This is a genomic window from Janthinobacterium sp. UMAB-60 (genome assembly GCF_900095235.1).
Taxonomy (GTDB): domain Bacteria; phylum Pseudomonadota; class Gammaproteobacteria; order Burkholderiales; family Burkholderiaceae_D; genus Janthinobacterium.
This window is the reverse complement of sequence record NZ_LT607484.1, coordinates 53,816-154,284: the sequence shown is the minus strand read 5'-3', so window position 1 is coordinate 154,284 and position 100,469 is coordinate 53,816. Positions and strand designations below refer to the sequence as shown.

Here is a 100,469-nt window from a genome sequence, read left to right as displayed (position 1 = left end):
CCGGCGGCAGCGGCATGATGCTCGTGTCATAAGCGAGCACGGCCGTGATCAGCAGCGCCAGGCACAGCGCGCCAGCGGCCCAGTGCCGCCAGCCGGGGCGCCAACGCGGGGCGGGCCTGGCCGCAGGCGCGGCGACGCCGTGTTCGAGCTGCGACAGGATGCCCTTGCCGTCGCTGTGCGCGCCTGCCGCGCCGGCCTTGCTCAGCAGGTCAGGACCGTGCGCCTGGCCATCCCCGGTTTTCAATAGAGACAAAATATCACCTCCGCAGTGGATCAAACTCGACTGACCTTGATGTAAACCGCGCTCATGCGGGCCGCGGACGCCTACGATCTAGCGATACCGCCGGGAAATTGCTGTCCGGCCCAGACTACCCCTGTCACGGAGCGCCCCATGTTCGTCGCCCTGGTCCTGATGTATTTTCTGCTTGCCTGTTTTGCCTGCTGGCTGCTGCTGTTTCCCGGCGGTCGCGCCATCATGCTGCACACGCTCGTCAACCTGGGTTGGCGCGTGCAGCGGCGCGCGCAGCACCTGAAGGGCGGCAGCGGCGCGCAGTGGCAGCGCATGCGGCGGCACACGGGCTCGGGCATGGCGCGCGCCTGGCAGCTGCTGTTGCGGCATCGCTGGCTGAGCCTGGCAGGCAGCGTGCTGGTCATCGTGCCACCGCTGCTGGCGTGGTTGTCCAGCGAGCGCATCGCCCTGCGTGGCTATGCCGACCGGCAACACATCATCAACGACCAGGTCAGCGACTTGCTGAAAGGCGAGCAGCTGGTGCCGCCACCGACCTTGCCGCCGCTGCTGTTTTCCACGGCGGAAGTAACGCAGCTGCGCCCGCTGCTGGGCGGCGCCAGCCGCAACTGGCAATTGCTCGACCATGACTACGCGCAGCGTTTGCTGCTGGTCTTCAAGATCATGAAGGACGTGCATGGCTACGACATGGTCTTGCTGGAAGGCTACCGCAGCCCCGCGCGCCAGGACCAGCTGGCGGCGGCCGGCCCGAACGTGACCAACGCCAGGGCGTTTCAAAGCTATCACCAGTATGGCCTGGCGGCCGATTGCGCATTCATGCATGAAGGAAAGCTCATCATTTCTGAAAAAAATGCCTGGGCCATGCGCGGCTACCGTTTATATGGCGTGACGGCCGAATCGGTGGGCCTGCGCTGGGGCGGGCGCTGGACCATGATGGATTTTGGCCACACGGAATTGCCGCAACCGCGCGTGCTGGGCAAGTAAGCCGCGCCAGCCATTCTAGCGCCGCGCCGCGCCATCATTTTCACCGCTGCAAGCTTGCTTGCGCAGCGTCAATGGCACGCCAGCGCCTGCCGTGCGCTGGCGCCTGGTACTTGTCATATGTCAACAAAGGCGCGCCGCATTGCTGTCAGCATGGGTCGAATCCGCCTTGCTTTGCGACCTCACCCTGGGCTCATCATGCTGCGACGAATCTGGTATTTCCTCACCGACAGCCGCAATCTGACCATCCTCGGCTTCGTGGCGCTGGCCGTGTTCCTGTACCTGGGGGCCGAGGTGCTGGAAGTGGCGCTGATCTGGGCGCTGGCCTTGTTGTTGCTGGCTTTTCTCACCTGGCTGGGCCTGTGGCTGTGGCGCCGGCGCCGCGCGCGGCGCAATGCCCAGGCGCTGGGGCAAGCCATCCTCAACGAGGCCGAGATCGCCGCCGCGCAAGCGGCCTCGGCCGCGACGGCCAACAGCACCCAGCAGGGTGAACTCGACGCGGTGCGCACGGGCATGCTGGCCGCCATCGAGACCATCAAGACGTCCAAGCTGGGCCTCAAATCGGGCGCCGCCGCCCTGTACGAATTGCCGTGGTACATGATCATCGGCAACCCGGCCGCCGGCAAGAGCAGCGCCATCCTGCATTCTGGCCTGCAATTCCCTTTCGCTGACGGCAAGGTCGTGCAAGGCGTGGGCGGCACGCGCAACTGCGACTGGTTTTTCACCACGGATGGCATCGTGCTCGACACGGCAGGGCGCTACTCCGTCGTCGACGAGCACCGCGGCGAGTGGTTCGGCTTTCTCGACCTGCTGAAAAAATACCGGCGCAAGGCACCCATCAACGGCATCCTCATCGCCGTCAGCATCGCCGAACTGGGAGGCAACCCCGACGTGGGCATGCAACTGGCGCGCAGCCTGCGCAAGCGCGTGCAGGACGTCATCGAACGCCTGGAAGTGTTCGCGCCCCTGTACATCGTGTTTACCAAGGCGGACCTGATCGCCGGCTTCACGGAGTTTTTTGCGGATGCCGAACGCAGCGAACGCGAGCGCGTCTGGGGCGCCACCATGCCCTACCAGCGCAAGCTGCCCACGGCGGACTTGCTGGCGTTTTTCGACCAGAGCTTCGATGAATTGCACGATGGCTTGACGGAGCTGAGCCTGGCCAACATGGCGCACCGGCAACGCAAGACGATGGCGCCCGGCGTATTTACTTTCCCGCTGGAATTTGCCGCCATCAAGCCGGCCCTGCGCGCCTTCATCGCCACCCTGTTCGAGGAAAATCCGTTCCAGTTCCAGCCCGTGTTCCGCGGCTTTTATTTCACCAGCGCGCTGCAGGAGGGCGAGCCCGTGAGTGCCTCCTCGCAGCAGGTGGCGCGCCGCTTCGACCTGGCCTTCGCACCGGCCCCGGCCGCCGTGCCATCGGGCGCGCGCCAGCATGGCTATTTCCTGCTGGAGCTGTTCCGCAAGGTGATTTTTGCCGACAAGCACCTGGTGGCTAACTATGCCAACCGTGCCAAGCTGCGCTTCAAATATGCCGTGTTCTTTGCCGCCACCGTGTCGCTGGGCGCCTGCCTGGGCGGCTGGAGCTGGTCTTATCTGGGCAACCGGCAATTGGTGGCCAATGTCGAGGCCGATTTAAATAAAGTGGTGAAGCTGCAGGAGCGCCGGCTGGACTTGCAGTCGCGCCTGGAAGCGCTGGAGATCTTGCAGGACCGTATCGAGCAGCTGGAAGCGTACCGCACGCAACGTCCCTGGTCCTTGCGCCTGGGCCTGTATCAGGGCGATTTACTTGAGCGCAAGCTGCGCGAGGAATATTTTGCTGGCGCGCGCCAGGTCATGCTGGCCCCCGTGGCGGGCGCGCTGGAAGCCTTGCTGTTCGAGATGAACGCCAGCGCCGACCAGTTGCTGCCCACGGCGCGTACGCCGCAGACGCCTGCCGCCGCGTCACCCACGGCCGCGCCGCGCGGCGTGCAGTACCAGGCGGCCAGTGCGACAAACGTGGAAGACGCCTACAACGCGCTGAAAACCTATCTGATGCTGGCCGACAAGACGCATGTGGAAAGCAGCCACCTGAACGACCAGCTGACGCGTTTCTGGCGCGGCTGGCTGGAGGGCAACCGGGGCGCCATGCCGCGCGAGCAGATGATACGCAGCGCCGAACGGTTGCTGACGTTTTACCTGGCGCAGATCGGCGACCCGTCCTGGCCGCGCATCGAGCAGAAGCTGGCGCTGGTCGACCAGGCGCGCGAAAACCTGCGCCGCGTGGTGCGCGGCATGCCGGCGCGCGAGCGCGTGTATGCCGACATTCGCGCGCGCGCCTCGACGCGTTTTCCCGGCATGACGGTGGCGCGCATCATCGGCGAACAGGATCAGGCACTGCTGGCGGGCAGTTACGCCGTCTCCGGCGCCTTTACGCGCCAGGCGTGGGAAAAGTTCGTCGAGGGCGCGTTTCGCGACGCCGCCAACCGCGAGCTGCAAAGCGCCGACTGGGTGCTGAAAAGCGCCTCCACCGACGACCTGACCCTGGAAGGCAGTCCGGAGCAGATCGAGAAAAACCTGGTGGCCATGTACAAGGCCGACTACGCGCGCGAGTGGCAGAAATTCGTGCAGGGCGTGGCCGTGGCCGACCTGAAAGGCTTTGACGGCGCCGTGCAAGCGATGAACCGCCTGGGCGACCCGCAGTCGTCGCCGATCGCCAAACTGCTCACCACCATTTACGAGGAAACCTCGTGGGACAACCCGGCGCTGCAGAATGCGCAATTGCGCAAGGCCGAGCGGGGCATCATCGCGTGGTTCAAGGAAACCGTGCTGCGCCGCGCGCCATCGCAGCTGACGGCCAATCCGGGCCTCAATGCGCAGATCGACCCGGCCCGCCTGGATAAACCGATGGGCCCCGTGGGACGCGAATTTGCCGGCGTGGGCAAGCTGGTGGCGGCCAGGGACAACAATGCCTCGCTGATGCGCGCCTACCTGGAAGCGCTGTCGAAACTGCGCAGCCGTTTGAATTTGCTGAAGAACCAGGGCGACGCGGGGCCGGGCGCGCGCCAGTTCATGCAGCAGACCCTGGAAGGCAGCGGTTCCGAGCTGGCCGACGCCCTGAAGCTGGTCGACGAGCAGATGCTCACGGGGATGAGCGACGCGCAAAAGCAGGCGATACGCCCCATCCTCGTGCGCCCGCTGATGCAGACCTTTGCCGTCATCGTCGCGCCGGCCGAACTCGATATCAACAAGACCTGGGCGGCGCAGGTATACGAACCGTTCCAGAAATCGTTGGCCAACAAGTATCCGTTCGCGCCCACGGCGCGCATCGAGGCGAGCAACCTGGAGATCGGCCAGTTCTTCGGCCCGGAAGGCCTGGTGGCGAAATTCGTCACGACGTCCATGGGCCCCCTGGTGGTGCGGCGCGGCGACGTGCTGGCGCCGCGCACCTGGGCCGACATGGGCATCAGCCTGTCGCCGCAGGTGGTGGCGCGCTTCCCCGGCTGGATCGCGCCGCTGGGCGCGGGCGGCGTGGCGGCCACGTCGACGGCGGCGCAAACCGTGTTCCAGATCCAGCCATCGCCCGCGCCGGGCACGCTGGAATACACGGTGGAGATCGACGGCCAGCAGCTGCGCTACCGCAATACGCCGGCGCAGTGGACGAACATGGTGCATCCGGGTCCACAGGGCGCGTCTGGCATGCAAGGGGCGCGCATCACGGCCGTCACCTTCGACGGGCGCACGGTGGAACTGTTCAACGAGCCGGGGCAATTCGGCCTGAAGCGCATGATCGATGCGGCGGCCAAGAAGCGCAAGGACGGCGGCGTGTTCGAACTGCGCTGGGCGCGCGGCGAGGTGGCCGTGGCGGTCGACCTGAAAATCACCAGCAGCGCTGAAACGACGGGCGCCGGTGCCGCCACTGCGGTGCAGGAGCAGGGCTTTCGCGGCATGCAGCTGCCCGAGACCATCGTCGGCGCGCCCACACCCGTGCCGGCCATTGCCGCCGTTGCTGTCGCTGCGGCGGGAGTGTCGCCATGATGCGCGCGCAACAGCAGGTGCGCCTCGGCTACTTCGGCAAGATCCCCGCGCGCGGCGACTTCATCAAGGCTTGCGACAATCACGCGCTGGTGCAGCTGCTCGACGACTGGCTGGCGCAAGTCATGAACGCGCTGACGGTGGAACCGCGCTGGAAGCTCAATTACGACGCCTTGCCGCCGCTGCGCTTTGCCTTTGTCGGCACGCGCAGCCGGCGCGCCATCGCCGGACGCCTGGAAGCGAGCAATGACCAGTCGCTGCGGCGCTTTCCCTTCATGGCCATGGGCGCGCTGGAAGTCGATGACGCCGAAGCCTTTGTCGCCTGCAGCCCGCTGGCGCTGGCGCCCCTGTGGCAGCGCGTGGAGCAGCTCTCGCAAGGCATTGTGACGAGCGCCGAACCGGGGCCGGCGCTGCTGGCGCTGGCCGGCAACGTGGTCGAAGTCGAGCCGGCCGCACCGTGCCACGCGGCGCGGCTGGCCGCCTTCCTGCAGACGCAGACCGTGCACGGCTTGCAAACGATGCTCGCTTCGCCCGCATTCCCCGTGACGGTGCGCGAACTGCTGCTGGGTCTGGGCCTGCTGCTGCAACCGGTGCGCCAGAGCGGCTTGCCGCGCCTGGAGAAAAGCCTGGTGCTGCCGCTGCCGCAGGACGTGCGGCTGCGCGAGCTGGTGGCCAGCTTCTGGCTGCACCTGATCGCGCCTTTCCTGCGCCAGGCCGATTTCGAACTGGCGCTGTTCTTTTCCCACCTCGACGAGGCGCCCGTGCTGGTGATCGGTTTTTGCGGCGCCGACCCGCACGGCTTGCGCGCGCTGATCGATCCGCAGGCCGGCAGCGAACGGCTGATCGTGTTCGACCAGCTCGACTGGGTTGACGAGCAGCTGGGAGACGCTGCGGCGCTGCGCCGGTTGTCCGCCTGCCTGCAGCAGGAGCAGCTGTCGCTGCGCTCGGCCTGCGCCATGTTTGCCGATACCTTTGCCTGAAGGATTGCGATGAAGCCGACCGTTTTCTTCCTGCTGCTGGGCGCCGCCACTTCCTGCCACGCCCAGGCACAAGCGCCCCAGACGCCGATGCCGGGGCAGATCCTCGTCACGGGCACCCTGGCCGACGAGGCGGGCAAGGCGGCCGTGCTGGCCCGCCTGCGCGAACTGTATGGCGCCGAGCGCGTGGTCGACCAGATTGCCATCGGCAACGTGGCCGTGCCGGCCAACTGGAACGGTTACGTGCAAAAACTGATCGCGCCGAACCTGAAGCTCATTTCGCGGGGGCAGATCAGCATCGCCGGCAACAACGTCAGCGTGCGCGGCGAAGTGGCGAACGAGGCGCAGCGCCAGCAGATCGCCAGCGACATCGCCACCAGCCTCAATCCCACCTACACCGTCAACAACGGCTTGCGCGTCAAGGCGCCCGAGGCAGAGCAGGGCTTGCTCGATGCGGCGCTGGACAAGCGCATCATCGAATTCGACAGCGGCAAGGCGTCCATCACGCCGGCCGGCCTGGCCATCCTCGACGAGATGGCGGCCGCCATGCTCAGGCTGCGGGGCCGCAAGGTGGAGGTGATCGGCCACACGGACGATACGGGCCTGCGCGCCAGCAATGTGGCCCTGAGCCTGGCGCGCGCCGAAGCCGTGCGCGCCTACCTGGCCAGCAAGGGCGTCGTGGCCGATACCGTGCTGGTGTCGGGCCAGGGTCCGGACCGGCCCGTGGCCAGCAACGCCACGGCCGATGGCCGGGCGCGGAATCGGCGCATCGAGTTCCGCATTGCTCAATGAAGCACGCGTAATGGGACATGCGCAATGATCAGGGTAAGGTAATGGTCAGGTGCGCGGGCCGTGGCGCCAGCTTGACCAGGTCCGCATACGCGGCCAGGGTCGTTTGCGTGCCGCGCGTCAGATGCGTTTTCAGGCCCAGGTAGGCGCAGATGGCCAGCAGGGCGAAAAAGCTCGACAGCGCCCACAGCGGCACGTCGCTGCCGCGTTTGTTGACCACCTGGTCGGGGCGCTCCGCGCGCGGCGCGAAGCCACGGCTCTTGCCCTTGATGTGGGCGATTTCGTCGCCCAGGCGCGCCGTCAGGTAGCTGAGTTTTTCGCCGCCGTCGATCGCATACTTGCCCTGGAATCCCAGCAACAAACACATGTGGAACACTTGCAGCGCCTGCACGCGCATGGCGCCCTTGCCGCGCAAGGCGTCGAGGCGGTCGAAAAAATGTTCGCCCGCCAGCTGGTCGCCAAAGATCAGCAGCTGCAGCGGGCGCCGCTCCCACTGCTTGCGCAGGGTGAACGGCGAGGCCAGGATGATTTCATCGACGGCCGCGCAAAACGCATACTTGGCCGCCTCGATATCGTCGCCATCGGCGCGGATCTTTTTCGCTTCGCGTTCGAAGTCGCCGAGAAAGGCCGTGATGCGGTCCATGAAGCTTTGCTCGTCGCCGGGCGCCGAACCGTGCTTCAGCATGAACAGCATGTAAAAGCCTTCGTGCATCAGGTCCAGCAGGGCGCTGCCGGCCTGCCGGCTGTTGCCTGCAGGGGCGGCACCGCGTGGTCCCAGCAGGGAGGGCGCCGCGCGCCGTTCAATGAGCTGGCTCATGCCGTCACCGCGATCAGTTCCAGCTGCAGGTCGCGTATGCCGGCCGGCACGTAGACGGAAATCGACTGCGCCTTGAGCATCTGTTCATACAGGGCGCCGCGGTTTTCAATCGCAAAATAATAGGTGTCGGGGCGCACGGGAATGGCCGCCGGCACTTGCGGCGCATGCGACAATTTGAGGCCGGGCATGGCCGTGAGCACGCATTTTTCCACGTCGTCGGGCGCGCCCACTTTTACCCGCAGCGGCACCACATCCACCAGTTCGATGGCGGGCATGGCGGCGCGTATCGCCAGGTACAAGGTGGTGTGCTGGTCGATCTTGCCCGAATCGAGCTTGCCCAGGTAATACGAGGGCTTGTCCTCCAGCAGGGCGATGGAAAAATACTTCGACGAGATGACGGTGTCAAGCAGTTCGCGGATGATCGCATCGATGGCGTCGAAGCAGGCGCCCGGCTGCGCATGGTCGTAGGCGGGCAGGCTGGCCAGGGTGTAGTGCTTGGAGTAGCTGAGCAAGCCGCCCGCGAGGCCCAGCAGCGCCTCGTACAGGCGCTCAGGATGCAGGGCCGGATGGCGCACATAGTGCATCAGCGCGGCGGCGGCCGTGCTGACCGTGTGCAGCAGCCAGAACGAGGACACGTCGCCCGAGCGGAATTCGATCACGTTGCGGCTCGGCTCGCGGTGGTGGCCGTGCAGCGCGCTCACTTTCGCCTGCAGCGCGTCGAGCAGGTGTTCCAGCACGCCTTGCAGGCGCGGCGCGCCGGCGATCGCCAGGCTGGGCGCCATGAACGATGGCACGGGCTCGAAGCCGCCCGACACCGTGCGCCGCAGGGCGATCAGCGGCAGGCAGTCGTAGGAGCCGCGCGCCTCGCTGTCGGGAATCAGGCGCACGGTCTTCTTCAGGTAGGCCACGTCGGCGACGGCGGACTCCGTAAACAGGTCGGGCGTGGCGCGCATGGCGTGCGCAAAGCGCGTGGCCGCCGACGTACCTGCCTTTGATTCCTGCGCCGTGTAATTCATGCCTTCGCGGTTGAGGATGGGCAGCGCCGCGTAGTACGTCACTTCCTGCACCGCCGGCGGCAGCGCTTCCAGGTCCACCGGCGGGGGCAGGGCATCGCTGCCGGGTGCGCCGTCGCCCAGCGCCTCGAACACTTCGCCGTCGCGGAAGATCGCCGACAGGGCGTGCAGGCGCAGGGTGCCCGTCCGCAGCGCCGCCAGATCCCATTCCATGTGCGCCACGCCCCACAGGTAGGGATGCAGCGCGCTGGCCGTGTGATGCAGGCGCGCTTCGTGATACTGATCCTGGCGCTGGAAATGCTGCGGCCGCAGGAATAGGCCCTCTCCCCACAAGACTTTCGCTGCCATGCCCATCTCGTTTCTCCTTGTATGTGTGGCGTGCCCGTGTGCCTATTGGCAGCGCGGGGCCGACAGCGCGGCCATGCCGCTGACGCTCAGCGCGCAGGCGTGCAGGCCGACGGTGATGCCGCTGCGTTCCGCGTCGGCGGCGGCAAAGGTGGCGCGCCAGCGCTGCGCCGCTGGCGCGCGGAACAGGGCCACCACGCCGATGAAATACGCTTCCTTGCTGACTTTTTCCTGCACTTCATAGCGCTGGCCCGGCACCAGCAGCACTTCCTTCACTTCCATCAGGTCGGCGCCCAGTGCCGCCTTTTCGCGCTGCGCGTCGAGGAAGCTGTCGTATGGGGCCTGCTCGAATGCGGCGCTCTGGCGCAGTTTGTAGATGCGCGCCACCAGCGCCAGCGGCCGGCCTTCGGCATCGGTGTTGAGGCGCTGCGCCGCGTGCAGGCGGATGCTGACGTTGCGCGGCGGTTTTTGTGCGTCCGGCAGTTCGGGCGGCGGTTTGGCCACGCCGGCCATTTGCAGCGCCGCGTTGGCCAGGGTGCCGATGGCGCCGCCCGCGCAGCCGGCTTGCAGCAAGGCCAGCAGCAACACCGGCAGCAGTAGCGGGGTGGCGCGCGCCAGGCGGCGGAGCGGGGCGTCAGATGGCATGGACGATCTTTGCAAAAATGGTGGGTGGAAACAAAAGTCTTGCAGTCATTTAAACGCATGTGCCAGCGGCCTGCTTGCGTTGGCGCAAAGTCCGCCTGCGATCAAGACAATTACTGCGCCAGATCAGGATTCATGACGCTGTCCACCGCTGTGGCGTGGAACTTCTTCTTTGCTGATTAATCTCAATCTGGCAAAAAAATTGGCGATCAATAATGGCCTCCACCAAGGCGCCGCCCATCTTTCCCAGCGGTAGCGTCCTCCACGTGAAGGAATGCCCGATGAAGCCAGCCACCATGTTGCCCCGTATTGCCTGCCTCGCCAGCGCCTTGCTGCTGGCCGCCTGCGCCACGCCAGACCAGCCGGCGCCCGCAAAACCTGCCGCGCCGACCCTGGCGCAAGTGATGAGCGACGCCGATGCGGCCGCGCGCGCCGGCCAGTACGAACGCGCCATGACCCTGCTCAAGGGGGGCGGCAGCAGCTACCCGGCCGACAAGGCGCCGTGGCTGCAAATGGCGCAGATGAAGTTCGACCGCGGCCAATACGGCGACGCCATCGGCCATGCGCTCGAAGCGCTGGAACGCGATCCGGACGACAAGGTCGCCAACAGCATCGTTGCCGTCAGCGGTTTGCGTCTGTCTGGCAAGGCGCTGGCCGACCTATCGCGGCAAAACAATCTGAATGGCTCGCTGCGCTCGGAAGCGCAGGAGCTGGCCAAGCTGCTGCGTGCCAGCATCGGCGAAGACGTGCTGGTGCCGCCGGCCAGACGCCCACCGGCGGCCGGCAAGCGCGCCGCCGGTTCCGGCACGCCGGCGGCGAAGGGCGCGGCATCGTCAGGCAGCGCGGCCGACCCGTTCAGCGGCTTGAAGTAAGCCAGCATCCCCACCATCCCTTTGCAAAGGAAGCGACATGCCCAAGTCCGACAGCGTGCAGAAACGCCTGAAGCAGATACGCGCGCCGCGCGTGCAAATGACCTATGACGTCGAGATTGGCGACGCGATTGAAAACAAGGAGCTGCCCTTCGTGGTCGGCGTGCTGGGTGACTTTGGCGGCAATCCGGACAGCGAGAAAAAACGCCTGAAGGACCGCAAGTTCGTCGCCATCGACAGCGACAACTTCGACGAAGTGCTGGCCGGCGTGGAGCCGGTGGCGCGTTTCGCCGTGCCGAACCGCATCAGCGAAGCGGGTGGCACGTTCGCCGTCGACCTGCACTTCCGCTCGATGGATGACTTCCGCCCGGAATCGGTGGTGCGCCAGGTCGATCCCTTGCGCAAGCTGCTCGAGGCGCGCACCAAGCTGGCGGACTTGCGCAACAAGCTGGCCGGCAACGACAAGCTGGAAGACTTGCTGACGGAAGTGCTGAACAACACGGACAGCCTGGCCAGTTTGAAACCGCAGTTCCCAGCGCAGGAGGATTGAGATGAACGCCCAGGCAGAAGCCCTAGCAGTATCCACCGCCGATGCGCCGGCCGCGACCGATTTGCTGGACCAGATCGTCGAGCAGAGCCGCGTCGCCAAGTCCGGCGCCGAACATGCGCGCGCGCGCGACCTGATCTCGGAACTGGTGGCGCAGGTGCTCGACGGCACGGTACTGATGTCCAGCAGCCTGTCGGCCACGCTGGACGCGCGCGTGGCGGAAATCGACCGTTTGATCTCCGCCCAGCTCAGCGAAATCATGCACGCGGCACCGTTCCAGCAGCTCGAACAAAGCTGGACGGGGCTGCGCTACCTGGTCGGCAATTCCGATACGGGCACGCGCCTGCAGATCCGCATGTTCAACGCCACCAAGCGCGAGCTGGTGAAGGATTTCCAGGCCGCGCTGGAATTCGACCAGAGCAGCATGTTCAAGAAGGTGTATGAAGAGGAATTCGGCACCTTCGGCGGCGCGCCGTTCGCCGCGCTGCTGGGCGACTTCGCCATCTCGCGCCAGCCGGAAGACATGTATTTTGTCGAGCAGATGTCGCACATCGCCGCCGCCGCGCACGCGCCCTTCATCGCTTCGGCCGCGCCGGAACTGTTTGGCCTGGAAAGCTACGGCGACCTGGGCAAGCCGCGCGACCTGGCCAAGGTATTCGACACCATCGAGTACGCGAAATGGAAAGCCTTCCGCGAATCCGAGGATGCGCGCTACGTGGGCCTGACCTTGCCCCGCTTCCTGGGCCGGTTGCCATTCAATCCCGTCGACGGCACCACCGTCGAAGGTTTTAACTTTGTCGAGGAAGTCGACGGCAGCGACCATCACAAATACCTGTGGTGTAACGCGGCGTATGCGTTCGGCAGCAAGCTGACGCGCGCGTTTGCCGATTACGGCTGGTGCGCCGCCATCCGCGGCGTCGAGGGCGGCGGCCTGGTGGACGACCTGCCCACCCACACCTTCAAGACGGACGAGGGCGACGTGGCCCTGAAATGCCCGGCCGAAGTGGCAATCACCGACCGGCGCGAAAAGGAATTGTCGGACCTGGGCTTCATCTCGCTGGTGCACTGCAAGAACACGGCGTATGCGGCGTTCTTCGGCGCGCAGTCGGCGCAGAAGAGCCGCAAGTACAACAGCGACGCGGCCAATGCCAACGCGGTGCTGTCGTCGCAGCTGCAGTACATCTTTGCCGTCTCGCGCATCGCCCACTACATGAAGGCCATGATGCGCGACAAGATCGGCAGCTTTGCCGCCGCCTCCAACGTGGAAGATTTTTTGAACCGCTGGCTGATGCAGTACGTGCTGCTCGACGATAACGCCAGCCAGGAACAGAAGGCGCAGTTCCCGCTGCGCGAGGCGTCCGTGCAGGTGCATGAAGTGCCGGGCCGGCCCGGCGTGTACCGCGCCGTGTCGTTCCTGCGTCCCCATTTCCAGCTCGATGAGCTGTCCGTTTCGCTCCGACTGGTCGCGGAGTTGCCGAAGTCGACCAATTCATGATCCACCCATCTTTCAACCAGAGGAGCACACCATGGCAATCGATGTATATCTGCAGATAGACGGCATCAAGGGCGAGTCCACCGATGACAAGCACAAGGACTGGATCGAGTGCAAATCGGTCAGCTGGAGCGTCGAGCAGCCGAAGTCCGCCACCGCCTCGACGGGCGGCGGCCACACGGCCGAACGCTGCGAGCACAAGGACATCGTCATCTCCAAGCTGGCCGACCTGGCCTCGCCGGTGCTGCTGCAGACCTGCTCGGCCGGCAAGACCATTCCCAAGGCGCGCTTCGAATTCATGCGCGCCGACGGCCAGGGCGAGCGCGTCAAGTACTTTGAAATCGAAATCGAGAATGTGCTGATCGGCGCCGTCACGCCGAACGTGGAAGAGGGCGACATCCTCGGTGAACACGTCGGCTTCAAGTTCTCGAAAGTGAAGTGGAAATACACGCAGCAAAAAGTGACGGGCGGCGCGGGCGGCAATACCTCGGGCGGCTGGGACCTGGCCGCGAACCGCGTGGCTTGATCCATCGCGCGCGGCGCGCGGCGGCCATCTCCGCCTGCGCGCCGCGCCGACTTCGCAGGAGAGCGCATGGACAGTTATGTACCTGGCCTGTTCGACCGCCTGATGGGCGACGGCGGTGCGGCGGGCGGCGTGGCGGCGCGCCTGTCGCTGGAACAATTGAAGGATGCGGTGGCGCGCGACCTGGAAGAGCTGCTCAACACGCGCGTGGCCTTGCCGCCCGGCGCGCTGGATGCCTATCCGGAATGCGCGGCGTCCATCGTCAACTATGGCTTGATCGATTTCGCCGGCATGTGTTTGTCCAGCAGCGACGACCGCGCCCGCATCTGCGCCGCGCTGAAGGCGGCCATCGAACGCCACGAACCGCGCCTGCGCAATGTGCGCGCCCGCCTGGAGCGGGAAGCGGGCAGCATCAACCGCGTCGGCTTCGTCATCAGCGGCACCCTGGCCGTGCAGGCCGGGGGCGAGACGGTCAATTTCGACGCCGTGCTGCAGCCGTCGTCGCTGCGCTATTCGATCAACCGCAAGGGAGCCGCCGCATGAGCAATCATTTGAAAACCCTGATCGCCAAACTGAATGACACGTCGCGCACGGCCGCCACTCGCGCCGCCGGCATCTGCGTGGGACTGGGTCAGTATGAAGTCGATATCGAACACCTGTTCCTGGCCCTGCTGGAACAGGAGCGCAGTGATTTCGTCACCATTGCGCGGCGCAGCGAAATCAGCCTGACGGCGCTGGAGGCGGACTTGCGCCGCGAGATCGGCGGCTTCCGCACGGGCAGCGCGCGCACGCCCGTGTTTTCGCCCCATTTGCCGCTGCTGTTCGAGCACGCCTGGCTGGTCGCCTCGCTCGATACGGCGCAGCCGGGACCCATCCGCAGTCGCCATCTGTTATTGGCGCTGCTGACGGAGCCGGAACTGTCGCAACTCGCGTACCGCGGCTCGAAGCTGTTCGCCCGCTTCAGCGTGGAGCAATTGAAGCACCATCCGGACAAGCTGACGGCCGGCTCGGTAGAGGAAAGCGCGGCCGTGCCGCAGTTTTCCGAGACACCCGACGATCCGCTTGCGACTTTGGCCAGCAAGACCCCGGCGCTGGACCAGTTCACCACCGACCTGACGCAGCTGGCGCGCGACGGCAAGCTCGATCCAGTGATCGGTCGCGAGGGTGAGATACGCCAGGCCGTCGACATCCTGCTGCGCCGGCGCCAGAACAATCCGATACTCACCGGCGAGGCGGGCGTGGGCAAGACGGCCGTGGTGGAAGGCCTGGCCTTGCGCATCGCGGCGGGCGACGTGCCCGAGGTGCTGCAGGGGGCGCGCATCCACGCGCTCGACATGGGCTTGCTGCAGGCCGGCGCCAGCGTGAAGGGCGAATTCGAAAGCCGTTTGAAGAACGTTATCGACGAGGTGGCGAAAAGTCCGTACCCCGTCATCCTCTTCATCGACGAGGCGCACACCATGATCGGCGCCGGTGGCCAGGCGGGGCAGAACGACGCGGCCAATCTGCTGAAACCGGCGCTGGCGCGCGGCGCCCTGCGCACGATCGCCGCCACCACCTGGAGCGAGTACAAAAAATACTTTGAAAAGGATGCGGCGCTGGCGCGGCGCTTCCAGGTGGTGAAGGTGGAGGAGCCAAGCGAGGACATCGCCTGCGCCATGCTGCGCGCCATGGCGCCGCTGATGGAGCGCCATTTCGGCATCCGCGTGCGCGACGCCGCCATCGTCGAGGCGGTGCGCCTGTCGCACCGCTACATCAGCGGGCGCCAGCTGCCCGACAAGGCCATCAGCGTGCTCGATACGGCCTGCGCCAAGGTGGCGCTGGGCCAGCGCGCCACGCCGGCGCAGCTGGAAAACGCAAACCGGCGGCAGGAACGCATCGGCGCGGAAATCGCCGCCCTGACGCGCGAAGCGGCTGATGGCGAAGCGCCCGACAAAACCGCTGCCGCACGCCTGGCGCAGCTGCGGCGCGAGCATGACGAAGGGCAGGCGGCAATCGCGGCCCTGGCGCAGCGCTGGGAGCGCGAAAAAACGCTGGTGGCGCAGATTGGCGACTTGCGCGCGCAACTGCGCGGCGAGCGGCCGGGCGAGATCGGCGCGGCGCGCCTGCTGGCGCTGAAGGAAGAACTGGCGGCGTTGCAGGGAGAGGCGCCGCTGTCGCCGCTGGAAGTCGACGCCCAGGTGGTGGCCGGCGTCGTCGCCGGCTGGACCGGCATCCCGCTGGGGAAAATGCTCAAGGACGAGATCCGCACGGTGCTGACCCTGGACGGCGCGCTGCGCGAACGGGTGCTGGGACAGGACCACGTCATCGCGGCGGTGGCGCAGCGCGTGCGCACGGCGCGCGCCAGCCTGGACGACCCGAACAAGCCGCAAGCCGTGTTCCTGTTCACGGGGCCGTCCGGCACGGGCAAGACGGAAACGGCGCTGGCGCTGGCCGACCTGCTGTATGGCGGCGAGCGCAAGCTCATTACCATCAACATGAGCGAATACCAGGAAGCGCACAGCGTGGCCGGCCTGAAAGGCTCGCCGCCCGGCTATGTCGGCTATGGCGAGGGCGGCGTGCTGACGGAAGCCGTGCGGCGCCAGCCTTACAGCGTGGTGCTGCTCGACGAGGCGGAAAAAGCGCACCCTGATGTGCTGGAACTGTTTTTCCAGGTCTTCGACAAGGGCGTGCTCGATGATGCGGAAGGGCGCGAAGTCGATTTTCGCAACACCATCATCATCGCCACCTCGAACCTGGGGTCCGGCGCCATGATGGCCGCCTGCCTGAACCGGGCGGCGCAAGACTTGCCCACGCCGGCCGCGCTGGAAGAACTGGTGCGCCCGCAACTGGTGGCGCACTTCAAGCCGGCCTTGCTGGGGCGCCTGAAGGTGCTGCCGTTCTATCCCCTGAGCGACGCGGTGCTGGCCGAGATCATCGCCCTGAAACTGGCGCATATCGGCGCGCGCATCGCGCGCAACCATCAGGCGCAGTTCAGCCATGACGCGGGCCTGGTCGACGCCGTTCTGGCGCGCTGCACCGAGGTCGATTCGGGCGCGCGCAATGTCGATCAAATTCTCAATGGCAGCCTGCTGCCGGCGATTGCCGAAGCGGTACTGGCGCGCATGGCCGAAGGCGAGCCGATCGCCTCGATACGCGTCAGCGCCGGCAAGCAGGGGCAGTTCAAGTACACGATCCGATAATCCACCTTCCGGAGAGCGCCATGTTCAACCTGGAGCAGTTGCTGCATCCCGTCAGCGCCGTCAGTCCCTGTGGCGAAGACATCACCTTCAGCCAGGAGCTCGACGCCATCGCGCGCGCGCGCCAGCACGATGATCCGAGCCTGGACCAGGGCGAATGGGTGACGGCGTTGAAGGAAGCCGACTGGCCTTTCGTGGCGACGCGCTGCGAACAGCTGATCGCAGCGCGCAGCAAGGATTTGCGCGTGGCCGTCTGGCTGGCCGAGGCGCATGCGAAGACGCGCCACTTCCGTGGCCTGGGCGATGGCTACGCGCTGTTGGCCGGCCTGTGCGAGCGCTATTGGGAAGACCTGTACCCGCCGGCGGAAGAGGGCGACCAGGAACAGCGCATCGGCAATGTCTTCTGGCTGCTCTCGCGCACGCCGCAACTGCTGCGCCAGATCCCGCTGACCGAGGGCGCCGATGGCCTGTTTTCACTGCAGGATTTCGATGCGGCGCGCCAGCGCGCGGCCGCCAGCCTGGCGCAGGGCGCAGTGGATCAGGGCTGGGGTGATACGCGCCACGACGACGGTGCGACCCTGGCGCAGATGGAGGCGGCGCGGCAAAGGAATACGCGCGCCTTTTCCGACGGCTTGCTGGCCGATGCACAGTACTGCATGCAGTCGCTGCTGGCGTTTGAGCGCAGCGTCGATGCGCGTTTCGGCGCCGATGGCCCGAGTTTTCGCGCCGCGCGCGAAGCGCTGGAAAACGTCATTCATTTCATCGCGCCGCTGTCGCCCGGCGCGGACTTCGCTGACGCGTCGCCCGCCGCCGGCCAGGGCGCCGGCAGCAGCGGGGGCGTCATCGTGCAGCGCCAGCAGGCGCTGGCCCAACTGCGCCAGGTAGCCGATTTTTTCCGCCGCACGGAGCCGCACAGCCCCGTTGCCTACCTGGCCGACAAGGCCGCCAGCTGGGGCGAGCTGCCGCTGCACCTGTGGCTGCGCGCCGTCGTGAAGGACTCGGGCACCCTGGCGCAGCTCGACGAGATGCTGGGCACGAACAGCGCGAACGGTTGATTGTTTGTCGCGCTTCCATGCTAATCTTTGGGCATGCTCAGAATGCCCATGTTGCCTGCCGCGCTATGCCTGTTCATCGCTGCCAGCGCGCAGGCCGGGACGGCGACGCCGCTGGTGATCTATGGCGACGACGATTATCCGCCGTACTCCTACGTCGAGAAAGGCCAGCTGAAAGGCATCTACACGGAGATCGTGCGCGAAGCCGTGCAATCGATGCCGCAGTATGCGGTGCAACTGCGCCCCGTGCCCTGGAAACGGGGGCTGCTGATGCTGCAGACGGGCGAGGCTTTCGCCCTGTACCCGCCGTATTCGTGGCGCAGCGAGCGGCCGTATGTGCGCTATTCCGTGCCGCTGCTGATGGAGCAGTTGGTGGTGTTGTGCAGCCAGGACGTGCTGGCGAAGCGCGCGCTGCGGCAGTGGCCCGCCGATTATGGCGGCCTGCACATCGGCGTGAACGCGGGTTTCCTGCTTGGGGATGCGGCACTGACGGCGTCCTTGCATGCCGAAAGAATCGTGCTCGACCCGGCCAAGGGCACGCGCGCGAATCTGCTCAAGCTGATGCGCGGGCGCATCGATTGCTATGTCAGCGACCGCCTGTCGGCGCAGTGGGAATTGCAGCGCATCCGGCGCGCGAGTCCGCCGGGCGCGCCGATGCAGGCAATCGAGGAAACGGCGCAGCTGGCCGGCCAGCACGGTCACCTGGGCTTTACGGTGCGCCGGCCGGACTCCTACCCCTATCGCGACGACTTTATCGAGCAATTCAATGCCGCCATCGTGCGCATGCAAGCCAGTGGCGCGATCCGCCGCATCGTTGACCACGCATTGCTACCGTGACGTTGCTACCCTGATTCCACCAATGGAGAAGACCATGAAAAAACTGTTGTTCCTGTGTGTGCTCGTGCTGGCCGGCTGCGTGGGCCGTCCCGATAACATTGTCCCTGTCAGCAACTTCGACACCAGCCGCTATCTGGGGAAGTGGTATGAGATCGCGCGCCTCGACCACTCGTTCGAACGGGGCCTGAGCCATGTGACGGCCGACTACAGCCTGCGCCAGGATGGCGGCCTGAAAGTGCTCAACCGCGGCTACAAGGATGCGGACGCGAAGTGGAAGGAAGCGGAAGGCAAGGCGTATTTCGTCGACAAGAAAGACGTGGGCTACCTGAAAGTGTCGTTTTTCGGGCCCTTCTATGGTTCCTACATCGTGTTTGATTTGGACCAGCAAGATTACAGCTACTCCATGATCAGCGGCCCCGACAAGTCATACTTGTGGTTGCTGTCGCGCTCGCCGACCATGGATCCTGCCTTGCAGCAGCGCCTGGTCGAGAAAGCCCGAGGGCTGGGTTTCGACACGTCAAAATTGATCTATGTGAAGCAAAATTGACCATGCTTGCCTGCCGCCCGTGCGTGGCGGCATAGCGCCTTGAAATTGTTGCTTTTCTGCATGTTATTTCTTGCAATACCATCCTGATTCACTCACAATCTGCTCCAAAGTGGTGCGCTGCGGCGCGCCGCCATTCTGGCGACCTGGGTAGCGTTGCGTCGCCGCTCGTGATTGCCGCACGGCAGATGCCTGCTATATTGGTACGTAGCAGCAAGTCGGTTTCGTGGCATCTGTGCATTGTTTTTTTCAGATAGGAATCACGCAATGAAAAACCTCAAAATCGGCGTACGTCTCGGTGGTGCTTTTGCCGCCGTCTTGCTCCTGTTGACGAGCCTGACCGTGGTGGGCATCGTGCAGATGCAAAGCGCCAGCAAGGAAACCGATGCGCTGGTCAACGTCAAGGTGCGCAATGAGCGCCTGATCGGTGAATGGACCAAGGTCATCGAGGTGAATGCGGCGCGTACGGCGGCCGCCTGGAAAGTGGGCGATCCTGAACACCAGAAGCAGTTTGAACAGGAAATGGCGGTTTCGTCGGCGCGCGCCACGGAAATCCAGAACGCTATCGGCAAGAGCGAACTGAGCACGGACGAGCAGGCGCTGTACCAGGAAGTGCTGAGCACGCGCAAAGCCTATACGGACGTGCGCAAGGATGTGTTCAAGGCCAAGAATGCGGGCGACCTGGAACTGGGCAAGCGCCTGTATGAAGGCGACATGGCCGTCAAGCGCGACATCTACCTGGCGTCGCTGAACAAGCTGGCCGTGCTGGAAGCCAGATTGCTCGATGAAGCGGCCACGCACATTCGCTCGCGCTATGAAAACGGCCGTTTGCTGCAAATCTCGCTGGGCGCGGTCGCCATCTTGCTGGGTATCGCCTGCGCCTACTGGATCACGCGCTCGATCACGCGTCCCATCACGCGCGCCGTCGAGGTGGCGCAAGCCGTTTCCGCCGGCGACCTGACCAGCCATATCGTGGTGGACAGCCGCGATGAAACGGGGCAGCTGATGCATGCGCTGAAAAACATGAACGATAAACTGGTCAGTATCGTCGGCCAGGTGCGCGTCGGCACCGAATCGATCAGCACGGCCTCGAGCGAAATTGCCGCCGGCAACCTGGACTTGTCATCGCGCACGGAAGAGCAGGCCAGTTCGCTGGAAGAGACGGCGTCTTCGATGGAAGATCTGACCTCGACCGTGAAACGCAATGCCGACAATGCGCGCAGCGCGAATCAACTGGCCATCGACGCCTCGCAGATCGCCAGCAAGGGCGGCGTGGTGGTGTCGGAAGTGGTCAGCACCATGGGCTCGATCAACGATTCCTCGCGCAAGATCGTCGACATCATCAGCGTCATTGACGCCATCGCCTTCCAGACGAATATCCTGGCCCTGAATGCGGCCGTGGAAGCGGCCCGGGCCGGCGAGCAGGGCCGCGGTTTTGCCGTGGTGGCCTCCGAGGTGCGCAACCTGGCGCAGCGCTCCAGCGCGGCGGCCAAGGAAATCAAGGGCTTGATCGACGATTCCGTGCAAAAGGTCGAGGCCGGTTCGCAACTGGTGGACAAGGCCGGCCGCACCATGGACGAAATCGTGCAAAGCATCAGCCACGTGACGCAGATCATGAACCAGATCACCGATGCCAGCGATGAGCAGCGCGCAGGCATCGAACAAGTCAACCAGGCCATTGGCCAGATGGACCAGGTGACGCAGCAAAACGCGGCCCTGGTGGAAGAAGCGGCTGCGGCGGCCGAATCCATGCAGGAACAGGCGGCCAGGCTGGCCGAGGTGGTGGGCGTGTTCAAGCTCGATGCCACACAGCACTATGTTTCCACCAGTGCGGCCCCGTCTGTGAAAGCGTCTGCGCCGGTCAAAACTGGCATGCAAGCTGCCATGCGGCCCGCCGTGCGGCGTGCGCCGGCACCAGCCATGACTGCACCCGCGCCGGGCAAGGCGGCGCCAGCGGAAGCTGTGCGCGCACGCGCGCCGAAGGCGCCGGTGGCGTCCGGCACCGACGAATGGGAAGAGTTTTAAGCGCAGATTCCCCGTGGCATGGCGCGGGCGCTACAATCGCGGCTTGAAGACAGCCGCGCACGCGCTCCGCCATGACCACCCGCCGTACCTCCAGCTCTATTTCCAGCGCTATCTCCAGCCCTGACGCCGCATCGTCCTCCCTGGCTGAACCCGCCAAACGCGCACGCTGCCCAGCCTGCCTGCGCGCCACATCCAGCTGCATCTGTCGCTGGATCGCCCCCGTTGCCCACGCGGTGGAAGTGCTGATCCTGCAGCATCCGCTGGAAGTCCACAATGCCAAGGGCAGTGCCCGCTTGCTGCACCTGAGCCTGCCCAACAGCCGCATGCTGACGGGCGAGCAGTTTGCCCCGGACACGCTCGCCGCAGTGCTGGCCGACAAGCACAACGTGCTGCTGTACCCGGATACGCCCGGCGACCGTTCGCTGGGCATCGCGCCGCCGCCCGCGCTCGACCCCGCCATCTTGCTCGATTCGGCCCGATTGTTGAGCCAATTGCGGTTGGTGGTGCTGGACGCCACCTGGCGCAAGAGCCGCAAGATGCTGTACCTGAATCCCCAGTTGCAACAGCTGCCGCGCCTGCCCCTGCGCGACACGCCCGCTTCCCATTATTTGATCCGCAAGGCGCATGCGCCAGACCAGTTATCGACCTTGGAAGCGAGCTGCTATGCCCTGATGCAGTTGGAGCAGGACGCGTCCCGCTTCGTTCCCCTGATCACGGCATTTGACGGCTTTGTCGCCCAGCAGTTGAGTTATGTCATGCCGCATGGCGAAAAAGCGTGAAACGACAGCACGCCAGCCCTTGATCTTGGCCGCACAGCGGCATAGTATACTGTACGTATATACAGTTGATGGGGCCGTTCATGAAAGCAATCATTCCAGAGCACGATGACAGCTTCGCCGGGCAAGCCATGTTGCCGCCGCAATCGCTGAAAGCCCACAAGGGGCGCGGTGCCGTGTCAAACCTGCAAGGGCGCTACGAGACGCATGCGCGTGCCGGTTTCGACGATGGCTGGAGCGTGGGCGGCCTGGATGCGGCTGGGGAGGCGGCGGCGTCGGGCTGGAAGACGCAGGTCAGCGACGAGCAGGCGCGCACCATCCTCACGCGCAATGCTTCGCCCGATTTGCCGTTCAATGTGTCGCTGAACCCGTACCGGGGCTGCGAACACGGCTGCATATATTGCTTTGCCCGCCCCACGCACAGTTATCTGGGCCTGTCGCCGGGCCTGGATTTCGAAAGCCGCATCTACGCCAAGGTGAACGCCCCCGAACTGTTGCGGCGCGAACTGGCCAAGCCGTCGTATGTGCCCGAACCGATCGCCCTGGGCGTCAATACCGATGCGTATCAGCCGTGCGAACGCGAACGGCAGCTGACGCGGCGCGTGCTGGAGGTGCTGCACGAGTGCGACCACCCTGTGGCGCTGATCACGAAATCGTCGCTGATCGAGCGCGACATCGACATCCTGGCGCCCATGGCGGCCAAACGCCTGGCGGCCGTGGCCGTCACTGTCACCACGCTCGACCCGGCCATCGCGCGCACGCTGGAGCCGCGCGCGGCGGCCCCGGCGCGGCGGCTGCGCACCATCCGTACCCTGACGGAGGCGGGCATCCCCGTGGGCGTGAGCATCGCGCCCATCATTCCTTTCGTGACGGAACCGGAAATCGAACAGCTGCTCGAAGCCGTGCGCGACGCGGGCGCGATCCACGCCCATTACGTGGTGCTGCGCCTGCCGTGGGAAGTGAGTCCATTGTTCCAGCAATGGCTGGAAGCGCACTTCCCGGAGCGGGCCCAGCGCGTGATGAACCGCGTGCGCGAAATGCGCGGCGGCAAGGATTACGACAGCGCGTTTGGCGCGCGCATGCGGGGCGAGGGCGTGTGGGCCGATCTCATCCGCCAGCGCTTTGAAAAGGCGGTGTACCGGCTGGGGCTGCACGGCAAGGGCGGTCGCTTCAAGCAGCTCGATTGCACGCAGTTCTGCCGGCCACTGGTGGTGCCGCCGTTGGGAAACAAGGTAAAAGGGGGCAATGCGGGGCAGCTGGATTTGTTTTAAGTTAAGCCGGCGTCAGCGCTGTTGCCGCAGAGGTGCGCTGCGGCGCTGTCTTGGGTCTGTGTCTGGAACTGCGCCAGATGTTGCTCGATGGCAAAGACATGCGGATCGCTCTTGCCCAGCTCGCGCAGGGCGCTGGCCAGGTGCAGCAGGTATTCGCTGTTCGGGCCGCTGGGGCCGTTTGATCGGGCGATCTGGCGCGCGATGTCCAGTTCCGGGGCGGCGCCGAGGAAGGCGGCGTTTTCCTCGTTGGCGATGTACACCAGACCTTCGACCTTGCCGCCGTCGTCGAAAGTGATGTCGGTGGCCAGGCGCAGATAGCCGTTTTTTTCGCGGTGGTCGAGGTGGGCGAAGACTTCGGGTGTGATCAGATACGCCATGCCGTCGCACACGGCGCCCGCCTGCGGCACGATGGTGGCGACCCGGCCCGGCGCCATCGGCGTGCCCCGGTGATCGTGCGAGCCTTGCCAGAAGCGCCGCGTCCAGCCTTCGATGCTGGCGGGGCGCCGTTCGATATAAGGAAAGTCCGCCTTGTAGATCAGCGAGCCGTAGCCGAACAGCCAGACCTGCTCATGGCCGTCGAATTTGTTCATGCGCTGGTTGATGGCGATGGTGGCGGCGTCGATGGGTGACAGGGCGTGCTGGTCAGGCTGGGTCATGGCGTTGGCGTTAGCGGCTAGGGGCGGTACCCTATTATAAAGCGGCGCCAGCGGGGCCGCCGGCCGGCAGTGCGTCGCGGGCGGCGGGGCCGCCCGCTCCCACGTTCCACTCGTGCGTCTCGACAAAGCGGAACAGGAAGGCCATGAAGCTTTCGGCGGCCGGCGACAGCGAACGGCCCGTTTTCGTGTAGACGAAAAAGCGCCGCGTCAGTTCCGGCTCGTGCAGGGCGCGCATGTGCAATTTGTATAGTTTGACCATCGGTTCCGCGTACGGCAGGCAAACCGTGATGCCCAGGTTGGCGCTGACCATGGCCAGCGCCGTCGTCATGAAGGTCACTTCGTTATACGGATTGAGCGACAGCTCGCGAAACGCGCCATGCATGTCGCGCAGCAGGCGTTCCGTGAACTGGCCCTGCAGCGAAATGAATGGGTAGTCGCCCACGTCGGCCCAGGTGACGCGTTCTTTCTGCTGCAGCGGGTGCTGCTCGGGGAAGACCAGCACGAAGGGCATTTCGAACAGCACTTGCGCGCCGATTTCCGCCGTCGGATCGCGCTCTGGGCCGATGCCGAAATCGACTTCGCCGCTGAAGACGCGCGCCGACACGTTTTCCACGGGGCAATCGACCAGGCGCAGCTGCACGTCCGGGTGCGCCTGGCGGTAGGCGGCGATCACTTCCGGCAGCAAGGTGCAGGCCATCATCTGCGGCGCGGCGATGCGCACCAGGCCCGTCTTCAGGGCCTTGCGCTGGGCGATGCCGGCCATGGCGCCGTCGAGGTCCTCGATCATCTTTTCAAACAGCGGATACAGTTCGCGGCCGATTTCCGACAGCTGCGTCTTGCGCGTGCTGCGTTCGACCACGCGCACGCCCAGCACGCTTTCGAGTTCCTTGATCAAGCCGCTCAAGGCGGACTGCGTCACGTGCAGGTATTCGGCGGCCAGGGTGAAACTGCCGGTCTTGGCCAGCGCCACGAAGGCGCGCATCTGTCGCAGGCTGGGACTCATAAGATAATCCGATAAATCAATGGTTAAAAATTGTTTGTATGATAGCTGTAACTCGATTCTAATGGTGAAAAGCTGAAAAACAGGCCAGCCATCGCGCCCCGGGCGCCATCCATTGGAGACAAACACCATGAAGATCAAGCAAATCCACCACGTCGCCTACCGCTGCATCGACGCGAAGAAAACCGTCGAGTGGTACGTCAAGCATTTGAACATGAATTTCGTCCTCGCCATCGCCGAAGACCTGGTGCCGTCGACCAAGGCGCCGGACCCGTACATGCACGTCTTCCTCGACGCGGGCCAGGGCAATGTGCTGGCCTTTTTTGAACTGCCGACGCAGCCGCCGATGGACCGCGACCGCAATACCCCGGCCTGGGTGCAGCACCTGGCGCTGGAAGTGGGCAGCATGGAGGAATTGCTGGCCGCCAAGGAGCGCCTGGTGGCCGCCGGCATCGAGGTGCTGGGCCCCGTGAATCACGCCATCTTCCAGTCGATCTATTTCTTCGACCCCAACGGTCACCGCCTGGAACTGGCGGCCAACGTAGGCACGCCCGAGATGATGGCCAAACTGGACGCCGTCAAATGGGAAATGCTGGAAGAATGGTCGCAGACACGCCGCGCGCCGAAGCACGCCGCCTGGATGCACGCGCCGGCCGAAGCCTGAACACCCCGGATCGACACTCCCTGATAAATACATCGAACAAGGAACACCATGAAACTCGCAACCCTGAAAAACGGCAGCCGCGACGGCGCCCTGATCCTCGTCAGCCGCGATCTGCGCCAGTACCAGCGCGTGGCCGCCATCGCCCCCACCCTGCAGGCGGCGCTCGACAACTGGGACGCCGTGGCGCCCAAGCTGGAACAAGCATACGCCGCCCTGAACGCGGGCCAGGCGCCGGACGCGCAGCCGTTTGACGCCAATCAATGCCACTCGCCGCTGCCGCGCGCCTACCAGTGGGCCGACGGTTCCGCCTATATCAACCATGTGGAACTGGTGCGCAAGGCGCGCAATGCGGAAGTGCCGGCCTCGTTCTACACGGACCCGCTGATGTACCAGGGCGGCTCCGACAGTTTCATCGGGCCGCGCGACCCCATCTTCGCCCTGTCGGAAGAGTGGGGCATCGACCTGGAAGCGGAAGTGGCTGTCGTCACGGGCGACGTCGCCATGGGCGCCAGTGTGGACGATGCGGCGCAAGCGATTCGCCTGGTGATGCTGGTCAACGATGTCTCGCTGCGCAACCTGATTCCGGGCGAACTGGCCAAGGGTTTCGGTTTCTTCCAGTCGAAGGCGGCCAGCGCGTTTTCGCCCGTCGCCGTCACGCCCGATGAACTGGGTGCCGACTGGGCGGACAGCAAGCTGCACCTGCCGCTGCTGGTGGACCTGAACGACAAACCGTTCGGCAAACCGAATGCGGGCGAAGACATGACCTTCAATTTTGCGCAACTCGTCGCCCATGCGGCGAAGACGCGCGAACTGGGTGCCGGCAGCATCATCGGTTCGGGCACCGTGTCGAACAAGCAGGGCAACCTGTTCGGCTCCAGCATCGGCAACGGCGGCGTGGGTTACTGCTGCCTGGCCGAGGTGCGCATGTATGAAACCATCGAACACGGCGCGCCGAAGACGGCGTACCTGAAGTTCGGCGACACGGTGCGCATCGAGATGCGCGACGCGGCGGGCGCCAGCATCTTCGGCAGCATCGAGCAGACGGTCGCGCTGTACGCCGGCCGCGCCTGAGGGGAGGGCGCCCGATGAAGCTGTACACCTATTTCCGCAGTTCGGCCGCCTACCGCGTGCGCATTGCCCTCAATTTGAAGGGCATCGCCTACGACAGCATCCCCGTGCATCTGCTGCAGGATGGCGGCCAGCAGTTGCTGCCGGCCTACCGTACCGTCAATCCCTCGGCGCTGGTGCCGGCGCTCGATGACGACGGTGCCATCCTGACGCAGTCGCTGGCGATGCTCGAATACCTGGACGAGACGCGGCCAGCCGTGCCGCTGCTGCCGGCCGACGCGCTGGGGCGCGCCAAGGTGCGCGCGCTGGCGCTGGCGATCGCCTGCGACGCCCATCCGCTGACGAATCTGCGCGTGCTGAAATACCTGAAAAACACGCTGGGGCTGTCGGACGAAGCCAAGCAGGAGTGGTACCGCCACTGGATGGCCGAGGGACTGGCGGCCGTGGAAGCGCTGTTGGCGCAGGGCGACCCGGCCGGAGCTGGTCTGTTCTGCCATGGCGACAGCCCGACGATGGCCGATTGCTGCCTGGTGCCGCAAGTGTTCAATGCGCAGCGTTTCGCCATCGACCTGGCGCCGTACCCGCGCGTGGCGCGCATCCATGCGCATTGCGCCGGCTTGCCGGCCTTTGCCGCTGCCCATCCATCGCAGCAGCCTGACGCCGAATAGATTTTATAAGGCGCAAAGCAGAAAGCCCCGTCTGGCAACAGACGGGGTTTTTTTATGCGTGATTGATTTGGGGCGGTCAATGCCAGCTTGCCGGTAGGCTACAATTTGCGTTTGTCCAAATACTTCACGCGCCATGACCGTAACCACCGTTCCTGCCAGCATCACCGATGCGCTGTCCCTGGCGCATGCTTCCTGGCATCCCATCCTGCTGCGCGGCTTGCAGGCCGTGATGGCGGCCGATCCCGCCTACCTGCCGGCGCTGGCCGCCGACGATTACCTGCCCACGCAGGGCAGGCTGTTCGCCGCTTTTGCCCTGCCGCTGGCGCAGGTGCGTTACGTGCTGGTGGGCGAGGGGCCGTATCCGCGCGCCGACAGCGCCACGGGAGTGTGCTTCATGGATGGCGCCGTCGGCAGTTTATGGTCGGCCACGGGCCTGTCGAAACCCGTCAACCGCGCCACGTCCCTGCGCAACTTCATGAAGATGCTGCTGGTGGCCGATGGCCAGCTGCAGGGTGGCGACACGTCCGGCGCGGCCATGGCCCCCGTGGCGGCCGCCGCGCAGCTGCCCGGCAGCGGCGTGATCCAGACCTTGCCCGACTTGCAGCGCAAGATGACGGAGCAGGGTTTCTTGCTGCTCAACGCGGCGCTGGTGTTCCGTTCCCACGTGCCGCCCGTGCAGGATGCGCGCGGCTGGCTGCCCTTCCTGCAGGTGGTGCTGGAAGCGCTGGCGCGGCAGGGCGGGGCGGCCTTGCCGCAACTGGTGTTGTGGGGCAAGATTGCCGAGCTCATCAAACGCCTGCCGGTAGCGGCAATGCTGCCGCAGGTGACGGCGGAACATCCGTATAATCTGTCCTTTATCGGCAACAGCGACATGCAGGCCTTGTTTGGCCCGATGCAACTGTTGCGTGCTTGAGATTGAATTGGCGCCTGTCTGGCGGAAATGCGGGGAATATGCAAATCAGTAATGTGGAAGAATTGAAGGCGTGGATAGCGGCGGGCGGCGAGCCCGACTATCTGTATTTCTGGGGCCACACGCCGGCGCAGCCGCAGGTGCCCGACAAAAGTTGCTTCAGCCAATGGTTTCCATCGCCGTTCAGCTTGGCCGGCGTGACGTATGCGACGGCCGAGCACTACATGATGGCGCAAAAGGCGGCCCTGTTTGGCGACACGGCCGTGCAGGCGCGCATCGTGGCGGCCGGGCGGCCGTCGGAAGTGAAGAAGCTGGGGCGCGAAGTGGCCAATTTTGACGCCAAAGTGTGGGAGGCGGCGCGCGCCGGCATCGTCTTCGATGGCAACTTTGCCAAGTTCTCGCAAAAGGCCGCGCTGCGCAAGTTTCTGCTGGGCACGGGCGAACGCGTCATCGTCGAAGCCAGTCCCGTCGACCGCATCTGGGGCGTGGGCCTGGCCTCGGACAATCCGCGCATCCTGGACCCCGCCACCTGGGACGGCTTGAACCTGCTGGGGTTTGAACTGATGAAAGTACGTGCCGCCTTACGGGGCTGAGAACGCCTGCGATTTCCTGACTGTTGTTTTCCTGAATCCGCCGCGCCTGGCGCGGCCGGCTATGCCCCTGCCAGCCCTGTGGTCATCGAGGGGCGCTCTGACAAACCCCGCCGAATTTGTTATACTTGACTAAATCATTCAACTACTCGGGGTTTGAGAAGTTGAAAAGCCGCAATATTTTAAACTAGTTGTTGAACAGTTGAGCCGAGGATGTATGCGTCTGACTACAAAAGGTCGTTTTGCCGTGACTGCAATGATCGATCTTGCCCTGCGCCAGGGCAAGGGGCCGGTCACCTTGTCCGGCATCAGCCAGCGCCAGTCGATTTCCCTGTCCTACCTGGAACAGCTGTTCGGCAAGCTGCGCCGGCATGAGATCGTCGAATCGATCCGTGGTCCGGGCGGCGGCTACAGCCTGGCGCGCCGTGCCGACAAGGTGACGGTGGCCGACATCATCATCGCCGTCGACGAGCCGCTGGACGCCACGCAGTGCGGCGGCAAGGAGCATTGCCACGGCGCCGACGCGGCCACGGGTGCGCGCTGCATGACGCATGAATTGTGGTCCACACTCAACGAAAAAATGGTCGATTATCTGGATTCTGTGTCCTTGCAGGACCTGGTCGACCAGCAGAGACAAAAGATTGCCGAGCAAAGCGTGATGGTGATGCACCGTAACCACGCCGCCCTCGGTTGATAAATACAAAATACTAAGTTGCTGATTGCATTGGAGTTATTGATGAACGCCCCTGAAAAAAACGTAGGCCAAGTGCACTTTGAAACCGCACCGCATTTTCCGATCTACATGGATTACTCGGCCACCACGCCGATCGATCCACGCGTCGCCGACAAGATGATTCCTTACCTGCGCGAGCAGTTCGGCAATCCGGCATCGCGCAGCCACATGTATGGCTGGACGGCGGAAAAAGCCGTGGAAGAGGCACGCGGCTACGTGGCGGCCCTGGTGAACGCCGACCCGCGCGAAATCATCTGGACGTCCGGCGCGACGGAAAGCAACAACCTGGCCATCAAGGGCGCGGCACAGTTCTACAAGACCAAGGGCAAGCACATCATCACCGTCAAGACCGAGCACAAATCGGTACTCGACACGGTGCGCGAACTGGAACGCATCGGCTTCGAAGCGACGTATCTGGAACCGCAGGACAACGGCCTGATCACCGTCGAGCAGCTGGCCGCGGCCGTGCGCCCGGATACCATCCTCGTGTCGGTGATGCTGGTGAATAACGAAATCGGCGTGATCCAGCCGATCGACGACATCGGCGTGTTCTGCCGCTCGAAAGGCATCATCTTCCATTGCGACGCCGCGCAAGCGACGGGCAAGGTCGTCATCGACCTGCAAAAGACCAAGGTCGACCTGATGACCTTCACGGCGCACAAAACCTACGGCCCGAAAGGCGTGGGCGCGCTGTACGTGTGCCGCAAGCCGCGCGTGCGCCTGGAAGCGCAAATGCACGGTGGCGGCCATGAGCGCGGCTTGCGCTCGGGCACCCTGCCGACGCACCAGATCGTCGGCATGGGCGAAAGCTTCCGCATCGCCAAGGAAGAAATGGACAGCGAAATCGGCCGCATCAAGGCCTTGCGCGACCGTTTGGCCAAGGGCCTGCAAGAGATCGAAGAAGTCTACATCAACGGCGACATGGAGCACCGCGTGCCGCACAACCTGAACGTCAGCTTCAACTACGTCGAAGGCGAGTCGCTGATCATGGCGATCAAGGATATCGCCGTGTCGTCCGGTTCGGCATGCACCTCGGCCAGCCTGGAGCCATCGTACGTGCTGCGCGCCCTGGGTCGCAGCGACGAACTGGCGCACAGCTCGATCCGCTTCACCATCGGTCGCTTCTCGACCGAGGAAGACATCGACTTCGCCGTGAACCTGCTGAAATCGAAAGTACACAAATTGCGTGAGCTGTCGCCCCTGTGGGACATGTTCAAGGAAGGGATCGACATCAATTCGATCCAATGGGCGGCACACTAACCATCACGAAGGCTCCGCTCACGGGGCCGGCAAAAATATTAAAGGAGCATCAAAATGGCTTACTCGGACAAAGTACTCGATCACTACGAAAACCCGCGCAACGTGGGCGCTTTCGACAAGGGTGATGACACCATCGGCACCGGCATGGTGGGCGCGCCCGCCTGCGGCGACGTGATGAAACTGCAGATCAAGGTCGGTGCCGATGGCCTGATCGAAGATGCGAAATTCAAGACCTACGGCTGCGGTTCGGCCATCGCGTCGAGCTCGCTGGTGACCGAATGGGTTAAAGGTAAAACCCTGGACCAGGCGCTGGCCATCAAGAACACGCAGATCGCCGAAGAACTGGCCCTGCCGCCAGTGAAGATCCACTGCTCCATCCTGGCGGAAGACGCCATCAAGGCGGCAGTGCTGGATTACCAGACCCGCCATCCAGTAGCAGCTTAAACGTTGGCAGCCCGCCCCAGCCGCAAGGCCGGGGCAGTTGCGGAGAAATACATGATCACACTGACCGAAAAAGCGGCGAAACACATCAACCGTTATATCGAACGGCGCGGCAAGGGCATGGGCTTGCGCTTTGGCGTGCGCACCACGGGCTGCTCGGGCCTGGCTTACAAGCTCGAATATGTCGATGAAGTGGCGGCCGAAGACAGCGTTTTTGAGTCGCACGGCGTGAAAGTCTTCGTCGACCCGAAAAGCCTGCCTTACATCGACGGCACGGAACTCGATTTCGCGCGCGAAGGCTTGAACGAAGGCTTCAAGTTCCACAATCCGAACGAAAAAGACGCCTGCGGCTGCGGCGAGTCCTTCAGGATTTAAACAGCTGGCAAGACCCCGGTCGGTGCGCTGTACCCATCGATTGCGGTACAGCGACCACCGACCATTATGCAAAATCACTTCGAATTATTCCAGTTGCCGGCGCAGTTCGGGCTCGACATGAGCGCGCTCGACTCTGCCTACCGCGACGTGCAGGGCAAGGTCCACCCGGACCGCTTCATCAACGCCAGCAGCGCTGAAAAGCGCGTGGCGATGCAATGGGCCACGCGCGCCAATGAAGCCTATCAAACCCTGAAAAGCCCGCAAAAGCGCGCGCAATACCTGTGCGAACTCAATGGCGTCGATTTGCAGACGGAGTCGAACACGGCCATGCCCGTCAGCTTCCTGATGCAGCAGATGGAGTGGCGCGAGGAACTCGGCGATGCGCGCGCCGGCAAGGATGCCGACGCGCTCGACGCCCTGGACCGCCAGTTGCGCGGTGAACGCAAGGCCTTGCTGGCCCAGGTGGCGGCCCAGCTCGACGCGGGCGACTATGTGAATGCCGCGCAAAGCGTGCGCGCCCTGATGTTCCTCGACAAATTCGGCGAAGAAGTCCGTTTTGCATACGAGGCCATGGAAGCCTGACTGACCAAGCGCCAGTCCGGCGCGCGTCTTATAATGCGCGACAGGCATCAGCAGCACCACGCACAAAATTAATCGAGGCACGAATACAATGGCACTTCTGCAAATTTCCGAACCAGGCATGTCGACCGCGCCGCACCAGCACCGCCTGGCCGTCGGCATCGATCTGGGCACCACCAATTCACTGGTCGCCACCGTGCGCAACAGCATTCCCGAGGTGCTCAACGACGAAGACGGGCGCTCCCTGCTGCCCTCCGTCGTGCGCTACCTGCCGAACGGCCATGCGAACATCGGCTACAAGGCCCTGTCCGCGCAAACCACCGACCCGAAGAACACCATCGTGTCCGTGAAGCGCTTCATGGGCCGCGGCCTGGCCGACATCGCCTACGCGGAAAACCTGCCCTACGACTTCCAGGATACGCCTGGCATGGTGCAGCTGAAAACCGTGGCCGGCGTGAAAAGCCCGGTCGAAGTGTCGGCGCAAATCCTCGCCACGCTGCGCCAGCGTGCGGAAGACTCGCTCGGCGACGACCTGGTGGGCGCCGTGATCACCGTGCCCGCCTACTTTGACGACGCGCAGCGCCAGGCGACGAAAGATGCGGCGCAACTGGCCGGCATCAATGTCTTGCGCCTCTTGAGCGAGCCGACGGCCGCCGCCATCGCATATGGCCTCGACAACGCATCCGAAGGCGTGTACGCCGTGTATGACCTCGGCGGCGGCACTTTCGACATATCGATTCTGAAACTGAGCAAGGGCGTCTTTGAAGTGCTGTCCACGGGCGGCGACTCGGCCCTGGGCGGCGACGATTTCGACCGCCGCCTGTTCTGCTGGATCAGCGAGCACGCCAAGCTGGCGCCGCTGTCCGACGAAGACACGGCCATCCTGCTGGTGAAAGCGCGTGAGATCAAGGAAACGCTGTCGACCAAGTCGGAAACGATGATCGACGCGGCCCTGAACTCGGGCGAAGAAATCCACCTGCGCATCACGGCGACGGAATTTGCCGCCATGACGCAGCACCTGGTGGGCAAGACCATGAACGCCATCAAAAAAGCCTTGCGCGACGCGAACGTGGATGCGGACGACGTCGACGGCGTGGTGATGGTGGGCGGCGCCACGCGCATGCCGCACGTGCAGCGCGCCGTCAGCGAATTCTTCCACACGACGCCGCACGCGAATATCGACCCGGACAAAGTGGTGGCGCTGGGCGCCGCCATCCAGGCGAACTTGCTGGCTGGCAACCGCGCCGCCGGCGACGACTGGCTGCTGCTGGACGTGATTCCGCTGTCGCTCGGTGTCGAAACCATGGGCGGCCTGGTGGAAAAGATCATTCCCCGCAATTCGACGATTCCGTGCGCGCGCGCGCAGGAATTCACGACCTTCAAGGATGGCCAGACGGCGCTGGCCGTGCACGTGCTGCAGGGCGAGCGCGAACTGGTCAGCGACTGCCGCTCGCTGGCGCGTTTTGAATTGCGCGGCATTCCGCCGATGGTGGCGGGCGCCGCGCGCATCCGCATCACGTATCAGGTCGATGCGGATGGCTTGCTGTCCGTCTCGGCGCGCGAATTGCGCTCGGGCGTGGAAGCGTCGATCAGCGTCAAGCCGGCGTATGGCCTGGGCGACGACGACATCGCGCGCATGCTGCAGGAGTCGTACACGTCGGCCGACACCGACATGGTGGCGCGCGCGCTGCGCGAAGAGCAGGTGGAAGCGGAACGCATCCTGCTGGCCACGCAGTCGGCGCTGGACGAAGACGGCGGCTTGCTCGACGACGCCGAGCGCGTGGCTGTCGATGGCTTGATGAACAAGGTGCGCGACGCCATTGCGCAATCGCAAAGCGGCGCCATCGACCACCAGGCATTGAAGCTGGCGATCGAAGCGCTGGCCGAGGGCACCGAGGATTTTGCCTCGCGCCGCATGGACCGCAGCGTGCGCACTGCTCTGAAGGGCAAGTCCCTGGACCAGGTCGTATAAAACCAATTGAACAGCGCGCCGCCGATACTGCGGCCGCGCTCCGAATGACAGACTGAAAGAAGAAACCATGCCACAAATCGTTATCCTGCCGCACGCCAAGCTTTGCCCGGACGGCGCCGTCATCGAAGCCCCGGCCGGCAAGTCCATCTGCGACATCCTGCTGGAAAACGACATCGACATCGAGCACGCCTGCGAAAAATCGTGCGCCTGCACCACCTGCCACGTGCTGGTGCGCGAAGGCATCGAATCGCTGAACGAAGCGACGGAACTGGAAGAGGACATGCTGGACAAGGCCTGGGGCCTGGAAGCCGTGTCGCGCCTGTCGTGCCAGTCCATCGTGGCCGACGCCGACCTCGTCGTCGAAATCCCGAAATACACGATCAACCAGGTCAGCGAAGGCAGCCACTAACATGAAATGGTCCGATATTCACGCGATCGCCGAGGCGCTGTACGACGCGCATCCGGACATCGACCCGCTGACCGTGCGTTTCACCGACCTGCATAACTGGGTGGTGGAACTGGACGGCTTCGACGATGACCACACGCGCGGCGGCGAAAAAGTGCTCGAAGCGATACAGATGGCGTGGATCGATGAAGCGCGCTAAGGGCGCGGCAGCCGCCGCCACCGCAGCCGTTGTGCCGAAAGACGTCATCACGGCCGCCAGCAACATGCCCGAGATCAAGGATGGCCAGTCGGTCGCCTTGCTGCAGGAATTGCACATCCTGACGCGCGACGGCAAGATGAACCAGGACAGCCGCCGCAAGCTCAAGCAGGTGTACCACCTGACGCAGTTCATCGAGCCGCTGTTGCGCGAAGTGCAGCTCGACCATCCCGGCGTGTCCTTGGTTGACCACGGCGCCGGCAAGTCCTATCTGGGTTTCATCCTGTACGACCTGTTCTTCAAGAATGGCAACGACGGTTCGCACATCTACGGCATCGAGACGCGCGAAGAGCTGGTGCAGCGCTCGCAAGAGCTGGCGAAGAAATTCAAGTTCCCCGGCATGTCCTTCCTGCCCCTGTCCGTGGCCGAATCGACGGAATCGAACTTGCTGCCGCAGCAGATCGACATCGTCACGGCCTTGCATGCGTGCAACACGGCTACCGATGACGCGATCCACTTCGCGCTGAAGAAGAAGGCGAAATTCATGGTGCTGGTGCCGTGCTGCCAGGCCGAAGTCGCTTCCGTCTTGAAGAAGAACAAGGGTCAGAGCCTGGGCAAGAGTGCCTTGACGGAATTGTGGCGCCACCCGCTGCACACGCGCGAGTTCGGCAGCCAGATCACCAACGTGCTGCGCTGTTTGCAGCTGGAAGCGCATGGCTACCAGGTCAGCGTGACGGAACTGGTGGGTTGGGAGCATTCGATGAAGAATGAACTGATCATCGCCAGTTATAAAAACCTGCCGCGCCAGCGTCCGACGGAGCGCCTGCAGGAAGTGCTGCAGACGCTGGGCCTGGAAGAGATGGGCCACCGCTTCTTTGCCGAGGAATTGGCGAAGGCGCAGGCCTGATTGTTGGCTTACGCGGCAAGCCGCCAAGCCAACCCGCAAAACCGCACATGGTCGGGTAGGTCGGGTAGGTCGGATTAGCGCAGCGTAATCCGACAATCAGCAGCGTAATCCGATAGTCAGCAGCGCAAGTCGTAAAAGGGGAGGAGCGGGTCGGTTACAATACCGGCTTTCTCCTCCTCTTGCTTTTTGCGCCTCCCCATGACCACACCACACGAAATGCCCACCGTCCGCCTGGCCAAGCGCCTGTCTGAAGACGTACCCTGCTCACGCCGCGAGGCCGAGCTGTATATCGAGGGCGGTTGGGTCACGGTCGATGGCGTGCTGGTGGAGGAATCGGGTGCGCGCGTGGCCGACAATCAGGCGGTCGTGCTGTTGCCGAACGCAACCTTGGAAGAAATGCCGCCCGTGACGATCCTGCTGCACAAGCCGGCCGGCGTCAACGGCGGCGTGGGCAGCGAAGGCAAGCCGGCCCTGGCCTGCTTGCGTCCCGAAGAGCTGTTCACCCCGGAAAACGTGCTGCCCAGCGCCGTTACGCGCTTCCTCAAGCGCCACCTGATCGGCCTGACCATCACCAATCCGCTCGACACCATGGCCTCCGGCTTGCTGGTGTTTACGCAGGATTTCCGCGTGGCCCGCAAGCTGGTCGACGAAGCGAAAACGGTGGAGCAGGAATTCATCGTGGAAGTATCGGGCGACATCATGGAAAACGGCCTGGCGCTGCTGAATCACGGCTTGCCCTTCAATGGCAAGCCTTTGCCGCCGATCAAGGTCAGCTGGCAGAACGAGACGCGCCTGCGCTTCGCCCTGAAAAACGTGCAGCCGGGCCAGATCGCGCACATGTGCAAGATGGTGGGACTGGATGTCGTCGCCATGAAGCGCTTGCGCATCGGCCGCATCCCGATGGGCGCCATGCCCGTGGGGCAATGGCGCTATCTGCAGGGTTACGAGCGCTTCTAAAGCTGCGGCGCCACGATGGCGTGGCTTTCCGCAAAGCTTTTCCATAGCCGTTCGGCAATATTCAAGGCGATGGTGTCGGCCTTCTCTTGCAGGGCCGCATTGCCCATGCTTTCGGTCGTGGCGAAGAACAGGGTCAGCCAGCGGCGGAACATGCACGGCGTCAGGTGTTCCATTTGCGCGTGCTGGGCCAGCGGTTTGCCGTGGTAGCGCATGGTGCCGCGCAGCAAACCTGACCAGAAATCGACCAATGTTGCCAGGTGGGCATCCCAATCCTTGACCTCGGCGGCAAAGATGGGGCCCAGCATGGCATCGTCGCGCGCGGCCGCATAAAAGGTGTGGACGAGGTGCTTGACTTCGTCTTCGCTGCAGACTTCCTCGCGGTAGGGAGCGAAGCGTGTGTGGGGGAGGGGGGCGGTATTATTCATGGCATGCCATGATCGCAGAGCCCCCGTGGCGCTTCAATGACCCAGGTCAAGCCGCATAAAAACTCAGGCGGCGACTTTCTTCGACTTCTTGGCTGGTGCCGGCAATTGCACGATCTGCGTGCCCACGAGCTTGTCGTGCAGGAATTGTCCATTGCCCGTAAACAGGGCCGTGGCCGACCAGGCCACAATGCCCACGCCGATGGCGCCCAGGGCAGTCCAGTGCTGCAAATCGAATGCATACGACACCAACAGGGCCGGCAGCAGCCACATCCATGACAGGATGTAGCGGCAGGCAGCCACGCGCAGCGGCACGTGGGCGTGGCCTGGCAGCACCAGTTGCAAGCGCCACGTCTTCATGGCCAGCGTTTGCCCTTCGCGGCTCCATTGATGGATGAAATATGCGCCCATGACGAGGAAGGCCAGGCACTGGCGCATGTGTTCCGTCAGCGGCGTATGCGCGCCTTGCACGGCCAGTTCAAACAGCAGGAAGGGTAAAAAGAGCACGGCCAGGGCCAGCAGCGACTCGTACACCATGGAAATCAGGCGGCGCTTGATCGTGGGATGGGAAGTGATGCTGGCGGCAGGTGTGCTATTTGGCATAGTTCGGCAGTGGGGCAGGCGTGGCAGGTGGCGTGACGGGCGCGGTGGCGGGGGGCGCGGCAGGATCCGTGAGCGGCACGGCCGCCGCAGGCGTGGCGGCTGGCGGCAGGACGGGCACGGCGACGGCAGGCGCTGCGGGCGTGGCCGGTGGCACGATCACGGGCGGCTTGCTGGTATTCGAATTGATCGCCGGCACTTTGCCCAGCGGTTTTTTCGGCACGAGTTCCGTCGCCAGCTTTTTCTTTTGATCTTCCGGCAATTGTTGGTATTGCTCCCATTGCGCGGTTTTTTGACCAGGATCAATCTTCTTCGTGCGCGTGTAGTTTTCGCGCACCAGGCGGCGCTGTTCCGGCGTCAGCTTGATCCATTCGCGCATGCGTTCATGCACGCGGGTTTGTTCGTCGGGCGACATGGAGGCAAAGCGGCTGGCGATATCGAGCCATTTCTGCTTGCGCAGCGGTTCCAGCTTGTTCCATTCGCCCGCCAGCGGCTGCAGGGCTTCCTGCTGCGCGTGCGACAGTTTGTTCCAGGACGGGTTGTCGCTGGCCTTGGGCGGCGTGCCGCCTTTGCCGGCCGTGCGGGGCGAGCCAGGCTTGACGGCCGGCGCTGGCGCCACCACGGACGCTGCCGCCACGGGAGGGGTCACGGGCGCAGGATGTTGTTGCGCGCCTACCCAGGCGGCGCCAGCCAGGGCGCAGGCGCCCAGGCCGATGCCGCCAGCCAGCCAGCCTTTGCGTACGCTCGTGCGTGCCATTTATTGCTCGCGTTTCGTCAGGTAGGCGTTGAAGCCATGGTCCATGTACGCAGACAGCGGCAATTCGTCCGACAGCACGGCGGCGTCGATTTCTGCCAGTTCGGCAATATGTTGTTCTTGCTCAAACTGATAGATGCCCACCAGGCCGCCGACCAGCAGCAGCAGCGGGATGATGACGCTCATGCGGCCCAGCCACGACAGCGGTTCGACAAACAGGCTGCTGGCGATGCCGGCGAAGACGTCCTTGCGCACGGCGACGGTGGCGGGCGCGTCCGCCTTCTTGCGCGACAGGGCCAGCTTGCGTGCCGCTGCCAGGCGATCGGTGGCCGATGCGGGCAGGTCGTCGAGTTTTTCGTTCAGTGCATGGCGCACTTTGTAAGCGAAATTGAGATCGTCGGTGTTCATAATTTAATTCCCTTGGCTTTCAGCGATTCGGCGAGCGTGTGGGTAGCTCTGGAGCAATGTGTTTTCACGCTACCTTCGGAGCAACCCATCGCTTCCGCTGTTTCAGCCACATCCATGTCCTGCCAATAACGCATGAGGAAGGCTTCGCGTTGACGTGACGGCAGTTTTTGTACCTCAGCATCAATCAAAGCAAGCATTTGCGCGCGTTCGACCTGGTCGGCCGATGATTCGGCGGCGCTGCTGCCCTGTTCCGATTCATACGTGTCAAGTATATCAAAATCTTCATGCTCGTCGCCCGAGGGCTTCATGCCGGAAAACAGGCTGACCCAGGTGTTGCGAACTTTTTCTCGGCGGAAATAATCAAGGATGGTGTTCTGCAAGATGCGCTGGAACAGCATCGGCAGTTCGGCGGCCGGCTTGTCGCCGTACTTCTCGGCCAGCTTGATCATGGCATCCTGCACGATGTCGAGTGCCGATTCTTCCTTGCGGACCGCGTAGGCGGCTTGCTTGAAAGCGCGCCGCTCGACATTTTCTAGAAAGTCGGATAATTCTTTGTCTGTTGCCATGCGGTATGGGGATCTTAGCGGGCTGCGGGTGCGGTGGGCGAAATGGGGGCGGGTATGCTTTTTGCAACCCCGTGCATGCTAGCAAAAAATGTGCGTTTCCGCAGGGTTTTTGCACGTCGTGCGAGCAAAAATGCAGCGAGGCCGACATTTTCCTTGACCATCATGGTGCAACGCGATAACGTATGGGACGCTTTGAACACCCCAAAGCCCTATGGTCAGGTCGCGACCGGCACACAAGGCCATCCGCGGCAAGACGCGCTTTCATTTGTAGGCAGTTTGTTCTAACCCGTGCCACAAGCGCGAGCGGTTCGTACAGGCGCCACAGAAACTCCGGCCAAACGAGTTGCGTTAAGCGTTGTTTTGTAAGGTATCTATGGGTGCCCAAAGAAATGGCGTGACCGCATGAAAAGGGAAGCAGGAGCACTGTCGCGCACAGCGAACTTCGTCAGGAAAGAACATCCGATCAATCTCCAATGGACCTTGAAAGGAATGTTTCATGAATACCGAAGCAGCAGCAGGACCAATTACCGGCGCAGAAATTGTCGTGCGCTGTCTGGCTGAAGAGGGCGTCGAGCACGTCTTTGGATATCCGGGCGGAGCCGTACTCTACATCTACGACGCCATCTTCCAGCAAAACAAATTCCAGCATATCCTGGTACGCCACGAGCAGGCCGCGATCCACGCCGCCGATGCCTATTCGCGCAGCTCGAACAAAGTCGGTGTCGCCATCGTCACGTCCGGTCCGGGCGTCACGAATGCCGTCACAGGCCTGTCGACCGCGTACATGGACTCGATTCCCATGGTGGTGATCTCCGGTCAGGTGCCGAGCCACGCCATCGGCCAGGATGCGTTCCAGGAATGCGACACGGTCGGCATCACGCGCCCCGTGGTCAAGCACAACTTCCTCGTCAAGGACGTCAAGGACCTGGCAGCGACGATCAAGAAAGCCTTCTTCATCGCCCGTACCGGCCGTCCGGGACCCGTGCTGGTCGATATCCCCAAGGATATCAGCATGCACAAATGCCATTTCGACTATCCGAAGGAAGTCGAGATGCGTTCCTACCGTCCCGTCGACAAGGGCCACTCGGGCCAGATCCGCAAGGCCGTGCAGCTGTTGCTGCAAGCCGAACGCCCGATGATCTACACGGGTGGCGGCGTCATCCTGGCGAATGCGGCTCCCGAGCTGAACAAGCTGGTCGACCGCCTGGGTTTCCCGTGCACCAACACCTTGATGGGCCTGGGCGGCTACCGCGCCTCGAGCGAGCAGTATGTCGGCATGCCCGGCATGCACGGCACCTACGAAGCGAACATGGCGATGCAGAATTGCGACGTGCTGATCGCCATCGGCGCCCGTTTCGATGACCGCGTGATCGGCAACCCGAAACATTTCGCCTCGCATCCGCGCAAGATCATCCACGTGGACATCGATCCATCGTCGATTTCCAAGCGCGTCAAGGTCGATATCCCCATCGTCGGCAACGTCAAGGACGTGCTGATCGAGTTCCTCGCGCAACTCGACGCGGCCGAAGCCAAGCCGAACGTCAATGCGCTGAGTAACTGGTGGAAGCAGATCGCCGAATGGCGTGGCCGCGAATGCCTGAAATACCCGACCTCCGACCTGGTCATCAAGCCGCAATCGGTGGTCGAGAAAGTCTTCCAGCTCACCAAGGGCGACGCTTTCATCACCTCCGACGTGGGCCAGCACCAGATGTGGGCCGCGCAATACTATGGCTTCGACAAGCCGCGCCGCTGGATCAATTCCGGCGGCCTGGGCACCATGGGCGTCGGCTTGCCGTACGCCATGGGCGTGCAGATGGCCAATCCGGACGCCACCGTCGCCTGCATCACGGGCGAAGGCTCGATCCAGATGTGCATCCAGGAACTCGCCACGTGCAAGCAGTATCACCTGACGCCGAAGATCATCATGCTCAACAACCGTTTCCTCGGCATGGTGCGCCAGTGGCAGGAAATCGATTACGGTTCGCGCTATTCCGAGTCGTACATGGATTCGCTGCCCGACTTCGAAAAGCTGGCTGAAGCGTACGGCCACGTGGGCATGAAAATTGAAAAACCGGGCGACGTCGACGGCGCCCTGAAAGAGGCGTTTGCCATGAAAGACAGGCTGGTATTCATGAACTTCATTACCGACCAGTCCGAAAACGTGTGGCCCATGGTGAAAGCCGGCAAAGGCCTCTCCGAAATGATGCTCGGTTCGGAGGATCTCTAATCATGCGCCATATTATTTCTGTCTTGCTGGAAAACGAAGCAGGCGCCCTGTCGCGCGTGGTGGGCCTGTTCTCGGCACGCGGCTACAACATCGAAACCTTGACGGTGGCGCCGACGGAAGACTCGACCCTGTCGCGCATGACCATCGTCACCAGCGGCTCGGACGACATCATCGAGCAGATCACCAAGCACCTGAATCGTCTGATTGAAGTGGTGAAGGTGGTCGACCTGACCGAAGGCCAGCATATCGAACGCGAGTTGATGCTGATCAAGGTCCGTGCCGTGGGCAAGGAGCGCGAGGAAATGAAGCGTACCGCCGATATCTTCCGTGGCCGCATCATCGATGTCACCGAAAAGACGTACACGATCGAACTGACCGGCAACAAGGTCAAGCTCGACGCGTTCATCGATTCGATCGACCGCGCCTCCATCCTGGAAACCGTCCGCACCGGTGGTTCCGGCATCGGCCGCGGCGAACGCATCCTCAAAGTATAAAAGCACAGACGCAGCACTACGCGGCCCGCGGGCCGCATTTAAAACAACAACGCATCATCAAATTATAGGAAATACCATGAAAGTTTTTTACGACAAAGACGCTGACCTCTCCTTGATCAAAGGCAAAAACGTTGCCATCATCGGCTACGGTTCGCAAGGCCACGCGCACGCGCAAAACCTGAACGATTCGGGCGTCAACGTCACCGTCGGCCTGCGCAAGGGCGGCGCTTCGTGGACCAAGGTCGAGCAAGCCGGCCTGAAAGTAGCGGAAGTCAACGACGCCGTGAAAGCGGCCGACGTCATCATGATCTTGCTGCCGGATGAAAACATCGCCCAGGTCTACAACGAAAACATCGCCCCGTTCGCCAAGCAAGGCGCCGTACTGGCCTTCGCCCACGGCTTCAACGTGCATTACGGCCAGGTCGTGCCACGCGCCGACCTGGACGTGATCATGGTCGCGCCGAAAGCCCCGGGCCACACCGTGCGCGCCACCTACACCCAGGGTGGCGGCGTGCCCCACCTGATCGCCGTGTACCAGGATAAATCGGGCATCGCCCGCGATATCGCCCTGTCGTACGCCTCGGCCAACGGCGGCGGCCGTGCCGGCATCATCGAAACGAACTTCCGTGAAGAAACCGAAACGGATTTGTTCGGCGAACAAGCCGTGCTGTGCGGCGGCGCCGTGGAGCTGATCAAGGCCGGTTTCGAAACCCTGACGGAAGCGGGCTATGCGCCTGAAATGGCGTATTTCGAGTGCTTGCACGAACTGAAGCTGATCGTCGACCTGATCTATGAAGGCGGCATCGCCAACATGAACTACTCGATCTCGAACAACGCCGAATACGGCGAATACGTGACCGGCCCTAAAGTCGTCACCTCGGCCACCAAGGATGCGATGCGTCAATGCCTGAAAGATATTCAGACGGGCGAATACGCGAAGAGCTTCATCCTGGAAAACAAGGCAGGCGCACCGACCCTGATCTCGCGCCGCCGCCTGACGTCCGAGCACCAGATCGAAGAAGTGGGCGCGAAACTGCGCGCCATGATGCCTTGGATCGCCAAGAACAAGATGGTTGACCAGTCGAAGAACTAAGCATTTATTAGTCATTCGCAATGAAAAGCCGGCGCAAGCCGGCTTTTTTTTCGTTCATGTGATGCCGCCTGTTGCGCCGCGCCGGGGTGGGCGTGAGTATCTGTGTATATTTAAGTGTTTCCCATCTGTATTATTGTCACTCAATTAATTTCCCATAGGAATCAAAAAGTGAGCAATCGCCCCACCTCTGTCAATATCATCAGCTGGTTTTTAATCGTCACGGCACTCATCTCGCTGGTCTCCAGTTACCTCAACATGGATAACCCGATAACGAAGGAGTTGATGGCCAAGAGCGCCATGTCGGTGCCGTTGCAATATGCAGTCATGTTTCTGGGCCTGGTCATTGCGCTCATCTCGGGCATTGCCCTGCGCCGTGGCCATAAATGGGCGCGAACGCTGTATCTGGGCTGGAGCGTGTTTGGCCTGGTCGTGGCTCTTTTCACGTCACCGGTAAAAATCATGCTCGTGCCTGGCGTGCTGATGCTGGCCGTGATTGCCTATTTCCTGTTCCGCCCGCAGGCCAACGCCTATTTTTCTCCGCGCCTGGCGGCGAATGATGCGTAAGTTCGTCAGCATCGTCTGCAAGTCGCTTGCGGGGATGTTTGTCTATCTGATCACCTTGTTTGCGTTCCTGGCCGAGCGGCAGCCCGACGGCAAGCTGGCGATGCTGGTAGTCATCGCGGTTTGCGGCATTGTGGCGATGCTGGCTGGGCTGGCGTTGAGCGGTTTTGCTCAATGGCGGCGCGATACCGGCATTGTGCTGCTGGCCGCCACGGGCTTTACCGCGTTCCTGTTACTGTGCATGGCATGCATGTTCGGCAGTGATGATGTGATGAAATTCATGCCGCCGGGAAGCGTGGACATGTTTGACAGTTATTTGACCGGTGTCGCCGTCTTGCTGGGCTTCGCGGCCCTGGGTGGCTGGTTGCTGCGGCAAGCCCGGTCGCGGTCCGCCAATCCGGCCTGAGCCAGACGTAGTGTCTGCCGGGTAAAGCCAGGTCTCCACCAGGAGCCTGGCTTTTTTCTTGCGCGCACGTTTTTCGCCCGCCTCCTATATAATCCCGCCCTTCCTTTGCAGTTTCCCATGGACTGCATCTGTTTCGGTATCTGCCGACCGCAACGCGCATCACCGCTTTTGTAGCACGCCAGGCGCTAGCTGATTAGCCGCTTGCGCAATCTGAAGGACCCCTATGACCGACCGTATCACCGCCACAGTGCCCATGCCGGGCACTGCAGACTCTTCCATTTCCGAACGGCTTCCCATCCTGGCCTTGCTGGCCCTGGCCATGACGGCATTTCTCGCCCTCCTGTCGGAAACCTTGCCAGCCGGCCTGCTGCCGCAGATTGCCCGGGACCTCGGCATTTCCGAGGTCATGACGGGCCAGCTGGTCACCGTGTACGCCATCGGTTCCATCCTGACGGCGATTCCCCTGACGGCGCTCACCAGCAGCTGGCGCCGGCGCAATGTCCTGCTGCTGGCCATCATCGGCTTTTTGATCTTCAATACGGCGACGGCCCTGGCGCCCAACTACCTCGTCGCCCTGGTTTCGCGTTTCGTGACGGGCATGGCCGCCGGTCTGGCCTGGGGCTTGATGGCCGGCTACGCGCGCCGCATGGTGTCCGTCGAGCAGCAGGGCAGGGCGATGGCCATCGCCATGATCGGCACGCCGCTGGCCCTGTCGCTGGGCGTGCCGCTGGGCACCCTGATGGGCGGCGTGCTGGGCTGGCGCAGCATCTTTGGCATCATGTCCGGCATGGCAGTGGTGCTGGTCGCGTGGGTGTTGCTGGTCGTGCCCGATTATCCGGGGCAAAAGAATGGCGAGCGCCTGTCGATCCGCCAGGTGTTCATGACGCCCGGTGTGCGGCCGATTCTGGCGGTGATCGTCGCCTGGATGCTGGCGCATAACATTCTGTATACATATATCGCGCCGTTCCTGGCACCGTCCGGCTTGCGCCCCCGCGTCGACCTGGTGCTGCTCGTGTATGGCGTGGGATCGCTGGCCGGCATCTGGCTGGTCAGCCAGCTGATCGATCGCTGGCTGCGCCCGCTCGTGCTGGGCTGCATCGCCGCCTTTGCCCTGGTGGTGGTGGCGCTGGGCCTGGCGATGGACTCCCCTATCGTCATCTATGTCAGCATGGCCATCTGGGGCATCACCTTCGGCGGCGCCGGCACCTTGCTGCAGACGGCGTCGGCGGATGCGGCCGGCGATGGCATGGATGTGGCGCAGGCGATGGTGGCGACCATCTGGAACGTGGCCATCGCGGGTGGCGGCCTGGCGGGCGGCATGCTGCTCGACGGCTATGGCGTGGCGTCGTTTCCGTGGGCCATGCTGGCCTTGCTGCTGGTGGCGTTGACCATCGCCTGGCGCGCGCACCGCCACAGCTTCAAGCCGGGCCGGCGCAGCGGCGGTGCGGTCATAGGTCACTAACAACACTGTTATTTAGAATATCAGTGTATTGAAATGTGAGCAGATGTGACTGGGAAGCACATTTTGTGACGATTTGTTAATTTGCGCCACGGGAACGAATGAGGCGTTAGAATCTACACAGTTTGACAAGTTTCTCAGGCGAAAGGGATGGCAAAAGCGTCCCTTTCGCGGGCTGTCAGCCATATTAACTACCTAGGAGTACCCCCCATGACCGTGATGAAATCCATCCTTGTTGCCGCCGCAGCCACCGTTGCCCTGAGCGCACAAGCGCAAACCTTGCCAACCAACGGCACCCTGGTGGTCGTCCCCGCGTTTGGCGAAGTCAAGCATGTCAACGACCAGGTGATCGCTACCTTGGCCGTCGAAGAACAGGACAAGGACAAGGCTGCCGCCGCGTCGCGAGTCAACCAGAAGATGAACAAGGGCATCGCCATCGTCAAGCAGGCCGACCCATCGGCGGCGCTGAAATCGTACGGCTACTACACCTATCCCGTGTATCCGGAAGAGCGCCCGTTGCCGGCTGGTGCCGTGGCCAAGCCGCGCCTGCCAACGGCATGGCGTGTCGGCCAGTACCTGGAAGTGACGACGGCGAACCTGGCGACCTTGCCAAAAACCGTATCGGCGGCGCAAGGCGTGCTGACCCTGAATGGCTTGAATTTCGGCCTGAAGCCGGAAACCATCCGCTTGCTGGACGATCAGCGCATCGCCGCCACGTATAAAAACCTCAATGAGCGCGTGGCCGCCATCGCCAAGGCCATGGGCCGCAATGTGTCCGACGCCGTGCTCGATACGGTGGACTTCGAAGGTTCGGGCAACTACGCCACCGAAAGCCGTCCTGCCGCCGCACCGATGATGATGCGCAGCGCCAAGATGGCCGAAGACAGCAGCGTCGTCGCCGAGCCGAGCTTCGAGCCGGGCGAAACGACGCTCGACATGCGCGTCGTCGGCAAGGTCAAGTTCAAGTAAGTGCGAGTAAGCTCGTCAACGTGGAAATGTTTTCGCGTTAGACTGTTTTAAAAATCATGGGGCTGTTGGCCCCATGGTCGTTTTTGCCCCATTATTTTCCAGGAGAACACCATGACCGTCATGAAATCGCTGCTGGCCGCTGCCGCCGCTACCGTTGCCCTGAGCGCACACGCCCAGGCCTTGCCCACCACCGGCACCCTTGTGGTGGTGCCCGCGAATGGCGAAGTGGTGCATGCGAACGACCAGGTGACCGTCACCCTGGCCATCGAAGAGCAGGACAAGGACAAGGCCGCCGCCGCCTCGCGCGTGAACCAGAAGATGAACCAGGGCGCGGCCATCGTCAAGAAAGCCGATCCGCAAGCCGTGCTGAAAACCCAGGGTTATTACACGTATGCCGTGTACCCGGAAACGGCGCCCCTGCCGCCGGGCGTCGCCGCCAAGGCACGCGTACCGACCGGCTGGCGCGTAGGCCAGTACCTGCAGGTGACGACGACCAACCTGGCCGCCTTGCCGAAAACCGTTTCCGCAGCGCAAGGCGTGCTGACCCTGAACCGTTTGAATTTCGGCCTGGCGCCCGCCACCATCCGCAAGCTCGACGACCAGCGCATCGCCGCCGCGTACAAGAACCTCAATGAGCGCGTGGTCGCCATCGCCGGCGCCATGGGCCGCAACGTCAATGACGCCGTGATCGACACCATCGATTTCGAAGGTTCGGGCAACTATGCGCAGCGCGCCAATATGGCTGGTGCACGCGCCATGAGCGCCGACTCCATGGGTTATGGCGGCAACCAGGTGGCCGAACCGAGCTTCGAACCAGGCGAAACGACCCTCAACATGGGCCTGGTGGCGAAGATCAAGTTCAAATAAGGCTAGTATTGGTGTCAATATTGCCGGCTTGACGCCGCCGCGCTTTTCTTTGGCGGCGGCTCATCTATAATGGCAAGATCGGCAGGCGCATGCCGCAAGACGAATGCGCCTGCCATCTGGCACCGAATCCCCCGCAGTACACAAGATATGGAACAACATGGCAAACTTCCCCCGTCGTAGAGGCAAGAACGGCACTCCCGCAGCATCCAAAGCGTCCCGCTTCAGCAAATTCGTGCGCCAGCCGGTGGCCGATGGCACGGGCAAGAAAACCTTGCGCCGCCGCGGCATCTATCTGTTGCCGAACGCCTTCACGACGGCAGCCCTGTTTTGCGGCTTCTACGCCATCGTCATGGCCATGAACCAGAAATTCGAACACGCGGCCTGGGCCATCTTCATCGCCATGATCCTCGACGGCCTCGACGGCCGCATCGCCCGCCTGACGAATACGCAGAGCGAATTCGGCGCCCAGTACGACAGCCTGTCCGACATGGTGTCGTTCGGCGCCGCGCCGGCGCTGGTGATCTATGAATGGTCGCTGCGCGGCATGGGTAAACTGGGCTGGCTGGCCGCCTTCGTGTACTGCGCCGGCGCCGCCTTGCGCCTGGCCCGCTTCAACACGAATATCGCCGTGGTCGACAAGCGCTTCTTCCAGGGCTTGCCTAGCCCGGCTGCCGCCGCCATGGTGGCCGGCTTCATCCTGCTGATGAACGACCTGGAATTTGCCGGCAACCAGCTGGCCTGGGTCTCGTGGACGATCGCCCTGTTCGCCGGCCTGACCATGGTCACGAATGTGCCGTTCTACAGTTTCAAGGATGTGAATTTCCGCAAGTCCGTGCCCTTCATCGTGGTATTCCTGCTGGCATTGTTCTTCGCGCTCATTTCCATCGACCCGCCAAAAGTGCTGTTCCCGATTTTCGTCGCCTATGGCCTGTCCGGCTACGCCGTGTTTTTCTGGCGCATGGCGAAGGGCAAGCCCGTCAGCATCATCCAGACCGACCACGAGCATTAATGCGCCGAGTCGGTAGCATCGCCAGTCTTCAGCCAGCCAGGAGCAGCCATGAACACCAGCAACCGACTCATCATTTTTGACACCACCTTGCGCGACGGCGAGCAATCGCCGGGCGCTTCCATGACGCGCGAGGAAAAGCTGCGCATCGCCAAGCAGCTCGAACGCATGAAGGTCGATGTGATCGAAGCGGGCTTCGCGGCCGCCTCGCAGGGCGACTTCGAGTCGATACGGGCGATTGCCGGCGCCGTGCGCGAATCGACCATCTGTTCGCTGTCGCGCGCCAACGACCGCGACATCGCCCGCGCCGCCGAAGCGCTGGCGCCCGCCGAGCGCAAGCGCATCCACACCTTCATTGCCACTTCACCGCTGCACATGCAGATGAAGCTGCGCATGACGCCTGAGCAAGTGCTGACGCAGGCGCAGAACGCCGTGCGCTACGCGCGCCAGTTCACGGACGATATCGAATTCAGCCCCGAAGACGGCAGCCGCTCCGACGAAGATTTTTTGTGCCGCGTGCTCGAAGCCGTGATCGCCGAGGGCGCCACCACCATCAATTTCCCCGACACGGTGGGTTACGCCGTGCCCGAGATCTTCGGCAATACGATCAAGCGTTTGCGCGAACGCATACCGAATGCCGATAAAGCCATCTGGTCTGTCCATTGTCATAACGACCTGGGCCTGGCTGTGGCCAATTCGCTGGCCGGCGTCATGATCGGTGGCGCGCGGCAGATCGAGTGCACCGTCAATGGCCTCGGCGAGCGGGCCGGCAACACGGCGCTGGAAGAGGTGGTGATGGCGCTGCGCACGCGCGCCGCCTATTACAACTTGACGGTGGGCATCGATACGACGCAAATCGTGGCGGCCTCGAAAATGGTGTCGCAGATCACGGGCTTCGCCGTGCAGCCGAACAAGGCCGTCGTGGGGGCGAACGCCTTTGCGCACGCCTCCGGCATCCACCAGGACGGCATCTTAAAGGCGCGCGAGACGTATGAAATCATGCGCGCCGAAGACGTGGGCTGGACGGCCAACAAGATCGTCCTGGGTAAACTGTCGGGCCGCAACGCCTTCAAGCAGCGGTTGCACGAGCTGGGCATCGCGCTCGAATCGGAGGCGGAAGTCAACGCGGCCTTCCTGCGCTTCAAGGAACTTGCCGACCGCAAATCCGAGATTTTCGACGAAGACATCATGGCCCTCGTCAGCGAGGAACAGCAGGCGCAGGAGAGTGAGCACTACCGTTTCATTTCCCTGACACAGCAGTCGACGACGGGCGCCGTGCCGCATGCGCGCGTGGAGTTTCTTGTCGGCGGCGTGCAGCGCAGCTGCGAAGGGCAGGGCGACGGCCCCGTCGACGCCACCGTCAACGCCATCGAAAGCGCGGCCGCCAGCGGTGCGGAGCTGGTCTTGTTCTCCGTCAATGCCATCAGCACGGGCACGCAGTCGCAGGGCGAAGTGACGATGCGATTGTCGCGCGACGGGCGCATCGTCAACGGCGTGGGTGCCGACCCCGACATCATCGTCGCCTCGGCCAAGGCGTATTTGTCGGCGCTCAACAAACTGCATTCCAAGGATGAACGGATCGACCCGCAACCTTAGCCATATATCACCAGAAAAAGCGGCGCTCTTCCTTGGCCGGATCGGGCCCATTCATCATCATGCGCACGATGCCGTCATGGTCGAAGTGCACGTGCATCATGGAATCCCACACGCCCGATTCCTTGTAGCGGTAAGACCAGACGTGCAGTTTCGGCAGCGCCAGATACGATGTTTCCGTTGGGCGGCCCAGGGTGTGCAGCACGTCTTGCTGGGTCGACACGCCCACCTTGATGCGGGCAAAGCCCGGCGTGTCGAGCACCTGCTCGTAGGAAATCAACTTGTCGTCGGGGCCGAAGCGGGCCATATACGTGTACTGGCCGTACGGCCCCGTGGCGTATTCCAGTTCCGGCCCCGTGGGCAGCTGGTAGATATTCGTCGGCCGGCCCAGGCGCGCTTCCACGGCGGCGCGCGGTTCGCCCGGCTGCGGCGGCGGGACGTTCCAGCTGGCGCAGCCGGCCAGCACGGCAAACAGCAGCGGCGTTGCTAATTTGAGCAGTTTTTTCATGTTTGTCCTCCTGAAATGCGGGAAAATCCTATCATGCGCCGAGAAAAGAGCGCACGGCAGGATACAGGCGGGCTTTTTTCCGATATACTTGCGCGTCTGGTTGGAAGCATAGGCCAGTATTTTAATAATCGTAGTTCACGGTGGATAGGGTTCAGACTCTGTGCACCGCATGTGAAAGGTTTATCATGACAGTAGAAAACATCAACAAAGCCGCTATCATCGCGGACAACGCACGTGGTCAAAACGACACCGGCTCCCCTGAAGTGCAAGTTGCACTGCTGACAGCTCGCATCAACGAACTGAACGGCCACTTCAAAGCACACTCGAAAGATCACCACTCCCGCCGCGGCCTGATCATGATGGTCAACCGTCGTAAGAGCCTGTTGTCCTACCTGAAGTCGAAAGACGCTACCCGTTATCGCGACCTGATCGCTAAACTTGGTCTGCGCAAGTAATTTTTGCCGTACAAGGTTTATACAGAAATGCCTGCGCCAGTTCGCTGACGCGGGCATTTTGTCATTTGAATTCCGGATTTATGTCGGTAAGTGCAGTATGCTCCTACCGATATCATGTTTTAAAAGTAAAGTAGTAAAGGCGGCAACGGTTTTTCCACCGCCTGTGGTGAGGTGAACGACAGCCCCTGAAAATCTGTCGGCAATTAGAAAAGGGATACCCCATGTTTAACAAAGTTACGAAAACCTTCCAGTACGGTCAACACCAAGTGACCCTGGAAACCGGCGAAATCGCACGTCAGGCATCCGGCGCAGTGCTGGTGTCGATCGAAGATACCGTCGTTCTGGCAACGGTGGTGGCACGCAAAGATGCCAAACCAGGCCAGGATTTCTTCCCTTTGACGGTAGATTATGTTGAAAAAACCTATGCTGCCGGTAAAATTCCGGGCGGTTTTTTCAAGCGCGAAGGCCGTCCTTCCGAAAAAGAAACACTGACATCGCGTCTGATCGACCGTCCTATCCGTCCGCTGTTCCCGGAAGGCTACCTGAATGAAGTGCAAGTCATCATTCACGTGTTGTCGGTCAACCCTGAAATCGATCCGGACATCGCCGCCATGATCGGCGCCTCCGCTGCCCTGTGCGTCTCGGGCGTGCCTTTCAGCGGTCCGATCGGCGCCGCGCGCGTCGGTTACGCCAACGGCCAGTACATCCTGAACCCGACCGTTCAGCAGCTGAAAACGTCGGAAATGGACCTGGTGGTCGCCGGTACCGAAACGGCCGTGCTGATGGTCGAATCGGAAGCGAAACAGCTGTCCGAAGAAATCATGCTGGGCGCCGTGGTCTTTGGCCACGACCAGATGAAAGTCGTCATCGACGCGATTCACGACCTGGTGCGTGACGGCGGCAAGCCGGAAGTGGAATGGGCGCCTGCGCCAAAAAACGAAGCACTGATCGCCCGCGTCGCGCATTTCGCCAACGCCAAGATCAATGACGCGTATCAAACCAAGGACAAGCAAGAGCGCACGGCCAAGCTGAAAGCGGCGACGTCGGAAGTGATCGCCGATCTGTCGGCTGAAGCCGCCGCCAACGGTGGCGCGTCGATCGACAGCGCCGAAGTGAACAACATCCTGTTCGACATCGAAGCCAAGATTGTGCGTACGCAAATCCTGGACGGCGAGCCACGCATCGACGGCCGCGACACGCGCACCGTGCGTCCGATCTCGATCCGCACCAGCGTGCTGCCACGTACCCACGGTTCGGCCCTGTTCACGCGCGGCGAAACGCAGGCGCTGGTCGTGGCAACTTTGGGCACCGCCCGCGACAGCCAGAAGATCGATGCGCTGATGGGCGAGTTCACCGATTCGTTCATGCTGCATTACAACATGCCTCCGTTCGCCACCGGCGAAACGGGCCGTGTCGGTACGCCGAAACGCCGCGAAATCGGCCACGGCCGTCTGGCCAAGCGCGCGCTGATCGCCGCCCTGCCAGCAGCCGAAGAGTTCAGCTACTCGGTGCGCCTGGTATCGGAAATCACGGAATCGAACGGTTCCTCGTCGATGGCTTCGGTGTGCGGCGGCTGCCTGGCACTGATGGACGCCGGCGTGCCGATGAAAGAACACGTGGCCGGTATCGCCATGGGCCTGATCAAGGAAGGCGGCAAGTTTGCCGTGCTGTCCGACATCCTGGGCGACGAAGATCACCTGGGCGACATGGACTTCAAGGTAGCCGGTACCCGCAACGGTATCACGGCGCTGCAGATGGACATCAAGATCATGGGCATCACCAAGGAAATCATGCAAGTGGCACTGGCGCAAGCCAAGGAAGGCCGCGAGCACATCCTGGGCGAAATGCAAAAAGCTATGCCGCACGTCAAAACCGAACTGTCCGATTTCGCACCGCGTCTGATCACCATCAAGATCAACCCGGAAAAAATCCGTGACGTGATTGGCAAGGGCGGCGCCGTGATTCGCGCGCTGACCGAAGAGACGGGCACCCAGATCGACATCAGCGACGAAGGCGTGGTCACCATCGCTTCCGTCGACGCTGCTGCCGGCCAGGAAGCCAAGCGCCGCATCGAAGAACTGACCGCCTCCGTCGAAGTGGGCAAGACCTACGAAGGCACCGTGCTGAAACTGCTGGACTTCGGCGCCATCGTGCAAGTCATGCCAGGCAAAGACGGCTTGCTGCACATTTCGCAGATCGCCAACGAGCGCGTCAACGCCGTGGCCGACTACCTGAAAGAAGGCCAGCTGGTCCGCGTCAAGGTTCTGGAAACGGACGACCGCGGCCGTCTGAAGCTGTCGATGAAGGCTGCTGAAGGCAACGAAGCGCCAGCCGCTTAAGTCAGACTGACTGCGGCCTCGGCCGCATGCTCAACAACCGCCAGCGCGCAAGCCCTGGCGGTTTTTTTGCGCCGCGTTTGTGCTGCATCAAGGTAGATGCCGCTTTGCGCATCGGCCTTGATCCAGCTCGCAGTGGCCAGTTTTGCGCCTTGTAGATTCGGGAGGGGATCTTCCCCTGAACGAGTCTTCCAAGGAGATGCAGCATGCGCACATTCTGCGGGCTGGCCGCCGCCTTTCTGCTTGTCGTTTCGCCCGGCGCCTGGGCACAGCTGGACAACGCGCCCACGCCGGTGCCGCTGCCCATCCCTATCGCCGCCGCGTCCACGGCCATGCCGGCGCAAGACCTCGACGCCTTGCGCGCCGTGCATGCGCGCGAAATCAATGACCTCAGCACCTTCAAGACGGCGGGCTTGCCGCGTGAAGCTATCGACTCCTATCTCGATAGCGGGCCAGGGCAGCAGTTCCTGCGCGAACTGCGCGCCGCCGACCCGGCCGCTCCGGCCGAGACGATTTATGCGCGGGCGGTCGAGCAGCTCGCTTCCGGCAGCACCTTGCCGGACCTGCAAGCCATGTCGGCCGCATTGGTAAAAATCGTGCCGCATGGCCAGAATGTGTCGCCATATTCGCCCTATTTCACCACCAGCGCGCAATTGCAGCTGGCGGCGGGTCAGTGCGCCAGCCTGGCCGACTGTTTCGGCTTGCCCTTGAAGAGCGAGGCGCCGCTGTATGATGTGTACCAGATCATGCCCAAGGGCACGGTGAACGTCTTCGTCAGCCAGGTGGCGCCCACGCAAGAGCTGGGCGGCCTGGTGCGGCGCAAGGGCGGGGCGCAACAGTATTTATTGCCAAATCGCAACTTGTGGTCGGCGCCCGTGCTGATCGGCACGATCAGGAACTGAGGAGAGATGATGGACCAACAGCGCTTGCGAGCCCTTGCCGCCGAACTGGAGCAGTTGCTGGCACGCCTGGCGCCCATAGACGGGGAGGTGGCCGACTTGCGTAGCGCGGTCGAGCCGCTGCTGGCCCTGGCTGGCAGCGGCGCCTTGAGCACACCCCTGCCATGGGGCGATATCCCCGGCGGGCGTTATTTTACGGAAGGCGGCTTGCGCCAGTACCCCGAACTGGAGCAGGCATTTGCCCGCTTCCGCATCGAGGCGACGGGCGGCGAATCGCCGGCCTTGCGCAAGCTGCGGGGTGATATCTGATTGGCAATCATTTGATTAATGTATGGTATCAATTGTTGTTTCTGGGTAATTGAGAGTCGGTATTGCTTGACGACAAAATCTTATTCATCGACCATGGCGCATCCCTCCCGATTTTCTCTTTTTTTATTGGATGCACTATGTTGTCCTCCCTTAAGGCGCGGCTGATCGCCATCGCCGTTTCCATCGTCGTGCTGGCCATGCTGGCCGTGGCCATCGCCAATTTCTTCACCACGCGCTCCAGCACCCTGGCCGCGCTCGACACGCAGATGCTGCAGTTGTCGCACAGCCATGCGGCGGCCATCGCCGAATGGCTGCGTTCCAAGCAGGCTGTCGTCGCTTCGCTCAAGCAGGGCGCCACGGCGGCCGATCCGCTGCCGGCCCTGAAGGCGGCCGAGCAGGCGGGCACGTTCGATATGGCGTATATCGGCTTTGCCGACAAGCACGCCGTCTTTTCGCAAGAGCGCAAGCGCGCCGCCGACTACGATCCCACGGCGCGGCCCTGGTACAAGCTGGCGTCCGAAGTGGGCGGCCCCATCATTACGGCGCCGTATATCGGCGCCAGCACGGGCAAGCTGGTGGTGACGTTTGCCGAGCCGCTGGGTGGCAAGGGCAGCGTGACGGGCGTGATGGCGGCCGATGTGATGATGGATGCCGTGGTGCAAAACGTCGCCTCGATCAAGCCGACGCCGTCCAGCTACGGCTTTCTCGTCGATGGCGGCGGCAAGATCATCGCCCACCCGGATGGCAAGCTGACCCTGAAACCGCTGGCTGAGCTGGACCCGGGCCTGAGTGCGCAGGCGCTGGCCGATATTGAAAAGAGCGGCGACGGCGCCGCCATTCGCCTCGGCGAACGTAACGGCATCCTGCATGTAAGTAAGGTTCCAGGCAGCGACTGGCTGCTGGCGACCGTGCTCGACCGGGCGGAAGCGACGCAGGCATTGACCTCCATGCTGCGCGCCTCGGCCCTGACGGCCTTGCTGGTGCTGGCCCTGGCCGCCACGGTACTGAGTGCGCTGGTGGCGCGCGCCCTGCGCCGCCTGGGCCTGGTGCGCGATGCGATGGAAGCGATCGCCACGGGCGACGGCGACCTGACCAGCCGCCTCGACGCGCAAGGTACGGACGAACTGGCGCAGATCGCCAAGGCCTTTAACTTGTTCGTGGAAAAAATCGCCACCGTGCTGGTGCAGATACGCAGCATCAGCACCCTGGTGCGCAGCGAGTCGGCCGATATTGCCGCCGGCAACGCCGACCTGTCCTCGCGCACGGAAGCGCAGGCAGGGGCGCTGGAACAGACGGCCAGTTCGATGGATGAGCTGACCTCGACGGTGAAGCAGAATGCGGAAAACGCGCATGCGGCCAACGAGCTGGCCATGTCTGCCTCGGAAGTGGCGGCCAAGGGTGGCCGCGTGGTGCAGCAAGTGGTGGGCACGATGGCTGGCATCCAGGAAAGTTCGCGCAAGATCGTCGACATCATCGGCGTGATTGACGGCATCGCTTTCCAGACGAATATCCTGGCCTTGAACGCGGCCGTCGAGGCGGCGCGCGCGGGCGAGCAGGGCAGGGGCTTTGCCGTGGTGGCGTCCGAAGTGCGCAACCTGGCGCAACGGTCCGCTGGCGCGGCGAAGGAAATCAAGGAATTGATCGGCGATTCGGTGGAGAAGGTCGATGCGGGCGGGCGCCTCGTCGATGAAGCGGGCCAGACCATGGATCAGGTGGTGGCCTCGGTGCAGCAATTGACGACCATCATGAGCGAGATCACGGTGGCCAGCCGCGAACAGAGCGCCGGCATCGGCGAAATCAATACGGCCGTCACGCACATGGATACCATGACGCAACAGAACGCCGCCCTTGTCGAGCAGGCGGCCGCCGCCGCGGAAAGCCTGCAGGAACAGGCCGTGGACCTGGCGCAGGCCGTCGGCATGTTCCGCCTCGGTGATGCGGACCCTGCTGCTGCGCCCGCGCCCGTGACGCGCCTCAAGGCGAAGCCGGCCGCATCGGCACCACGTGCGCCGGCCCGCGCGCTGTCGGCGGCCAAGCCCGTCAAGGCAGCCAAGTCCGGCGCCGATGAGTGGGAAGAGTTTTAAGTTGCAAGCGTAGCGATCTGCGCGTTTATCCGCGTTTTTGTCAGGCCAGCCTGCCAAAAGCGCAGTTCGTCGCAATCGGCGTGTTGGCCGGGGGCGGTATGGCTATAGTGACACCATACCGCAAGCCCACTGCCAGACACCCGAGGAGATTCAAATGAACGTCGCTAAAAACATGGAAGTCATTGCCGTTGCCGCCGCCATCCTGCTCGGCGCCAGCTGCTACGCCATCGCCCCGGCCGCTCCGGCCCTGCAAGTGGCCAGCTCCACGGCCACCGTGGCTGCGCCAGCAAACAAGGCTGCCATGCAAGTGGTGGTCGTCAAGGCCAAGCGCCTGAGCGCCTTGGAAAAAGCCCGTTTTGCATAATTGATTGTCAGCAATTTTTGCTGCTGCTACAGTGGCGGCCAGTGGCAATGCGCGCGAGTCCCACGAGGGCGCCGCGACATATAAAAACAAGATACCGAGGATGCACTACATGAAAAAGACACTGCAACTGGCGCTGCTGTTCCTGGCGACTTTGGGCCTGGTGCGCGGCGCGGCCGCCGAGACCCGCTTGCTGGAGATGCGCAACGTCGACGCCCGCGTGGTGCGCGTCAAGCTCGACGGCGTGATGGAAGTGCGCATTCGCCAGGGCAATGTGCCGTCGCTGAGCATCACGGCCGACAAGCGCTACATCGCCGATGTCAGCACGGCGCAAAGCGGCGACACCCTGCACATCGAAACGGAAGTGCGCGGCTTCAAGCTCGGCCCTTCGTCGATCCGCGCCGACCTGGTGCTGCCGAACTTGCGCGAAGTCAGTTCGGAAGGCTTTGGCAGCACCGACATCACGGGGTTCAAGGGCGAGGAACTGACCCTGTCGCTGGAAGGGGCGGGCAGCATCAAGCTGGTGGGCGATTACCGCAAGCTCAATGCCAGCCTGGGCGGCGTGGGCAGCATGCAGCTCTGGATCGGCAATAACGACAAGGCGGAACTCGATCTGCAGGGCGCCGGCTCGGTGGTGCTGGGCGGACGCGGTCGCATCCTGAAAGCCAGCCTGGGCGGCCTGGGCAGCCTGAATGCGCAGCAATTCGAGGCGGACGCCGTGAACCTGGAATTGAGCGGCCTCGGCAATGCCACGGTGAATGCCCATACGAATGCCAAGCTGAACCTGAGCGGACTCGGTTCGGTGGTGGTGTACGGCAAGCCGGCCAACCGCGATGTCAGCGTCGAGGGGCTGGGCAAAGTTAGCTGGAAGTAAAAGCATCCTGCCGCAGGCCTTCTGCAGGACAAGAATAAGCAGTCAGACCACATCCCATTCCGATGAAAAAACTGATCATTACATTACTCATGCTGTTGACGATACAGCTACCCGCGCGGGCTGGCTTCGCCGAAGGCGCCAGCGCCTACAACAACAAGAATTACGCGCTGGCTTACAAGGAAATATTGCCCCTTGCCAAGACCGGCAACGCCGATGCCCAGCATTTGCTGGGCTTGATGTATTACATGGGACGGGGCTTGCCGCAGGATTACAAGCAAGCCATGTTCTGGCACCGCAAGGCGGCCGAGCAGGGCAAGGCCGATGCCCAGTACGTGGTGGGTGCCATGTATTACACGGGCAACGCCGTGCTGCAGGACCACAAGCAGGCTGTGGGCTGGTTCCGCAAGGCGGCCGAGCAGAACCATGCGGAGGCGCAGCAGGTGCTGGGCCTGATGTACCGCTACCACATGGGTGGCGTGCCGCAGGATAACGTCATCGCCTACATGCTGTGGAACCTGGCGGCAGCGAATGGCAACGCGAATGCGGCCGATCAGCGTGCCGCCGTGGTGCGCAAGATGACGCATGAGCAGGTCGAGGAAGGGCAAGCCCTGTCGGCCAAATGGAAGCCGGGCACGCCGCTGCCGCGCCAGTCGAAGACGGGCGCCGGCTAAGAAGAAGGGGCGGTCTGCAGGGGTGAGCGGCTTGGCGTACAATCGCCGTTTTCCCTTGAAAGAGTCCCGCCATGCGTGCAGTTGCCATCAGCCAGCCAGGTCCCGCCGACGTTTTACAGATCGCCGAACGTCCCATGCCGCAATATAAGGCGGGTGAACTGCTGATCAAGGTGCACGCGGCCGGCATCAACCGCCCTGACGTGCTGCAGCGCCTGGGCAAGTATGCGCCGCCCGCCGGCGCGTCCGACTTGCCGGGCCTGGAAGTGGCGGGCGAAGTCGTCGATGGCGATTTCACCAACACGACATTCAAGAAGGGCGACCTGGTCTGCGCGCTGGTGCAGGGCGGCGGTTATGCCGAATACTGCGCCGCCCCAAGCGGCCAGTGCCTGCCCTTGCCCAAGGGCTTGACGGCGCTGGAGGGCGCGTCGCTGCCGGAAAACTTCTTTACCGTGTGGAGCAATGTGTTCGACCGCTGCGCGCTGGCCGATGGTGAAACGTTGCTGGTGCAGGGCGGCACGTCCGGCATCGGCGTGGCGGCCATTCAATTGGCGGCCGCGCTCGGTCACCGCGTGTTCGCCACGGCCGGCAGCGACGAGAAGGCGCGCGCCTGCGAGGCGCTGGGCGCCGAACGGGGCATCAACTACCGCACGGAAGATTTCGTCGCCGTCGTCAAGGAATTGACCGATGGCAAGGGTGTCGACGTCATCCTCGACATGGTGGGCGGCGACTACCTGCCGCGCGAAATCGATTGCCTGGCCGACGACGGCCGCATCGGCCTGATCGCCGTGCAGGGCGGCACCAAAGCCACCCTGGATCTGGGGCAGGTGCTGCGCCGCCGTCTGAGCGTCAGCGGTTCCACCCTGCGTCCGCGCCCGGTCGCCTTCAAGGCGGCTATTGCGAACCACCTGCGCACGACCGTCTGGCCGCTGATCGAGGCGGGCAAGATCAAGCCCGTCATCTATCAGACTTTCCCGTTGGAGAAGGCCAGCGAGGCGCATGCCTTGATGGAAGCGAGCACGCACGTGGGCAAGATCATGTTGCAAGTTGCCTGAAACGGGGCGCTGCCTGTTTGACCGGCATCGGTGCCGGGGTTAGAATGACGGGTTATTAGAATTTAGGCTACTATGCGTCGCAAACTCGTCGTCGGAAATTGGAAAATGAACGGCAGTCGCACCTCGAATGCGGTGTTATTGTCTGAAATAGTGGCTGGCCTGGCTGCCTCTGGCGCCGCCAGCGCCGTCTGTGTGCCCGCGCCATATCTGGCGCAGTGCCAGACGCAATTGGCAGGCACGGCTCTCGGCTGGGGTGCGCAAGATGTTTCCGCGCACGCCAGTGGTGCCTACACGGGAGAAATCTCGGTTGCCATGCTGCAGGATTTCGGCTGCGGCTATGTGGTGATCGGGCATTCCGAGCGCCGCGCCTACCACGGCGAGAGCGATGCGCAGGTAGCGGCCAAGACGGTTGCCGCACTGGCGGCGGGCATCACGCCTATCGTCTGCATCGGCGAGACGCTGGCGCAGCGCGACGCGGGCCAGACCGACGCGGTCGTGGCGCAGCAGCTCGGTGCCGTGCTGGCGGCGATTTCCGCCGACGACGTGGCGAAACTGGTGCTGGCCTATGAGCCGGTCTGGGCCATCGGCACGGGCAAGACAGCCACGCCGCAAATGGCGCAGGACGTGCATCAGGTCTTGCGCGGCCAGTTGGCGACAAAGAATGCGGTAGCGGCCGCCGGCGTGCAGATCCTGTACGGTGGCAGCATGAAGCCGGAGAACGCAAAAGAATTGATGGCGATGCCGGATATCGATGGCGGTCTGATCGGTGGGGCGGCATTGAAGGCGGCGGATTTCCTGGCGATTATTCACGCCGCTGATTGAATTAATTTAAACTAAGAATGGAATTGCAATGAACATGATGTTCAATCTGGTAGTGGTAGTACAGGTTATTTCGGCTTTGTCGATTATCGCGCTGGTGTTGCTGCAGCACGGCAAGGGCGCCGACATGGGGGCCGCGTTTGGTTCTGGCGCCTCGGGCAGCCTGTTCGGTGCGACGGGTTCGTCGAACTTCATGTCGAAATCGACCGGCGTTGCCGCCGCGATCTTCTTCGGCGCCACCCTGGCCCTGTCGCTGATGGCCAATCAGCGCGCCACCACGGTGGGCGGCGGCGTGATGGATAAAGTCGTCAAGCCAGTGCCGGTCACCGGCGCGGGCGCGATCCCGACGACGGTACCTGCGGCGGCTCCGGCGGCCAGCGCTCCGGCGGCGGCCCCTGTTGCCAGCACCCCGGCAGGCGCGATTCCCAAGTAATTCAGTGTCACTGAGTAGTATCTCGATACCTCATCGAGAGTAATTCTCATTACGAGCAGATTATTGCTCAATGTTTTGGCAGCGCGGCAGGAAAAAATCGTGGCGCGCTGGAAGATGTAAAAATTTATCGTTTTTATCTGTGTTTTGATGCATTTGTGCATTAACTTTAGCGGCAAAGCAGAGTAGAATACGGGCCTTACCGCCGACGTGGTGAAATTGGTAGACACGCTATCTTGAGGGGGTAGTGGCGCAAGCTGTACGAGTTCGAGTCTCGTCGTCGGCACCAGAAATCAGAAGCCAGCAACGGCGCACGAGCCATGGCTCGTACAAAGTTGCTGGCTTTTTTTACGAGGATGTGTCGTTCGATCCTGGTCTTAGCTTTGATTGGGGTCGTGCGTTAGATACGCTGCAAATGATCGCAGCGTCCTCATTTAACCGATCGTTCAATATAAGCTCATCAATCGTGAACCTCGAAAATTACTTCCCCGTCCTGCTGTTCATTATTATCGGCCTTGGTGTCGGTATCGCTCCCCAGCTCCTGGGGCGCCTGTTAGGCCCTCACAAGCCTGACGCAGCAAAACTCTCCCCGTACGAATGTGGCTTTGAAGCATTCGAAGACGCGCGCATGAAATTCGATGTGCGCTACTATCTGGTCGCAATCCTGTTTATTTTGTTCGATCTGGAAACGGCATTCTTTTTCCCATGGGGCGTTGCAATGCGCGACCTGGGCTGGGCCGGTTTCGTCACGATGATGGTGTTCATCGCTGAATTCGTGGTCGGATTTTGGTACATTTGGAAGAAAGGTGCCCTTGACTGGGAATAAGCCATGGCTATTGAAGGCGTATTAAGCGAAGGTTTCATCACCACCTCGGCCGACAAGCTGATCAACTGGGCGCGCACCGGGTCTATGTTCCCGATGACGTTCGGTCTGGCCTGCTGTGCGGTCGAAATGATGCATGTGGGCGCAGCCCGCTACGATATGGACCGTTTCGGCGTCGTGTTTCGTCCGTCGCCGCGTCAGTCCGACGTCATGATCGTTGCCGGCACCCTGTGCAACAAGATGGCGCCGGCCCTGCGCAAGGTCTACGACCAGATGGCAGAGCCACGCTGGGTCATCTCGATGGGTTCCTGCGCCAATGGCGGCGGGTACTACCATTACTCCTATTCCGTGGTGCGCGGTTGCGACCGCATCGTGCCCGTCGACGTGTATGTGCCTGGCTGTCCTCCGACCGCTGAAGCCTTGCTGTACGGCATCATGCAGTTGCAGAACAAGATCAAGCGTACCAGCACGATCGCACGCTAACCGGGCCGCTTCAGATTATGACAACACATTTAGAAGTATTGCAAAACGCCCTCGGCACTGCCCTGGGCGATCGCGTTAGCACCACGGTTGCACTGGGCGAAGTCACCCTGGTCGTCAAGGCCGAGGACTACCTGGCCGTGATGCAGACCTTGCGCGACGATCCGAGCCTGCATTTCGAGCAGCTGCTCGACCTGTGCGGCGTCGACTACTCGACCTATGGCGACGGTAGCTGGGATGGCCTGCGTTTCGCGGCCGTCTCGCACTTGCTGTCGGTCAAGCACAACTGGCGCGTGCGCGTGCGCGTGTTCGCGCCCGATGACGATATGCCGCTGCTGCCGTCCGTGGTGAACATCTGGCGTGCCGTCAACTGGTACGAGCGCGAAGCGTTCGACCTGCTGGGCATCCTCTTCGAAGGCCACAACGACTTGCGCCGCCTGCTGACCGACTACGGTTTCATCGGCCATCCGTTCCGCAAGGATTTCCCCGTCTCCGGCTATGTCGAGATGCGTTACGATCCGGAACAAAAGCGCGTGATTTACCAGCCCGTGACGATCGAGCCGCGGGAAAACGTGCCGCGCGTGATCCGCGAAGAACATTACGGGATGAAATAATGGCTGAGATTAAGAACTACACCCTGAACTTTGGGCCGCAGCATCCGGCCGCGCACGGTGTGCTGCGCCTGGTGCTGGAGATGGATGGCGAAGTCATCCAGCGTGCCGACCCGCATATCGGCCTGCTGCACCGCGCCACCGAAAAGCTGGCCGAACAGAAGACCTACCTGCAATCCGTGCCGTACATGGATCGTCTCGACTATGTGTCGATGATGTGCAATGAACACGCGTACGTGATGGCCATCGAAAAGATGCTGGGTCTGGAAGTGCCGCTGCGCGCGCAATACATCCGCGTCATGTTCGACGAAATGACACGCATCCTGAATCACCTGATGTGGCTCGGCACCCATGCGCTCGACGTTGGCGCCATGGGCCCGTTCCTGTATTGCTTCCGCGACCGCGAAGACTTGTTCGACGCCTACGAGGCAGTCTCGGGCGCGCGCATGCACGCGGCCTACTACCGTCCGGGCGGCGTGTACCGCGACTTGCCGGATTCGATGCCGCAGCACAAGGCGTCGATCATCCGCAACGCCAAGGCGATTTCCAGGCTGAATGAAAACCGCCAGGGTTCCCTGCTGGACTTCATCGAAGACTTCGCGCGCCGTTTCCCGAATTCGGTGGACGAGTACGAAACGTTGCTGACCGACAACCGTATCTGGAAACAGCGTACCGTCGGCATCGGCGTGGTCTCGCCGGAAGATGCGCTGGCCATGGGCTTTACGGGCGCCATGCTGCGCGGCTCGGGCGTGCAGTGGGACTTGCGCAAGAAACAGCCGTACGAAGTGTACGACCTGATGGATTTCGACATTCCTATCGGCACCAACGGCGATTGCTACGACCGCTACCTGGTCCGCGTGGAAGAGTTGCGCCAGTCGAACCGCATCATCAAGCAATGCGTGGAGTGGCTGCGCAACAATGAAGGTCCTGTCATGACCAGCAACCGCAAGGTGGCGCCTCCGGGCCGCGTCGACATGAAGACCAACATGGAGTCCTTGATTCACCACTTCAAGCTGTTCACGGAAGGTTTCCACGTGCCGCCAGGCGAGGCCTACAGCGCCGTGGAACATCCGAAGGGCGAGTTCGGCGTGTACCTGGTGTCCGATGGCGCCAACAAGCCGTACCGCATGAAACTGCGCGCGCCAGACTACGCCCACTTGCAGTCGCTCGACGAGATGGCGCGTGGGCACATGCTTGCCGACGCCGTGACCATCATCGGGACGCAAGATATCGTGTTCGGCAGTATTGACCGCTAAGAGGCAAAAAGTATGTTGTTATCAGAGCAATGCTATAAGAAAATTGACCGCGAGCTGGCCAAGTACCCGGCCGACCAGCGTCAGTCGGCCGTCATGGCCGCGCTGGCCCATGCCCAGGATGAACTGGGCTGGCTGGCGCCGGACACCATGAAGGAACTGGCCGATTACATCGGCATGCCGGCGATTGCCGTGCAGGAAGTGGCCACGTTCTACAATATGTACAACGTGAAACCCGTGGGCAAGCACAAGATCACCGTGTGCACCAACCTGCCATGCGCCCTGTCGGGCGGCGTGCGCGCCGCAGAGTACCTGAAGCAGAAACTGGGTATCGATTTCCGCGAAACCACCGCAGACGGCCAGTTCACGCTGGTTGAAGGCGAGTGCATGGGGGCTTGCGGCGATGCGCCGGTCTTGCTGGTCAGTAATAAAACCATGTGCAGCTGGATGTCGAACGAGAAAATCGACGCCATGCTGGAGGAACTCAAGAAATGACGTCACTCCACAACCGCCATATCGATCCATTGATCCTGAAGGATCTGGATGGCAAGAACTGGCATTTGCAAGATTATGTGAACCGCGGCGGCTATAGCGCGCTGCGGCGTATCCTGGAAGAGAAAATCACGCCGGAACAGATCATCGCCGACCTCAAGGCTTCGTCCTTGCGCGGCCGTGGCGGCGCGGGTTTCCCTACCGGCTTGAAGTGGAGCTTCATGCCGCGCCAGTTCCCGGGTCAAAAATACCTCGTCTGCAATACAGATGAAGGCGAACCGGGTACTTTCAAGGACCGCGACATCATTCGTTACAATCCCCATGCGCTGATCGAAGGCATGGCCATTGGCGCTTATGCGATGGGTATCACCGTCGGCTACAACTATATCCACGGCGAAATCTGGGCCGAGTACGCCCGTTTCGAAGAAGCGCTGGAAGAGGCGCGCGCCGCCGGTTTCCTTGGCGACAAGATCATGGGCAGCGAGTTCTCGTTCCAGTTGCATGCGCACCATGGTTATGGCGCCTACATCTGCGGCGAAGAAACGGCCCTGCTCGAATCGCTGGAAGGCAAGAAAGGCCAGCCGCGCTTCAAGCCGCCTTTCCCCGCCTCGTTTGGCCTGTACGGCAAGCCAACGACGATCAACAACACGGAAACCTTCGCGGCCGTGCCATTCGTGCTGAACATCGGCCCAGAGAAATACCTGGCGATGGGCAAGCCGAACAATGGCGGTTCGAAGATCTTCTCGATCTCGGGCGACGTGGAATTGCCGGGCAACTACGAAGTGCCGCTCGGCACCCCGTTCGCCACACTGCTGGAACTGGCAGGCGGCATGCGCGGTGGCAAAAAGATCAAGGCCGTGATCCCTGGCGGCTCGTCCGCGCCGGTGATCCGCGGCGACATCATGATGCAGACCGACCTGGACTACGACTCGATCGCGAAAGCCGGTTCGATGTTGGGTTCGGGCGCCATCATCGTGATGGACGAAACACGCTGCATGGTAAAGGCGCTGGAACGCCTGTCCTACTTCTACTTTGAAGAATCGTGCGGCCAGTGTACGCCTTGCCGTGAAGGCACAGGCTGGATGTACCGCATGGTGCACCGCATCGAGCAGGGGCAGGGTCGTCCAGACGACCTGGACATGCTCAACTCGATCGCCGACAACATCCAGGGCCGCACCATTTGCGCGCTGGGCGATGCGGCTGCCATGCCGGTACGGGCCTTCATTAAGAATTTCCGTGAAGAATTTGAATATCATATCGAGCACAAGCATTGCTTAGTGCCCGCATATATCTAAGCTGCGTCAGGTAACGATCACCATGGTTGAAATCGAAATAGACGGCAAAAAAGTCGAAGTCCCTGCTGGTAGCATGGTGATGGACGCCGCCAACAAATTGGGAACCTACATTCCGCACTTCTGCTATCACAAGAAATTGTCGATCGCAGCGAACTGCCGCATGTGCCTGGTCGAAGTGGAAAAGGCGCCCAAGCCTTTGCCCGCTTGTGCGACCCCGGTCAGTGCCGGCATGATCGTGCGCTCCGCCAGCGATAAAGCTGTGCAGGCGCAAAAGTCGGTCATGGAATTCTTGCTGATTAACCACCCGCTCGATTGCCCTATCTGCGATCAGGGCGGCGAATGCCAGTTGCAAGACTTGGCAGTCGGTTACGGCAAGAGCGAATCGCGCTACAAGGAAGACAAGCGCGTGGTGCAGCCGAAGGAAGCCGGTCCGCTGGTGTCCATGCAAGAAATGTCGCGCTGCATCCAGTGCACCCGCTGCGTGCGCTTTGGCCAGGAAGTGGCCGGCGTGATGGAGCTGGGCATGATCGGCCGCGGCGAACACTCGGAAATCGTGTCCTTCGTCGGCCAGACGGTCGACTCCGAACTGTCGGGCAACATGATCGACCTGTGCCCGGTCGGCGCACTGACCTCGAAGCCGTTCCGCTACAGCGCCCGTACGTGGGAACTGTCGCGCCGCAAATCGGTCAGCCCGCATGACGGCCTCGGTTCGAACCTGATCGTGCAAGTGAAAGCTGGCAAGGTCAAGCGCGTATTGCCGCTGGAAAACGAAGCCGTCAACGAGTGCTGGATCTCGGACAAGGACCGTTTCTCGTACGAAGCGCTGGACAGTGCAGAACGCCTGACTTCCCCGATGCTGAAACAGGGCAACGAGTGGAAAGAAGTCGATTGGCAAACGGCGCTGGAATACGTGGCGCACGGTTTGAAAAACATCAAGCACGAGCATGGCGCTGACGCCATCGCCGCGCTGGCAACGCCGCATTCGACCGTCGAAGAGCTGGTTCTGCTGCAAAAAGTCGCCCACGGCCTCGGTTCCGAGAACGTCGACTTCCGTCTGCGCCAGACCGACTTCGCGCTCGACGCCAATGTGAAACCATGGCTGGGCATGCCGATCAGCGAATTTGGCCAGATCAAGCGCGCCTTCGTCATCGGCTCGTTCCTGCGCAAGGACCACCCATTGCTGGCCACGCGTCTGCGCGCGTCCGTCAAGGGCGGCGCCAAGCTGTCGATCCTGCACGCTTCCGACGATGATCAACTGATCACCATCGCCAACAAGATGATTGTCGCGCCGAATGATTGGCTGGCGGCCTTGTCGGAAGTGCTCGTCGCTGTTGCCAAAGCGAAAGAAATCGCCGCGCCAAACGGTTTTGAAGCAGTTGTTGCTTCGGACGTGGCCGTCGCCATCGCCGCCAGCCTGATGGCCGGCGACCATGGCGCGATTTTGCTGGGTAACGCGGCAACGCAACACCCGCAAGCGTCGCAACTGCATGCTGCCGCGCAATGGATCGCCGAACAGACGGGCGCCAAGCTCGGTTACCTGACGGAAGCGGCCAACACGGTTGGCGCGCACCTGGTCGCCAAGCCGCGCGCCAACGTGCAAGCCGCCTTTGCCGTGCCGAAAAAAGCCTACGTGCTGCTGCACGCCGAGCCGGAACTCGATGCCGCCAATCCACAAGCGGCCCGCGCCGCGCTCGATGGCGCCGACATGGTCGTGGCCATGTCCGCCTTCAAGCACGGCATGGATTACGCCGATGTCTTGCTGCCGATCGCCCCGTTCGCTGAAACCTCGGGTACCTTCGTCAACTGCGAAGGCCGCGCGCAAAGCTTCAACGGCACCGTGAAACCGCTGGCCGATACCCGCCCAGCCTGGAAAGTGCTGCGCGTCCTGGGCAACATCCTGGGCCTGGCCGGTTTCGACTACGACACCTCGGAAGCGATCCGCGACGAAGCGTTCGGCGCCGGCGTGACCGATCTGTCGGCACAGCTGAACAACATCGCCAGGAACGCACCGGAAGCGGCTGCGTACGCACCGGCATCGCCTGCGCTGCAACGCATCGCCGACGTGCCGATCTACTTCGCCGACGCGCTGGTACGCCGTTCCGAACCGCTGCTGCGCACGGTCGATGGCGCCGCGCCGCAAGCGCACCTGTCCCTGGCGCTGGCTGAAAAGCTGGGCATCAAGGCGGGCGACAAGGTCAAAGTGGCGCAAGGTTCCGGCAGCGCCATCCTGGTGGCGGCACTTCACGCCGGCCTGCCAGCCAATGTGGTCAAAGTGTCGGCGGCGCATGCCTCGACGGCTACCTTGGGCGGCATGTTCGGTGACATCACAGTTGAAACAGCAGAGGGGAAAATCTGATGGCTCTGCCTGAATTTGTAAACGTCATCAACAGTACCGGCCAGGATTTGCTGGGCGGCTCCTGGCCGTTCTTCTGGACCCTGATCAAGATCCTGTGCGTGCTGTTGCCGCTGATGGGCCTGGTTGCTTACGCCACCCTGTGGGAGCGCAAGCTGATCGGCTGGATCCAGATCCGTGTCGGCCCGAACCGCGTGGGCCCATTGGGCTTGCTGCAACCGATCGCCGATGCGCTGAAACTCTTGTTCAAAGAGATCATCATCCCGGCCAAGGCCGCCAAGGGCCTGTTCGTGATCGGCCCGATCATGACCATCATGCCGGCCCTGGCCGCCTGGTCGGTCGTGCCGTTCGGTCCGCAAGCCGTGCTGGCCAACGTCAACGCGGGCTTGCTGCTGCTGCTGGCGATTACCTCGATGGAAGTCTACGGCATCATCATCGCCGGCTGGGCCTCGAACTCGAAGTACTCGTTCATGGGCGCCATGCGCGCTTCGGCACAGATGATTTCGTATGAAATCCCGATGGGCTTCGTGATGGTCATCGTGCTGATGGTCTCGGGCAGCCTGAACTTCATCGATATCGTCGGCGGCCAGCAAATCGGCTACTTCGCCGACAAGGGCGTCAATTTCATGTCGTGGAACTGGCTGCCGCTGCTGCCGATGTTCGTCATCTACCTGGTGTCGGGCCTGGCTGAAGCCAACCGTCACCCGTTCGACGTCGTCGAAGGCGAGTCGGAGATCGTCGCCGGCCACATGGTCGAGTACTCGGGCATGGCCTACGCCATGTTCATGCTGGCCGAATACGCCAACATGATCCTGATCGGCGCGCTGGCTTCGATCATGTTCCTCGGTGGCTGGTCCGCACCATTTGCTTTCCTTGAGTTCTGGGGTGGTTTCGGCGGCTTCTTCTGGCTGTTCGCCAAGACCTTCTTCATCGTGTCGGTGTTCATCTGGGTCCGTGGTACTTTCCCACGCTATCGTTATGACCAGATCATGCGCCTCGGCTGGAAAGTGTTTATCCCGTTGACGCTGGTCTACCTGGTCTTCGTCGCTGCCTGGATGCAGACATCCTGGAATATTTGGAAGTAAGAGAGTGCATACGAATGGATAAGGTAAAAGATTTCCTCAGCAGCCTGTTGTTGGGCGAGCTGATCAAGGGCATGGCGTTGACAGGCAAGTACATGTTTTCGCGCAAGATCACGGTGCAATTCCCGGAAGAGAAGACACCGATCTCGCCGCGTTTCCGTGGCTTGCACGCGCTGCGCCGCTACCCGAACGGCGAGGAACGTTGCATCGCCTGCAAACTGTGCGAAGCGGTTTGCCCGGCGATGGCCATCACGATCGAATCGGAACAGCGTGACGACGGTTCGCGCCGCACCACGCGTTACGATATCGACTTGACCAAGTGCATCTTCTGCGGTTTCTGCGAAGAGTCCTGCCCGGTCGATTCGATCGTCGAGACGCAAATCCTGGAATACCACGGCGAGAAACGCGGGGATTTGTATTACACGAAAGAGATGTTGCTGGCCGTGGGTGATCGTTATGAAAATGACATCGCCGCTGCGCGCGCCGCCGACGCACCTTATCGCTGATGGATGCGCCGTAGCCTCTGGCTGCGGCGCGCCCCTCGTTCATCTGTACGTCTATTGGGTTTTTTATGGACTTTAAAACAATTTTGTTTTACGCCTTCGCGCTGATCTTGATTCTGGCAGCGACGCGCGTCATCACGGCCCGTAATCCGGTCCACGCAGTACTGTTTTTGGTGCTGTCCTTCTTTTCCGCAGCGGGCATCTGGATGCTGCTGCAAGCTGAATTCCTGGCCATCGTGCTGGTATTGGTGTATGTCGGCGCCGTGATGGTGCTGTTCCTCTTCGTCGTCATGATGCTCGATATCAATATCGACCGCATGCGCGAAGGCTTCTGGGGCTACCTGCCACTGTCCGTGACGGTGGGCGTGATCATCGTGCTGGAAATGGCCGCTGTCCTGTGGCACGGTTTCCGCAACTTTACGCCTAGCATCGCTCCGGTGAACGTCAACCTGGGCGGCACCAAGGAACTGGGCCTGCTGATCTACACGGAATATGTGTTCGCCTTCGAGATCGCCGCCGTCGTGCTGCTGGTGGCCATCGTCGCCGCAGTTGCACTGACTTTGCGCAAACGCAAGGACACCAAGCATTTTGCTCCAGGCGATGCGGTACGCGTCAAGCGCAACGACCGCCTGAAGATCATCAAGATGGACGCGGTCGTCGAGCGTCCTGCGGCTGAGCCGGAAGTTAAGGAGGCACCATGACATTATCGCTCACACATTTTCTGGTCCTGGGCGCGATCCTGTTCGCAATCTCGATCGTCGGTATTTTCCTGAACCGCAAGAACATCATCGTATTGCTGATGGCAATCGAATTGATGCTGCTGGCGGTGAATATGAATTTCATCGCGTTCTCCCATTTCATGGGCGACGCGGCCGGTCAGATCTTCGTTTTCTTCATCCTGACGGTTGCCGCCGCTGAGTCGGCTATCGGTCTGGCTATTCTGGTGGTGATGTTCCGTAATCTGGATACCATCAACGTCGAAGACCTGGACAGCCTCAAAGGCTGATGTTTTTCAGACTCGATCTCTCGAATAATAACGATTAAGGTTCATCATGGCGGGGCAACTCCTCAACCCTAACCTCCTTCTTGCCGTACCGCTGGCGCCGCTGGCCGGTGCCGCGATTGCAGGTTTGCTTGGCACCCAGTTCCTGGGTAATTTGGTCGGACGCAAGACGTCGCATACCGCGACGATCCTGGGCGTACTGATTGCGTTCATCCTGTCCGTGCAGACACTGCTGGCAGTGATGGATGGCGCGACATTCAATGGCACGATCTATAACTGGATGACGATCGGCACCCTGAAGATGGAAGTGGGCTTCCAGATCGATTCGCTGTCGGCGATGATGATGTGCGTGGTCACCTTCGTTTCCCTGATGGTGCACATCTACACGATCGGCTACATGAAGGACGACGAAGGCTACAACCGCTTCTTCGCCTACATCTCGCTGTTCACGTTCTCGATGCTGATGCTGGTCATGGCCAACAACTTCCTGCAACTGTTCTTCGGTTGGGAAGCCGTGGGCCTGGTCTCTTACCTGCTGATCGGTTTCTGGTACCAGCGTCCGACGGCCATCGTGGCCAACATGAAGGCTTTCCTCGTCAACCGCGTGGGCGACTTCGGCTTCATCCTGGGCATCGGCCTGCTGCTGGCCTATGGTCAATCGCTGGACTACCAGGAAATCTTCGCCAAGAAGGAAGCCTTGTCCGTGCTGACACTGCCAGGCACCGACTGGGCCCTGCTGACCGTTGCCTGCATCTGCCTGTTCATCGGCGCGATGGGCAAATCGGCGCAGTTCCCGCTGCACGTGTGGCTGCCTGACTCGATGGAAGGTCCTACCCCGATCTCGGCACTGATTCACGCCGCGACGATGGTGACGGCCGGTATCTTCATGGTCTCGCGCATGTCGCCGCTGTTCGAACTGTCCGACACGGCACTGTCCTTTATCCTGGTGATCGGCTCCATCACGGCGCTGTTCATGGGCTTCCTGGGCATCATCCAGAACGACATCAAGCGCGTCGTCGCTTACTCGACCCTGTCGCAGCTCGGCTACATGACCGTCGCGCTCGGTTCGTCCGCGTACTCGGTGGCCGTGTTCCACCTGATGACGCACGCCTTCTTCAAGGCACTGCTGTTCCTGGGCGCCGGTTCCGTCATCATCGGCATGCACCACGATCAGGACATCCGCAACATGGGCGGCCTGCGCAAGTACATGCCGATTACCTGGATCACGTCACTGGTCGGTTCGCTGGCCCTGATCGGCACGCCGCTGTTCTCCGGTTTCTACTCGAAAGACAGCATCATCGAAGCCGTTGAAGCGACGCACATCTGGGGTGCTGGCTTTGCCCAGTTCGCCGTGCTGGCTGGCGTGTTCGTCACCGCCTTCTACTCGTTCCGCATGTATTTCCTCGTCTTCCACGGCAAGGAACGTTTCGGTCAGGCGCATGCCCACGGCCATGACGACCATCACGCGCCTGCGGCCAAGCATGATTCGGACGCGCACGATGAAGAAGACGAAGACGACCACGCGCACCATGGTCTGGAACCCGGCCAGAAGCCGCATGAATCCCCGTTCGTCGTGTGGTTCCCGCTGGTGATGCTGGCGATCCCGTCGCTGCTGATCGGTTACCTGACGATCGGCCCGATGCTGCATGGCGATTTCTTCAAGGGCGTGATTTTTGTGGGCGAAAACCATCCGGCAATGGAAGAGTTGTCGCATGAATTCCACGGCGCGATGGCGATGGCGATCCACGGCCTGTCGACGGCACCGTTCTGGCTGGCATTGTCCGGCGTGGTGGCAGCCTACTACTGCTACATGGTCAACCCGCGTGTACCGGCCTGGTTCTTTGCCAAGTTCCACGCGATCCACACCCTGCTGGACAACAAGTACTACCTGGACAAGTTCAATGAAGTCGTGTTCGCCGGCGGTGCCCGTTTGCTGGGTAATGGCCTGTGGAACTTCGGTGACAAGAAGCTGATCGACGGTTTCGTCGTCAATGGCAGCGCCAAGGTTGTCGCCTGGCTGTCCTCGCTGTCGCGAGGCTTGCAGACCGGCTACATCTATCACTATGCATTCGTGATGATCCTGGGCGTGCTGGGCTTCCTGATCTATTTCCTGCCATTCTGGCCCGCTAAGTAAGCTGACCTGATAAAAGAATACTGAGAACCATGATGCAGTCTACGATTTCTACACTACCTCCTTACCTGAGTCTGTCGATCTGGGTGCCGATCATTTGCGGCGTCCTGGTCCTGGCTCTTGGCCGTGACAGCAAAGCGGGCTTTACCCGCTGGCTGTCGCTGGCTGGCGCCGTGCTCAGCATGCTGTGCACCTTGCCGCTGATCCAGCATTTCGACAACGCCGCACACGGCATGCAATTCGTCGAAAAAGCACCGTGGATTGAAACTTTCAATATCTGGTACTCGCTGGGTATCGATGGCCTGTCGCTGTGGTTCATTCCACTGACGGCCTTCATCACGGTCATCGTCGTCATTTCGGCCTGGCAAGTGATCGAGAAGCGCATCGCCCAGTACATGGGTGCCTTTTTGATCCTGTCGGGCCTGATGATCGGCGTGTTCTGCGCGCTGGACGGCTTGCTGTTCTACTTCTTCTTTGAAGCAACCCTGATCCCGATGTTCATCATCATCGGTATCTGGGGCGGTTCGAACCGCGTGTACGCGTCGTTCAAGTTCTTCCTGTACACCTTCTTCGGTTCGCTGCTGACCCTGGTTGCCATCATCTACCTGCGCAATGTGTCGGGCACCTTCGACATCCTGGCCTGGCATGCGTTCAAGCTGACGATGAACGAGCAGATCTTCATCTTCCTGGCCTTCCTGATGGCGTTTGCCGTGAAAGTACCGATGTTCCCGGTCCACACGTGGTTGCCGGACGTCCACGTGGAAGCGCCGACGGGCGGTTCCGCCGTGCTGGCCGCCATCATGCTGAAACTGGGCGCCTACGGCTTCCTGCGTTTTTCGCTGCCGATCACGCCGGACGCCAGCCACTACCTGTCGGGTTTCATGATCGCCTTGTCGCTGATCGCCGTCATCTACATCGGTCTGGTTGCCCTGGTGCAAACCGACATGAAAAAACTGGTCGCCTATTCGTCGATCGCGCACATGGGTTTCGTCACCCTGGGCTTCTTCATGTTCAACGACATCTCGGTGCAGGGCGGTATCGTGCAGATGGTCTCGCACGGCTTCATCTCCGCTGCGATGTTCCTGTGCATCGGCGTGCTGTATGACCGCATGCATACCCGCAACATCGCCGACTACGGCGGCGTCGTGAACCGCATGCCGAAATTTGCCGCCCTCTTCGTGCTGTTCTCGATGGCCAACTGCGGTCTGCCAGCGACGTCCGGCTTCGTCGGCGAGTTCATGGTGATCCTGGGCGCGGTGCAATACAACTTCTGGATCGGTCTGCTGGCTGCAACGGCATTGATCTGGGGCGCGGCGTACTCGCTGTGGATGGCCAAGCGCGTGGTGTTCGGCAAGATCAAGAACAAGCATGTGGCCGAACTGACCGACATCAACAAACGTGAATTCTTCATGCTTGCTGTGCTGGCCATCGCCGTGCTCGTGATGGGTCTGTACCCAGCCCCGTTCACCGACACGATGCAAACTTCGGTTGCCGACCTGCTGCAGCATGTCGCCATCAGCAAGTTGCCTTAAATAGAAGACCGATAACATGACTAATGCACCTAATCTGGTACCGCTGTACGCGGAAATCTTTCTGCTGATCGCCACGTCGGCGCTCTTGCTGATCGATATGTTCTTGCCTGCGGCGAAGCGTTCGATCACCTATGCGCTGTCCTTGCTGACTTTGGCCGGCTGCGCCTTGCTGACCGTGGGCGACTTCAACGCGGGCACCACCGTCTACACGTTCCACAATATGTTCGTGTCGGACCCGATGTCGCAGCTGCTGAAACTGTTCTCGTACGGCGCCGTGGCGCTGACCCTGATCTACTCGCGTGCCTATGCCACCGACCGCAGCATGCTGTCGGGTAACCTGGGCGGCGAGTTCTACGTGCTGGCCCTGTTTGCACTGCTGGGCCAGATGATCATGATCTCGGCCAACAACTTCCTGATCATCTACCTGGGTCTGGAACTGATGTCGCTGTCGCTGTACGCACTGATCGCTCTGCGCCGTGATAACGCCAAGGCCACGGAAGCGGCCATGAAATACTTCATCCTGGGCGCACTGGCTTCCGGTTTCATGTTGTACGGTATCTCGATGCTGTACGGCGCGTCCGGCACGCTGGACCTGGGCGAACTGCGCGTGGCGCTGGAAAACGGCAAGACCAACGGCACCATCATGGTCTTCGGCCTGGTGTTCCTCGTTGCCGGCCTGGCCTTCAAACTGGGTGTCGTGCCATTCCACATGTGGGTGCCTGACGTGTATCAAGGTTCGCCGACGGCCGTGACCCTGCTGCTGGGCGGCGCGCCGAAACTGGCCGCGTTTGCCATCACCCTGCGTCTGCTGGGCGAGGGCTTGCTGCCGATGGCGCATGACTGGCAGCAAATGCTGCTGGTACTGGCCGTGATGTCGCTGGCCATCGGTAACTTCACCGCCATCGCGCAAACCAATTTGAAGCGCATGTTGGCGTACTCGACCATCGCGCAAATGGGCTTCGTGCTGCTGGGCCTGCTGTCCGGTACCGTCGATGCGCCGAACAACACCCTGAACGCGGCTGGCGCAGCCACCGCCTACGGCGCCTCGATGTACTACGTCATCACCTACGTGTTCACCACCTTGGGTACCTTCGGCGTGATCATGTTGCTGGCACGTAATGGTTTTGAAGCAGAAGAACTGGCCGATTTCAAGGGCCTGGGCAAACGCAGCCCGATCTTCGCGCTGGTGATGACCCTGTTCATGTTCTCGCTGGCCGGCGTGCCGCCGCTGATGGGCTTCATGGCCAAGTACTCGGTGCTCGCTTCCGTGCTGGCCACGGGCCAGCTGTGGCTGACCATCGCCGCCGTGCTGTTCTCGCTGATCGGTGCCTTCTACTACCTGCGCGTCGTGAAGATGATGTGGTTCGACGAGCCGACGGACAGCAACGCGCTGGTCGTGCATGGCGACATGCGCGTCGTGCTGGCCCTGAACGGCGTGTTCGTCCTGGCCCTCGGTGTGATGCCTAACAGCATCCTGGCTGCCTGCGCGACGGCCATTACCAAGACCCTGGCGTCCTGACCGATGGATGTCACCGCCTCAAGCTGGCTGGTGATCGCCCTGGGTATCCTGGGCGCCAACCTGCCATTCCTGAACGAGAAACTGTTTGCCGCCGTGCCGCTGAAGAAGGCGGCGCAGGCAGAGCAGGGCTGGCGCAAGCCGCTGGCGCTGCGCCTGCTGGAGATGGTGATTCTGTACTTCATCGTCGGCGCCGTGGCGTTCGCGCTCGAAGCGCGCATCGGCAACGGTTTCCCGCAGACGTGGGAGTTTTACGCCATCACCGGCTGTCTGTTTCTGGTGCTGGCTTTTCCCGGCTTTGTAGCACGCTACTTGCGCAAGCGGCGCTAGCCCCATCGACCGAAAGCGGCGCCTCTGGCGCCGTTTTTTTTTATTGAGCATAATCAACGTATGAATACAGAACGCATGGATATGAATTTAACTGAGACCAAAGTGGACGGCGAACTCGTTTACCAAGGCGGCTTCCTGCGCGTGCAGCGCGACCGCGTGACCCTGCCTGACGGCAAGATCACGGCGCGCGAATTCATCCTGCATCCGGGCGCCGTCGTCATCCTGCCGCTGCTCGACGATGGCACGGTGCTGATGGAACGCCAGTACCGCTATCCGCTGGACCGTGTCTTCATCGAATTCCCGGCCGGCAAGATCGACGCCGGTGAGTCCCACCTGGCCTGCGCCCGGCGCGAGTTGCTGGAAGAAACGGGCTACACGGCCAGCGACTGGCAATTTGTTTCCACCATCCACAACGCCATCGCGTATTCCGACGAGCACCTGGAGCTGTTTCTGGCGCGCGGCCTGGTGGCCGGCGAGCGCCGCCTCGACGAGGGCGAGTTCCTGGAAACGTTTACGGCCACCGTGCCGCAGCTGCTCGACTGGGTCAAGGATGGCACCATCACGGACGTGAAAACCGTCATCGGCATCTTCTGGCTCGACAAGATCACCAGCGGCGCCTGGCAAGCGGCTTGATCCTGCGCATGCGCAACGCGATCTTCCTGCTGCTCGCCTGCGTCACCCTGGGTGCACAGGCGCAGGCGCGCACGCCGTTCCAGGTGCGCTGCGAAGACACGATCAGCAAGACGGTGTCCGTGCTGACGGCACAACAGAACGGCTACAGCATCGATACGCATCTGCCGTACAAGGCGCTGACGGTGATGAAGGGCACGGCGCGGGCCAACACTTGGGTGCTGGGACTGACGAAGACCGAGTCGCAAGTGCAAATCGGCCTGGCCGGACCCATGCTGCAAGATCCTGCCAGCGGCTACGAATGCGTGGCGCCGCAGATTTCCGTCAAGCTCAACTACGCTCCCGTGGTGATTTATATCGGCCGCGAGTTCGCCCCCGGCAGCTGCGCGTATGATGAGATACTCGCGCATGAACTGCGGCACATGAAAACCTATATGGAGCATTTGCCGCGCGTCGAAAAGACCGTGCGCGCCGCGCTGGCCAGGCGTTTCGAGGCGCGGCCCCTGTACGCGCCCAGCGGTACGGCCAAGGCGGCGCTGGCGCGCGAGATCGACACGGGCTGGTTGCCCTACGTCAAGGCCGAGATGCGCAAGGTGGAAGTCTTGCAGGCGGCCATCGATTCGCCGCAGGAATATGCGCGCCTGGGCAAGGCGTGCAAAGGCGAAATCCAGAACATATTGGCGGGCAAGGTACAGTCCGCCCAGCAGTGACAAGACAAGGAAGCGCATGACAGCAGCATCGAATCGTCCCCGTTATTTTGCGCTGATCCCCGCCGCCGGCGTGGGCGCGCGCATGGAAGCGGGCAGCCCCAAGCAATACCTGCCCATCGCCGGCAAGCCCATGCTGCGCCACGCCGTGGACGCCTTTCTCGCCAGCCCCCTGATCGCACATACCTACATCGTCGTCAGCGCCGAGGATGGGCTGATTGACACGGTCGTGCCGGAGCAAGGCGCAGGGTTTGGCATATCGGTGCTGCGCTGCGGCGGCGCCACGCGCATGGAAACGATCTTGAATGGCCTGCAGGCGCTGCACGGCAGCCTGGCCGCCCACGACCAGGTGCTGGTGCACGATGCGGCGCGACCCGGCCTGACGCCGGCGCTGATCGCCAAGCTCATTGCCGAAGTCGGTGCACATCCGGCCGGCGGCTTGCTGGCCTTGCCCGTGGTCGACACCGTCAAGCGGGCGGGGCCGGGCAGCCTGTCGGTGCAGACGGTGCCGCGCGACGGCCTGTGGCTGGCGCAGACGCCGCAAATGTTCAGCTATGCCTTGCTGCACCGGGCCTTGTCGCAAGCGCCCGATCCGCAGGCGATCACGGACGACGCCAGCGCCGTCGAAGCGCTGGGCCTGGCGCCCAGGCTCATTGAGGGCCACCCGCGCAACCTGAAGATAACCTTGCCGCGCGACATACACACGGCCGAGCTGTATTTGGCCAATTCATGACCTTACAAGAGACTTGCATGCACACAACGACTCCCGACCTCCCATTTCGCATCGGCCAGGGCTATGACTGCCACGCGCTGGTGGAGCACCGCGACCTGATCATCGGCGGCGTGAAAATCCCCCATCACCTGGGCTTGCTTGGCCACTCCGATGCGGACGTGCTGCTGCACGCGATTACGGACGCCATTTTCGGCGCCGCCGCCCTGGGCGACATCGGCCGCCATTTTCCCGACACGGACGCGCAATTCAAGGGCGCCGATTCGCGCACCCTGCTGCGCGAAGCCGTGCGCCGCGTGCAAGCCACCGGTTATATCATCGGCAATATCGACGCCACCATCATCGCCCAGCGCCCGAAAATGGCGCCGCATATCGCCGCCATGTGCGCCAATGTGGCCGAAGACCTGGGCGTGAATGTGAGCCAGGTCAACATCAAGGCCAAGACGAATGAAAAGCTGGGCTACCTGGGCCGCGAAGAGGGCATCGCGGCCGAAGCCGTGGCCTTGCTGCTGCGCGCCTGAGACGCCAACCATTGATCGATTAACGACAGGAGTAGCCATGTTCCAGTTACGCCGCACCAGCATCTTGCTTGCATGGGCATTGACGGCCGCGCCATCGGCCTGGGCCGAACTGCAAGCCACGGGCGAGCCGCCCGCCGCCAGACAGGGCTGGAAGGCCGAAACCGTCGCGCAGGGCGTGCGCCAGCCGTGGGGCATCGCCTGGCTGGGCGAGGGCCGCGCGCTCGTCACCAGCAAGCAGGGGACCTTGCATCTGCTGAATGGCAATAAATTCGAGGAGGTGGCGCTGGAAGGCATGCCCAAGGTGTTTACGGGCGGGCAGGGCGGCTTGCTCGATATCGTGCTGCATCCGCAGGATGCCAACAAGCCGAACCCGCGCGTCTACATGACGGTATCGACGGGCACGCATGACGCGAACCGCACGACCCTGGTGCGCGGCGTGTTCGATGGCAAGAAGGTGACGGGCATCGAGACCCTGTTCAAGGTGGCCACCGACAAGAGCGGCGGCCAGCATTTCGGTTCGCGCCTGCTGTGGCTGCCGGACGGCACTTTGCTGATGAGCGTGGCCGATGGCGGCAATCCGCCGCTGCGCGTCAAAGACCGCCTGGCGCGCGAGCAGGCGCAAAATCTCGCTACGCACCAGGGCTCCATCCTGCGCTTGACGGAAGACGGCAAACCGGCGCCCGGCAATCCGCTGGCGGCCAAGGGTGCCTTGCCGGAAATCTGGTCGTATGGTCACCGCAACGTGCAGGGACTGGCGCTCGATCCCGTTTCCGGCCGCGTGTGGGCCACGGAACACGGTCCGTACGGCGGCGACGAGCTGAACCTGGTGGTGGCGGGCGGCAACTACGGCTGGCCCCTGCAAAGCTACGGCGCCGACTACACGACGCATGAACCCGTCGGCAAGCATGAAGTGCCGGGCATGCTCAACCCGAGCGTGGCCTGGGTGCCGTCGCCGGCCCCGTCGGGGCTGGCCGTCTACACGGGCGACAAGATTGCCGCATGGCGCGGCAGCATCTTCAGCGGCGGCCTGGCGGCCAAGGATATCCGCCGCATTGCCGTCGATGCGAACGGCAAGGTGACGGGGCAGGACCGCCTGGCCATCGGCGCGCGCGTGCGCGACGTGCGCCAGGGGCCGGACGGCTATCTGTATGCGCTGACGGATGAAGACAACGGGCGTTTGCTGCGCATCGTGCCGCGGTAACACGGCCGGCGCCCACTTCGCTTAAGATGGCGCCTTTACTTCATTCAAGGTGGCGGCATGGCCCGTGATACTTATGCATACCGGCATGTCGCCGTCGAATCGCGCGCGATTCATGGTCGCGTGGAAATCCGCCCCGTGCCGGGCCAGGCGTTTTCGCCCGAGCTGGCCGTGCAGTGCTCGCGCCGCCTGGTCGACCTGCAACGCTATCCGCTGGGCAGCCGCTTTTTACTCTTTGCCAAGCTGACGGACCGCCTGGGCGGCACGCCCTTCCTGTATGCGTATCACGGCGATGCGGATGTGGTGATGACGCCGGCCGAAGTGACGAAATTCCTCGGCGAATTCCGGCGCGGCCGCATCTGATACCTACGACGCTGCGCAAGCCGCGCCAGCCTTGGTGCTGGCTTGCGGCTTGCCGAAGAGTGTGATCGTCAGGGCGCAGCCGAGGGCGAACACGCCGCCCACTACCATTGCGCTGGACACGCCCAGCCGGTCGACGGCCATGCCACCGAGCAAGGCGCCCGACGCCAGCGACACTTGCACGATGGCGACAAATAGCGCGCTACTGCCTTCCATCAAGTGTGGCGCGGCCTTGAACATCCACGTTTGCACGGCGATCGGCATGGCGCCGAAACCGAAGCCCCACACGGCCACCAGCAGCATCGCCGTCACCGAATGGCTGCCGAGCGCGGCCAGGGCCAGGGTGGACAGGCCCAGCACGGCGCCCGTCAGCATCAGCGCGGCCCGTTCGTAGCGGCCGGCGGCCCAGCCGCCCAGCAGGTTGCCGATGAAGCCGGAAGCGCCATATACCAGCAGCATGGCGCTGACGGTGCCGGCGGCCAGGTGCGAAATCTGCGTGAGGAAGGGCGCGATATACGTGTAGGCGGCGAACTGTCCCGTGAACAGCATGGCCGTGGCGATCAAACCCAGCCTGGCCTTGCGGATGCCGAAGATCATCGGCAACTGGCGCAGGCGGATGGCCTGTGTCGGCGGCAACCTGGGCAGCAGCAACAGCTGGCCGAGGAAGACCAGCACGGCAATGGCGCTGGCCGCGCCGAAAGCCACGCGCCAGCCCACCAGCTCGCCCACCAGCGCGCCGGCCGGCACGCCCGCCACCGTGCCCAGCGAGACGCCGGCGAAGATGATGGACATGGCGCGCGACGCATGCTGCGGTGCCACCAGGCGCGGGCCGATGGCGCTGCCGATGGCCCAGAAACCGCCCACGCCCACGCCCAGCATGGCGCGGCCCAGCAGTATCCACGCATACGAGGGCGCCAGCGCCACCAGCAGGTTCGACGCGACCAGCAGGGCGGTGAGCGCCAGCAGCACGATACGGCGGTCCAGGCGGCCCGAGCCGACGGTGACGAAGATGGCGGCAAATGCGGCGACGATGCCGGGCGTGGTGATCATCAGCCCCGCCTGACCCTTGCTGATGGCCAGTTCGGCGGCCATGGCGGGCAGCAGGCCGACGGGCAGGAATTCGGAGGTGACGAGGGCGAAGGCGCCGATGCCGACCGATAAGACGGCCAGCCACGGCGCCACGGTGGTATCGTCGTCAGTAGCGTTGGAGGGTGTGTGCATGTGAGGTTCCTGAAAAGCCGGGAGGTTTTTAACCGGTCGGTATATAATCAGGGCAGGCAGACAGTGTTGTCAATAATTTTTTACCGATCGGTATGAAACAAGATAAAAAAGAGGAAGCACCCAAGGCGAAAACGGGCCGGCCACGCACTTTCGACGCGGACGAAGCGCTCGACTGCGCCATGAAAGTGTTCTGGGAAAAAGGCTATGAAGGCAGTTCCCTGCCGGAATTGACGAAAGCCATGGGCATGAACCGGCCCAGCCTGTATGCCGTCTTCGGCAACAAGGAGCAGCTGTTCCACAAGGCGCTCGAGCGCTACAGTGACACGCGCATGCGGTTTTTCGATGCGGCGCTGGAACAGCCGACGGCGCGCCAGGTGGTGGAAGCCCTGCTGACGCAGTATGTCGATGCGCAAACCATGCCGGACGGCCCGCACGGCTGCATGGGCGTCAATGCGGCGCTCGCCTGCAGCGACGATGCCTTGCCGATCCGCGATGAATTGTTTGCGCGCCGGCTGCGCGGTGAAATCAAATTGCGCGACCGCTTGCGGCGCGCCAGGGAGGAGGGTGATTTGCCGCCCGATTCCTGTCCCGAGCAGCAGGCGCGCTTTGTCGTGACCTTGTCGCAGGGCATGGCCATCCAGGCGGCGGCCGGCGTATCGCGCGAGCAATTGCAGCAGATGGTGGGCTTGCTGCTGCGCAATTGGCCGATGTAACTACCCGGTCGGGGCAATGGTCTTGGCCAGGTCGCTGGACGCCTTGCGCCGCCAGGCGGCCGTCAGGGCGGCGGCCAGCATGTCCAGTTCGGCATCCGCCAGGCGCACCGTGATGCCGGCCAGACGTTCGCCCCACCACAGCTTTTGACAGCCGGACGGCGTGATGACGGTGGCGATATGCGCCGCTTCCGCATCGAGCAGCACGTTGATGTGCTCGTCGTCGGGCAGGGTGGCAAAGATCTTCCCGCCCACGCGGAAGGCTGGACGGTCGTGGTGTTCTTCCTCGCTGGTGTCGGGAAACGACAGTGCCAGATAGCGTAGTTCTTCCAGGTCGACCATTTCCTCTTTCCCCCTCATCGGACAGATAGCTGCATGTATGCATTTTGCCATGCTGTTTCGCCCCGTGGTGCAGCGGCATGCGAAAAGAAATGCGCGCCATGCGACAGTGGCGGCCCCGTCTGTGGTGCCGCCGCGACATGCCACGCGCCGCCCGCCTGGGCGCGCAGCCCCGGCATCAGCTTGGCACATGGCACTTTTCACTCGCCAGGAAAGTAATTGCCATAAAAATATCTTTCGTGGTTAAAAGAAAAATACTTTGCTTGTGTGGAATTTAAGATAGAATAGCTTCAACGTCTTACCTGACCCGTCAACTGTCTGGCTTTGTCCCGGGAACCCGCCCCCTTTCCAGGACGCTTGCAGTGCCGCCATGGCACGCCGCAAGTCCGCGCTGTTACGCGGAAGTTACGCTCCCGACCGCTCATGCTTGCAATGCCTTGCGCTATGCCGGAACGCCTCAATGCAGCGTGCGTTCGGCACCGGCGCCAGCGCCCGCCTGCCGCGCCCACTGAATATTTACTTATTGGATACCATTATGAAGAACTTGCCTAAAATCGCCCTGTCCCTGATCGCTGTCGGTGTGTTTGCCCACGCGAACGCCAGCACCATCACCGTGTCCACCGGTTTCTCGAACGCCAGCGCGCAAGCTTCCGCCGCCGCTTACCAGTCCGTGGTGAATACCGCCGTGGCTACGCCGGGTGCCGGTTATGGCACGACGACGATTGCCAGCTACAACAATGTCACGAATAGCAGCCTGTTCGGCAATGGTTCGAACATCGCCTTCAAGTCGGTGATCAATTTTGGCGTCAGCGCCACCGATGCGGGCGCCTGGAGCTTCCGCAGCGGCGTCGATTTCGGCAAGGGCGGCGCCCTGTTCCTCGACGGCGTGGCGCTGGACTTCAAGAGCAACGACATGTGGTGGGCAGGCAACTACAACAATGGCAGCCAGTTCCTCAGCGGTTCGAGCTCGCTGGCGGCCGGCAACCATACCCTGAGCATCTATGGCCTGGAAAACTGCTGCGATGGCGGCCAGCAAGCGCAGTTCAAGGCGGGCAACAGCAATTTCACCAGCTTTTCCAGCACCGATGGCCTGGTCTCGGCCGTGCCGGAACCGACTACCTACGCCATGCTGCTGATCGGCCTGGGCCTGCTGGGCTTTACGGCGCGCCGCAAGCAGCAAGCCAAGTTCTAAGTGTGATCGCCGACATCCGCGCCTGAGGGCGCGCGATAAAAAGCCCGCCGCGTCTGCAAGGACGCGGCGGGCTTTTTGCATGTGCGCTCCAGATCGCTTAATCGCCGCTGTCTTCGTCTTCGTCGGCACCCTTGGCCGCCTTGCCGCGCTCGGCGTCGACGGCGCGCTGCAGGCCGGCCGCATCGCGGAAGAACGCCTCCGTCGTGTGATTCGGGCTCAGACGCAGGGCCGGCGGGTAGATCGCCGACATGTAGGCCTCGTCGGCCAGGCGGCCGCTGATCTGCAGGTTGCTCAGCAAAATCAGAGTCGAGCCAAGGATGGCCAGCACGACGGCAACGAGGCCGAAGCGGCGCCGATGCCGGGGTTTGATCGTGCACAAATGGTAGTAGATCATGACGCAGACGATGACGATGAACAGATGCCGCCCATAGCGCGTCAGCACTTCCAGCGACAGCGCATACGCCGCCACGTTGCTGCCCAGTTCCCACACTTCCATGGCCAGCAAGCCGCAGCCGATGATGAACAGGTGGCGGCCGAAGCGCGCCACATGGCCGAACAGACGGTTCGCCACGGCCCAGATCGACGCCCACACGAGGCCGCCGGCCAGCGCGTAGGCGATGATCATCAGGTAGGAAATCGGCTCGAAGGCGTCCGCATCACTGAGCCAGTTGCTGAAGGCGGCCGAGGCGCCGATCATGGCCAAGCCGGCGACGGCGGGGCGCAAGCCTTCCCAGTCGTGCCTGGTGGTATCGCTCAGTTCGGGCGCCACCGGGTGGTCGCTGGCGCGCACGCGCAGGCGCGTGTGGCCCAGGCGCACGATGCTGTTGCCGCTCAAGGCCACTTGCAGTTGCCGTTGGCCCCGGTGGATCACGCCATTCTGGCTGCCCAGGTCGCGCAGCAGCAGGCCGCCTGCGCCGTCGTCCTCGACGATGGCGTGGCGGGCGGCCGTATGCGCGTCGTCGAGGATGAAGTCGTTGTCGTAGCCGCGGCCGATGCGGATCGGCAAGGAATCGATGCGCTGGCGCTGCTGTACTTCGCCATTCTCGGCGAGGATTTCGATGTAATAAGGCGGCTTCATGGCTTGCGGCTGCTTTCCCGCGACAGCGCTTCGAGGAAGGTGCGCGTAACGCGCATGCCGTTGGCGTAGGACACGCCGCGCGCGTCGATGCGGCTTTGCAGGCTCATGAGTGGCTCGTCGGTGCTGGCGGCCAGCAGGGCAAAGTCGTACAGTCCCGTAAACTTGCGGTAGGCGCGCACGCACAGCACGGCGCGCAGGGGCAAGGTCTTGTTCTTGACGAACTGTTCGGTGCAATGGGGCCCCGTCAGGTGCACGCTTTTGTAGCTGCCAAAACTTTCATTCTTGAACGAGGTGCTGGCCAGTTCGGAAAAGCGCAGCGCGCCCAGTTCGCTGCTGCGCAGGAATTCGTGGCGCATCGACACTTGCCCCGTCTGCAGGGCGCCGGAAATGAAGATGGCCGATTCCATGGCGCAGCTGGTGTTGTCGAGCATGTAGGGCTTGTCGGACTTGACGTTGGAGCGGCCCCAGCAGCGCATCTGGTCGGACTCGCGCACGGGCACGCGGTACGGGCCCATGGCTTTCAGGCTCAATGGCGTGTCGAGCAGGCGCGCCAGCATCACTTCCTGGTGCGCCAGCAGCTGCGCCGTCACCAGCGGCTTGAAGTCTTTCGGCGCCTTGCCTTGCTGGGCCACCTTGGCCAGCAATTGCTGCGCATAGCGGGCGGGTACGAGAAAACTGACGAGTTCGCCATCGAGGCGTTTCGAGACGTTCACGCCGGCCACGTCGCCGTTCGCGGTGACGCTGGGGCCGCCGCTCATGCCGGCATTGATCGGCCCCGTAAACATCAGCTGGTCGTAGAAGCTGCGCGTGACGACGCCGTTGTATGAGCCTTCCGAAATGGCGAAGCCCAGGTCCAGCGGATTGCCCATCGAATACAGGTACTGGCCCTGAGTCAGCGGTGCCAGCGGTTCCGGCATCTTGAAAAAGCCCGTGCCGTGGCGGTTCACGCGCAGCACGGCCAGGTCGTGCAGCACGTCGACGGCCAGCAATTCTACATTGCCGCGCTGGCCGCTGGTGTCGACCCATTCGCCCACGTAGGTATCGGGGTCGAGCGCGAATTGCGACACGACGTGATAGTTGCTCACCACCAGGTCGCCCGTGCCGATCAAAAAGCCCGAGCCCACCGACGATTGCGTGCGGCCATTTTTCAGCAGCACGCGCACTTGCAGGATGTCGGCGCGCGCGGCCGTGTACAGTTTTTGCGCGGCCGACGACGGCGGCGGCAAGGTTGCATGTTCGGTGGCGGCGGGCGCGGCGGTGGCCGGTGGCGGCTTGGCGGTGGGAGCCGCGTGTGCGCCTGTGGCAGCGCACAGGCTGGCCAGCAAGAAGGCGAAGTCAGATAATTTCATGCATCCTTTGTGCGTGAGCAGGAGCGCAGCGGGGGCGCGCTACTGCGCGCCAGCCCGGAATGTTTACAGGGCGCCGTCTTCCAGCGCCGGCGCCGTTTCCGGCGTCATCATGTGACCGAGCTTGCTTTGCTTGGTGTTCAGGTAATGCTGGTTGAAGGCGTTGCGGTTGACCAGCAGCGGCACCCGTTCGGCCACCGTGATGCCCAGCGCTTCCATGGCGGCGATCTTGCGCGGGTTGTTCGTCATCAAACGCAGGCTATTGATGCCGAATTGCGCAAACATGGGTTTGCACAAGGTGTAGTTGCGCGCGTCGGCCTTGAAGCCCAGCTGTTCATTCGCCTGCACCGTGTCGGCGCCTGCCTCTTGCAGGCGATAGGCGCGGATCTTGTTGATCAGGCCGATGCCGCGCCCTTCCTGGCGCAGGTACAGCAAAATGCCGCGGCCTTCCTCGGCGATGCGTTTCAAGGCGCCTTCGAGCTGGGCGCCGCAATCGCAGCGCTGGGAAAACAGCACGTCGCCCGTCAGGCACTCGGAATGCACGCGCGCCAGGACCGGTTCGCCGTTGCCGACATCGCCCAGCACCATGGCCAGGTGTTCCTTGCCCGTGGCGTGTTCGACAAAGGCGTGCAAGGTGAACTGGGCCCACGGCGTCGGCAGTGCGCAGGAAGTCGTGTAATCCAATTCGCCTGTCGCCAGGAGGTCTGCGCCGCTTTGCATGGTTGTGCTCATATAGGTAATTGTCAAAAATAAAAGGCGCGCGACACCACTGCGGTGCCGGCGCGCCCTGTCATCATACCAAAAAGCAGGGGAAACCATTTCCCCTGGCTGAGATTTGAAGGCTGGAATGCCTGGTGAACCCCCTCTAATTGCGGCCGGATCAGCCTTTTACAAGATGGCTGGCCTTGCCGAAGCCCCGTTGGGCCAGCGACCCTTATCGAGGCAGATCGAAGACCAGCACTTCGGCATCCTCGGCCTGCGTCAGCGTCACTGCGGCTTCTTGGGTCAATTTCAGCGCATCGCCTGCTTTCAGGGGCGTGCCGTTGACCACCAGGCTGCCGCGGATCAGGTGCACATAGGCAATGCGGCCTTCGTCCAGCGCATGTGCGGCTTGCTCGCCTTCCTGCAGGATGCTGGCGTAGATGGCCGCGTCCTGGTGGATCAGCACGGAACCCTGGCGCCCGTCGGACGAGGCGATCAAACGCAGCTTGCCCCGTTTGCTTTCCGGCGTAAAATGTTTCTCTTCATAGCTGGGCGCTATGCCCGTCACGTTCGGCTGGATCCAGATCTGCAGGAAGTGCAAGCCATCCGTGTTTGAATGGTTGAACTCGCTGTGGCGCACGCCGCTGCCGGCACTCATGCGCTGCACATCGCCGTAATGCAGCACGGAACCGGTGCCCATGCTGTCCTTGTGCTCGAGCGCACCGTCGAGCACATACGAAATGATTTCCATGTCGCGGTGGCCGTGCGTGCCGAACCCCTGGCCTGGCGTTACGCGGTCTTCATTGATCACCAGCAATGGGCCAAAACCCATGTGCAGCGGATCGTGGTAGCTGCCGAAGGAAAAGCTGTGGTGGGAATTGAGCCAGCCGTGGTTGGCGGCGCCGCGTTCTTCGCTGTGACGAATCTGTAACATGGTGGACTCCGTTTCTATCAATGAATGTGCGATAATTTCGAAGGAGCGTTGCCTGGCAGTTGCCGTGGCGCCGATGCTGCCCTTCGCTGTACGATGGAGCAAGTATAGGCCGTCCACTCCAGAAAGAAAAACGGAAAATCTTGCGAACTATGATCGAAAAAATCGAATGTTAAGACTGAGCCTGGAAGCCTTGCAAATCGTCGACGCCATCGACCGCCGCGGATCGTTCTCGTCGGCCGGCAAGGAGTTGCATAAAGTGCCGTCCACCATTTCCTATACGGTGGCCAAGCTGGAAGACGACCTGGGCGTGCAAGTGTTCCGGCGCAATGGTCCGAAAATCATGCTGACGGCGGCCGGCCAGGAATTGCTGAAAGAGGGCCGCTATCTGCTGAAGGCGGCGCAGGACCTTGAACACCGCGTGCGGAGGGTGGCGTCCGGCTGGGAAACGGAATTGTCCATCGGCATCGATTCCATGTTTTCCGCCGTGGCCCTGGCCGACGACGTGCGCGCCTTTTATGACGTGGCGCAGCAGACGCGCTTGCGCCTGTCGCAGGACACCCTGTCGGGCACCTGGGAAGCGTTGCTGGACCGCCGGGTCGACTTGCTGGTGGGCGCGCCCGGCGACGGTCCGGCCGGTGGCGGCTATATCGCGCAACCGATCGGCATGCTCGACTTCGTCTTTGCCGTGGCGCCCGCGCATCCGCTGGCGCAGGTGGCGGAACCGTTGTCGCGCGGCCACCTGCAGCAGCACCGGGCCGTGGTGGTGGCCGACTCGGCGCGTCAGATGGCGCCGCGCACGGTGGGACTGCTGCTGGGGCAAGATGCCTTGAGCGTGCCGAGCATGCAGGTCAAGTTCGACTATCAGGTGCTGGGGCTGGGCTTTGGCTTCCTGCCGGGACCGTGCGCGCGCGCCGCCATCGCGCGTGGCCAGCTGGTGGAAAAGGCTGTGGAAGAGCCGAAACCGTCGGAAACGTTTTACCTGGCCTGGCGGGTAGGCGAGGATGGCGCCGCGTTGCGCTGGTGGATGGCGCGCATGCGCGAACCGGATGTGTTTGCCCGTCTGGCGCAGCATTTGCCGGGCCATTCGGCGTAGGTCTTAAAATGTTGACATATGCCAACATTTTTAAGTTACCATATTCATAGTATTTCGACCGTCTTTCTGCTCCGACTTGCATGCCCCATAGTGGGATTTTGATGATTACACACACCGCAGCGCCCCTGATATGTTCCCCTGACCTGGCACGCGCACGGGGTTGCCATGCTTGAGGCGAAGGTCGCGCTGTGCCTGCGCCTGGCCCAGGACGCCCGTGAACAGGCGGGGCCGCAGCAGGCCGCCACCCTGGCGCGGCTGCAGGAAGAGCTGGAGCGGCTGCGCGGCGCCAGCCGGCCCATGGTGCGCGTGGCGCCCCCCGACGCCTTGCTGGAAATCGATCCCGATGGCTTTTTGATCGGCTGGAACCATGGCGCCGAACAGATGTTCGGCTATTCCGAACTGGAAGCGCTGGGCCAGCACATCCTGTTTTTGTATCCGGAAGACGACGCGGAAGCGAGCGTGCTGGAATTGCATTTCAAGCAGGGCGATGTGGCCACCGATGTGCGCCGGCGCAAGAAGTCGGGCATGGTGACGTGGCTGCGCATGCACCGCCACGTGATCCACGATCAGGCGGGCAAGGCTTGCGGCATGGCGGTGCGCCTGTCGGCCATGAGCGAACCGCTGTCCGACGTGGACAAGGTGAGGTTGCACGCGCGCATCATCGAAGACAGCGAGCAAGCCGTGCTGATCACGGACGCGGAAGAGCGCATCGTCTCGATCAACAGTTCGTTTTCCCGCATCACCGGCTATTCGCCGGCCGAATCCATCGGCCGCACGCCGGACTTGCTGCGCTCGGGCGTGCACGACCCCGACTTCCGCGCCAAGGTGCGCGCCGCCATGCGGGGGCATGGCTCCTGGCGCGGCGAAATCATCGGCAAGCGCAAGAATGGCGAACTGTTCCCGCAAGACGTCACCATCAGCGTCGTGCGCGACGAGTATGGCGAGATCAGCCATGTTTTTTCCCTGTTTTCCGATATCTCGGTGCACAAGGATGCCGAGGCGCGCATGCAGCGCATGGCCAATTACGACAGCCTGACGGGCTTGCCCAACCGTTGCCTGCTGAACCAGCTGGTGGGCCAGGGCCTGACCGAAGCGAAACGGCAAGGCACGCATGGCGCGCTGATGGTCATCGATATCAGCCGCATCGGTTCCATCAGCGACACGCTGGGCCACGAAGTGGGCGACCAGCTGGTGATCGCCATCGGCCAGCTGTTCCGTGGCGCCCTGCGCGACGCGGACATCCTGGCGCGGGTCGACAACAGTAAATTTGTCGTGGCGCTGTTGCATATCGAAAAGCGCGAACATGCGGCGAACGTGGCGCAAAAACTGCTCAACCTGTTGGAGGCGCCGATCAATATCGATGCGCACGCGCTGCACGTGGGCGCCAGCATCGGCATCACCGTGTATCCGGAAGACGGCCTGGAAGCGCCGGCCCTGTTCCGCTTTGCCGACGTGGCCGTGGCCAAGGCGGGGCAGACCATCGAATCGACCTTCCTGTTTTACCGCGAAGACATGAACCGGCGGGCCAAAGAACATTTACGCCTGGAAAGCGAAATGCGCCTGGCCTTGGGCGACAAGGAGCTGGAACTGCATTACCAGCCGAAAGTGAGCCTGTCCAGCGGGCGCATCGTGGGCGCGGAAGCCTTGCTGCGCTGGAAGCATCCGATGCGCGGCATGGTTTCGCCCGGCGTCTTCATCCCCGTTGCCGAGGAAACCAGTTTGATTCTGGAGCTGGGCACCTGGGTGCTGGACGAGGCTTGCCGCCAGATACGCAGCTGGGAAGACCGTGGTCTGCACATGCCGGCCATCGCCGTCAACCTGTCGGCGCGCCAGTTCGATGAACAGTTGCCGGCGCGCATAGCGGCCGTGCTCGAGCGCTACCAGGTGCGGCCCGACCAGATCATGCTGGAAATCACGGAAAGCCTGTTGATGCGCGGTGCCGACAAGGTGATCGACATCATGAACCAGCTGGTGGCCATGGGCCTGGCGCTGGCGCTGGATGACTTCGGCACCGGCTATTCCAGCCTGGCGTATTTGAAAAAATTCCCCATCAGCACACTGAAAATCGACCGCTCGTTTGTCATCGGCTTGCCGTTCGAGGAAAACGATTGCGCCATCGCCCGCGCCATCGTCACCATGGCGCAGCAGCTGCGCCAGGAAATCGTCGCCGAAGGGGTGGAAACGGCCGAGCAGATGCGCTTCCTGCGCGAACTCGGTTGCGACCAGCTGCAAGGTTATCTGTTCAGTCCTGCCGTGCCGGCGGCCGAATTCGAAGTGATGCTCGACGAAGGCCGACGCTTGCGTTTGAACGAAGCGCTGGCTTAAGGTTCGCCCAGTTTCACCTTTTCCAGCAGATAATCGAGCATCACGCGCACCCGGGCCGGCACTTGCTGGCCCGGTCCCACGAAGACGGCGTGTACGAGTTCGCGGTCGCCCGGATTGTAGTCCTGCAGCACCTCCACCAATTGACCTTGTGCAATATCGCGCTGCACGTGCTGGCGCGAAAAGCGTCCGAGGCCCATGCCCGCCAGCACCAGTTGGCGCATGCTTTCGCCATCGCTGACGCAGGTATTACCCTGCGGCGCCACCTGCAAGCTTCCTCCGCTCCCGTCGAGGAAGGGCCAGGTTTCGTTCTGGCAGCGGAAGTTGAAGGCCAACAAATTGTGTTCGGATAATTCCAGCGGCGTGCGCGGCAGGCCGTGCTGCGCCACGTACGTCGGCGACGCCACCACGACCATCGCATCTTCACCGAGTTTGCGCGCCACCAGGTTCGATGCCTTCAGCTTGCCCGTGCGGATGGCGATGTCGGTGCGGTCTTCCAGCAAGTCGACGATGGCGTCGCTGACGACCACGTCGAGCACGATGTCGGGATAGCGCTGCGCGAACTCGGGCAGGATGGGCAGCAGATGGCGCACGCCGAACGGCACGAAACAGTTGATGCGCAAGCGCCCGCGCGGCGCCGCGCCTTGCGATGCTTCGCGCTCGGCGCCGTCGATATCGTCGAGGATGCGCTTGCACTGGATAAAAAAGGCGTCGCCTTCGGGCGTGGTGTGCAGCTGGCGCGTGCTGCGCTGGAGCAAACGCGCACCGAGCCGCGCTTCCAGGCGATTGACGAGCTTGCTGACGGCCGACGGCGTCAAGGCCAGGCGGCGCGCGGCGGCGGAAAAGGCCCCCGTTTCCACCACGGCCACAAACACGGCCATCTCGAACGCGCGGTTGATGTCTTGCCTGGCCATTATTGAATCCATTTCACAGGTGTTTCCATTATTAGAGTCTATATCAAAAGCATTTGCATCGATACACTGGCCGGCTTGAACCATTGTTGGAGCCATCATGACCACCGCAAGCCCTGTTTCCCCTCCAGCCAGCTCCATGCCACCGGGCGTGCTGGCACTGGCCGTCGGCGCCTTTGCCATCGGCGTCACCGAATTCATCGTCGTCGGCATCTTGCCCACCATCGCGAAGGATTTGCGGATTTCCATCGAATCGGCGGGCTCGCTGGTCAGCCTGTATGCACTGGCGCTGGCCATCGGCACGCCGCTGCTGGTGCTGCTGATGTCGCGCCTGCCGCGCAAGGCGGCCTTGCTGGGGCTGATGAGCGTTTTCCTCGCCGGCAACTTGCTGGCCGCCTTTTCGCACACCTTTGCATGGTTGCTGGCGGGACGGGTCATCACGGCCGTGGCGCACGGCACCTTCTTTGCCATCGGCGCCACCGTGGCCGCCAGCCTGGTCGCCAAGGCGCAGGCGGGCAGGGCAATTTCCGTGATGTTTGCGGGTCTGACCTTGGCCATGGTGATCGGCGTGCCGCTCGGCAGTTTCCTCGGCAACTTGATGGGCTGGCGCTTGCCGTTTTTTGCCGTTGTCGTGCTGGCCGCCGTGGGCCTGGGCGCCATGGCGCGCTGGCTGCCGGCCGGCTTGCAGCAGGGCAAGGGTGGCAAGGCCATGACGCAGCTGGCGGCCCTGGGCAGCGGCCCCATCCTGACCATGATGGCGGTGACCACGTTCGGTTTCGGCAGCAGCTTTGCCGCGTTTACTTTTATTACGCCCATCCTCACGGACGTGACGGGCTTTTCCGCCACCATGGCCAGCGCGCTGCTGATCGTGTTCGGCATCGCCACCTTTGCCGGCAACCTGGCGGGCGGCTACCTGACCAGCCACCGGGGCTGGCAAAAAGCCTTGCGTGTGATGCTGCTGTTGCTGGCCGTCACGCAAGCGGGTGTGGCCCTGAGCATCAGCTCGCCATGGATGATGACAGTGATGCTGTTCGTCTGGGGCGTGTTCGCCTTCGGCCTGTCGCCCGCCCTGCAAGCGGGCATGCTGGCCACGGCCGAGCGCTACACGCCGCACGCCGTCGATTTCGCCTCGGGCCTGAACATTTCCGCGTTTAACCTGGGCATTTCCTTCGGCTCCATGCTCGGTGCGCTGATGGTCTCGCGCCAGCTGATGGCGTCGTCGCCGTGGGCCGGCGTGGCAGCCGCACTGCTCGCCTTGCTGCCGCTGGCGTGGCTGGCGCGCCGCAACCTGGTTGCCCCTGTGGCGGGCGCGGCCGCGCACTGAGGTTCAGGTATGCACGGCGGCGCACGGCGCATTGCGTTTCTGGCGCTGCGCCATATAGGAACTGCCCATCGACGCGGCCATGATCATGGCGATGGCCAGCCACTGCCCGGCACCCAGGCGCTCGTCGAGCAGGATGAAGGCCAGCATGGCGGCCACGGCCGGTTCCATGCTGCTCATGATGCCGAACGCTTGCGGCGTCAGCCGCTTCAGGGCCACCATTTCCAGCGAGATCGGTATCGCGCTGGAAATGAGCGCCACGCCCAGGCCCACGCCCAGCACGGCGGGCGAGAGCAGGGCGGCGCCGCTATGCATCACGCCCACGAGCACCACCACCAGCGCGGCCATCGCCAGGCCCAGCGACACGGAGTGACCCGCATGCAAATGGCTGGCGCGCTTGCCGAAGACGATGTACGAGGCCCAGCAGACGGCGGCGCCCAGGGCGAACAGCACGCCCGTGGGATCGAGATTGCTGACGTCGTGGCCCAGCGGCAACAGCAGCGCCAGTCCCGCCACGGCCAGTGCCACCCAGACGAAATCGACCGGCCGGCGCGAGGCCAGCAGCGCCACGGCCAGCGGGCCGGAAAATTCGATCGCCACGGCAATGCCGAACGGAATCGTACGCAGTGCCATATAAAAACACAGGTTGGTCAAACCCAGCGCGCCACCGTACAGGGCCACCGTGCGCAGGTCGGCGCGGCTCAGCTGCCAGCGCCACGGGCGCCAGAACAGCAACAGCAGCAGGGCGGAAAAGCCCACGCGCACGGCCGTCGTGCCCTGCGCACCGACCAGCGGGAACAGGCTGTGCTTGGCCCATGAGGTGCCCAGTCCCAGGCAGGTGACGGAGCCGAGGATGGCGAGCAGGGGAATGAAGGAGGAATAGCGGCGTAATGGCATGGTGATAAATGGCTTGATATCGGGATGGTGAAAGTTTATTGTGTCTGCTCCGATATTTGCACTGCATTTTGACCTCCATGACGCAACTTTCGCTCACGCCTTCCCCCGACGTCGATGCCTTCGACCTGGCCATCCTCGATATCTTGCAGCGCGATAACACGACTTCGCAGCGCGAAATCGCCCAGGCCGTGCATTTGTCCGCGCCGGCCGTGCAGCGCCGGATCCGCCGCCTGCGCGAAAGCGGGGTGATCCGTCAGGAAGTGGCCGTGCTCGACGCCAGCCGCCTGGGCCGCCCCCTGATATTGACGGTGGAAGTGCATCTGCACGACGAGCACCCGCTGCGCACGGCCGGCATGCGCGCGCGCATCATGGCCGAGCCTGCCATCCAGCAGTGCTACGGCATCACGGGCGAGGCCGACTACCTGCTGCTCATTACCGCCAGCAGCATGGCCGAATATGAGGCGCTGACGGAACGGCTGTTCGGCGGCGACGACAATATCCGGCGCTACCGCACCTCGGTGGCCTTGACTTGCCTCAAGATGGGCTTGCACGTGCCGCTGGCATAGGACCGGGTAGATGACGATCTGCAACAAGAAACAAGCGGCCGTGACGGCCACCATGCCCGCCAGCCTGCGCACCGCCGTGGCTACTTATCGATGGACGCGCGACAGCGTCGGTGAGTCGGACGCTGCCGTCTACCGGCTGCGGGGCAGGGACGGTGCGCCGGAGCTGTACCTGAAGCGCTTGCATCGACGTGGGACGGGCGGGCATAGCCGACCGCTACCAGGACCTGGCCATCGCATGGCGTACTCTCGGTGAGTTGGACGCGGCGCTACAGCAAAGGTTGCTGCGGCAATATGGGATCCTTGATGCCGATCAAGGCAAGCTGCACTGGCACTTGCTGCTCGACGAGCTGTTCTGAATGCGATCCAGCGGGTAGCCGCCGCCTGCGCTCTGGCATAATCAGCGGGGACACATGTGGGAGCCGAATGATGGGAGAGCAGGAAAATTCGCATCTGCCTGAGCCTGGCCTTCTTGCTGCCTGGCTGGCCGCCCGTTCCATTGCACGTGGTTTGCCGCTGCCCGTACCCGATCACGGTGGGTGGCGCGTCGAGACGGGCTTGCCAGGCGAAATCCGACGCTACGTTTTTTCGGGACCTGTTGCAGCCATCAGCGCGTTGGCAGCCTCGATTCACCGTCCGCATATTCTCATCAAGATGTGCGGTACCGGCGAGCAATTGCTGCGCCTTTTGCCGCCTCGGTGGCAATTGCTGCCTGGCGGCTTTTTCATGACCCATGAAGGCAGTCTGCCGGCGCCATCTCTGCCGGCCGGATACCGGCTTGTCGTCGCAACGTCGCAGGCAATCACGACGGCGCGTATTCTGACCGGTGATGGCTCGGTCGCCGCCAGCGGCCATGCCGTGGAACATGCCGGCGCCTTTGTCTTTGACCGGATCGTCACGGAAGCCGCACATCGGCGCCGGGGGCTGGGGAGGGCGCTGATCGCCGCGCTGGCGGCCAGGCAGCGATCGGGCAGCGCGCGGCGTGTGCGGGTGGCAACCGAGGATGGCTTGAAACTGTATGCGAGCCTGGGCTGGCACACCCGGTCACCGTATTCGACGGCAGCGATCATTTGAGGTCGCGATACCGAACTTGCGCAGCGTGGATGCCGGGCGGCCATGCCACGCCTTACGGCTCCTCGCGCTCGGCATCGCGCTCGCGGCAGCTCAAGGACGCGTAATGGCCCTTGGGCATCCTGGTCTTGATGGCAACCTCGTTCAGTTCATGCCGGATATCGACGGGGTCGCGCAAGGTGCAGCGCTGGGCGCGGGCGAACGCTTGCAGCGTCTTTGTGCTGCCCAGCACCTTGACAATGACGCCTGCGCCGGGGCTGACGCAGCAGCCGATGTATTGCGTGATGTATTCTTCCTCGATGAGCACCAGTTCATGTCCCATGAAGCTTGCCGGCTTCTTGAGCAGATAGTAATCGGTGTAATCGGAGCGCTGGTCAGGGTGCTGGCCAAGGTAGCCTTCGCGCATGTAGGCCCGGATGGCCTTGCCGGAGGTGCCCACCCTGGCTGTCGTGCCCTGTTTCAGGTGCAGCGCGTGGATCAGGTCCGTTTCCAGCCCGGGATCGGCGGCGTGGGCGCTGGCGCAACTGGCGGCCAGCAGAAGCGAGCCGATCAGGCGGCGGGTGCGGCGCCATTCAGGCAGGGGAGGGATGGCTTGCATATATTCAAACGAAGGGGGAGAAGAGGCGCAGTGTAGCGCACGCCAGCCATTGCGCGTGGCACAATGCGTGACCCGCACGCCACGTGCCACTCACCCCAGGACTTTCATGACCCGCGCCATCCTTGACGAAGCCCAGATCCATCCCGCCGCCCGCCCCTTGATCGGCAGCAAGCACCAGGACATCGTGCGCGAAGTGCAGGCGGCCATCGCCGCGCACCAGGTGGTCGTCGTCGGCATGGCGCTCAATCCGTTTCCCCGCAAGGCGCGCAAGATCCTCGATGTGCTGGGCACGCCCTACCAGTACCTGCAATACGGCAGCTATCTGAACCAGTGGCACCGGCGCAATGCCCTCAAGATGTGGTCGGGCTGGCCCACGTTCCCCATGGTCTTTGTCAACGGCGTGCTCATCGGTGGCGCCAGCGAACTGCAAACGATCGTGGAAAATGGCGAGTTCAGCGCCATGCTGGCGAAGAAGCTACGCGCGATTTAAGTCCCGTCTTATTCTCCCGGCCGCCACGGCGACTTGCGCGTGCGCAAGGGGTCAAGCAAGCCGCGCAAATCGTTATGGTCGAGCTCGTACATCAGCGCAATTAAACTGCCCAGTTCGCCCGAGGGGAAGCCCTCGCGCGCGAACCAGCCCAGGTAGTGTCCCGGCAAGTCTGCCAGCAAGCGTCCCTGATATTTCCCATATGGCATTTCGCGCGTGACCAGCAGCGCCAGTTTTTCTGAATTCATGCGACCGCTCCGTAATCGATCGATGCAGTGTAGCAGAACACGATATTGTTGAGTATGGCGCAAGTATCATCTGCCTGAGGAGGTATTTTTCGCCACAAAGAAAGGCCCGATACTGCATGCCAACATCATTTATCGGAGTTTGTCATGCCCATTGCCTTGCTCGCGCTGACCCTCAGCGCCTTTGCCATCGGAACCACCGAGTTTGTCATTGTCGGGTTGTTGCCCACCATCGCCGCCGACCTGGGCGTCAACCTGCCATCGGCCGGCCTGCTGGTCAGCCTGTATGCGCTGGGCGTCGCCGTCGGTGCGCCCGTGCTGACTGCCCTGACGGGCAAGATACCGCGCAAAACCTTGCTATTGTCGCTGATGGTCCTGTTCACCCTGGGCAATTTGCTGGCCTGGAAGTCGCCCGGCTATGAAACCCTCGTCATCGCCCGCATCCTGACGGGTCTGGCGCATGGCGTGTTCTTTTCCATCGGCTCGACCATCGCCACCTCGCTGGTGCCGAAGGACAAGGCGGCCAGCGCGATTGCCATCATGTTTACGGGCCTGACCGTGGCCCTGGTGACGGGCGTGCCGCTGGGCACCTTCATCGGCCAGCATTTCGGCTGGCGCGAAACCTTCCTCGCCGTCTCGGCGCTGGGACTGGTGGCCTTTGTCGGCAGCCTGCTGTACGTGCCGTCGACCATCGCCCACAGCAAGCCGGCGTCCCTGCTGCAGCAAGTGCAGGTGCTGGGCCAGCCCCGGCTGCTGCTGGTGTACGCCATGACGGCCGTCGGCTATGGCGGCTCCTTCATCGCCTTTACATATCTGGCGCCCATCCTGCAGCAAGTGTCGGGATTCAGCGCCGGCGCCGTGGGCGCGGTGATGCTCGTGTATGGCGTCTCCGTGGCGTTCGGCAATATCTGGGGCGGCAAGCTGGCCGACAAGAAGGGCCCTGTCAGCGCCCTGAAACGGATCTTTTTGCTGCTGGCGTTTGTTTTGCTGCTGTTGACCTTCACGGCGCCGCACCCCGTACTCGTCGTCATCACCGTGCTGCTGTGGGGCGCCGTGGCCTTCGGTAATGTTGCAGGATTACAAGTGTATGTGGTGCAGCAAGCGGAACACTTTACGCCTCGTGCCGTCGATGTCGCTTCGGGCTTGAATATCGCCGCCTTCAACCTGGGCATCGCCGGCGGCGCCTGGGGCGGTGGCCTGATCGTGGAACACCTGGGCCTGGTGCACACGGGCTGGATCGGCGCCATCGTCGTGCTGGGCGCGTTCGGCTTGACGGCCCTGAGCGGCCGGATGGACCGCCTCAATCCCATCCCCGTGCGTGCTGGCGGCGAAAAGTCGATCCATGCGGTGGGGCATTAAGCCTGCTTGATCCGCAAGCAAGTCGCTGGCATGCGCGAGAGCAGGGTTTACAATGGTGTTTCCTTTCCTCTCGCCCATACTCCCCATGTCCGATACAGCAACTTCACCGCTACGCCTGCGCACCGCTATCAATCCGAAACCGCTGGGCGTTACGCTTGTGCTCATCGTGCTGGGCGCGTGGTATCTGGCGCAAACCGTCGGCGCCACCCAGTCCGCGCTGTACGTGGTGGGCGCCTTGCTCGGCATCACCCTGTATCACGCGGCGTTCGGCTTTACGTCCGCCTGGCGCGTCTTCATCGCCGATGGCCGCGGCGACGGCTTGCGCGCGCAAATGCTGATGCTGGCTGTCGGCGTGGCGCTGTTCTTCCCCGCGCTGTCGGCCGGCACCCTGTTCGGCACGCCCGTCGCAGGCCTGGTGTCTCCCGCCGGCACTTCCGTCATCTTCGGCGCCTTCATCTTCGGCATCGGCATGCAGCTGGGCGGCGGTTGCGCATCCGGTACCTTATATACAGTCGGTGGGGGCAGCACGCGCATGCTCATCACCCTGGTCGCCTTCATCGTCGGCTCCGTGATCGGCACGGCGCACATGCCGTTCTGGACGGCGTTGCCGCAATTGAAACCCATTTCCCTCGTCACAAGCCTGGGCCTGGTGCCCGCGCTGGCGCTGAACTGGATCGTTTTTGCATTGATCGCCGGCATCACGGTGCTGGTGGAAAAGCGCCGCCACGGCAAGCTCGTCGCCACGCCGCTGCGCCCGTCACAGGCGTCGCCCTGGCTGCACGGCCCCTGGCCGCTGGTGGCGGGCGCCGTCGCGCTCGTCGTGCTCAATTTCATCACCCTGGCGCTGTCGGGCAAGCCGTGGGGCGTGACGTCCGCGTTTGCCCTGTGGGGCGCGAAGGCCGCATCGGTGGTCGGCATCGACACGGCCAGCTGGGCTTACTGGTCGACCAAGGCCAACGCGGCCGCCTTGGCCGCACCTTTGACGCAAGACAAGACTTCCGTGATGGACATCGGCATCGTGCTGGGCGCCATGCTGGCCGCGGCCTTGGCCGGCCGCTACGCGCCCGTGTGGCGCATCCCGCGCCGCTCGGTCATCGCCGCCGTCGTCGGCGGCTTGCTGCTCGGTTACGGCGCGCGCCTGGCCTACGGCTGCAATATCGGCGCGTATTTCAGCGGCATCGTCTCGGGCAGCCTGCACGGCTGGCTGTGGCTGGTCTGCGCCTTCCTCGGCAACGTCGTCGGCACGCGCTTGCGTCCATGGTTTGGGCTGGAAGTGGAACGCGTGAAACCGACGGGCTGCTGAGGCCTGATTGACCGGGGGCATTGCTGTACGCTTTGTTGTATATTGCTGCCCCTGTTCCTCTTTGCCGCCAGCGTATCTCCCATGTCACCCACCATCCTGTTTGCCGTCGTCCTCGCGTATTTCCTGATCCTGCTGGGCGTGGCGTGGCGCACCTCGCGCCATGCCACCAATGACAGTTTTTTCATCGGCAACAAGGACAGCAACTGGATGCTGGTGGCCTTCGGCATGGTGGGCACGACGCTCACGGGCGTGACCTTCATCAGCGTGCCTGGCGCCGTGGGCAGCAACGGTTTCGGCTACATCCAGCTGATGATCGGTTATGTCCTCGGCTACCTGGCCATCACCTTCATTTTGCTGCCGCTGTACTACCGGCTGCAGCTGACCTCCATTTACCGCTACCTGGAACTGCGCCTGGGACGCCGCTCCTACCAGAGCGGGGCGGCGTTTTTCATCGTCTCGCGGTTGCTGGGCGCCACGGCGCGGCTGTATCTGGTGGTCAATATCCTGCAAGCCACCATACTCGATAGCCTGGGCGTGCCGTTCTGGCTGACGGCCGGCGTCGTGCTGCTGCTGATCCTGCTCTACACCTACGAGGGCGGCGTCAAGACCATCGTCTGGACCGATACCCTGCAAACGGCGTGCATGCTGGCGGGCCTCGTCATTTGCAGCGTGTTTTTGCTGCGTG

The 100,469-nt window shown here is 62.7% G+C and carries 105 protein-coding genes, 1 tRNA gene and 2 pseudogenes; 86 read left to right on the top strand and 22 right to left on the bottom strand.

The genetic code is table 11. The features are described 5' to 3' along the window. Positions 1 to 253, bottom strand: a 253-nt coding sequence (locus K0F86_RS06585) for a hypothetical protein (RefSeq protein WP_219133670.1), incomplete at its 3' end; no start/stop codon positions are given. Positions 254 to 391: 138 nt separating this feature from the next. Between K0F86_RS06585 and K0F86_RS06580 the strand changes: the two genes are divergently transcribed. From K0F86_RS06580 to K0F86_RS06565, 4 genes are all read left to right on the top strand, one after another. Then, positions 392 to 1,231 (top strand): M15 family metallopeptidase, encoded by an 840-nt coding sequence (locus tag K0F86_RS06580; protein WP_219133669.1) that lies wholly within the window; start codon positions 392 to 394, stop codon positions 1,229 to 1,231. 195 nt (positions 1,232 to 1,426) lie between these two features. Continuing rightward, on the top strand, positions 1,427 to 5,245 hold the full coding sequence (gene tssM, locus K0F86_RS06575; RefSeq protein WP_219133668.1) for a type VI secretion system membrane subunit TssM: 3,819 nt from the start codon (positions 1,427 to 1,429) through the stop codon (positions 5,243 to 5,245). Then, positions 5,242 to 6,222: a type VI secretion system-associated protein TagF gene (tagF, locus tag K0F86_RS06570; protein ID WP_219133667.1), complete on the top strand. Its 981-nt coding sequence runs from the start codon at positions 5,242 to 5,244 to the stop codon at positions 6,220 to 6,222. The genes tssM and tagF overlap by 4 nt, the downstream gene beginning before the upstream one ends. A gap of 9 nt (positions 6,223 to 6,231) precedes the next feature. Continuing rightward, complete coding sequence (locus K0F86_RS06565) at positions 6,232 to 7,011, top strand: OmpA family protein (protein ID WP_219133665.1); 780 nt, start codon at positions 6,232 to 6,234, stop codon at positions 7,009 to 7,011. Positions 7,012 to 7,039: 28 nt separating this feature from the next. Here K0F86_RS06565 and icmH read toward each other — a convergent pair whose 3' ends face one another. The 3 genes from icmH to tssJ are packed head-to-tail and all read right to left on the bottom strand — an operon-like array spanning position 7,040 to position 9,828. Continuing rightward, positions 7,040 to 7,825: a type IVB secretion system protein IcmH/DotU gene (icmH, locus tag K0F86_RS06560; protein ID WP_219133664.1), complete on the bottom strand. Its 786-nt coding sequence runs from the start codon at positions 7,823 to 7,825 to the stop codon at positions 7,040 to 7,042. Next, entirely contained in the window at positions 7,822 to 9,192 is a 1,371-nt protein-coding gene (gene tssK, locus K0F86_RS06555; protein WP_219133663.1) for a type VI secretion system baseplate subunit TssK, read from the bottom strand. The genes icmH and tssK overlap by 4 nt, the downstream gene beginning before the upstream one ends. Positions 9,193 to 9,228: 36 nt before the next feature. Continuing rightward, positions 9,229 to 9,828 carry a type VI secretion system lipoprotein TssJ gene (gene tssJ / locus K0F86_RS06550; protein WP_219133662.1) on the bottom strand — a complete coding sequence of 200 codons (600 nt, stop codon included), beginning with the start codon at positions 9,826 to 9,828 and terminating at the stop codon, positions 9,229 to 9,231. A gap of 278 nt (positions 9,829 to 10,106) precedes the next feature. On the opposite strand from tssJ, the gene K0F86_RS06545 reads away from it, so the two are divergent. The 12 genes from K0F86_RS06545 to K0F86_RS06490 all read left to right on the top strand — a co-directional run bounded on the left by K0F86_RS06545 (position 10,107) and on the right by K0F86_RS06490 (position 22,937). After that, a complete protein-coding gene (locus K0F86_RS06545) occupies positions 10,107 to 10,697 on the top strand; it encodes a tetratricopeptide repeat protein (protein WP_257572011.1) in 591 nt (196 codons plus the stop codon). A gap of 37 nt (positions 10,698 to 10,734) precedes the next feature. Further along, a complete protein-coding gene (gene tssB, locus K0F86_RS06540) occupies positions 10,735 to 11,244 on the top strand; it encodes a type VI secretion system contractile sheath small subunit (protein WP_141170178.1) in 510 nt (169 codons plus the stop codon). 1 nt (position 11,245) lies between these two features. Further along, the gene (tssC, locus tag K0F86_RS06535; RefSeq protein ID WP_219133659.1) at positions 11,246 to 12,736 is read left to right on the top strand and encodes a type VI secretion system contractile sheath large subunit; all 1,491 of its coding nucleotides are present in this window, start codon (positions 11,246 to 11,248) and stop codon (positions 12,734 to 12,736) included. A gap of 31 nt (positions 12,737 to 12,767) precedes the next feature. After that, complete coding sequence (locus K0F86_RS06530; RefSeq protein ID WP_034750126.1) at positions 12,768 to 13,259, top strand: type VI secretion system tube protein Hcp; 492 nt, start codon at positions 12,768 to 12,770, stop codon at positions 13,257 to 13,259. 66 nt (positions 13,260 to 13,325) lie between these two features. After that, the gene (gene tssE, locus K0F86_RS06525; protein WP_219133658.1) at positions 13,326 to 13,799 is read left to right on the top strand and encodes a type VI secretion system baseplate subunit TssE; all 474 of its coding nucleotides are present in this window, start codon (positions 13,326 to 13,328) and stop codon (positions 13,797 to 13,799) included. Further along, positions 13,796 to 16,435 carry a type VI secretion system ATPase TssH gene (gene tssH / locus K0F86_RS06520; RefSeq protein WP_219133656.1) on the top strand — a complete coding sequence of 880 codons (2,640 nt, stop codon included), beginning with the start codon at positions 13,796 to 13,798 and terminating at the stop codon, positions 16,433 to 16,435. The genes tssE and tssH overlap by 4 nt, the downstream gene beginning before the upstream one ends. Positions 16,436 to 16,455: 20 nt before the next feature. Beyond that, positions 16,456 to 17,487 carry a type VI secretion system protein TssA gene (gene tssA, locus K0F86_RS06515; RefSeq protein WP_219133655.1) on the top strand — a complete coding sequence of 344 codons (1,032 nt, stop codon included), beginning with the start codon at positions 16,456 to 16,458 and terminating at the stop codon, positions 17,485 to 17,487. A gap of 48 nt (positions 17,488 to 17,535) precedes the next feature. Continuing rightward, the gene (locus K0F86_RS06510) at positions 17,536 to 18,321 is read left to right on the top strand and encodes an ABC transporter substrate-binding protein (RefSeq protein ID WP_257572010.1); all 786 of its coding nucleotides are present in this window, start codon (positions 17,536 to 17,538) and stop codon (positions 18,319 to 18,321) included. A 34-nt stretch (positions 18,322 to 18,355) separates the two neighbouring features. After that, positions 18,356 to 18,868: a lipocalin family protein gene (locus tag K0F86_RS06505; RefSeq protein WP_219133653.1), complete on the top strand. Its 513-nt coding sequence runs from the start codon at positions 18,356 to 18,358 to the stop codon at positions 18,866 to 18,868. Positions 18,869 to 19,132: 264 nt separating this feature from the next. Further along, the gene (locus K0F86_RS06500; RefSeq protein ID WP_219133652.1) at positions 19,133 to 20,890 is read left to right on the top strand and encodes a methyl-accepting chemotaxis protein; all 1,758 of its coding nucleotides are present in this window, start codon (positions 19,133 to 19,135) and stop codon (positions 20,888 to 20,890) included. 71 nt (positions 20,891 to 20,961) lie between these two features. Next, the gene (locus tag K0F86_RS06495; RefSeq protein ID WP_219133651.1) at positions 20,962 to 21,669 is read left to right on the top strand and encodes a tRNA-uridine aminocarboxypropyltransferase; all 708 of its coding nucleotides are present in this window, start codon (positions 20,962 to 20,964) and stop codon (positions 21,667 to 21,669) included. An 80-nt stretch (positions 21,670 to 21,749) separates the two neighbouring features. Then, positions 21,750 to 22,937 (top strand): PA0069 family radical SAM protein, encoded by a 1,188-nt coding sequence (locus K0F86_RS06490; RefSeq protein WP_374197267.1) that lies wholly within the window; start codon positions 21,750 to 21,752, stop codon positions 22,935 to 22,937. Here the strand turns inward: K0F86_RS06490 and K0F86_RS06485 are convergent. Further along, positions 22,934 to 23,560 (bottom strand): gamma-glutamylcyclotransferase, encoded by a 627-nt coding sequence (locus K0F86_RS06485; protein ID WP_219133895.1) that lies wholly within the window; start codon positions 23,558 to 23,560, stop codon positions 22,934 to 22,936. The two genes, K0F86_RS06490 and K0F86_RS06485, sit on opposite strands and share 4 nt — an antisense overlap. 67 nt (positions 23,561 to 23,627) lie before the next feature. Next, positions 23,628 to 24,596: a LysR family transcriptional regulator gene (locus K0F86_RS06480; protein ID WP_219133650.1), complete on the bottom strand. Its 969-nt coding sequence runs from the start codon at positions 24,594 to 24,596 to the stop codon at positions 23,628 to 23,630. A 127-nt stretch (positions 24,597 to 24,723) separates the two neighbouring features. On the opposite strand from K0F86_RS06480, the gene K0F86_RS06475 reads away from it, so the two are divergent. The 15 genes from K0F86_RS06475 (at position 24,724) to K0F86_RS06405 (ending at position 36,319) form a co-directional block, all read left to right on the top strand. Further along, positions 24,724 to 25,257, top strand: coding sequence for a VOC family protein (locus tag K0F86_RS06475; RefSeq protein WP_070224143.1), 534 nt, complete (start codon positions 24,724 to 24,726; stop codon positions 25,255 to 25,257). 48 nt (positions 25,258 to 25,305) lie between these two features. Further along, complete coding sequence (locus tag K0F86_RS06470) at positions 25,306 to 26,328, top strand: fumarylacetoacetate hydrolase family protein (protein WP_219133648.1); 1,023 nt, start codon at positions 25,306 to 25,308, stop codon at positions 26,326 to 26,328. 14 nt (positions 26,329 to 26,342) lie between these two features. Continuing rightward, positions 26,343 to 26,993, top strand: coding sequence for a maleylacetoacetate isomerase (gene maiA / locus K0F86_RS06465; protein WP_219133647.1), 651 nt, complete (start codon positions 26,343 to 26,345; stop codon positions 26,991 to 26,993). Between the two features lie 133 nt (positions 26,994 to 27,126). After that, on the top strand, positions 27,127 to 27,906 hold the full coding sequence (locus K0F86_RS06460; RefSeq protein WP_219133645.1) for a uracil-DNA glycosylase: 780 nt from the start codon (positions 27,127 to 27,129) through the stop codon (positions 27,904 to 27,906). A 38-nt stretch (positions 27,907 to 27,944) separates the two neighbouring features. Beyond that, positions 27,945 to 28,496, top strand: a complete 552-nt coding sequence (locus tag K0F86_RS06455; RefSeq protein ID WP_219133644.1) for an NADAR family protein — start codon at positions 27,945 to 27,947, stop codon at positions 28,494 to 28,496. Between the two features lie 214 nt (positions 28,497 to 28,710). Then, positions 28,711 to 29,187: a Fe-S cluster assembly transcriptional regulator IscR gene (gene iscR / locus K0F86_RS06450; RefSeq protein WP_034779566.1), complete on the top strand. Its 477-nt coding sequence runs from the start codon at positions 28,711 to 28,713 to the stop codon at positions 29,185 to 29,187. 42 nt (positions 29,188 to 29,229) lie between these two features. Further along, positions 29,230 to 30,486, top strand: coding sequence for an IscS subfamily cysteine desulfurase (locus K0F86_RS06445; protein ID WP_219133642.1), 1,257 nt, complete (start codon positions 29,230 to 29,232; stop codon positions 30,484 to 30,486). A gap of 54 nt (positions 30,487 to 30,540) precedes the next feature. Next, positions 30,541 to 30,930, top strand: a complete 390-nt coding sequence (iscU, locus tag K0F86_RS06440; RefSeq protein WP_010399775.1) for a Fe-S cluster assembly scaffold IscU — start codon at positions 30,541 to 30,543, stop codon at positions 30,928 to 30,930. Positions 30,931 to 30,981: 51 nt separating this feature from the next. Beyond that, a complete protein-coding gene (iscA, locus tag K0F86_RS06435; RefSeq protein WP_010399774.1) occupies positions 30,982 to 31,302 on the top strand; it encodes an iron-sulfur cluster assembly protein IscA in 321 nt (106 codons plus the stop codon). Between the two features lie 66 nt (positions 31,303 to 31,368). Further along, positions 31,369 to 31,884: a Fe-S protein assembly co-chaperone HscB gene (gene hscB, locus K0F86_RS06430; protein WP_099763006.1), complete on the top strand. Its 516-nt coding sequence runs from the start codon at positions 31,369 to 31,371 to the stop codon at positions 31,882 to 31,884. A gap of 88 nt (positions 31,885 to 31,972) precedes the next feature. Next, a complete protein-coding gene (gene hscA, locus K0F86_RS06425) occupies positions 31,973 to 33,853 on the top strand; it encodes a Fe-S protein assembly chaperone HscA (protein WP_219133641.1) in 1,881 nt (626 codons plus the stop codon). 67 nt (positions 33,854 to 33,920) lie between these two features. Beyond that, complete coding sequence (gene fdx / locus K0F86_RS06420) at positions 33,921 to 34,262, top strand: ISC system 2Fe-2S type ferredoxin (protein ID WP_035820570.1); 342 nt, start codon at positions 33,921 to 33,923, stop codon at positions 34,260 to 34,262. 1 nt (position 34,263) lies between these two features. Next, positions 34,264 to 34,458 (top strand): Fe-S cluster assembly protein IscX, encoded by a 195-nt coding sequence (iscX, locus tag K0F86_RS06415; protein ID WP_071076333.1) that lies wholly within the window; start codon positions 34,264 to 34,266, stop codon positions 34,456 to 34,458. Beyond that, positions 34,445 to 35,362, top strand: coding sequence for an SAM-dependent methyltransferase (locus tag K0F86_RS06410; protein WP_219133639.1), 918 nt, complete (start codon positions 34,445 to 34,447; stop codon positions 35,360 to 35,362). Before iscX ends, K0F86_RS06410 begins: the two co-directional genes overlap by 14 nt. A gap of 198 nt (positions 35,363 to 35,560) precedes the next feature. After that, positions 35,561 to 36,319 (top strand): rRNA pseudouridine synthase, encoded by a 759-nt coding sequence (locus K0F86_RS06405; RefSeq protein WP_219133637.1) that lies wholly within the window; start codon positions 35,561 to 35,563, stop codon positions 36,317 to 36,319. Here the strand turns inward: K0F86_RS06405 and K0F86_RS06400 are convergent. The 5 genes from K0F86_RS06400 to K0F86_RS06380 all read right to left on the bottom strand — a co-directional run bounded on the left by K0F86_RS06400 (position 36,316) and on the right by K0F86_RS06380 (position 39,069). Further along, positions 36,316 to 36,744 (bottom strand): group III truncated hemoglobin, encoded by a 429-nt coding sequence (locus K0F86_RS06400; protein WP_219133636.1) that lies wholly within the window; start codon positions 36,742 to 36,744, stop codon positions 36,316 to 36,318. The two genes, K0F86_RS06405 and K0F86_RS06400, sit on opposite strands and share 4 nt — an antisense overlap. Before the next feature lie 63 nt (positions 36,745 to 36,807). Then, a complete protein-coding gene (locus tag K0F86_RS06395; protein ID WP_219133635.1) occupies positions 36,808 to 37,344 on the bottom strand; it encodes an RDD family protein in 537 nt (178 codons plus the stop codon). Then, a complete protein-coding gene (locus K0F86_RS06390) occupies positions 37,334 to 38,098 on the bottom strand; it encodes a DUF3106 domain-containing protein (protein WP_219133634.1) in 765 nt (254 codons plus the stop codon). Before K0F86_RS06390 ends, K0F86_RS06395 begins: the two co-directional genes overlap by 11 nt. Beyond that, a complete protein-coding gene (locus K0F86_RS06385; RefSeq protein WP_219133633.1) occupies positions 38,099 to 38,503 on the bottom strand; it encodes a DUF3619 family protein in 405 nt (134 codons plus the stop codon). Continuing rightward, complete coding sequence (locus K0F86_RS06380) at positions 38,500 to 39,069, bottom strand: RNA polymerase sigma factor (protein ID WP_219133632.1); 570 nt, start codon at positions 39,067 to 39,069, stop codon at positions 38,500 to 38,502. The genes K0F86_RS06385 and K0F86_RS06380 overlap by 4 nt, the downstream gene beginning before the upstream one ends. Positions 39,070 to 39,565: 496 nt before the next feature. Between K0F86_RS06380 and K0F86_RS06375 the strand changes: the two genes are divergently transcribed. The 10 genes from K0F86_RS06375 (at position 39,566) to K0F86_RS06330 (ending at position 49,747) form a co-directional block, all read left to right on the top strand. Further along, a complete protein-coding gene (locus tag K0F86_RS06375; protein WP_096236702.1) occupies positions 39,566 to 41,296 on the top strand; it encodes an acetolactate synthase 3 catalytic subunit in 1,731 nt (576 codons plus the stop codon). Between the two features lie 2 nt (positions 41,297 to 41,298). Further along, a complete protein-coding gene (gene ilvN / locus K0F86_RS06370; protein ID WP_071076341.1) occupies positions 41,299 to 41,790 on the top strand; it encodes an acetolactate synthase small subunit in 492 nt (163 codons plus the stop codon). 76 nt (positions 41,791 to 41,866) lie between these two features. Further along, positions 41,867 to 42,883 carry a ketol-acid reductoisomerase gene (ilvC, locus tag K0F86_RS06365; protein WP_034750044.1) on the top strand — a complete coding sequence of 339 codons (1,017 nt, stop codon included), beginning with the start codon at positions 41,867 to 41,869 and terminating at the stop codon, positions 42,881 to 42,883. 168 nt (positions 42,884 to 43,051) lie between these two features. After that, complete coding sequence (locus tag K0F86_RS06360) at positions 43,052 to 43,447, top strand: hypothetical protein (protein WP_219133630.1); 396 nt, start codon at positions 43,052 to 43,054, stop codon at positions 43,445 to 43,447. Beyond that, the gene (locus tag K0F86_RS06355; RefSeq protein WP_219133629.1) at positions 43,437 to 43,850 is read left to right on the top strand and encodes a hypothetical protein; all 414 of its coding nucleotides are present in this window, start codon (positions 43,437 to 43,439) and stop codon (positions 43,848 to 43,850) included. The genes K0F86_RS06360 and K0F86_RS06355 overlap by 11 nt, the downstream gene beginning before the upstream one ends. A 223-nt stretch (positions 43,851 to 44,073) precedes the next feature. After that, positions 44,074 to 45,312, top strand: a complete 1,239-nt coding sequence (locus K0F86_RS06350) for an MFS transporter (RefSeq protein WP_219133627.1) — start codon at positions 44,074 to 44,076, stop codon at positions 45,310 to 45,312. A 207-nt stretch (positions 45,313 to 45,519) separates the two neighbouring features. Beyond that, complete coding sequence (locus K0F86_RS06345) at positions 45,520 to 46,278, top strand: SIMPL domain-containing protein (RefSeq protein WP_219133626.1); 759 nt, start codon at positions 45,520 to 45,522, stop codon at positions 46,276 to 46,278. Between the two features lie 111 nt (positions 46,279 to 46,389). Further along, complete coding sequence (locus K0F86_RS06340) at positions 46,390 to 47,145, top strand: SIMPL domain-containing protein (RefSeq protein ID WP_219133625.1); 756 nt, start codon at positions 46,390 to 46,392, stop codon at positions 47,143 to 47,145. Between the two features lie 157 nt (positions 47,146 to 47,302). Then, positions 47,303 to 48,154 carry a CDP-diacylglycerol--serine O-phosphatidyltransferase gene (gene pssA / locus K0F86_RS06335; protein ID WP_219133623.1) on the top strand — a complete coding sequence of 284 codons (852 nt, stop codon included), beginning with the start codon at positions 47,303 to 47,305 and terminating at the stop codon, positions 48,152 to 48,154. A gap of 48 nt (positions 48,155 to 48,202) precedes the next feature. Further along, a complete protein-coding gene (locus K0F86_RS06330) occupies positions 48,203 to 49,747 on the top strand; it encodes a 2-isopropylmalate synthase (protein ID WP_219133622.1) in 1,545 nt (514 codons plus the stop codon). Positions 49,748 to 49,754: 7 nt separating this feature from the next. Here K0F86_RS06330 and bamE read toward each other — a convergent pair whose 3' ends face one another. Further along, a complete protein-coding gene (gene bamE, locus K0F86_RS06325; protein ID WP_219133621.1) occupies positions 49,755 to 50,252 on the bottom strand; it encodes an outer membrane protein assembly factor BamE in 498 nt (165 codons plus the stop codon). Positions 50,253 to 50,437: 185 nt separating this feature from the next. On the opposite strand from bamE, the gene rpsO reads away from it, so the two are divergent. The 33 genes from rpsO (at position 50,438) to K0F86_RS06160 (ending at position 80,095) form a co-directional block, all read left to right on the top strand. Continuing rightward, positions 50,438 to 50,707: a 30S ribosomal protein S15 gene (gene rpsO, locus K0F86_RS06320; protein WP_071076969.1), complete on the top strand. Its 270-nt coding sequence runs from the start codon at positions 50,438 to 50,440 to the stop codon at positions 50,705 to 50,707. A gap of 221 nt (positions 50,708 to 50,928) precedes the next feature. Next, complete coding sequence (pnp, locus tag K0F86_RS06315) at positions 50,929 to 53,046, top strand: polyribonucleotide nucleotidyltransferase (RefSeq protein WP_071076349.1); 2,118 nt, start codon at positions 50,929 to 50,931, stop codon at positions 53,044 to 53,046. Positions 53,047 to 53,249: 203 nt separating this feature from the next. Further along, positions 53,250 to 53,945 (top strand): hypothetical protein, encoded by a 696-nt coding sequence (locus tag K0F86_RS06310; protein ID WP_219133620.1) that lies wholly within the window; start codon positions 53,250 to 53,252, stop codon positions 53,943 to 53,945. 9 nt (positions 53,946 to 53,954) lie between these two features. Continuing rightward, positions 53,955 to 54,251 (top strand): hypothetical protein, encoded by a 297-nt coding sequence (locus K0F86_RS06305; protein WP_219133619.1) that lies wholly within the window; start codon positions 53,955 to 53,957, stop codon positions 54,249 to 54,251. A gap of 137 nt (positions 54,252 to 54,388) precedes the next feature. Further along, positions 54,389 to 56,335, top strand: a complete 1,947-nt coding sequence (locus K0F86_RS06300; protein WP_219133617.1) for a methyl-accepting chemotaxis protein — start codon at positions 54,389 to 54,391, stop codon at positions 56,333 to 56,335. Positions 56,336 to 56,489: 154 nt separating this feature from the next. After that, complete coding sequence (locus K0F86_RS06295; protein WP_219133616.1) at positions 56,490 to 56,699, top strand: hypothetical protein; 210 nt, start codon at positions 56,490 to 56,492, stop codon at positions 56,697 to 56,699. A gap of 109 nt (positions 56,700 to 56,808) precedes the next feature. Beyond that, the gene (locus K0F86_RS06290) at positions 56,809 to 57,570 is read left to right on the top strand and encodes a GIN domain-containing protein (RefSeq protein WP_219133614.1); all 762 of its coding nucleotides are present in this window, start codon (positions 56,809 to 56,811) and stop codon (positions 57,568 to 57,570) included. 62 nt (positions 57,571 to 57,632) lie between these two features. Continuing rightward, entirely contained in the window at positions 57,633 to 58,241 is a 609-nt protein-coding gene (locus K0F86_RS06285) for a tetratricopeptide repeat protein (RefSeq protein ID WP_071076354.1), read from the top strand. Between the two features lie 71 nt (positions 58,242 to 58,312). Then, positions 58,313 to 59,293, top strand: a complete 981-nt coding sequence (locus K0F86_RS06280) for an NAD(P)H-quinone oxidoreductase (RefSeq protein ID WP_219133612.1) — start codon at positions 58,313 to 58,315, stop codon at positions 59,291 to 59,293. Positions 59,294 to 59,365: 72 nt separating this feature from the next. Beyond that, a complete protein-coding gene (tpiA, locus tag K0F86_RS06275; RefSeq protein ID WP_219133611.1) occupies positions 59,366 to 60,115 on the top strand; it encodes a triose-phosphate isomerase in 750 nt (249 codons plus the stop codon). A 28-nt stretch (positions 60,116 to 60,143) separates the two neighbouring features. Further along, positions 60,144 to 60,545: a preprotein translocase subunit SecG gene (gene secG / locus K0F86_RS06270; RefSeq protein ID WP_219133609.1), complete on the top strand. Its 402-nt coding sequence runs from the start codon at positions 60,144 to 60,146 to the stop codon at positions 60,543 to 60,545. 201 nt (positions 60,546 to 60,746) lie between these two features. Further along, positions 60,747 to 60,831: transfer RNA gene (locus tag K0F86_RS06265), tRNA-Leu, on the top strand. 177 nt (positions 60,832 to 61,008) lie between these two features. Beyond that, positions 61,009 to 61,368, top strand: coding sequence for an NADH-quinone oxidoreductase subunit A (locus K0F86_RS06260; RefSeq protein ID WP_071076971.1), 360 nt, complete (start codon positions 61,009 to 61,011; stop codon positions 61,366 to 61,368). A 3-nt stretch (positions 61,369 to 61,371) separates the two neighbouring features. Then, positions 61,372 to 61,848: an NADH-quinone oxidoreductase subunit B family protein gene (locus K0F86_RS06255; RefSeq protein WP_010399733.1), complete on the top strand. Its 477-nt coding sequence runs from the start codon at positions 61,372 to 61,374 to the stop codon at positions 61,846 to 61,848. A gap of 17 nt (positions 61,849 to 61,865) precedes the next feature. Continuing rightward, entirely contained in the window at positions 61,866 to 62,459 is a 594-nt protein-coding gene (locus K0F86_RS06250) for an NADH-quinone oxidoreductase subunit C (protein WP_219133608.1), read from the top strand. Next, on the top strand, positions 62,459 to 63,712 hold the full coding sequence (locus K0F86_RS06245) for an NADH-quinone oxidoreductase subunit D (RefSeq protein WP_141170145.1): 1,254 nt from the start codon (positions 62,459 to 62,461) through the stop codon (positions 63,710 to 63,712). The genes K0F86_RS06250 and K0F86_RS06245 overlap by 1 nt, the downstream gene beginning before the upstream one ends. Positions 63,713 to 63,724: 12 nt before the next feature. Next, positions 63,725 to 64,204 carry an NADH-quinone oxidoreductase subunit NuoE gene (gene nuoE / locus K0F86_RS06240; protein ID WP_071076360.1) on the top strand — a complete coding sequence of 160 codons (480 nt, stop codon included), beginning with the start codon at positions 63,725 to 63,727 and terminating at the stop codon, positions 64,202 to 64,204. Continuing rightward, positions 64,201 to 65,496 (top strand): NADH-quinone oxidoreductase subunit NuoF, encoded by a 1,296-nt coding sequence (nuoF, locus tag K0F86_RS06235; RefSeq protein ID WP_096236670.1) that lies wholly within the window; start codon positions 64,201 to 64,203, stop codon positions 65,494 to 65,496. Before nuoE ends, nuoF begins: the two co-directional genes overlap by 4 nt. Before the next feature lie 22 nt (positions 65,497 to 65,518). Beyond that, a complete protein-coding gene (nuoG, locus tag K0F86_RS06230; RefSeq protein WP_219133606.1) occupies positions 65,519 to 67,852 on the top strand; it encodes an NADH-quinone oxidoreductase subunit NuoG in 2,334 nt (777 codons plus the stop codon). Next, positions 67,852 to 68,934, top strand: a complete 1,083-nt coding sequence (nuoH, locus tag K0F86_RS06225) for an NADH-quinone oxidoreductase subunit NuoH (protein ID WP_219133604.1) — start codon at positions 67,852 to 67,854, stop codon at positions 68,932 to 68,934. The genes nuoG and nuoH overlap by 1 nt, the downstream gene beginning before the upstream one ends. 14 nt (positions 68,935 to 68,948) lie before the next feature. Continuing rightward, the gene (gene nuoI, locus K0F86_RS06220) at positions 68,949 to 69,437 is read left to right on the top strand and encodes an NADH-quinone oxidoreductase subunit NuoI (RefSeq protein ID WP_096236664.1); all 489 of its coding nucleotides are present in this window, start codon (positions 68,949 to 68,951) and stop codon (positions 69,435 to 69,437) included. Between the two features lie 65 nt (positions 69,438 to 69,502). Further along, positions 69,503 to 70,135, top strand: a complete 633-nt coding sequence (locus K0F86_RS06215) for an NADH-quinone oxidoreductase subunit J (protein WP_071076364.1) — start codon at positions 69,503 to 69,505, stop codon at positions 70,133 to 70,135. Next, entirely contained in the window at positions 70,132 to 70,440 is a 309-nt protein-coding gene (nuoK, locus tag K0F86_RS06210; protein ID WP_010399724.1) for an NADH-quinone oxidoreductase subunit NuoK, read from the top strand. The genes K0F86_RS06215 and nuoK overlap by 4 nt, the downstream gene beginning before the upstream one ends. A gap of 46 nt (positions 70,441 to 70,486) precedes the next feature. Further along, the gene (gene nuoL, locus K0F86_RS06205; protein ID WP_219133603.1) at positions 70,487 to 72,571 is read left to right on the top strand and encodes an NADH-quinone oxidoreductase subunit L; all 2,085 of its coding nucleotides are present in this window, start codon (positions 70,487 to 70,489) and stop codon (positions 72,569 to 72,571) included. A 29-nt stretch (positions 72,572 to 72,600) separates the two neighbouring features. Further along, on the top strand, positions 72,601 to 74,100 hold the full coding sequence (locus K0F86_RS06200) for an NADH-quinone oxidoreductase subunit M (protein WP_219133602.1): 1,500 nt from the start codon (positions 72,601 to 72,603) through the stop codon (positions 74,098 to 74,100). 16 nt (positions 74,101 to 74,116) lie between these two features. Further along, entirely contained in the window at positions 74,117 to 75,619 is a 1,503-nt protein-coding gene (nuoN, locus tag K0F86_RS06195) for an NADH-quinone oxidoreductase subunit NuoN (RefSeq protein WP_219133601.1), read from the top strand. Positions 75,620 to 75,622: 3 nt separating this feature from the next. Then, positions 75,623 to 75,946: a DUF2818 family protein gene (locus K0F86_RS06190; RefSeq protein WP_219133600.1), complete on the top strand. Its 324-nt coding sequence runs from the start codon at positions 75,623 to 75,625 to the stop codon at positions 75,944 to 75,946. A 75-nt stretch (positions 75,947 to 76,021) separates the two neighbouring features. Then, entirely contained in the window at positions 76,022 to 76,579 is a 558-nt protein-coding gene (locus K0F86_RS06185; RefSeq protein WP_219133599.1) for an NUDIX domain-containing protein, read from the top strand. A gap of 8 nt (positions 76,580 to 76,587) precedes the next feature. Next, positions 76,588 to 77,286, top strand: a complete 699-nt coding sequence (locus tag K0F86_RS06180) for a hypothetical protein (protein WP_257572009.1) — start codon at positions 76,588 to 76,590, stop codon at positions 77,284 to 77,286. 16 nt (positions 77,287 to 77,302) lie between these two features. Continuing rightward, positions 77,303 to 78,016 (top strand): 2-C-methyl-D-erythritol 4-phosphate cytidylyltransferase, encoded by a 714-nt coding sequence (ispD, locus tag K0F86_RS06175; protein ID WP_219133597.1) that lies wholly within the window; start codon positions 77,303 to 77,305, stop codon positions 78,014 to 78,016. Between the two features lie 17 nt (positions 78,017 to 78,033). Beyond that, a complete protein-coding gene (ispF, locus tag K0F86_RS06170) occupies positions 78,034 to 78,534 on the top strand; it encodes a 2-C-methyl-D-erythritol 2,4-cyclodiphosphate synthase (protein ID WP_219133595.1) in 501 nt (166 codons plus the stop codon). Between the two features lie 37 nt (positions 78,535 to 78,571). Continuing rightward, positions 78,572 to 79,735 (top strand): PQQ-dependent sugar dehydrogenase, encoded by a 1,164-nt coding sequence (locus K0F86_RS06165; protein WP_219133593.1) that lies wholly within the window; start codon positions 78,572 to 78,574, stop codon positions 79,733 to 79,735. A 57-nt stretch (positions 79,736 to 79,792) separates the two neighbouring features. Then, positions 79,793 to 80,095, top strand: coding sequence for a hypothetical protein (locus tag K0F86_RS06160; RefSeq protein ID WP_219133591.1), 303 nt, complete (start codon positions 79,793 to 79,795; stop codon positions 80,093 to 80,095). A gap of 3 nt (positions 80,096 to 80,098) precedes the next feature. Here K0F86_RS06160 and K0F86_RS06155 read toward each other — a convergent pair whose 3' ends face one another. Further along, positions 80,099 to 81,313, bottom strand: a complete 1,215-nt coding sequence (locus tag K0F86_RS06155; RefSeq protein WP_219133590.1) for an MFS transporter — start codon at positions 81,311 to 81,313, stop codon at positions 80,099 to 80,101. 92 nt (positions 81,314 to 81,405) lie between these two features. On the opposite strand from K0F86_RS06155, the gene K0F86_RS06150 reads away from it, so the two are divergent. Next, positions 81,406 to 82,026 carry a TetR/AcrR family transcriptional regulator gene (locus K0F86_RS06150; protein WP_219133589.1) on the top strand — a complete coding sequence of 207 codons (621 nt, stop codon included), beginning with the start codon at positions 81,406 to 81,408 and terminating at the stop codon, positions 82,024 to 82,026. On the opposite strand, the gene K0F86_RS06145 is transcribed toward K0F86_RS06150, so the two are convergent. Beyond that, complete coding sequence (locus tag K0F86_RS06145) at positions 82,027 to 82,365, bottom strand: MmcQ/YjbR family DNA-binding protein (RefSeq protein WP_219133587.1); 339 nt, start codon at positions 82,363 to 82,365, stop codon at positions 82,027 to 82,029. Between the two features lie 532 nt (positions 82,366 to 82,897). Between K0F86_RS06145 and K0F86_RS06140 the strand changes: the two genes are divergently transcribed. Then, a complete protein-coding gene (locus tag K0F86_RS06140; protein WP_219133585.1) occupies positions 82,898 to 83,554 on the top strand; it encodes a CCXG family PEP-CTERM protein in 657 nt (218 codons plus the stop codon). Between the two features lie 97 nt (positions 83,555 to 83,651). Here K0F86_RS06140 and K0F86_RS06135 read toward each other — a convergent pair whose 3' ends face one another. The 4 genes from K0F86_RS06135 to K0F86_RS06120 form a co-directional block, all read right to left on the bottom strand. Beyond that, positions 83,652 to 84,632, bottom strand: a complete 981-nt coding sequence (locus K0F86_RS06135) for an FHA domain-containing protein (RefSeq protein ID WP_219133583.1) — start codon at positions 84,630 to 84,632, stop codon at positions 83,652 to 83,654. Then, complete coding sequence (locus tag K0F86_RS06130) at positions 84,629 to 85,981, bottom strand: serine protease (RefSeq protein ID WP_219133581.1); 1,353 nt, start codon at positions 85,979 to 85,981, stop codon at positions 84,629 to 84,631. Before K0F86_RS06130 ends, K0F86_RS06135 begins: the two co-directional genes overlap by 4 nt. Before the next feature lie 63 nt (positions 85,982 to 86,044). Then, on the bottom strand, positions 86,045 to 86,698 hold the full coding sequence (ribA, locus tag K0F86_RS06125) for a GTP cyclohydrolase II (RefSeq protein WP_141170130.1): 654 nt from the start codon (positions 86,696 to 86,698) through the stop codon (positions 86,045 to 86,047). A 214-nt stretch (positions 86,699 to 86,912) separates the two neighbouring features. Further along, positions 86,913 to 87,614, bottom strand: coding sequence for a pirin family protein (locus K0F86_RS06120; RefSeq protein ID WP_219133579.1), 702 nt, complete (start codon positions 87,612 to 87,614; stop codon positions 86,913 to 86,915). A 166-nt stretch (positions 87,615 to 87,780) separates the two neighbouring features. Between K0F86_RS06120 and K0F86_RS06115 the strand changes: the two genes are divergently transcribed. Beyond that, the gene (locus K0F86_RS06115; protein WP_219133577.1) at positions 87,781 to 88,707 is read left to right on the top strand and encodes a LysR family transcriptional regulator; all 927 of its coding nucleotides are present in this window, start codon (positions 87,781 to 87,783) and stop codon (positions 88,705 to 88,707) included. A 165-nt stretch (positions 88,708 to 88,872) separates the two neighbouring features. Continuing rightward, on the top strand, positions 88,873 to 91,032 hold the full coding sequence (locus K0F86_RS06110) for a bifunctional diguanylate cyclase/phosphodiesterase (RefSeq protein WP_219133575.1): 2,160 nt from the start codon (positions 88,873 to 88,875) through the stop codon (positions 91,030 to 91,032). Here the strand turns inward: K0F86_RS06110 and K0F86_RS06105 are convergent. Beyond that, positions 91,029 to 91,955, bottom strand: a complete 927-nt coding sequence (locus K0F86_RS06105) for a LysR family transcriptional regulator (RefSeq protein ID WP_257572008.1) — start codon at positions 91,953 to 91,955, stop codon at positions 91,029 to 91,031. The genes K0F86_RS06110 and K0F86_RS06105 overlap by 4 nt on opposite strands. Positions 91,956 to 92,040: 85 nt before the next feature. Here K0F86_RS06105 and K0F86_RS06100 point away from each other — a divergent pair, with 85 nt between their 5' ends. After that, positions 92,041 to 93,264, top strand: a complete 1,224-nt coding sequence (locus K0F86_RS06100; RefSeq protein ID WP_219133574.1) for an MFS transporter — start codon at positions 92,041 to 92,043, stop codon at positions 93,262 to 93,264. Between the two features lie 3 nt (positions 93,265 to 93,267). On the opposite strand, the gene K0F86_RS06095 is transcribed toward K0F86_RS06100, so the two are convergent. Further along, positions 93,268 to 94,158 (bottom strand): DMT family transporter, encoded by an 891-nt coding sequence (locus tag K0F86_RS06095; RefSeq protein WP_219133572.1) that lies wholly within the window; start codon positions 94,156 to 94,158, stop codon positions 93,268 to 93,270. A 77-nt stretch (positions 94,159 to 94,235) separates the two neighbouring features. On the opposite strand from K0F86_RS06095, the gene K0F86_RS06090 reads away from it, so the two are divergent. The 3 genes and pseudogenes from K0F86_RS06090 (at position 94,236) to K0F86_RS06085 (ending at position 95,795) form a co-directional block, all read left to right on the top strand. Continuing rightward, complete coding sequence (locus K0F86_RS06090; RefSeq protein WP_219133570.1) at positions 94,236 to 94,724, top strand: Lrp/AsnC family transcriptional regulator; 489 nt, start codon at positions 94,236 to 94,238, stop codon at positions 94,722 to 94,724. Between the two features lie 179 nt (positions 94,725 to 94,903). After that, positions 94,904 to 95,080 (top strand): annotated as a pseudogene (locus K0F86_RS27390) (APH(3') family aminoglycoside O-phosphotransferase); the annotation flags it as partial. Positions 95,081 to 95,147: 67 nt separating this feature from the next. After that, positions 95,148 to 95,795 carry a GNAT family N-acetyltransferase gene (locus K0F86_RS06085; protein WP_219133568.1) on the top strand — a complete coding sequence of 216 codons (648 nt, stop codon included), beginning with the start codon at positions 95,148 to 95,150 and terminating at the stop codon, positions 95,793 to 95,795. Positions 95,796 to 95,847: 52 nt separating this feature from the next. On the opposite strand, the gene K0F86_RS06080 is transcribed toward K0F86_RS06085, so the two are convergent. Next, positions 95,848 to 96,390 carry a hypothetical protein gene (locus K0F86_RS06080; protein ID WP_219133566.1) on the bottom strand — a complete coding sequence of 181 codons (543 nt, stop codon included), beginning with the start codon at positions 96,388 to 96,390 and terminating at the stop codon, positions 95,848 to 95,850. A gap of 106 nt (positions 96,391 to 96,496) precedes the next feature. Between K0F86_RS06080 and K0F86_RS06075 the strand changes: the two genes are divergently transcribed. Next, complete coding sequence (locus tag K0F86_RS06075; RefSeq protein ID WP_219133564.1) at positions 96,497 to 96,880, top strand: glutaredoxin domain-containing protein; 384 nt, start codon at positions 96,497 to 96,499, stop codon at positions 96,878 to 96,880. Between the two features lie 8 nt (positions 96,881 to 96,888). On the opposite strand, the gene K0F86_RS06070 is transcribed toward K0F86_RS06075, so the two are convergent. Next, positions 96,889 to 97,125 carry a DUF3820 family protein gene (locus tag K0F86_RS06070; RefSeq protein ID WP_071076391.1) on the bottom strand — a complete coding sequence of 79 codons (237 nt, stop codon included), beginning with the start codon at positions 97,123 to 97,125 and terminating at the stop codon, positions 96,889 to 96,891. Between the two features lie 144 nt (positions 97,126 to 97,269). On the opposite strand from K0F86_RS06070, the gene K0F86_RS06065 reads away from it, so the two are divergent. From K0F86_RS06065 to K0F86_RS27385, 3 genes and pseudogenes are all read left to right on the top strand, one after another. Continuing rightward, positions 97,270 to 98,481, top strand: coding sequence for an MFS transporter (locus K0F86_RS06065; protein ID WP_219133562.1), 1,212 nt, complete (start codon positions 97,270 to 97,272; stop codon positions 98,479 to 98,481). Positions 98,482 to 98,566: 85 nt separating this feature from the next. After that, entirely contained in the window at positions 98,567 to 99,784 is a 1,218-nt protein-coding gene (locus K0F86_RS06060; protein WP_219133560.1) for a YeeE/YedE family protein, read from the top strand. A gap of 81 nt (positions 99,785 to 99,865) precedes the next feature. After that, positions 99,866 to 100,469, top strand: a pseudogene (locus tag K0F86_RS27385) (sodium:solute symporter); the annotation flags it as partial.

Coding starts and splice junctions, on each gene's coding strand:
- K0F86_RS06390 (WP_219133634.1), bottom strand. CDS start 38,098: ATGGCACGCACGAGCGTACGCAAAGGCTGGCTGGCTGGCGGCATCGGC.
- K0F86_RS06100 (WP_219133574.1), top strand. CDS start 92,041: ATGACCACCGCAAGCCCTGTTTCCCCTCCAGCCAGCTCCATGCCACCG.
- K0F86_RS06145 (WP_219133587.1), bottom strand. CDS start 82,365: ATGGTCGACCTGGAAGAACTACGCTATCTGGCACTGTCGTTTCCCGAC.
- ilvC (WP_034750044.1), top strand. CDS start 41,867: ATGAAAGTTTTTTACGACAAAGACGCTGACCTCTCCTTGATCAAAGGC.
- ribA (WP_141170130.1), bottom strand. CDS start 86,698: ATGCAAAGCGGCGCAGACCTCCTGGCGACAGGCGAATTGGATTACACG.
- nuoF (WP_096236670.1), top strand. CDS start 64,201: ATGACGTCACTCCACAACCGCCATATCGATCCATTGATCCTGAAGGAT.
- K0F86_RS06155 (WP_219133590.1), bottom strand. CDS start 81,313: ATGCACACACCCTCCAACGCTACTGACGACGATACCACCGTGGCGCCG.
- K0F86_RS06405 (WP_219133637.1), top strand. CDS start 35,561: ATGACCACACCACACGAAATGCCCACCGTCCGCCTGGCCAAGCGCCTG.
- K0F86_RS06075 (WP_219133564.1), top strand. CDS start 96,497: ATGACCCGCGCCATCCTTGACGAAGCCCAGATCCATCCCGCCGCCCGC.
- K0F86_RS06060 (WP_219133560.1), top strand. CDS start 98,567: ATGTCCGATACAGCAACTTCACCGCTACGCCTGCGCACCGCTATCAAT.
- K0F86_RS06250 (WP_219133608.1), top strand. CDS start 61,866: ATGACAACACATTTAGAAGTATTGCAAAACGCCCTCGGCACTGCCCTG.
- tssK (WP_219133663.1), bottom strand. CDS start 9,192: ATGGGCATGGCAGCGAAAGTCTTGTGGGGAGAGGGCCTATTCCTGCGG.
- K0F86_RS06345 (WP_219133626.1), top strand. CDS start 45,520: ATGACCGTGATGAAATCCATCCTTGTTGCCGCCGCAGCCACCGTTGCC.
- K0F86_RS06185 (WP_219133599.1), top strand. CDS start 76,022: ATGGATATGAATTTAACTGAGACCAAAGTGGACGGCGAACTCGTTTAC.
- nuoN (WP_219133601.1), top strand. CDS start 74,117: ATGACTAATGCACCTAATCTGGTACCGCTGTACGCGGAAATCTTTCTG.
- maiA (WP_219133647.1), top strand. CDS start 26,343: ATGAAGCTGTACACCTATTTCCGCAGTTCGGCCGCCTACCGCGTGCGC.
- K0F86_RS06375 (WP_096236702.1), top strand. CDS start 39,566: ATGAATACCGAAGCAGCAGCAGGACCAATTACCGGCGCAGAAATTGTC.
- K0F86_RS06110 (WP_219133575.1), top strand. CDS start 88,873: ATGCTTGAGGCGAAGGTCGCGCTGTGCCTGCGCCTGGCCCAGGACGCC.
- K0F86_RS06290 (WP_219133614.1), top strand. CDS start 56,809: ATGAAAAAGACACTGCAACTGGCGCTGCTGTTCCTGGCGACTTTGGGC.
- K0F86_RS06095 (WP_219133572.1), bottom strand. CDS start 94,158: ATGCCATTACGCCGCTATTCCTCCTTCATTCCCCTGCTCGCCATCCTC.
- K0F86_RS06070 (WP_071076391.1), bottom strand. CDS start 97,125: ATGAATTCAGAAAAACTGGCGCTGCTGGTCACGCGCGAAATGCCATAT.
- K0F86_RS06470 (WP_219133648.1), top strand. CDS start 25,306: ATGAAACTCGCAACCCTGAAAAACGGCAGCCGCGACGGCGCCCTGATC.
- K0F86_RS06505 (WP_219133653.1), top strand. CDS start 18,356: ATGAAAAAACTGTTGTTCCTGTGTGTGCTCGTGCTGGCCGGCTGCGTG.
- tssH (WP_219133656.1), top strand. CDS start 13,796: ATGAGCAATCATTTGAAAACCCTGATCGCCAAACTGAATGACACGTCG.
- K0F86_RS06495 (WP_219133651.1), top strand. CDS start 20,962: ATGACCACCCGCCGTACCTCCAGCTCTATTTCCAGCGCTATCTCCAGC.
- K0F86_RS06385 (WP_219133633.1), bottom strand. CDS start 38,503: ATGAACACCGACGATCTCAATTTCGCTTACAAAGTGCGCCATGCACTG.
- K0F86_RS06085 (WP_219133568.1), top strand. CDS start 95,148: ATGATGGGAGAGCAGGAAAATTCGCATCTGCCTGAGCCTGGCCTTCTT.
- K0F86_RS06580 (WP_219133669.1), top strand. CDS start 392: ATGTTCGTCGCCCTGGTCCTGATGTATTTTCTGCTTGCCTGTTTTGCC.
- K0F86_RS06065 (WP_219133562.1), top strand. CDS start 97,270: ATGCCCATTGCCTTGCTCGCGCTGACCCTCAGCGCCTTTGCCATCGGA.
- K0F86_RS06135 (WP_219133583.1), bottom strand. CDS start 84,632: ATGAAGCCGCCTTATTACATCGAAATCCTCGCCGAGAATGGCGAAGTA.
- hscB (WP_099763006.1), top strand. CDS start 31,369: ATGCAAAATCACTTCGAATTATTCCAGTTGCCGGCGCAGTTCGGGCTC.
- K0F86_RS06530 (WP_034750126.1), top strand. CDS start 12,768: ATGGCAATCGATGTATATCTGCAGATAGACGGCATCAAGGGCGAGTCC.
- K0F86_RS06500 (WP_219133652.1), top strand. CDS start 19,133: ATGAAAAACCTCAAAATCGGCGTACGTCTCGGTGGTGCTTTTGCCGCC.
- K0F86_RS06105 (WP_257572008.1), bottom strand. CDS start 91,955: ATGGATTCAATAATGGCCAGGCAAGACATCAACCGCGCGTTCGAGATG.
- pnp (WP_071076349.1), top strand. CDS start 50,929: ATGTTTAACAAAGTTACGAAAACCTTCCAGTACGGTCAACACCAAGTG.
- K0F86_RS06300 (WP_219133617.1), top strand. CDS start 54,389: ATGTTGTCCTCCCTTAAGGCGCGGCTGATCGCCATCGCCGTTTCCATC.
- K0F86_RS06480 (WP_219133650.1), bottom strand. CDS start 24,596: ATGAGTCCCAGCCTGCGACAGATGCGCGCCTTCGTGGCGCTGGCCAAG.
- K0F86_RS06160 (WP_219133591.1), top strand. CDS start 79,793: ATGGCCCGTGATACTTATGCATACCGGCATGTCGCCGTCGAATCGCGC.
- K0F86_RS06340 (WP_219133625.1), top strand. CDS start 46,390: ATGACCGTCATGAAATCGCTGCTGGCCGCTGCCGCCGCTACCGTTGCC.
- tssB (WP_141170178.1), top strand. CDS start 10,735: ATGCCCAAGTCCGACAGCGTGCAGAAACGCCTGAAGCAGATACGCGCG.
- K0F86_RS06245 (WP_141170145.1), top strand. CDS start 62,459: ATGGCTGAGATTAAGAACTACACCCTGAACTTTGGGCCGCAGCATCCG.
- secG (WP_219133609.1), top strand. CDS start 60,144: ATGAACATGATGTTCAATCTGGTAGTGGTAGTACAGGTTATTTCGGCT.
- rpsO (WP_071076969.1), top strand. CDS start 50,438: ATGACAGTAGAAAACATCAACAAAGCCGCTATCATCGCGGACAACGCA.
- K0F86_RS06150 (WP_219133589.1), top strand. CDS start 81,406: ATGAAACAAGATAAAAAAGAGGAAGCACCCAAGGCGAAAACGGGCCGG.
- icmH (WP_219133664.1), bottom strand. CDS start 7,825: ATGAGCCAGCTCATTGAACGGCGCGCGGCGCCCTCCCTGCTGGGACCA.
- K0F86_RS06305 (WP_219133619.1), top strand. CDS start 53,955: ATGGACCAACAGCGCTTGCGAGCCCTTGCCGCCGAACTGGAGCAGTTG.
- K0F86_RS06355 (WP_219133629.1), top strand. CDS start 43,437: ATGATGCGTAAGTTCGTCAGCATCGTCTGCAAGTCGCTTGCGGGGATG.
- hscA (WP_219133641.1), top strand. CDS start 31,973: ATGGCACTTCTGCAAATTTCCGAACCAGGCATGTCGACCGCGCCGCAC.
- tagF (WP_219133667.1), top strand. CDS start 5,242: ATGATGCGCGCGCAACAGCAGGTGCGCCTCGGCTACTTCGGCAAGATC.
- nuoI (WP_096236664.1), top strand. CDS start 68,949: ATGGATAAGGTAAAAGATTTCCTCAGCAGCCTGTTGTTGGGCGAGCTG.
- nuoH (WP_219133604.1), top strand. CDS start 67,852: ATGGCTCTGCCTGAATTTGTAAACGTCATCAACAGTACCGGCCAGGAT.
- K0F86_RS06395 (WP_219133635.1), bottom strand. CDS start 37,344: ATGCCAAATAGCACACCTGCCGCCAGCATCACTTCCCATCCCACGATC.
- K0F86_RS06545 (WP_257572011.1), top strand. CDS start 10,107: ATGAAGCCAGCCACCATGTTGCCCCGTATTGCCTGCCTCGCCAGCGCC.
- iscU (WP_010399775.1), top strand. CDS start 30,541: ATGGCTTACTCGGACAAAGTACTCGATCACTACGAAAACCCGCGCAAC.
- K0F86_RS06295 (WP_219133616.1), top strand. CDS start 56,490: ATGAACGTCGCTAAAAACATGGAAGTCATTGCCGTTGCCGCCGCCATC.
- K0F86_RS06490 (WP_374197267.1), top strand. CDS start 21,750: ATGAAAGCAATCATTCCAGAGCACGATGACAGCTTCGCCGGGCAAGCC.
- K0F86_RS06330 (WP_219133622.1), top strand. CDS start 48,203: ATGAACACCAGCAACCGACTCATCATTTTTGACACCACCTTGCGCGAC.
- K0F86_RS06475 (WP_070224143.1), top strand. CDS start 24,724: ATGAAGATCAAGCAAATCCACCACGTCGCCTACCGCTGCATCGACGCG.
- K0F86_RS06165 (WP_219133593.1), top strand. CDS start 78,572: ATGTTCCAGTTACGCCGCACCAGCATCTTGCTTGCATGGGCATTGACG.
- K0F86_RS06445 (WP_219133642.1), top strand. CDS start 29,230: ATGAACGCCCCTGAAAAAAACGTAGGCCAAGTGCACTTTGAAACCGCA.
- iscX (WP_071076333.1), top strand. CDS start 34,264: ATGAAATGGTCCGATATTCACGCGATCGCCGAGGCGCTGTACGACGCG.
- tssC (WP_219133659.1), top strand. CDS start 11,246: ATGAACGCCCAGGCAGAAGCCCTAGCAGTATCCACCGCCGATGCGCCG.
- ispD (WP_219133597.1), top strand. CDS start 77,303: ATGACAGCAGCATCGAATCGTCCCCGTTATTTTGCGCTGATCCCCGCC.
- ispF (WP_219133595.1), top strand. CDS start 78,034: ATGCACACAACGACTCCCGACCTCCCATTTCGCATCGGCCAGGGCTAT.
- nuoL (WP_219133603.1), top strand. CDS start 70,487: ATGGCGGGGCAACTCCTCAACCCTAACCTCCTTCTTGCCGTACCGCTG.
- K0F86_RS06510 (WP_257572010.1), top strand. CDS start 17,536: ATGTTGCCTGCCGCGCTATGCCTGTTCATCGCTGCCAGCGCGCAGGCC.
- K0F86_RS06460 (WP_219133645.1), top strand. CDS start 27,127: ATGACCGTAACCACCGTTCCTGCCAGCATCACCGATGCGCTGTCCCTG.
- K0F86_RS06140 (WP_219133585.1), top strand. CDS start 82,898: ATGAAGAACTTGCCTAAAATCGCCCTGTCCCTGATCGCTGTCGGTGTG.
- K0F86_RS06285 (WP_071076354.1), top strand. CDS start 57,633: ATGAAAAAACTGATCATTACATTACTCATGCTGTTGACGATACAGCTA.
- tssM (WP_219133668.1), top strand. CDS start 1,427: ATGCTGCGACGAATCTGGTATTTCCTCACCGACAGCCGCAATCTGACC.
- K0F86_RS06410 (WP_219133639.1), top strand. CDS start 34,445: ATGAAGCGCGCTAAGGGCGCGGCAGCCGCCGCCACCGCAGCCGTTGTG.
- K0F86_RS06080 (WP_219133566.1), bottom strand. CDS start 96,390: ATGCAAGCCATCCCTCCCCTGCCTGAATGGCGCCGCACCCGCCGCCTG.
- iscA (WP_010399774.1), top strand. CDS start 30,982: ATGATCACACTGACCGAAAAAGCGGCGAAACACATCAACCGTTATATC.
- K0F86_RS06280 (WP_219133612.1), top strand. CDS start 58,313: ATGCGTGCAGTTGCCATCAGCCAGCCAGGTCCCGCCGACGTTTTACAG.
- K0F86_RS06180 (WP_257572009.1), top strand. CDS start 76,588: ATGCGCAACGCGATCTTCCTGCTGCTCGCCTGCGTCACCCTGGGTGCA.
- ilvN (WP_071076341.1), top strand. CDS start 41,299: ATGCGCCATATTATTTCTGTCTTGCTGGAAAACGAAGCAGGCGCCCTG.
- K0F86_RS06190 (WP_219133600.1), top strand. CDS start 75,623: ATGGATGTCACCGCCTCAAGCTGGCTGGTGATCGCCCTGGGTATCCTG.
- K0F86_RS06255 (WP_010399733.1), top strand. CDS start 61,372: ATGGCTATTGAAGGCGTATTAAGCGAAGGTTTCATCACCACCTCGGCC.
- K0F86_RS06215 (WP_071076364.1), top strand. CDS start 69,503: ATGGACTTTAAAACAATTTTGTTTTACGCCTTCGCGCTGATCTTGATT.
- K0F86_RS06200 (WP_219133602.1), top strand. CDS start 72,601: ATGATGCAGTCTACGATTTCTACACTACCTCCTTACCTGAGTCTGTCG.
- K0F86_RS06090 (WP_219133570.1), top strand. CDS start 94,236: ATGACGCAACTTTCGCTCACGCCTTCCCCCGACGTCGATGCCTTCGAC.
- nuoG (WP_219133606.1), top strand. CDS start 65,519: ATGGTTGAAATCGAAATAGACGGCAAAAAAGTCGAAGTCCCTGCTGGT.
- tssA (WP_219133655.1), top strand. CDS start 16,456: ATGTTCAACCTGGAGCAGTTGCTGCATCCCGTCAGCGCCGTCAGTCCC.
- K0F86_RS06115 (WP_219133577.1), top strand. CDS start 87,781: ATGTTAAGACTGAGCCTGGAAGCCTTGCAAATCGTCGACGCCATCGAC.
- bamE (WP_219133621.1), bottom strand. CDS start 50,252: ATGAAAAAACTGCTCAAATTAGCAACGCCGCTGCTGTTTGCCGTGCTG.
- K0F86_RS06120 (WP_219133579.1), bottom strand. CDS start 87,614: ATGTTACAGATTCGTCACAGCGAAGAACGCGGCGCCGCCAACCACGGC.
- K0F86_RS06455 (WP_219133644.1), top strand. CDS start 27,945: ATGCAAATCAGTAATGTGGAAGAATTGAAGGCGTGGATAGCGGCGGGC.
- iscR (WP_034779566.1), top strand. CDS start 28,711: ATGCGTCTGACTACAAAAGGTCGTTTTGCCGTGACTGCAATGATCGAT.
- pssA (WP_219133623.1), top strand. CDS start 47,303: ATGGCAAACTTCCCCCGTCGTAGAGGCAAGAACGGCACTCCCGCAGCA.
- tssJ (WP_219133662.1), bottom strand. CDS start 9,828: ATGCCATCTGACGCCCCGCTCCGCCGCCTGGCGCGCGCCACCCCGCTA.
- K0F86_RS06350 (WP_219133627.1), top strand. CDS start 44,074: ATGACCGACCGTATCACCGCCACAGTGCCCATGCCGGGCACTGCAGAC.
- nuoK (WP_010399724.1), top strand. CDS start 70,132: ATGACATTATCGCTCACACATTTTCTGGTCCTGGGCGCGATCCTGTTC.
- K0F86_RS06130 (WP_219133581.1), bottom strand. CDS start 85,981: ATGAAATTATCTGACTTCGCCTTCTTGCTGGCCAGCCTGTGCGCTGCC.
- K0F86_RS06380 (WP_219133632.1), bottom strand. CDS start 39,069: ATGGCAACAGACAAAGAATTATCCGACTTTCTAGAAAATGTCGAGCGG.
- K0F86_RS06400 (WP_219133636.1), bottom strand. CDS start 36,744: ATGAATAATACCGCCCCCCTCCCCCACACACGCTTCGCTCCCTACCGC.
- fdx (WP_035820570.1), top strand. CDS start 33,921: ATGCCACAAATCGTTATCCTGCCGCACGCCAAGCTTTGCCCGGACGGC.
- K0F86_RS06310 (WP_219133620.1), top strand. CDS start 53,250: ATGCGCACATTCTGCGGGCTGGCCGCCGCCTTTCTGCTTGTCGTTTCG.
- tssE (WP_219133658.1), top strand. CDS start 13,326: ATGGACAGTTATGTACCTGGCCTGTTCGACCGCCTGATGGGCGACGGC.
- tpiA (WP_219133611.1), top strand. CDS start 59,366: ATGCGTCGCAAACTCGTCGTCGGAAATTGGAAAATGAACGGCAGTCGC.
- nuoE (WP_071076360.1), top strand. CDS start 63,725: ATGTTGTTATCAGAGCAATGCTATAAGAAAATTGACCGCGAGCTGGCC.
- K0F86_RS06565 (WP_219133665.1), top strand. CDS start 6,232: ATGAAGCCGACCGTTTTCTTCCTGCTGCTGGGCGCCGCCACTTCCTGC.